121 protein-coding genes, 1 tRNA gene and 1 pseudogene (2 of these 123 cut by a window edge) are annotated in these 107,790 nt (G+C 62.5%); 64 read left to right on the forward strand and 59 right to left on the reverse strand.

Translation table 11 applies throughout. From position 1 onward, the window contains the following. Both D3242_RS23365 and D3242_RS23370 read right to left on the reverse strand, forming a co-directional pair. Positions 1-402: the 5' portion of a hypothetical protein gene (locus D3242_RS23365; protein WP_038646439.1), read on the reverse strand. The gene continues 111 nt to the left of window position 1, outside the view; 402 of the gene's 513 nt are visible here — the first part of the coding sequence; its start codon is at positions 400-402; its stop codon lies beyond the left edge, outside the window. Further along, a complete protein-coding gene (locus D3242_RS23370) occupies positions 399-1,124 on the reverse strand; it encodes a DUF2259 domain-containing protein (protein WP_038646442.1) in 726 nt (241 codons plus the stop codon). The genes D3242_RS23365 and D3242_RS23370 overlap by 4 nt, the downstream gene beginning before the upstream one ends. 132 nt (positions 1,125-1,256) lie before the next feature. Between D3242_RS23370 and D3242_RS23375 the strand changes: the two genes are divergently transcribed. Beyond that, positions 1,257-1,511 carry a DUF2171 domain-containing protein gene (locus D3242_RS23375; protein WP_010909112.1) on the forward strand — a complete coding sequence of 85 codons (255 nt, stop codon included), beginning with the start codon at positions 1,257-1,259 and terminating at the stop codon, positions 1,509-1,511. A gap of 9 nt (positions 1,512-1,520) precedes the next feature. On the opposite strand, the gene D3242_RS23380 is transcribed toward D3242_RS23375, so the two are convergent. Both D3242_RS23380 and D3242_RS23385 read right to left on the reverse strand, forming a co-directional pair. Beyond that, on the reverse strand, positions 1,521-2,546 hold the full coding sequence (locus tag D3242_RS23380) for a P1 family peptidase (protein ID WP_064982762.1): 1,026 nt from the start codon (positions 2,544-2,546) through the stop codon (positions 1,521-1,523). Further along, positions 2,546-3,613 (reverse strand): branched-chain amino acid ABC transporter substrate-binding protein, encoded by a 1,068-nt coding sequence (locus D3242_RS23385; RefSeq protein WP_064982763.1) that lies wholly within the window; start codon positions 3,611-3,613, stop codon positions 2,546-2,548. The genes D3242_RS23380 and D3242_RS23385 overlap by 1 nt, the downstream gene beginning before the upstream one ends. A gap of 180 nt (positions 3,614-3,793) precedes the next feature. Here D3242_RS23385 and D3242_RS23390 point away from each other — a divergent pair, with 180 nt between their 5' ends. From D3242_RS23390 to D3242_RS23420, 7 genes are read left to right on the forward strand one after another with little or no spacing between them, the layout of a single operon-like run. Beyond that, the gene (locus D3242_RS23390) at positions 3,794-4,321 is read left to right on the forward strand and encodes a flavin reductase (protein ID WP_064982765.1); all 528 of its coding nucleotides are present in this window, start codon (positions 3,794-3,796) and stop codon (positions 4,319-4,321) included. After that, positions 4,318-5,247 carry an AAA family ATPase gene (locus D3242_RS23395; RefSeq protein WP_019857801.1) on the forward strand — a complete coding sequence of 310 codons (930 nt, stop codon included), beginning with the start codon at positions 4,318-4,320 and terminating at the stop codon, positions 5,245-5,247. The genes D3242_RS23390 and D3242_RS23395 overlap by 4 nt, the downstream gene beginning before the upstream one ends. Before the next feature lie 4 nt (positions 5,248-5,251). After that, positions 5,252-6,502, forward strand: a complete 1,251-nt coding sequence (locus D3242_RS23400) for a vWA domain-containing protein (RefSeq protein ID WP_064982767.1) — start codon at positions 5,252-5,254, stop codon at positions 6,500-6,502. A gap of 50 nt (positions 6,503-6,552) precedes the next feature. Continuing rightward, a complete protein-coding gene (locus tag D3242_RS23405) occupies positions 6,553-6,891 on the forward strand; it encodes an XdhC family protein (RefSeq protein ID WP_027046774.1) in 339 nt (112 codons plus the stop codon). A gap of 6 nt (positions 6,892-6,897) precedes the next feature. After that, positions 6,898-7,602: an XdhC family protein gene (locus D3242_RS23410; protein ID WP_064982768.1), complete on the forward strand. Its 705-nt coding sequence runs from the start codon at positions 6,898-6,900 to the stop codon at positions 7,600-7,602. Continuing rightward, positions 7,599-9,209, forward strand: coding sequence for an NTP transferase domain-containing protein (locus D3242_RS23415; RefSeq protein ID WP_064982770.1), 1,611 nt, complete (start codon positions 7,599-7,601; stop codon positions 9,207-9,209). The genes D3242_RS23410 and D3242_RS23415 overlap by 4 nt, the downstream gene beginning before the upstream one ends. 32 nt (positions 9,210-9,241) lie before the next feature. Then, the gene (locus D3242_RS23420) at positions 9,242-10,141 is read left to right on the forward strand and encodes an alpha/beta hydrolase family protein (RefSeq protein ID WP_064982772.1); all 900 of its coding nucleotides are present in this window, start codon (positions 9,242-9,244) and stop codon (positions 10,139-10,141) included. A gap of 26 nt (positions 10,142-10,167) precedes the next feature. On the opposite strand, the gene D3242_RS23425 is transcribed toward D3242_RS23420, so the two are convergent. Beyond that, complete coding sequence (locus D3242_RS23425; protein WP_019857807.1) at positions 10,168-11,220, reverse strand: DUF1176 domain-containing protein; 1,053 nt, start codon at positions 11,218-11,220, stop codon at positions 10,168-10,170. A gap of 140 nt (positions 11,221-11,360) precedes the next feature. Between D3242_RS23425 and D3242_RS23430 the strand changes: the two genes are divergently transcribed. Further along, positions 11,361-11,867, forward strand: a complete 507-nt coding sequence (locus D3242_RS23430; RefSeq protein WP_027046775.1) for a DUF1993 domain-containing protein — start codon at positions 11,361-11,363, stop codon at positions 11,865-11,867. Positions 11,868-11,922: 55 nt separating this feature from the next. On the opposite strand, the gene D3242_RS23435 is transcribed toward D3242_RS23430, so the two are convergent. Then, complete coding sequence (locus D3242_RS23435) at positions 11,923-12,087, reverse strand: hypothetical protein (RefSeq protein WP_019857809.1); 165 nt, start codon at positions 12,085-12,087, stop codon at positions 11,923-11,925. A 385-nt stretch (positions 12,088-12,472) separates the two neighbouring features. Here D3242_RS23435 and D3242_RS23440 point away from each other — a divergent pair, with 385 nt between their 5' ends. The 3 genes from D3242_RS23440 to D3242_RS23450 all read left to right on the forward strand — a co-directional run bounded on the left by D3242_RS23440 (position 12,473) and on the right by D3242_RS23450 (position 15,429). Further along, complete coding sequence (locus D3242_RS23440) at positions 12,473-12,934, forward strand: hypothetical protein (protein WP_081296003.1); 462 nt, start codon at positions 12,473-12,475, stop codon at positions 12,932-12,934. A gap of 114 nt (positions 12,935-13,048) precedes the next feature. Continuing rightward, the gene (locus D3242_RS23445; RefSeq protein ID WP_064982774.1) at positions 13,049-14,116 is read left to right on the forward strand and encodes an aldo/keto reductase; all 1,068 of its coding nucleotides are present in this window, start codon (positions 13,049-13,051) and stop codon (positions 14,114-14,116) included. A gap of 44 nt (positions 14,117-14,160) precedes the next feature. Next, positions 14,161-15,429, forward strand: coding sequence for a cysteine desulfurase-like protein (locus tag D3242_RS23450; RefSeq protein WP_064982775.1), 1,269 nt, complete (start codon positions 14,161-14,163; stop codon positions 15,427-15,429). A 15-nt stretch (positions 15,430-15,444) separates the two neighbouring features. On the opposite strand, the gene D3242_RS23455 is transcribed toward D3242_RS23450, so the two are convergent. The 5 genes from D3242_RS23455 to D3242_RS23480 all read right to left on the reverse strand — a co-directional run bounded on the left by D3242_RS23455 (position 15,445) and on the right by D3242_RS23480 (position 21,146). Next, positions 15,445-16,473: a histone deacetylase family protein gene (locus D3242_RS23455; RefSeq protein WP_064982777.1), complete on the reverse strand. Its 1,029-nt coding sequence runs from the start codon at positions 16,471-16,473 to the stop codon at positions 15,445-15,447. Continuing rightward, entirely contained in the window at positions 16,470-16,973 is a 504-nt protein-coding gene (locus tag D3242_RS23460; protein ID WP_019857815.1) for a GNAT family N-acetyltransferase, read from the reverse strand. The genes D3242_RS23455 and D3242_RS23460 overlap by 4 nt, the downstream gene beginning before the upstream one ends. Before the next feature lie 211 nt (positions 16,974-17,184). Further along, a complete protein-coding gene (gene kce, locus D3242_RS23470) occupies positions 17,185-18,114 on the reverse strand; it encodes a 3,5-dioxohexanoate:acetyl-CoA acetone transferase (protein WP_064982779.1) in 930 nt (309 codons plus the stop codon). A 4-nt stretch (positions 18,115-18,118) separates the two neighbouring features. Beyond that, a complete protein-coding gene (locus D3242_RS23475; protein ID WP_019857817.1) occupies positions 18,119-19,504 on the reverse strand; it encodes an aminotransferase family protein in 1,386 nt (461 codons plus the stop codon). A gap of 1 nt (position 19,505) precedes the next feature. Next, complete coding sequence (locus D3242_RS23480) at positions 19,506-21,146, reverse strand: N,N-dimethylformamidase beta subunit family domain-containing protein (protein WP_064982781.1); 1,641 nt, start codon at positions 21,144-21,146, stop codon at positions 19,506-19,508. Positions 21,147-21,301: 155 nt separating this feature from the next. Here D3242_RS23480 and D3242_RS23485 point away from each other — a divergent pair, with 155 nt between their 5' ends. The 3 genes from D3242_RS23485 to D3242_RS23495 all read left to right on the forward strand — a co-directional run bounded on the left by D3242_RS23485 (position 21,302) and on the right by D3242_RS23495 (position 23,132). Beyond that, positions 21,302-21,550: a ParB N-terminal domain-containing protein gene (locus D3242_RS23485; protein ID WP_008875526.1), complete on the forward strand. Its 249-nt coding sequence runs from the start codon at positions 21,302-21,304 to the stop codon at positions 21,548-21,550. 118 nt (positions 21,551-21,668) lie between these two features. After that, positions 21,669-22,154 (forward strand): SRPBCC family protein, encoded by a 486-nt coding sequence (locus D3242_RS23490; protein ID WP_064982782.1) that lies wholly within the window; start codon positions 21,669-21,671, stop codon positions 22,152-22,154. A gap of 24 nt (positions 22,155-22,178) precedes the next feature. Next, entirely contained in the window at positions 22,179-23,132 is a 954-nt protein-coding gene (locus D3242_RS23495) for an alpha/beta fold hydrolase (RefSeq protein WP_038646477.1), read from the forward strand. Positions 23,133-23,182: 50 nt separating this feature from the next. On the opposite strand, the gene D3242_RS23500 is transcribed toward D3242_RS23495, so the two are convergent. Beyond that, positions 23,183-24,211 carry an isopenicillin N synthase family dioxygenase gene (locus D3242_RS23500; protein WP_064982784.1) on the reverse strand — a complete coding sequence of 343 codons (1,029 nt, stop codon included), beginning with the start codon at positions 24,209-24,211 and terminating at the stop codon, positions 23,183-23,185. 109 nt (positions 24,212-24,320) lie between these two features. Here D3242_RS23500 and D3242_RS23505 point away from each other — a divergent pair, with 109 nt between their 5' ends. Further along, positions 24,321-24,719: a GFA family protein gene (locus D3242_RS23505; protein ID WP_019857821.1), complete on the forward strand. Its 399-nt coding sequence runs from the start codon at positions 24,321-24,323 to the stop codon at positions 24,717-24,719. 149 nt (positions 24,720-24,868) lie between these two features. Further along, positions 24,869-25,081 carry a hypothetical protein gene (locus D3242_RS23510; RefSeq protein ID WP_027046779.1) on the forward strand — a complete coding sequence of 71 codons (213 nt, stop codon included), beginning with the start codon at positions 24,869-24,871 and terminating at the stop codon, positions 25,079-25,081. 6 nt (positions 25,082-25,087) lie between these two features. Here D3242_RS23510 and D3242_RS23515 read toward each other — a convergent pair whose 3' ends face one another. Continuing rightward, positions 25,088-25,993, reverse strand: a complete 906-nt coding sequence (locus D3242_RS23515) for a hypothetical protein (protein ID WP_019857823.1) — start codon at positions 25,991-25,993, stop codon at positions 25,088-25,090. A gap of 165 nt (positions 25,994-26,158) precedes the next feature. On the opposite strand from D3242_RS23515, the gene D3242_RS23520 reads away from it, so the two are divergent. The 3 genes from D3242_RS23520 to D3242_RS23530 all read left to right on the forward strand — a co-directional run bounded on the left by D3242_RS23520 (position 26,159) and on the right by D3242_RS23530 (position 28,700). Beyond that, a complete protein-coding gene (locus D3242_RS23520; protein ID WP_064982785.1) occupies positions 26,159-27,031 on the forward strand; it encodes an undecaprenyl-diphosphate phosphatase in 873 nt (290 codons plus the stop codon). Positions 27,032-27,166: 135 nt separating this feature from the next. Continuing rightward, on the forward strand, positions 27,167-27,787 hold the full coding sequence (locus D3242_RS23525) for a transglutaminase-like cysteine peptidase (RefSeq protein ID WP_064982787.1): 621 nt from the start codon (positions 27,167-27,169) through the stop codon (positions 27,785-27,787). Positions 27,788-27,908: 121 nt separating this feature from the next. Further along, positions 27,909-28,700, forward strand: a complete 792-nt coding sequence (locus D3242_RS23530) for a phosphodiester glycosidase family protein (RefSeq protein WP_019857827.1) — start codon at positions 27,909-27,911, stop codon at positions 28,698-28,700. On the opposite strand, the gene D3242_RS23535 is transcribed toward D3242_RS23530, so the two are convergent. Both D3242_RS23535 and D3242_RS23540 read right to left on the reverse strand, forming a co-directional pair. Continuing rightward, the gene (locus D3242_RS23535; protein ID WP_019857828.1) at positions 28,697-29,326 is read right to left on the reverse strand and encodes a DedA family protein; all 630 of its coding nucleotides are present in this window, start codon (positions 29,324-29,326) and stop codon (positions 28,697-28,699) included. The genes D3242_RS23530 and D3242_RS23535 overlap by 4 nt on opposite strands. Before the next feature lie 25 nt (positions 29,327-29,351). After that, complete coding sequence (locus tag D3242_RS23540) at positions 29,352-30,335, reverse strand: DUF1402 family protein (protein ID WP_223217739.1); 984 nt, start codon at positions 30,333-30,335, stop codon at positions 29,352-29,354. Between the two features lie 241 nt (positions 30,336-30,576). Here D3242_RS23540 and D3242_RS23545 point away from each other — a divergent pair, with 241 nt between their 5' ends. After that, entirely contained in the window at positions 30,577-31,650 is a 1,074-nt protein-coding gene (locus D3242_RS23545) for a glycoside hydrolase family 25 protein (protein ID WP_064982790.1), read from the forward strand. A 33-nt stretch (positions 31,651-31,683) separates the two neighbouring features. Here the strand turns inward: D3242_RS23545 and D3242_RS23550 are convergent, their stop codons facing one another. The 3 genes from D3242_RS23550 to D3242_RS23565 all read right to left on the reverse strand — a co-directional run bounded on the left by D3242_RS23550 (position 31,684) and on the right by D3242_RS23565 (position 33,632). Next, entirely contained in the window at positions 31,684-31,872 is a 189-nt protein-coding gene (locus D3242_RS23550; protein ID WP_019857832.1) for a hypothetical protein, read from the reverse strand. Between the two features lie 432 nt (positions 31,873-32,304). Continuing rightward, positions 32,305-32,688: a VOC family protein gene (locus D3242_RS23560; protein ID WP_064982794.1), complete on the reverse strand. Its 384-nt coding sequence runs from the start codon at positions 32,686-32,688 to the stop codon at positions 32,305-32,307. 32 nt (positions 32,689-32,720) lie between these two features. Further along, positions 32,721-33,632, reverse strand: coding sequence for a LysR family transcriptional regulator (locus D3242_RS23565; RefSeq protein ID WP_064982795.1), 912 nt, complete (start codon positions 33,630-33,632; stop codon positions 32,721-32,723). Positions 33,633-33,737: 105 nt separating this feature from the next. Between D3242_RS23565 and D3242_RS33630 the strand changes: the two genes are divergently transcribed. The 4 genes from D3242_RS33630 (at position 33,738) to D3242_RS23580 (ending at position 36,232) form a co-directional block, all read left to right on the forward strand. Further along, positions 33,738-33,905 carry a hypothetical protein gene (locus D3242_RS33630; protein WP_167470452.1) on the forward strand — a complete coding sequence of 56 codons (168 nt, stop codon included), beginning with the start codon at positions 33,738-33,740 and terminating at the stop codon, positions 33,903-33,905. A gap of 40 nt (positions 33,906-33,945) precedes the next feature. After that, entirely contained in the window at positions 33,946-34,554 is a 609-nt protein-coding gene (locus tag D3242_RS23570) for a class I SAM-dependent DNA methyltransferase (protein WP_081296051.1), read from the forward strand. A gap of 141 nt (positions 34,555-34,695) precedes the next feature. Continuing rightward, positions 34,696-35,667, forward strand: coding sequence for a DUF3592 domain-containing protein (locus tag D3242_RS23575; RefSeq protein ID WP_064982799.1), 972 nt, complete (start codon positions 34,696-34,698; stop codon positions 35,665-35,667). Between the two features lie 43 nt (positions 35,668-35,710). Further along, positions 35,711-36,232 carry a hypothetical protein gene (locus D3242_RS23580; RefSeq protein WP_064982800.1) on the forward strand — a complete coding sequence of 174 codons (522 nt, stop codon included), beginning with the start codon at positions 35,711-35,713 and terminating at the stop codon, positions 36,230-36,232. A gap of 96 nt (positions 36,233-36,328) precedes the next feature. Here D3242_RS23580 and D3242_RS23585 read toward each other — a convergent pair whose 3' ends face one another. The 8 genes from D3242_RS23585 to D3242_RS23620 all read right to left on the reverse strand — a co-directional run bounded on the left by D3242_RS23585 (position 36,329) and on the right by D3242_RS23620 (position 46,149). Continuing rightward, positions 36,329-37,435 carry an acyltransferase family protein gene (locus tag D3242_RS23585; protein WP_223217738.1) on the reverse strand — a complete coding sequence of 369 codons (1,107 nt, stop codon included), beginning with the start codon at positions 37,433-37,435 and terminating at the stop codon, positions 36,329-36,331. Then, complete coding sequence (locus tag D3242_RS23590) at positions 37,381-37,953, reverse strand: hypothetical protein (protein ID WP_244839559.1); 573 nt, start codon at positions 37,951-37,953, stop codon at positions 37,381-37,383. Before D3242_RS23590 ends, D3242_RS23585 begins: the two co-directional genes overlap by 55 nt. Before the next feature lie 352 nt (positions 37,954-38,305). After that, positions 38,306-42,082 (reverse strand): vitamin B12-dependent ribonucleotide reductase, encoded by a 3,777-nt coding sequence (locus tag D3242_RS23595; protein ID WP_064982805.1) that lies wholly within the window; start codon positions 42,080-42,082, stop codon positions 38,306-38,308. Between the two features lie 673 nt (positions 42,083-42,755). Continuing rightward, positions 42,756-43,067 carry a PilZ domain-containing protein gene (locus tag D3242_RS23600; protein ID WP_019857842.1) on the reverse strand — a complete coding sequence of 104 codons (312 nt, stop codon included), beginning with the start codon at positions 43,065-43,067 and terminating at the stop codon, positions 42,756-42,758. Positions 43,068-43,173: 106 nt separating this feature from the next. Next, complete coding sequence (locus D3242_RS23605) at positions 43,174-43,662, reverse strand: NUDIX hydrolase (protein WP_019857844.1); 489 nt, start codon at positions 43,660-43,662, stop codon at positions 43,174-43,176. A gap of 210 nt (positions 43,663-43,872) precedes the next feature. Then, a complete protein-coding gene (gene gpt / locus D3242_RS23610) occupies positions 43,873-44,373 on the reverse strand; it encodes a xanthine phosphoribosyltransferase (protein WP_010909158.1) in 501 nt (166 codons plus the stop codon). A gap of 116 nt (positions 44,374-44,489) precedes the next feature. After that, positions 44,490-45,323 (reverse strand): universal stress protein, encoded by an 834-nt coding sequence (locus D3242_RS23615; protein ID WP_019857845.1) that lies wholly within the window; start codon positions 45,321-45,323, stop codon positions 44,490-44,492. An 82-nt stretch (positions 45,324-45,405) separates the two neighbouring features. Further along, positions 45,406-46,149 (reverse strand): competence/damage-inducible protein A, encoded by a 744-nt coding sequence (locus D3242_RS23620; protein WP_038646522.1) that lies wholly within the window; start codon positions 46,147-46,149, stop codon positions 45,406-45,408. Between the two features lie 152 nt (positions 46,150-46,301). Between D3242_RS23620 and D3242_RS23625 the strand changes: the two genes are divergently transcribed. After that, positions 46,302-47,306 carry an alpha/beta fold hydrolase gene (locus tag D3242_RS23625; RefSeq protein WP_064982806.1) on the forward strand — a complete coding sequence of 335 codons (1,005 nt, stop codon included), beginning with the start codon at positions 46,302-46,304 and terminating at the stop codon, positions 47,304-47,306. Positions 47,307-47,360: 54 nt separating this feature from the next. Further along, positions 47,361-47,639: a hypothetical protein gene (locus tag D3242_RS23630; protein WP_038646526.1), complete on the forward strand. Its 279-nt coding sequence runs from the start codon at positions 47,361-47,363 to the stop codon at positions 47,637-47,639. A gap of 102 nt (positions 47,640-47,741) precedes the next feature. Here D3242_RS23630 and D3242_RS23635 read toward each other — a convergent pair whose 3' ends face one another. From D3242_RS23635 to D3242_RS23650, 4 genes are all read right to left on the reverse strand, one after another. Then, a complete protein-coding gene (locus D3242_RS23635) occupies positions 47,742-47,981 on the reverse strand; it encodes a DUF2188 domain-containing protein (protein WP_019857848.1) in 240 nt (79 codons plus the stop codon). A gap of 29 nt (positions 47,982-48,010) precedes the next feature. Then, positions 48,011-48,289 (reverse strand): DUF982 domain-containing protein, encoded by a 279-nt coding sequence (locus tag D3242_RS23640; protein WP_019857850.1) that lies wholly within the window; start codon positions 48,287-48,289, stop codon positions 48,011-48,013. Positions 48,290-48,398: 109 nt separating this feature from the next. Next, positions 48,399-48,716, reverse strand: coding sequence for an SH3 domain-containing protein (locus D3242_RS23645; RefSeq protein WP_064982808.1), 318 nt, complete (start codon positions 48,714-48,716; stop codon positions 48,399-48,401). A 129-nt stretch (positions 48,717-48,845) separates the two neighbouring features. Next, entirely contained in the window at positions 48,846-49,949 is a 1,104-nt protein-coding gene (locus D3242_RS23650; protein ID WP_064982810.1) for an NADH:flavin oxidoreductase/NADH oxidase, read from the reverse strand. A gap of 157 nt (positions 49,950-50,106) precedes the next feature. Between D3242_RS23650 and D3242_RS23655 the strand changes: the two genes are divergently transcribed. From D3242_RS23655 to D3242_RS33335, 4 genes are all read left to right on the forward strand, one after another. Further along, complete coding sequence (locus D3242_RS23655) at positions 50,107-50,685, forward strand: NUDIX domain-containing protein (protein ID WP_064982811.1); 579 nt, start codon at positions 50,107-50,109, stop codon at positions 50,683-50,685. Between the two features lie 99 nt (positions 50,686-50,784). Further along, complete coding sequence (locus tag D3242_RS23660) at positions 50,785-51,006, forward strand: hypothetical protein (protein ID WP_019857854.1); 222 nt, start codon at positions 50,785-50,787, stop codon at positions 51,004-51,006. Next, on the forward strand, positions 51,003-51,218 hold the full coding sequence (locus D3242_RS23665) for a hypothetical protein (protein ID WP_064982813.1): 216 nt from the start codon (positions 51,003-51,005) through the stop codon (positions 51,216-51,218). The genes D3242_RS23660 and D3242_RS23665 overlap by 4 nt, the downstream gene beginning before the upstream one ends. A gap of 201 nt (positions 51,219-51,419) precedes the next feature. Beyond that, positions 51,420-51,731: a hypothetical protein gene (locus D3242_RS33335; RefSeq protein WP_147377476.1), complete on the forward strand. Its 312-nt coding sequence runs from the start codon at positions 51,420-51,422 to the stop codon at positions 51,729-51,731. Positions 51,732-51,775: 44 nt separating this feature from the next. Here D3242_RS33335 and D3242_RS23670 read toward each other — a convergent pair whose 3' ends face one another. The 5 genes from D3242_RS23670 to D3242_RS23685 all read right to left on the reverse strand — a co-directional run bounded on the left by D3242_RS23670 (position 51,776) and on the right by D3242_RS23685 (position 55,203). Beyond that, positions 51,776-52,069 carry a hypothetical protein gene (locus D3242_RS23670; RefSeq protein WP_032920551.1) on the reverse strand — a complete coding sequence of 98 codons (294 nt, stop codon included), beginning with the start codon at positions 52,067-52,069 and terminating at the stop codon, positions 51,776-51,778. Between the two features lie 30 nt (positions 52,070-52,099). Further along, positions 52,100-52,270, reverse strand: coding sequence for a hypothetical protein (locus tag D3242_RS33635; protein WP_155772693.1), 171 nt, complete (start codon positions 52,268-52,270; stop codon positions 52,100-52,102). Positions 52,271-52,324: 54 nt separating this feature from the next. Next, positions 52,325-53,830 (reverse strand): HAL/PAL/TAL family ammonia-lyase, encoded by a 1,506-nt coding sequence (locus tag D3242_RS23675; protein ID WP_064982814.1) that lies wholly within the window; start codon positions 53,828-53,830, stop codon positions 52,325-52,327. Between the two features lie 341 nt (positions 53,831-54,171). Continuing rightward, positions 54,172-54,257, reverse strand: a tRNA-Leu gene (locus D3242_RS23680). A gap of 280 nt (positions 54,258-54,537) precedes the next feature. After that, entirely contained in the window at positions 54,538-55,203 is a 666-nt protein-coding gene (locus D3242_RS23685) for an outer membrane protein (RefSeq protein ID WP_064982816.1), read from the reverse strand. A gap of 193 nt (positions 55,204-55,396) precedes the next feature. On the opposite strand from D3242_RS23685, the gene D3242_RS23690 reads away from it, so the two are divergent. Together D3242_RS23690 and ade are read left to right on the forward strand one after the other, a co-directional pair. Continuing rightward, positions 55,397-55,783 (forward strand): SecDF P1 head subdomain-containing protein, encoded by a 387-nt coding sequence (locus D3242_RS23690; RefSeq protein ID WP_064982818.1) that lies wholly within the window; start codon positions 55,397-55,399, stop codon positions 55,781-55,783. A gap of 81 nt (positions 55,784-55,864) precedes the next feature. Continuing rightward, the gene (ade, locus tag D3242_RS23695) at positions 55,865-57,682 is read left to right on the forward strand and encodes an adenine deaminase (RefSeq protein ID WP_064982820.1); all 1,818 of its coding nucleotides are present in this window, start codon (positions 55,865-55,867) and stop codon (positions 57,680-57,682) included. A 25-nt stretch (positions 57,683-57,707) separates the two neighbouring features. Here the strand turns inward: ade and D3242_RS23700 are convergent, their stop codons facing one another. From D3242_RS23700 to D3242_RS23710, 3 genes are all read right to left on the reverse strand, one after another. Further along, positions 57,708-58,871, reverse strand: coding sequence for an alpha/beta hydrolase (locus D3242_RS23700; protein WP_064982822.1), 1,164 nt, complete (start codon positions 58,869-58,871; stop codon positions 57,708-57,710). Between the two features lie 142 nt (positions 58,872-59,013). Beyond that, positions 59,014-60,120 (reverse strand): alpha/beta hydrolase, encoded by a 1,107-nt coding sequence (locus D3242_RS23705; protein WP_019857868.1) that lies wholly within the window; start codon positions 60,118-60,120, stop codon positions 59,014-59,016. Between the two features lie 68 nt (positions 60,121-60,188). Continuing rightward, positions 60,189-61,592 (reverse strand): M24 family metallopeptidase, encoded by a 1,404-nt coding sequence (locus D3242_RS23710; protein ID WP_064983526.1) that lies wholly within the window; start codon positions 61,590-61,592, stop codon positions 60,189-60,191. Positions 61,593-61,777: 185 nt separating this feature from the next. Between D3242_RS23710 and ilvA the strand changes: the two genes are divergently transcribed. Together ilvA and D3242_RS23720 are read left to right on the forward strand one after the other, a co-directional pair. Further along, positions 61,778-63,034 (forward strand): threonine ammonia-lyase IlvA, encoded by a 1,257-nt coding sequence (gene ilvA / locus D3242_RS23715; RefSeq protein WP_064982823.1) that lies wholly within the window; start codon positions 61,778-61,780, stop codon positions 63,032-63,034. Beyond that, complete coding sequence (locus tag D3242_RS23720; protein WP_064982825.1) at positions 63,031-63,588, forward strand: DUF1697 domain-containing protein; 558 nt, start codon at positions 63,031-63,033, stop codon at positions 63,586-63,588. The genes ilvA and D3242_RS23720 overlap by 4 nt, the downstream gene beginning before the upstream one ends. Positions 63,589-63,637: 49 nt before the next feature. Here the strand turns inward: D3242_RS23720 and D3242_RS23725 are convergent, their stop codons facing one another. Together D3242_RS23725 and gloA are read right to left on the reverse strand one after the other, a co-directional pair. Beyond that, the gene (locus tag D3242_RS23725) at positions 63,638-63,934 is read right to left on the reverse strand and encodes a DUF2218 domain-containing protein (protein WP_064982826.1); all 297 of its coding nucleotides are present in this window, start codon (positions 63,932-63,934) and stop codon (positions 63,638-63,640) included. Positions 63,935-64,066: 132 nt separating this feature from the next. Next, a complete protein-coding gene (gloA, locus tag D3242_RS23730; protein ID WP_010909179.1) occupies positions 64,067-64,507 on the reverse strand; it encodes a lactoylglutathione lyase in 441 nt (146 codons plus the stop codon). 216 nt (positions 64,508-64,723) lie between these two features. Here gloA and D3242_RS23735 point away from each other — a divergent pair, with 216 nt between their 5' ends. The 3 genes from D3242_RS23735 to D3242_RS23745 are packed head-to-tail and all read left to right on the forward strand — an operon-like array spanning position 64,724 to position 66,692. Further along, entirely contained in the window at positions 64,724-65,320 is a 597-nt protein-coding gene (locus D3242_RS23735; RefSeq protein WP_032920553.1) for a cold-shock protein, read from the forward strand. 24 nt (positions 65,321-65,344) lie between these two features. Continuing rightward, positions 65,345-65,905: a DUF192 domain-containing protein gene (locus D3242_RS23740; protein WP_038646547.1), complete on the forward strand. Its 561-nt coding sequence runs from the start codon at positions 65,345-65,347 to the stop codon at positions 65,903-65,905. Positions 65,906-65,924: 19 nt separating this feature from the next. Then, positions 65,925-66,692 (forward strand): alpha/beta fold hydrolase, encoded by a 768-nt coding sequence (locus D3242_RS23745; protein WP_038652582.1) that lies wholly within the window; start codon positions 65,925-65,927, stop codon positions 66,690-66,692. 185 nt (positions 66,693-66,877) lie between these two features. On the opposite strand, the gene D3242_RS23750 is transcribed toward D3242_RS23745, so the two are convergent. Next, entirely contained in the window at positions 66,878-67,480 is a 603-nt protein-coding gene (locus tag D3242_RS23750; RefSeq protein ID WP_081296053.1) for an HD domain-containing protein, read from the reverse strand. A 120-nt stretch (positions 67,481-67,600) separates the two neighbouring features. On the opposite strand from D3242_RS23750, the gene D3242_RS23755 reads away from it, so the two are divergent. The 3 genes from D3242_RS23755 to D3242_RS23765 all read left to right on the forward strand — a co-directional run bounded on the left by D3242_RS23755 (position 67,601) and on the right by D3242_RS23765 (position 69,710). Beyond that, positions 67,601-68,245 (forward strand): VOC family protein, encoded by a 645-nt coding sequence (locus D3242_RS23755; RefSeq protein ID WP_064983528.1) that lies wholly within the window; start codon positions 67,601-67,603, stop codon positions 68,243-68,245. Positions 68,246-68,504: 259 nt separating this feature from the next. Continuing rightward, positions 68,505-69,353, forward strand: coding sequence for a serine O-acetyltransferase (gene cysE / locus D3242_RS23760; protein WP_038652588.1), 849 nt, complete (start codon positions 68,505-68,507; stop codon positions 69,351-69,353). A gap of 153 nt (positions 69,354-69,506) precedes the next feature. Beyond that, on the forward strand, positions 69,507-69,710 hold the full coding sequence (locus D3242_RS23765) for a DUF3126 family protein (protein WP_019857879.1): 204 nt from the start codon (positions 69,507-69,509) through the stop codon (positions 69,708-69,710). A 48-nt stretch (positions 69,711-69,758) separates the two neighbouring features. On the opposite strand, the gene D3242_RS23770 is transcribed toward D3242_RS23765, so the two are convergent. Beyond that, on the reverse strand, positions 69,759-70,490 hold the full coding sequence (locus tag D3242_RS23770) for a hypothetical protein (protein ID WP_064983530.1): 732 nt from the start codon (positions 70,488-70,490) through the stop codon (positions 69,759-69,761). 117 nt (positions 70,491-70,607) lie between these two features. On the opposite strand from D3242_RS23770, the gene D3242_RS23775 reads away from it, so the two are divergent. After that, a complete protein-coding gene (locus D3242_RS23775) occupies positions 70,608-70,943 on the forward strand; it encodes a DUF6949 family protein (protein ID WP_064982830.1) in 336 nt (111 codons plus the stop codon). Positions 70,944-70,962: 19 nt separating this feature from the next. Continuing rightward, positions 70,963-71,490, forward strand: coding sequence for a gamma carbonic anhydrase family protein (locus tag D3242_RS23780; protein ID WP_019857884.1), 528 nt, complete (start codon positions 70,963-70,965; stop codon positions 71,488-71,490). Positions 71,491-71,542: 52 nt separating this feature from the next. On the opposite strand, the gene D3242_RS23785 is transcribed toward D3242_RS23780, so the two are convergent. The 4 genes from D3242_RS23785 to D3242_RS23800 all read right to left on the reverse strand — a co-directional run bounded on the left by D3242_RS23785 (position 71,543) and on the right by D3242_RS23800 (position 74,589). Then, positions 71,543-72,100 (reverse strand): ankyrin repeat domain-containing protein, encoded by a 558-nt coding sequence (locus D3242_RS23785; RefSeq protein ID WP_064982831.1) that lies wholly within the window; start codon positions 72,098-72,100, stop codon positions 71,543-71,545. A 216-nt stretch (positions 72,101-72,316) separates the two neighbouring features. Further along, positions 72,317-72,925, reverse strand: a complete 609-nt coding sequence (locus tag D3242_RS23790) for a transglutaminase-like cysteine peptidase (protein WP_019857886.1) — start codon at positions 72,923-72,925, stop codon at positions 72,317-72,319. A 294-nt stretch (positions 72,926-73,219) separates the two neighbouring features. Then, entirely contained in the window at positions 73,220-73,837 is a 618-nt protein-coding gene (locus D3242_RS23795) for a PilZ domain-containing protein (RefSeq protein WP_010909193.1), read from the reverse strand. Positions 73,838-73,956: 119 nt separating this feature from the next. After that, positions 73,957-74,589 (reverse strand): PAS domain-containing protein, encoded by a 633-nt coding sequence (locus D3242_RS23800; RefSeq protein ID WP_064982833.1) that lies wholly within the window; start codon positions 74,587-74,589, stop codon positions 73,957-73,959. Between the two features lie 389 nt (positions 74,590-74,978). Between D3242_RS23800 and D3242_RS23805 the strand changes: the two genes are divergently transcribed. Together D3242_RS23805 and D3242_RS23810 are read left to right on the forward strand one after the other, a co-directional pair. Next, positions 74,979-75,737, forward strand: coding sequence for a rhomboid family intramembrane serine protease (locus D3242_RS23805; RefSeq protein WP_064982834.1), 759 nt, complete (start codon positions 74,979-74,981; stop codon positions 75,735-75,737). 88 nt (positions 75,738-75,825) lie between these two features. Continuing rightward, the gene (locus D3242_RS23810) at positions 75,826-76,257 is read left to right on the forward strand and encodes a CBS domain-containing protein (RefSeq protein WP_010909196.1); all 432 of its coding nucleotides are present in this window, start codon (positions 75,826-75,828) and stop codon (positions 76,255-76,257) included. A gap of 48 nt (positions 76,258-76,305) precedes the next feature. Here the strand turns inward: D3242_RS23810 and D3242_RS23815 are convergent, their stop codons facing one another. Beyond that, on the reverse strand, positions 76,306-76,563 hold the full coding sequence (locus tag D3242_RS23815) for a YjhX family toxin (RefSeq protein ID WP_013895772.1): 258 nt from the start codon (positions 76,561-76,563) through the stop codon (positions 76,306-76,308). Between the two features lie 283 nt (positions 76,564-76,846). Between D3242_RS23815 and gatB the strand changes: the two genes are divergently transcribed. The 4 genes from gatB (at position 76,847) to D3242_RS23835 (ending at position 80,207) form a co-directional block, all read left to right on the forward strand. Continuing rightward, on the forward strand, positions 76,847-78,346 hold the full coding sequence (gatB, locus tag D3242_RS23820) for an Asp-tRNA(Asn)/Glu-tRNA(Gln) amidotransferase subunit GatB (protein ID WP_064982836.1): 1,500 nt from the start codon (positions 76,847-76,849) through the stop codon (positions 78,344-78,346). A 4-nt stretch (positions 78,347-78,350) separates the two neighbouring features. Next, the gene (locus D3242_RS23825) at positions 78,351-78,842 is read left to right on the forward strand and encodes a GNAT family N-acetyltransferase (protein WP_064982838.1); all 492 of its coding nucleotides are present in this window, start codon (positions 78,351-78,353) and stop codon (positions 78,840-78,842) included. A 157-nt stretch (positions 78,843-78,999) separates the two neighbouring features. Further along, the gene (locus D3242_RS23830) at positions 79,000-79,698 is read left to right on the forward strand and encodes an AIM24 family protein (protein ID WP_019857892.1); all 699 of its coding nucleotides are present in this window, start codon (positions 79,000-79,002) and stop codon (positions 79,696-79,698) included. A 164-nt stretch (positions 79,699-79,862) separates the two neighbouring features. After that, positions 79,863-80,207, forward strand: coding sequence for a hypothetical protein (locus tag D3242_RS23835; protein ID WP_019857893.1), 345 nt, complete (start codon positions 79,863-79,865; stop codon positions 80,205-80,207). A gap of 89 nt (positions 80,208-80,296) precedes the next feature. Here D3242_RS23835 and panC read toward each other — a convergent pair whose 3' ends face one another. Then, a complete protein-coding gene (gene panC / locus D3242_RS23840; protein WP_064982839.1) occupies positions 80,297-81,148 on the reverse strand; it encodes a pantoate--beta-alanine ligase in 852 nt (283 codons plus the stop codon). Then, positions 81,145-82,005: a 3-methyl-2-oxobutanoate hydroxymethyltransferase gene (gene panB / locus D3242_RS23845; protein WP_019857895.1), complete on the reverse strand. Its 861-nt coding sequence runs from the start codon at positions 82,003-82,005 to the stop codon at positions 81,145-81,147. The genes panC and panB overlap by 4 nt, the downstream gene beginning before the upstream one ends. Positions 82,006-82,235: 230 nt before the next feature. Here panB and D3242_RS23850 point away from each other — a divergent pair, with 230 nt between their 5' ends. The 3 genes from D3242_RS23850 to D3242_RS23860 all read left to right on the forward strand — a co-directional run bounded on the left by D3242_RS23850 (position 82,236) and on the right by D3242_RS23860 (position 83,852). Next, a complete protein-coding gene (locus tag D3242_RS23850; RefSeq protein WP_010909204.1) occupies positions 82,236-82,634 on the forward strand; it encodes an NADH:ubiquinone oxidoreductase subunit NDUFA12 in 399 nt (132 codons plus the stop codon). 159 nt (positions 82,635-82,793) lie between these two features. Next, positions 82,794-83,390, forward strand: coding sequence for a DUF2155 domain-containing protein (locus D3242_RS23855; protein ID WP_019857896.1), 597 nt, complete (start codon positions 82,794-82,796; stop codon positions 83,388-83,390). A gap of 75 nt (positions 83,391-83,465) precedes the next feature. Next, the gene (locus tag D3242_RS23860) at positions 83,466-83,852 is read left to right on the forward strand and encodes a hypothetical protein (protein ID WP_027046792.1); all 387 of its coding nucleotides are present in this window, start codon (positions 83,466-83,468) and stop codon (positions 83,850-83,852) included. Positions 83,853-83,876: 24 nt separating this feature from the next. On the opposite strand, the gene D3242_RS23865 is transcribed toward D3242_RS23860, so the two are convergent. From D3242_RS23865 to D3242_RS23895, 7 genes are all read right to left on the reverse strand, one after another. Next, positions 83,877-84,059, reverse strand: a complete 183-nt coding sequence (locus D3242_RS23865) for an RNA polymerase sigma factor region1.1 domain-containing protein (protein WP_019857899.1) — start codon at positions 84,057-84,059, stop codon at positions 83,877-83,879. 13 nt (positions 84,060-84,072) lie between these two features. Continuing rightward, positions 84,073-84,690, reverse strand: coding sequence for a leucyl/phenylalanyl-tRNA--protein transferase (aat, locus tag D3242_RS23870; RefSeq protein ID WP_019857900.1), 618 nt, complete (start codon positions 84,688-84,690; stop codon positions 84,073-84,075). Between the two features lie 12 nt (positions 84,691-84,702). Further along, positions 84,703-86,046, reverse strand: a complete 1,344-nt coding sequence (accC, locus tag D3242_RS23875; protein WP_019857901.1) for an acetyl-CoA carboxylase biotin carboxylase subunit — start codon at positions 86,044-86,046, stop codon at positions 84,703-84,705. A gap of 10 nt (positions 86,047-86,056) precedes the next feature. Further along, positions 86,057-86,515 carry an acetyl-CoA carboxylase biotin carboxyl carrier protein gene (gene accB / locus D3242_RS23880; protein WP_038646562.1) on the reverse strand — a complete coding sequence of 153 codons (459 nt, stop codon included), beginning with the start codon at positions 86,513-86,515 and terminating at the stop codon, positions 86,057-86,059. Between the two features lie 26 nt (positions 86,516-86,541). Further along, positions 86,542-86,976 carry a type II 3-dehydroquinate dehydratase gene (aroQ, locus tag D3242_RS23885; RefSeq protein WP_019857903.1) on the reverse strand — a complete coding sequence of 145 codons (435 nt, stop codon included), beginning with the start codon at positions 86,974-86,976 and terminating at the stop codon, positions 86,542-86,544. 145 nt (positions 86,977-87,121) lie between these two features. Beyond that, positions 87,122-87,922, reverse strand: coding sequence for a DsbA family protein (locus tag D3242_RS23890; RefSeq protein WP_019857905.1), 801 nt, complete (start codon positions 87,920-87,922; stop codon positions 87,122-87,124). A 64-nt stretch (positions 87,923-87,986) separates the two neighbouring features. Continuing rightward, positions 87,987-89,378 (reverse strand): tetratricopeptide repeat protein, encoded by a 1,392-nt coding sequence (locus tag D3242_RS23895; RefSeq protein ID WP_027046793.1) that lies wholly within the window; start codon positions 89,376-89,378, stop codon positions 87,987-87,989. A gap of 147 nt (positions 89,379-89,525) precedes the next feature. Between D3242_RS23895 and D3242_RS23900 the strand changes: the two genes are divergently transcribed. Then, on the forward strand, positions 89,526-90,674 hold the full coding sequence (locus D3242_RS23900; protein WP_038646566.1) for a pyridoxal phosphate-dependent aminotransferase: 1,149 nt from the start codon (positions 89,526-89,528) through the stop codon (positions 90,672-90,674). A gap of 5 nt (positions 90,675-90,679) precedes the next feature. After that, positions 90,680-91,627, forward strand: coding sequence for a glutaminase (locus tag D3242_RS23905; RefSeq protein ID WP_064982841.1), 948 nt, complete (start codon positions 90,680-90,682; stop codon positions 91,625-91,627). A 107-nt stretch (positions 91,628-91,734) separates the two neighbouring features. On the opposite strand, the gene D3242_RS23910 is transcribed toward D3242_RS23905, so the two are convergent. After that, complete coding sequence (locus tag D3242_RS23910) at positions 91,735-94,689, reverse strand: Rne/Rng family ribonuclease (RefSeq protein WP_064982843.1); 2,955 nt, start codon at positions 94,687-94,689, stop codon at positions 91,735-91,737. A 651-nt stretch (positions 94,690-95,340) separates the two neighbouring features. On the opposite strand from D3242_RS23910, the gene D3242_RS23915 reads away from it, so the two are divergent. The 8 genes and pseudogenes from D3242_RS23915 to D3242_RS23950 form a co-directional block, all read left to right on the forward strand. Next, positions 95,341-96,603, forward strand: coding sequence for an N-acetylmuramoyl-L-alanine amidase (locus D3242_RS23915; protein WP_019857911.1), 1,263 nt, complete (start codon positions 95,341-95,343; stop codon positions 96,601-96,603). A gap of 213 nt (positions 96,604-96,816) precedes the next feature. Further along, positions 96,817-99,273 (forward strand): penicillin-binding protein 1A, encoded by a 2,457-nt coding sequence (locus tag D3242_RS23920; protein ID WP_064982845.1) that lies wholly within the window; start codon positions 96,817-96,819, stop codon positions 99,271-99,273. Positions 99,274-99,400: 127 nt separating this feature from the next. Next, positions 99,401-100,532 (forward strand): peptide chain release factor 2 gene (gene prfB, locus D3242_RS23925; RefSeq protein ID WP_120145525.1). Its coding sequence is split into 2 segments (ribosomal slippage): positions 99,401-99,466 and positions 99,468-100,532, totalling 1,131 coding nucleotides; the frame shifts between segments, so codons are not numbered across the junction. A 306-nt stretch (positions 100,533-100,838) separates the two neighbouring features. Further along, positions 100,839-101,216 (forward strand): hypothetical protein, encoded by a 378-nt coding sequence (locus tag D3242_RS23930; protein ID WP_032921071.1) that lies wholly within the window; start codon positions 100,839-100,841, stop codon positions 101,214-101,216. A gap of 108 nt (positions 101,217-101,324) precedes the next feature. Then, positions 101,325-101,693 (forward strand): GFA family protein, encoded by a 369-nt coding sequence (locus D3242_RS23935; RefSeq protein WP_032933394.1) that lies wholly within the window; start codon positions 101,325-101,327, stop codon positions 101,691-101,693. Between the two features lie 127 nt (positions 101,694-101,820). Next, complete coding sequence (locus D3242_RS23940) at positions 101,821-102,471, forward strand: YiaD family glycine zipper/OmpA-like lipoprotein (RefSeq protein WP_010909222.1); 651 nt, start codon at positions 101,821-101,823, stop codon at positions 102,469-102,471. Positions 102,472-102,716: 245 nt separating this feature from the next. Continuing rightward, positions 102,717-103,325, forward strand: a complete 609-nt coding sequence (locus D3242_RS23945) for a hypothetical protein (protein WP_027046797.1) — start codon at positions 102,717-102,719, stop codon at positions 103,323-103,325. Positions 103,326-103,341: 16 nt separating this feature from the next. After that, positions 103,342-103,497, forward strand: a pseudogene (locus D3242_RS23950) (OmpA family protein); the annotation flags it as partial. Positions 103,498-103,557: 60 nt separating this feature from the next. Here the strand turns inward: D3242_RS23950 and D3242_RS23955 are convergent. Both D3242_RS23955 and D3242_RS23960 read right to left on the reverse strand, forming a co-directional pair. Continuing rightward, entirely contained in the window at positions 103,558-104,685 is a 1,128-nt protein-coding gene (locus D3242_RS23955) for a DegT/DnrJ/EryC1/StrS family aminotransferase (RefSeq protein WP_019857920.1), read from the reverse strand. Then, positions 104,682-106,352, reverse strand: coding sequence for a B12-binding domain-containing radical SAM protein (locus tag D3242_RS23960; protein ID WP_081296005.1), 1,671 nt, complete (start codon positions 106,350-106,352; stop codon positions 104,682-104,684). Before D3242_RS23960 ends, D3242_RS23955 begins: the two co-directional genes overlap by 4 nt. Before the next feature lie 111 nt (positions 106,353-106,463). Between D3242_RS23960 and D3242_RS23965 the strand changes: the two genes are divergently transcribed. Then, a complete protein-coding gene (locus tag D3242_RS23965; RefSeq protein WP_196774183.1) occupies positions 106,464-107,096 on the forward strand; it encodes a class I SAM-dependent methyltransferase in 633 nt (210 codons plus the stop codon). A gap of 63 nt (positions 107,097-107,159) precedes the next feature. Then, positions 107,160-107,790, forward strand: the 5' portion of a protein-coding gene (locus tag D3242_RS23970; RefSeq protein WP_064982849.1) for an acetyltransferase. Its footprint extends 38 nt past the window's final position; only the first 631 of its 669 coding nucleotides appear in the window; it begins with the start codon at positions 107,160-107,162; its stop codon lies off the right edge, out of view.

Below are 107,790 nucleotides of genomic sequence, written 5' to 3' on the forward strand. Positions count from 1 at the left end.
CGTGAAGGCGAGCTGAAACCCCCAGGTGAGGGTGAAGACCGGTGCATGCCATTCGGCATAGTAGGACCGGTATTGCAAGGCATAGAACCCGGCGGTCAGCCCGATCGTCGCGGCGACAAGGCACACCATTGCCGCCGCGAAGGCGACCTCCCGGCCCCTTCCGAGCGAGACCAGCCGTGCCGCGAACAGGCCGACCGGAAAGGCCAGCGCGCCGCCGCCCGCAAACAGCAGCGACACGGTGCGGATTTTCTCCGGAGTCACCCAATTATCCAGCAACAGGTTGATGAGCGCGCTCGTGCCCATGGTTGCGGCCCACAAGAACGAGCCGAAAAGCGTCGCGCGCCACCCTGGCAAGGCGCGGCGGACGTAGTTCACGTTGAGTGTGGCGGCGTAGGGTGTCACAGGCGGCCGGTCACGGCGATCCAGCGGAAGTCCGGACCCTCGAAGCCATATTGGCGCACCGCGATCAGCACCGCATAGGCGCTGAGGCTATCCATGGAGAATGTCTGGACCGCACCGATGCGGTAGCCGTTCGGGCAGCCGCGGCTTTTGGGGATAGACTTATCCTCATGCAGCAATTTGGTGGTGCCGCCATCCTGCGCTTCGATGCGCAGCAGCCGGAAGCCATTGATCTCGCCCTGACTGTCGCAGCCTTCGGTGTTGTTCATGCCGATCTCGTCCAGCCGAAACTCGAGCGGTTGGTCGACCGGAGAGAAGATAGGGCGCGGATTGACCGCCATGCGGTGCGGATCGGCCGAAAGCTCGGTCACCGGGTTGAAGCCGGCGGTGATGCCGCGGTTGGCGCTCAACTCGGCCTGGCTGACAATGGCCTCGCCCTTTTGCCGGGCCTGGAGGCGCGCCGCGTCGAGCTTGGCGTTCTCGTCGTCGAGCCGGACCCTGATCGGCGTGCCCTTGAGAAAGCTGTCGGTGCTCGTGTCGATGTAATAGCGGTTGGCATAGGGGAAGCCCGACCCGTCCTGGACGCCGTATTCCTCGAAGGCGAACACGCCGCCATCCTTGCTGAAGCCAAGGATTTCAAGCTCGGCGACATCGCCGGCCTGGACGGCGATCGACGCTGAAAGCTGTACTGCCAGGGAGATGGCAAACAGGAAAAGCATTCGCATCTTTTTCACTCCCGCAGCCGTGATCGTTGCAATCCCTAGCACGACGAAATCAAAACGTCGTGCAGGACGAAGCCGATGCATCCAATCGGCTTGTCATTTGTTATTGTCGGCAGTCCCAATGGAGAACCAACCATGACCGACACCAGCAAAATTCGTGAGCATATGGAAGTCGTGGGCGCCGATGGCGTGCATCTCGGCACTGTCGACAAGGTCGACGGCCAGCGCATCAAGCTGACCAAGGCCGACAGCGGCGAGGGCGCTCACAAAGGTCATCACCACTACATTCCTCTGGCCCTGGTTGCAGAAGTCGATGGCAAGAAGGTGTGGCTGTCAGCGAATTCCGACGTGGCGGTAACGTTCGAGGAAGAAAAATCCGATCCGGTCTGATCGATCGATTCAGCCCAAACGCGACGACCAGACGGGAAACAGGTCGTTGTCCGCCGGCGTCGCGGCAAACACGCCGCGGCTGATGGCGCGCGCCATGGTGGCGCCGGCTGCGGCATAAAGGTCGATTGCCGCATCGGCCTCGAGCCGGATGCCGCTTGTTCCCGTCGCCAGTGCGAACACAAGATCGCCGTCGGCCGGCGTGTGCGTCGGCCAGATGGCGCGCACGAAGCCGTCATGCGCCGACATTGCCAGGCGTTTCGCAGCGGCCTTGGTGAGAACCGCATCCGTCGCGATGACGGCGATCGTGGTGTTGCCGCCGGATTCCATCTGCCTGTCTGCCTGCCTGTCGCGGTATTTCAGCAAGATCGCCTTCGCATCGTCCGGCATGGGCGCGGGATAGCCGAGCCCGCCGTATTCGTCGCTGATTTCGAAGGGCGCCGCCCAGAAATGACGGGTGCGCCCGACGGTCACCGATCCGGTCGGATTGACGGCGGCCAGCGCACCGATGGTGACGCCAGTGTCCAGCAGCGTCGAAGCGGAGCCCAGGCCGCCCTTCAGCCCGGCGGTCAGCGCACCGGTGCCGGCGCCGACCGTGCCCAACTGGAAATCGGTGGCGGCAGATTGCGCTGCCTCATAACCGAGGTCGCGATATGGGGGATAACGACCCCACTCCTTGTTCCCACCGTTGCGCAGGTCGAACAGGATCGCCGCCGGCACGATCGGCACGCGAAATCCGCCCACCTCGAAGCCGATGCCGCGCTTGCGCAGTGCCGCCTGCACGCCAGACGCGGCATCAAGGCCGAAAGCCGAACCGCCGGACAGCACCACGGCGTGGATCGCCTCGATCGAATTGTGCGGTTCGAGCAGGTCCGTCTCGCGCGTGCCTGGCGCGCCGCCCAGGATCTGGACACCGGCCACCGCTGGTTCGTCGCAAAGGATAGTCGTCACGCCGGATTTCAGCCGGGCGTCGGAAGAATTGCCGACGCGCAGGCCAGCAACGTCGGTGATCAGATTGCGCGGACCGGTGCGGAACATCAATTGCTTTCCAAAGGCACGAAGCGCGTGCCGTCGAAGCGGAAGACGCGGTAGGGGCTCTGGCTGAGGTCGCCCTTGGCATCGAAGCGGACCGGCCCGATCGCCGTGGTGAAATCATGCCCGCTCAGCGCCTCGGTCAGCGGCTTGCCTGGGGACAAGGCCGATGCCGCCTTGGCTATCTCCACCGCCGCATAGGCCGGCAGCGTGTAGCCGTCCGGCACGATCTTTCGCGCGGAGAAACTTTCCAGCACCTTTGCGTCGGCGACATCGGCCCATTCGGGCGGCGCGATCATCAGCGTACCCGTCGCATAGGGCACGTCTCCGGGCGGCGTGCGCAGATTTTCGCCGCCGGCAAAGACGATGCCGGCCTGCAGCTGCGCGGCGTCGCGGCCCATAATGGCGATGTCGTCACCGTCGCCGCCGGCAAAGACGTGCGTGGCGCCGGCCTTCTTCAGCCGCCCGATCATCCCTATCTGGTTGTCGAGCTGCGGCCGGAACGTGTCGACGAACACCGGCTTCAGCGCCGCTTGCTCGGCCGCCGCGCGAAATGTTTCCGCCATCTCGCGCCCATAGATGGTGCCGTCATCGATGATGGCGAACAGCTCCTTCTGCCACAGGCGGGTGAGGGTGGAGGCGACGGCGTTGCGCTCATCGTCGCCGCGCGGCCCCAGGCGATAGACCGGCCAGCCGGTCTTGGCGCGGCGGTCGGTGAGGCTTTCGGTGCGCACGCCGACGGTGATGACCGGGATATTGGCGTCCTTGAGGATCGGCATCGCCGCCTCGATGGCTTCGGTGCAAAGGAAGCCGACCGCGACACTGACCTTGGCCGCGGCAAAAGCCCTGGCCGCGGCAGCGCCGCCATCGGCGGTGCAGGCATCATCCTCGGTCTTGAGTTCGACGCCGTTTGCTTGCGCCGCGAGCCCGGCACCGGCCTCGATCTGCTTGCCGAGGATGGCCGACGGTCCCGACAACGGAGCAGCAACGCCGATCGTCAGCCTCTGAGCGCTGGCGGCGCCGGCCAGGAATAGCCAGGCCAGCGCGGCCGATATCGTTGCCCCGGGTCGCATTCTGAGAAGAGTTCCTCCCAAGCCCGCGATAACAGCGCGAGCGCCAATTCCGCCAAGACCTAAAGGCTGCCCGGCCTTGGTGCAACACGCGAATTCGGGGATATGGGCCAAGCACTTCGCTTGTGGCATGTCATGTCTGGCCATATATAGCGGTAGGGTTCTGGCTATGGACAATTTCCGGTGCTGAAGAAGAATGACATTGGGCCACAGGCCTATCGCGACGCGATGAGCCATTTTGCCGGCCACGTCCATGTGGTCACGACCGACGGGCCGGCCGGCAAGCGCGGCACGACGGTGATCGCTGCCTGCTCGGTGTCGGACACGCCGCCGACCATCTTGGTGTGTCTCAACCGCGAAAATGCCAAGAATGAGCTGTTCGTGAAAAACGGCCGGTTTGCCCTGAACACGCTGGCCTCGCACCAGGAGCCGCTGTCGGTCGGCTTTTCCGGCATGACCGGCCTGCCGGTCGAGGAGCGTTTCGCGCTCGGCGAATGGGACGTGATCTCCACTGGCGCGCCAACGCTGAAGGGAGCACTGGCCGTGTTCGACTGCGAACTGATCGACACCAAGGACCTGGCCACGCATCGTGTGCTTTTTGGCAAGGTGACAGGCCTTCGCATGGGCGATAATTTGCGGCCGTTGATCTATCACGCCCGCGGCTACCATGTCCTGGACAGCGGAGCGGCGGCGTTCACGGAGAAAGAATGACCGAACTGAAACCGCGCCCCGTACCGCGGACGATCGACGAGACGCTCGATCTCCTGACCGGCGCGGATTATGTGGCGGACCGATCGCTGGCGACCGTGCTTTTCCTGTCGCTGCGTATGAACCGGCCATTGTTCCTCGAGGGCGAGGCCGGTGTCGGCAAGACCGAGATCGCCAAGGTGTTGGCGCAGGCGCTTGGCCGCCGGCTGATCCGCCTGCAGTGCTATGAAGGGCTCGACGTTTCGTCTGCTGTCTACGAGTGGAATTATGCCGCGCAGATGATCGAGATCCGCATGGAGGAGGCGGCCGGCAAGGTCGACCGCACCGCGATGGAGCGCAACGTCTTCTCGGAAAAATACCTGATCCGCCGCCCGGTGCTCGATGCGCTGACCGGCAAGACAGGGGCGGCTCCGGTCTTCCTGATCGACGAACTCGACCGCACCGACGAAGCCTTCGAAGCCTTCCTGCTCGAAATCCTCTCCGACTACCAGGTGACGGTGCCCGAACTCGGCACCATCAAGGCGGAAGAGCCGCCGATCGTCATCATCACCACCAACCGCACCCGCGAGATCCATGACGCGTTGAAGCGGCGCTGCCTGTATCACTGGGTCGACTATCCCAATGCCGAGCGCGAATTGGAGATCGTGCGTCGCAAGGTGCCGCGAGCCAATCAGCGGCTTTCGGCGGAGGTAGTCTCCTTCATCCAGAAACTGCGCCAGATCGAATTGTTCAAGGTGCCGGGCGTTGCCGAGACCATAGATTGGGCCGGCGCGCTGACCGAACTCGACAAGGTGGCGCTCGATCCGGAGACCGTTTCCGACACGATCGGCGTGCTGTTGAAATACCAGGACGACATTGCCCGCATCGGCACGGGCGAGGGCCGGCGCATCCTCGACGAGGTCAAGGCCGAGCTCGCGGCGGCGGAGTAACGCGATGAAGGCGCCGGGTGCTTACCCCAAAGAGGCGACGGCGGACGGGCGCATCGCCGACAACATTGTCTATTTCGCCCGCACCTTGCGCAAGGCAGGCATGCGGGTCGGGCCGGCCTCGGTCAAGGATGCCATCGAGGCGGTGCTGGCCGCAGGCATCGGCTCGCGTGACGATTTCTACTGGACGCTGCATGCGGTGCTGGTGTCCAGGCACGAGGATCACCCGGTCTTCGACGAGGCTTTCCGGCTGTTCTGGAAATCGCGCGAACTGATCGAGAAACTGCTGGCGATGTTTTCGCCGGTGGCGCCCGACATCAAAGAGAAGCAGAAGCCACGCGCGGCCGAAAACCGCGTCAGCCAAGCCATGTTCGAAGGCCATCAGAAAAACCAGCCACCTCAGGAAGTCCCTGAGATCGAGGTTGATGCCCGCTTCACCTTTTCCGGCAACGAGGTGTTGCGCGGCAAGGATTTTGCCCAGATGAATGCAGCCGAAATGGCGGACGCGAAGAAGGCGATCGCCGAGCTGCGGCTGCCTTTCGACATGGTGCGGACCAGGCGCTTCAAAGCCGATGCGCATGGCCGCCGCATCGATCCGCGTGCCATGATGCGCTCGGCCGCGCGCACCGGCGGTGAATTGATCCTGCCGAAATTCCGCTCGGCCCGCGAAGTCCACCCGCCGCTGGTGGTGCTGGCCGACATTTCCGGTTCGATGAGCCAGTACACGCGCATCTTCCTGCATTTCCTGCACGCGCTGACGGAAAAACGCCGCCGCGTCCACACCTTCGTCTTCGGCACGCGGCTGACCAATCTGACCCGGCAGATGCGCCACCGCGACCCCGATGCCGCCCTTGCCGATTGTTCGGTGGCGGTGAAGGACTGGTCCGGCGGCACGCGTATCGGCGACACACTGGCCGAGTTCAACCTGATATGGTCGCGGCGCGTGCTGGGACAGGGCGCGGTCGTGCTTCTGATCACCGACGGGCTGGAGCGCGACGATGTCGCCGGCCTTTCCGAAGAGATGGAGCGGCTGCACAAATCCTGCCGACGGCTGATCTGGTTGAACCCGTTGCTGCGCTTCGACGGTTTTCAGGCACGCGCCCGCGGCGTCAAGGCGATGCTGCCGCATGTCGATGAATTCCGCTCGGTACACAATCTCGAGGCGCTCACCGACCTCTGCGCGTCGCTGGACAAGAAGTCGGCACAGTCCGTTGATCCGCGACGATGGATGGAAGCTGGCGCGAGGCACGCCGCATAGCCATATGTTTTCCCGGCTCCCTGGAAAAACAGACCCTGAGAGAAGCAACCATGAACGACAGTCTTTATCTCGATGAGGCCCGCGATCCGCTGATCATCGCGGAAGGTTGGATGAAGGATGGCAAGGATGTCGCCATTGCCACTGTGGTCGAGACCTGGGGTTCGGCGCCGAGGCCTGTCGGCAGCCATCTGGTCATTGACGCCGAAGGCAATTTCCACGGCTCGGTCTCGGGCGGTTGCGTCGAGGGCGCCGTGGTGAGCGAGGCGATTGACGTCATCGACTCCGGCAAAGCCAAGATGCTGGAATTCGGCGTCGCCGATGAAACCGCCTGGCAGGTCGGCCTGTCCTGCGGCGGCCGCATCAAGGTGTATGTCGAGCGGTTGGGCTGATCTCAGATGGATCCATACGCCCTGAAGACTTTGAATGCCGAGCGCCGCGCCCGGCGCGCGGCGATCCTCGTCACCGATCTCGGTGATGGCCGCGACCGCATCGTGCGTGAGGGCGACCAGGTCGCCGGCGATCTTGGAGCCGCGATCGCCAGAGCTTTTCGGTCGGGCAATTCCGGTTCGGTCGAGGCCGAAGGGCGGACCTTCTTTCTCAACGCGCATCTGCCGCAGCCCCGCCTCGTGGTGATCGGCGCCGTCCATATCAGCCAGGCGCTGGCGCCGATGGCGAAGATCGCCGGCTATCCCGTCGAGATCATCGATCCGCGCACGGCTTTTGCCACGCCGGACCGGTTTCCCGATGTCGCTCTGCATGCCGAGTGGCCGGAAGATGTGTTGAAGCGCCATCCGCTCGACAGCTACACCGCACTTGCCGCCGTGACCCATGACCCGAAGATCGACGATTTCGCGTTGAAGGCGGCACTCGACGCCAATTGCTTCTACGTCGGCGCGCTTGGCAGCCGCAAGACGCACGCCAAGCGGGTCGAGCGCCTGCTGGCGCTGGGCGCAACTGCCGACCAGATCGCCCGTATCCATGCGCCGATCGGGCTCGATATCGGTGCCGCCAGCCCCGCCGAGATCGCCGTCGCCGTTCTCGCGCAGACCATCCACGCCTTCCGCTCGCGCGGCCTCGATGCCAAAGGCGCAGTGGCGTGAAATTCGGTCCGATTGCGATTGAAGAGGCCGAAGGCGCGGTGCTGGCGCATGCCACTACCGCTGGTGAAAAGCGCTTTCGCAAGGCGCACAGGCTGAGCGCCGAAGATGTTTCCATACTCAAGCGGGCTGGCGTCTCGCAGGTCGTTGCGGCGGTGCTGGGCTCGGATGATCTCGGCGAGGACGCCGCGGCGCAGAGAATTGCCGAGAGCATGAGGTTCAGCGGCATCGAGGTGAGGCCGGCGGCCACCGGCCGGGTCAATCTCCACGCCAAGGCATCAGGCATCTTCACGGTCGATGCTGGGATGATCGACGCCATCAACGCGGTCGATCCCGCCATCACCATTGCCACGCTCGCGCAGCATGCTCCGGTCGAAAAAGGTCAGATGGTGGCGACGGTGAAGATCATCCCCTTTGCGGTCGCCTCCGCCTTGGTCGACACCGTGATGAAGATCTGCGCCGGCGGCGCGATATTTGCCGTCAACGCCTATCAGCCGGTGCGCGTCGGCGTCATCCAGACGGTTCTGCCGGGCATCAAGCCCAGTGTGCTCGACAAGACGCTACGCGTCACCGAAGCGCGGCTGGCGCGTTCGGGCGGCAGGTTGACGGCGGAGCGCCGCACGCCGCACGAGATCGCGCCCGTGGCGGAGGCTGCTGCCTCGCTGGCGCGCGACAATGACCTGGTGGTGATCTTCGGCGCCTCGGCGATGAGCGACTTCGCCGATGTGGTGCCGGCAGCGATCGAGAGGGCGGGCGGAACAGTTGTCCGCGCGGGCATGCCGGTCGATCCCGGCAATCTGCTGGTGCTCGGTACACTCGGCGGCAAGCGCGTCATCGGCGCGCCCGGTTGCGCCCGCAGTCCCAAGGAAAACGGCTTCGACTGGGTGCTCGACCGGCTGGTTGCCGGCCTCGACGTCACCGCGAAGGATATTGCCGGCATGGGGGTCGGCGGGCTGCTGATGGAGATCCCGACGCGGCCGCAGCCGCGCGAACCGCTGCCGGCCAAGAGCCGGCTCAAGGTCGCCATCGTGCTTCTGGCGGCTGGCCGGTCGAGCCGCATGGGCGGCCCGAACAAGCTCATGGCGCTGTTCGACGGCAAGCCGCTGGTGCGTCGCACCGTAGAGCGCGCGCTCGCCTCGAAGGCGTCGGGCACGATCGTCGTCACCGGCCATCAGCGCGAGCGCGTACGCGCGGCTTTGCCTGGCCTCGACGTCACTTTCGCCGACAATCCCGACTTCGCCGATGGCCTGTCGACGTCACTGAAGGCTGGCATTGCCTATCTCCCCGAAGACACCGCCGGCGCGATGATCGTCCTCGGAGACATGCCTGGCATCGAATCTGACGATCTTGACCGGCTGATCGATGCCTTCCGCGAGGCCGGAGGGAATTCCGTGGTCCGCGCCTCGCATCAGGGCAAGCGCGGCAACCCCGTGCTCCTGCCGCGCGCGCTGTTCCCGGCCATCGCTCATCTCGAAGGTGATACCGGCGCACGCCATCTGGTTGAGGCCGAGGGGCTCGATGTCGTCGATGTCGAGATTGGCGAGGGCGCCTCTGTCGATGTCGACACCCGCGAGGCGCTCGAAGGCGCCGGCGGCGTGCTGCAGGATTGACAAACCCAGGCTGAATTACGCAAGCCTGCGGTATGGCTTTTCGTTTTCTTTCTCCCCTCCACGGGTTTCTGGCTGCGGTTTTTGTTCTTTGCCTTGCCGGCCAGGCCGATGCGCTCGAACTAAAACCCTTCAAGGACGATCTCTTCGCCTATCCGGCGACATTGTCGACCGGCGACGGCGGCGCTTACACCGTCATCGACTACCGCGAGATGCGCGATATCAACCAGCGCGACGAAGTGCCGGAAAAGCGCGTGCATCCGCAGTACACCGACACCGGCGTGCGCAAGGTGCAGCAGGATTTGATGCTGAAGACGGACGCCGGCGATGTCAGGCACGTCGCCGTCGGCAAGACGCAAGACGCCGGCCTCATCGTGCTCTATCTGCACGGCCAGGGCGGCAGCCGCAAGCAGGGCGTCGACGACTTCACGTTCGGCGGCAATTTCAACCGACTGAAGAACCTGATGGCCGGCAATGGCGGGCTTTATCTCTCGCCGGATTTCCCTGATTTCGGCGACAAGGGGGCCGCACAGGTCGCGGCCTTGATCGATCATTATGCCGAACAGTCGCCGGGCGCGAAAATCTTCGTCGCCTGCGGCTCGATGGGTGGCGCGCTGTGCTGGAAGCTTGCCGCGCGCAACGATACCGGCCGGCGCATCAACGGGCTGCTGCTGCTCGGGTCGCTATGGGACGAGAGTTTTCTCGCAAGTCCCGCCTTCAGGCGCCATGTCCCGGTCTTCTTCGGCCAGGGCAGCCATGACGTGGTGTTTCCCGTGGCGAACCAGGAAGCCTTCTTCCGCTCCATCATCGCCAGGTCGAAGGCCTATCCCTATCCGACCCGTTTCGTGCGCTTCGAGACCGGCACGCACGGCACGCCGATCCGCATGGTCGACTGGCGCGGCACGCTGAACTGGATGCTGTCGAAGGCGCCTTGACCGGCGCTGTCTGGCAGCCCCGGCGCTCAGGGCGCGGTGTTGTAGTCGACGACCGTCTGTGGGTTCTCCTCGCCGTCATAGGATGCATCGACGTCATACTGGACCAGCGAGAAATCGCCGTTGCGGAACAGATAGGTTCCCGAATCGGAGGCATCGCCGACGCCACGCCACTTGTCGAAGGTGGTGATTGTGTGGGTGTCCGCGTCATAGTTGGAATTGACAGCCCAACCGGTCGTCTCGAAGCCGACGATGCTCATGCCCAGCAATTTGCCGTCGCTGTTATTGTTCTCGTAGCGGATGTCCATCTTGGGTTCGGCGAACTGCAATTGCCGCACTTCAGACAATTCGTCGGTCATGTAGTAGACCGAACTTTCATTGTAGGCCGCCGCCGAACAGGAGAAATGGAACAGCCGCGTTTCCTTGTCGGGATCGCCGGGCTGCGCATCCTTGTCCTTGTACTTGATCGAAAATACCTCCGGCTCATTGCCCAGGAACTGCTTGTCGCACTGGTCGCTATAGGTCGCCAGGAAGGCTTTCTTGGCCTTCTCGAGTGCCGTATCCTTCTTCGGCGGCGGCGGGCCGTCGCCGCAGCTTGGCGGCAGCGCCGCCTCGAAATCCGCCGTTGAGGGTTTCAGCGCGCCTTTTTCGATGTGGATCGGATCGAAGGGCGGCGCGGCCTGGATCTGCGCATTGACCTGGCGCAGTGTGTAGCAGCCGGCAAAGACCTTTTCGCCGCCGCTCTTGTCGGTGGCACGGATGGCGACCGGGACGTTGTAGAAGATGCTGCCGGCGGCCCCGTCGTCGGAAATAGCTCCGGTCGTGACTTCCACCTTGTCGGTCCCGTCATAACCCTTGACGAAACTGTCAAAATCCTTAGCCGGCTTTGCGTCTCCGTAGTAACCCCAGGCGCGGGCGAATTCGTGCCGGTTGATTGCGCTGTAGAGCGAGCGAATGACCGCCTCGGCGCTCGATCGGTCGTCGACATAGGGTGCTTCGGGCGCGTCGTCGGCGGCCAGCGACGCTTGGCCTGATATGGCAAGGGAGAGAAAGGCAGCCGCTGCAAGAAGGACGCGTCTCATCGGGAATCTCCGGTCGATAACGGAAATTCTACCATGGCGATTGCGGCGGCGTGGTGACGCGGAGCCCACGGCGCTTGAAGAATCGCGCGCGCAGGCGCTACGTCGCTGCGCCGGCGTTCCGACCGGACAGGAGATCTGACGTGACGATATCGATGTATGAGGCATCCGTGCCCGTGTTTTCAGCCAGGCTGAAAGCACTTTCCAATGTGCTGGCGGCTGCCGAACAGAATGCGCTTGACCGCAAGATCGACCCGCAGGTGTTTTTGACGGCGCGGCTCGCACCCGACATGTTCGCCTTGACCCGGCAGGTGCAGATCGCCACCGACCACGCCAAGGGCGCGCCGTCGCGGCTGGCTGGCCGCGAGGTACCAAAATACGAGGACAATGAAGCAAGCTTTGCCGATCTCGAGGCGCGGATCGCCAAGACGCTCGCGCTTCTGGCGACGTTCTCCGCCGCCGATATCGACGGCTCCGACGACAAGGTGATCGAACTGAAACTCGGCGGACGCGAAACGACGTTGGGTGGCATGCAGTATCTGCTGCACGTGGCCATGCCCAATTTCTACTTCCACCTCACCACCGCTTACGACATCCTTCGCCACAATGGCGTGCCGCTGGGCAAGGCGACATTCCTGGGATCGCGTTAAGGGGCAGGCATTCCGAGATGTCCCGGATCCGTCCGGGACATCTCGCGAGACGCATCTAGCGAATGGACATTTCGCGGGCGACGCGCGGAAAATCGGCGGGCTTGATGCCGATATCGGCGCGATCGGCATTGCTCATCGCATGAAGCAGCGCGAGCGCCGCGCGGTATCGCAGATGTTCCTGCGGGCGCGGCCGGGCGAACATTTCCGTGAAGAAACCCATGAATCAGGCTCCTGGTTGGTCCTCCACGCCAGCCAATATAGGTGAATCGTGACAATTGTGCAGTGCAGCATTTGCATGCCTGCTATGTCCGGATAAGTTTCCTAATTTTCTTGCGGCCACTGAAACTTCCGCGTCGCACCAACCGTAGGCTTCGACGCTGGCTCATGGCCAGTTTTTCCTCGCCACTCCTGGCGAATTTCCGGACTGCATGAAAATGCAGTCCGGCTTTTTGTTTTGAGGGACCGGTCGCGATCCTCGAATGGCTAAATTCATTAAGATCGGTGGTATGTATTTTTAACGAGCCGGTTCTATGGTCTGGAAACTTTGACAGTCAGGCAAGGGGGAGGCTGACATCGCTACCAGCGCCAAGCGTGATTTCGCTTCGCTGCTCGACGACCTCTTCGTTGCCTCCGACAAGGGCGACGGTATCGAGGGCGACGAGGCTGGCGCGCGTCCGTCAATTCCGTTCGATTATCTGTCGGTCGCCGATGAACTCCATTCCGGCCGTATCAAGGTATCCGCCGCCGAGTATCGCGAGGCCGGTGCCGACCTGGCGAGCGAATTCGCCGCCTTGCTCGAACACGCTAAGCTGGCGCTGGCTGCCGAGGACCCGAAGCCCGAGGAAAAACTCCCGCCGATCGATCCGGAGTCGATCGCGGCCGAACTGGGCCTGAACCAGCCCAAGAGCGCCGTCGATTTCGGCCGCATGCGCCGCAGCTTTGCTTTCACCAACCATCCCGATCGCGTCGCCCCGCATCTGCGCCAGCGCGCCATGATCCGCATGCAGGTGGCCAACATGCTGATCGACGAGGCCAAGCGCCGCGCCGTTGCTGGTGTCCGCCGCTAGCCAGGCCCGCTGGCTCACGCAAAAGTCGGCTTGGTGAGGCTTGGAGAGCGGCATGGCTTTCCCTATACATGCAGCCTCCTTCCCGCGCAGACTTTCCCTCCGGAGCAAAATTCCATGCACAAACGCCGTCTCGGTCGGACCGATCTCCTTGTTACCCAGATCTGCCTTGGTTCGATGACCTGGGGCCAGCAGAACACCGAGGCCGACGGCCACGCGCAGATGGATCTGGCTTTTTCGCGCGGCGTCAATTTCATCGACACCGCCGAGCTCTACCCGATCCCGCCCAAAGCGGAGACGCAGGGGCGGACGGAGAAGATCATCGGCAGCTGGATGAAGGCCAAGGGCAACCGCGACAAGGTTATCCTTGCCTCCAAGGTCGTCGGCCGCACCGCCAACAGCTGGTTTCGCGGCGATAGGCCGTCGCAACTGGTACGCGCCGATATTTTTGACGCCGTCGACAAATCCCTGACCAAGCTCGGCACGGACTATCTCGACCTCTATCAGATCCACTGGCCAGAGCGGGATATCCCCTGGGGTGCCAATCCGACGCGCGTCGGGGCGGTGGCGCCCCGTGCTGATGCAGTCGGCGCACCGGCCGACGAAACGCCGATCGCCGAGACGCTTGCCGTCTTCGACGAGCTGGTGAAGGCGGGAAAGATCCGCCATTTCGGCCTGTCGAACGAAAGTTCCTGGGGCGTCATGCGGTTTCTTGCCGAGGCCGACAAAGGCGTTGGTCCGCGCGTTGCGTCGATCCAGAACGCCTACAATCTCGTCAACCGCACCTTCGAGGTGAATCTTGCCGAGGTCTGCGAGCGCGAACAGGTGTCGTTGCTGCCTTATTCGCCGTTGGCGCAGGGTTACCTCTCAGGCAAGTACGACCATGGCGCCCGACCGCAGGGCTCGCGCTCGCAATTGTTCAATCGCGGCCAGCGCTACGAGACGCCGAATGCCGCTGAAGCACTGCTCGAATACAATGAACTGGCGCGCACCTTTGGCCTAGAACCGGCGCTGTTCGCCAACGCCTATGTCTCGAGCCGGCCCTTCGTTACCTCCAACATTATCGGCGCGACGACCATTCCGCAGCTCGAAATGGCGTTGTCTTCGGTGGATGTCGTCTGGACCGAAGAGATGCAGAAGGCGGTGGACGCGATCCATCAGCGGGTCGGCAATCCCTGTCCCTGACCGGCGGGGATAGATTATCATGGAATAACAAAGGGGTGGAGAGAATGGTGGGTTTTTCGATCGAGGCCGTGCGGGGACAATTTCCAGCGCTTTCCCTGACCGACAAGGGCCGCCGTCGCATCTATCTCGACAATCCCGCCGGCACACAGGTGCCGCAGGCCGTCGCCGATGCGGTGTCGCGCTGCCTGCTCACCACCAACGCCAATCTAGGCGGCTATTTCGAAACGACGATCGCGGCTCAATCCGTCGTCGACGAGGCGCATCAGGCGATGGCCGATTTCCTCGGTGCGGCGAGCCTCGAGGAAATCATCATCGGCGCCAATATGACGACGCTGACCTATCACATGTCGCGCACGCTCGGCCGCGCGCTGAAGCCCGGTGACGAGATCATCCTCACTCGCATGGACCATGAGGGCAATGTCTCGCCCTGGCTGCAACTGGCCGAGGATTTGGGCCTCGTCGTGCGCTGGCTGCCATTCGATGAAAAGAGCTGGCAGGTCGAGGAGGCGACGCTGACCGGGCTGTTGTCCGACAAGACACGGCTGGTCGCGTTGAATTATGCCTCGAACCTGACCGGCTCGATCAACCGGGTTAAGTCGCTGACTGCCATCGCAAAACGGGCTGGCGCCCTGGTCTATGTCGACGCCGTCCAGTTCGCGCCGCATGGCCTGATCGACGTGCAAGAGCTCGGCTGCGATTTCCTGATCTGTTCGGCCTACAAATTCTTCGGTCCGCATATGGGCATTTTGTGGGGGCGGCGCGAAATCATCGATGGCCTGAAACCCTACAAATGCCGTTGTTCGTCCAATGGCCTGCCGGAGCGGTTCGAACTTGGCACGCCGCAGATCGAGCTGATGGCCGGTCTTGCGGCGGCCGTCGACTATTTTGCCGGGCTGGGTGCGGCAGCGGGCGAGGGCGGCTCGCGCAGGCAGAAGATCGCCAGGGCGTTCGAGGTTTCCATCGCCTACGAGAATCCGCTGGCGCAAAGGCTGATCGACGGCCTGTCCGACATTCCGGGCCTGACTATCCATGGCATCACCGATCGCAAGCGGCTCGCCGAGCGCGTGCCAACGGTGTCCTTCACCGTCGACGGCATCGTACCGGAGACGATCGTGCGGCAGATGAACGCCGAAAACATCTTCCTTTGGTCCGGCCACAACTACGCCTGGGAGATCGTCCACCAGCTCGGCATTCCAGCCGAGCAGGGCGTCGTGCGCATCGGCATCGCCCACTACAACACGGCGGCTGAGATTGATGAGACGCTGGAGAGCGTGCACCGGGTCGTCGCCATGCTCAGGCAGCAGCGCTCCTGACGCCAGGAGAAACCGTCACCGCATCCTGCCACCGAAGCCGGTGAGGAAGGCGGTGAGATTGTCGCCGAGTTCGTCGCAGAGATAGCCGCCTTCCTGGACGATGACGCTCGGCAGGCCGAGTTTGCCAATCGCCTCGCCAATGCGGGAGAAGCCGGGCGTCGTCACCGAGAGCCCGCCGAACGGATCGCCCTGGAAGGCGTCGAGGCCGAGCGCGACCACCAGCGCGTCCGGCGAAAAGGCGCGAATGCGCTGGAACGCAACGCCAAGCGCCTCCAGAAACGCCGCGTCGGCGGATTTGCGCGGCAAGGGCAGGTTGAAATTATAGCCGAGGCCGGGTCCTTCGCCGCGCTCGTCGGCATGACCCCAGAAGAACGGATAGAAGCGCACCGGATCGGCATGCAGCGAAACGGTAAGCACGTCAGGGCGCGCATAGAAGATGCCTTGCGTGCCGTTGCCGTGGTGCAGATCGACATCGAGGATCGCCACGCGTGCCGCCTGCTTGCGCAGCACCTGCGCCGCAACGGCCGAATTGTTGATGAAGCAGAAGCCGCCGGCGACATCGGCAAAGGCATGGTGGCCGGGCGGACGACACAGCGCATAGGCGGCCGGCGCGCCAGCCATCACCGTTTCCGCTGCCTCGACCGCACTCCAGGCGCTCCACAGCGCGCTTTGCCAGGTTTCGCCTGAGATCGGGCAAGCGGTGTCGGCCATATGGTAGCCGGCCTGGCTGACCGCCGAGGCAGGGTAGGAACCATTGCGCGCGATCGGATGGATGTTGGGGATCACTTCCGCCGAGGCGCCTTCGATGCGCTGCCAGCGCTCGAAAATATGTTCGAGGAAGTCGAGATATTCGGGCGTATGCACCGCCGAGACCGGGCCGAGACCGTGATCGCGGGGCCGCTCGATCGTGCAGCCGGCGGATTTTGCGCCGGCTAACAATCTCTCGACGCGCTCCGGTTTTTCCGGGTTGGGCTGCGCCGCACCACTGGAAAGAAACGCCTTCGGGTCGTGGCGCTTCTGCTCTTCGGCGTAAAAGGCCTTCATTCCTGCTCCCCATTGACCGGCGCGTCGGCGAAGGCAAAAAAGGCCTCGCCGATGATTTTCTGCGTCTGTTCGTAACTCGACCAGGCGATGCCCAGCCTTTCATAGAAGGCCTTGGCGCCTTCATTGTCGGTGTCGACCGACAGCCTGAGATAGACGCCGCCGTCCTTCCGGCATTCCGCGGCCACGCACCGCAAAAGCCGCTCGCCGATCTTGCGGCCACGGAACCTGTCCTCGACATAGAGGTCCTGCACATAGACGCCGGGCCGCCCCATCCAGGTCGAAAAGATCGGGAAATACAGGCAAAGACCGGCGAATTCGCCGCTCACCTCGGCGATCAGGGTGAAGAAGGCCGGCTTTTCGCCGAAGCCGTAGCGGCGGAGATCATCTGAAGTGGACGTGATCTCCTGATGCGCGCCGATATGGGTGCCGAGTTTAAGAAGCGCGGCGTGGATGGTGTCGACGTCATCGATGGTGCCGGGACGGAGCGTAATCGCACTCACGACAGGTACGGCGCCAAGGCACCCCCCTCTGTCCTGCCGGACATCTCCCCCGCAAGGGGGGAGATTGGACGGCCGCCAGGCTTTCGCCAATCACAAACGTTCGAGCAGGAGCGGCGAGACTGAAGCTGCCGATCTCCCCCCTTGCGGGGGAGATGGCCGACAGGCCAGAGGGGGGTGTGACGAAACGCAATCATTTCAGATTGTCATCATCTCAAAACGCCACCCGGTCGCCGCCCTTCAGCGCCAGCATCTCACGCGCCTCGGTCGGCGTGGCGACCTCCAGCGACAGGCCGTCGAGGATGCCCCGGATGCGGCGCACCTGGTCGGCGTTGGATTTCGCCAACTGGCGGCCATCGTAGAGACTGTCTTCAAGCCCGACACGGACATTGCCGCCCATCGCAGCCGCGATCGAGATCAGCGGGATCTGCTGGCGGCCGGCAGCCAGCACCGAGAATTGGTAGCTATCGCCGAACAATTTGTCGGCGATGCGCTTCATGTGGATGAGATTGTCCGGATCGGCGCCGATGCCGCCAAGAATGCCTAGCACGAACTGGATGAACAGCGGTCCCGACACCAGCCCTCGGTCCCGGAAATGCGCCAGCGAATAGAGATGGCCGACATCGTAGCATTCGAATTCGAAGCGCGTGCCGCAACCCTTGCCGAGCCGCTCAAGCACGCCTTCCATGTCGGCGAAGGTGTTCTTGAAAATGGTGTCGCGCGTCGCCTCCAGCAGCTTCGGCTCCCAGTCGTGCTGCCATTCCCGTGGCTTGTCGAGCATCGGGAACAGCGCGAAATTCATCGATCCCATATTGAGCGAGCACATTTCGGGCTCCGCTCGCAATGGGGCCGCCAATCGCTGGTCCAGGGTCATCAGGGAAGAGCCGCCGGTGGTGATGTTGATCACCGCATCGGTCGCCTGCTTGATGCGCGGCAGGAACTGCATGAAGACATCAGGATCGGCGGTCGGCCGGCCATCCCTGGGGTCGCGGGCGTGCAGATGCAGGATCGACGCGCCGGCTTCCGCTGCAGCAATGGCATCCGCCGCGATCTGGTCCGGCGTCACCGGCAGATAGGGCGACATGGACGGCGTGTGGACCGAGCCGGTGACGGCGCAGGTGATGATGACCTTTCGCGGCGCCATTCCTTTACCCCCGGCCTTCGACCGGCAGGTCGAGCTCTGATGCCAGAACCTCCAGCGAGTCGCCGATGATGGAGATGATCTCGCCGACCTGCTCGCTGGTGACGATCATCGGTGGCGCGACCATGAAATTGTCGCCGTCGACGCCGCCCTTGACCCGGCGGCCATAGATGATCAGCCCGCGCTCATAGGCGAGGTCGAGCAGACGCTGCGTGGCTTTCCTGCTCTGGTCGATCGGCCGCAGCGTTTCTGGATCGGCAACCATCTCGGCGCCGGTCAGTAGGCCCTTGCCGCGCACGTCGGCGATGAAGGGAAAGCGCTTCGCCAGTCCCTTCAGACCGTCCATCAGCACGCCTCCCATGGCGGCGGCATTGGCGATCAGGTCAAGCCGATCCATCTCGCCCAACACGGCAAGGCCGGCGGCGCAGGCCAGCGGATTGCCGGCATAGGTGTGGCCATGCTGGAAGCCGCCGGAAGCCAGCAGCGGCTGCACCAGCCGCATCGGTGCCGCCAGTGCGCCGAGCGGCGCATAGCCCGAGCCCAGCCCCTTCGACAGCGCGACGATGTCGGGCTTGCAGTTCCAGTGGTCGCCGCCGAGGAATTTCCCGGTGCGGCCGGCGCCGCACATCACTTCGTCATGGATGAGCAGAATGCCGTAGCGGTCGCAGATTTCGCGAATGCGCGCATAGTAGCTGTCCGGCGCTACCAGCGCCGCGGTCGCCGCACCGCCGATAGGTTCCATGATGAAGGCGACGACGCTCTCCGGGCCTTCGGCGAGGATCTTCTCTTCCAGCATGTCGGCATAGCGGATGCCGCGCTGCTCCATCGAAAGGTTGTCGCGGTCGCGCCAGGCGGTAGGCGCCGGCACGGTCGGCATCACCCGCATCATCGGCGTAAAGGTCTCAGCCAGGGCGTCGTCGCCGGTGATCGAGAGCGAACCCAGCGTGCCGCCATGATAGGAGGGGAAGCGCGTGATCACCTTCCATCGGCTGGCCTGGCCGGTGGCAACGGCCCATTGCCGCGCCAATTTGATGCAGGATTCCGTCGCCTCCGAGCCGCCCGAGACGAAGAAGATGCGGTCCATGCCCTCCGGCAGCTTGGCCGCAAGCTCACGCGCAAGCTCTTCCGCCGGCTCGTTCTCGAAATGCAGCCGGTAGGCGAAGGTGGCGCGGTCCATCTGCCGCTTCATGGCGTCCAGCACATTGCGGTTGGAATGGCCGATATTGGCGACCATCGGCCCGCTCGATCCGTCGATGAAGCGGCGGCCGTCCTGCGTCCACATATAGATGCCCTCGGCGCGATCGATCAGCGGCCGGCGCAGGCTGGACAGATAGAACAGATGCGATTGGCGCCGGGCCTCGGTATCTCGAGCAGCGGTCTGGGTCTTCGACATGTCAGGACTTTCCAAGGTAGCGATCAAGGACATTTTGGGTGACGCGTTTGACCATCGGGTCTTGTCTTAGCAGGCCGGCGACCCATTCGCAGCTTCCGGCGTGGAACACCTCGCCCTTGCCGCGCGGAAAATTGACGATCATGCCGTTGCCGCGTTTGACTTTTTCGAGATTGGCGTCGCTCGCCTCGCCGAACAAAGTCTCGGCGGTGAAGCGGCCATCCTCGTCGGTGAGGAACTGATCCTCGATCGGAATGTCGGCGCTTTCCTCGACCTGGCTGGCCATGCCGACGGCAAGAACCTGCAAGCCGTCAGGCGCGCCGCTGTCTGATGTGGGGTAGGGCAGGCCGCCGCGGATTTCGAAGTCGAGCCCGTCGACCTCATAGCCATAGACATGGCTGTCGGCGCCGAGCAGGTCGCCATAGTAGATGCCGGTGCCGGCGAACGCCCAGTGTTCCGGCCGGTAGACCGGAAAACCACGCACGCCACGCGGCGCGCAGCCGCCCCAGCCGGCATAGACGCCGCGCGTCGCGTTGAGCCCGAAGGTCGCCGAACCCGGCCGGCCGATTTCCGGCGCTTCCCAGGAATTGGTGGCGCGGGTGACGTCGCCGCCGCGGTAGGCCGGGTCCTCGGTCCGGGCACGATATTTGTAGCAGACCTGCCGCCCGCCTTCGTCCTCGAGCCGCGTCTGCCACATGAAATTGCCGGCGAAACGAGCCGCATGCCCGCCGCGCTCAACATAATTGTCGACCGCATCGCGCATTTCCCATGTCCAGTACTCGTCATGGCCGACGAAGACGGCGCAGTCGTAGCCGTCGAGAATGTCGGGCGAAAAATGCAGATCGTGCTGGCTGGCGAGATCGACATGATAGCCGGCCCGCTCGGCGAAGCGGAAGAAGTGGCTGTCGTAGCTCGCCCAGCCTGACGAGGCGTATTTCTTCGAATGGCCGGTGGCCAGCGCCCATTCCATATGCGGATACCGCGGCACGGTCTTCGGCGGCACGGCGACCTCCAGCGGCACGCGCGGCGCATCTTTGGGCAGCGCGACGAAGCCGCGGCACCAGGGGCGCTGCGTCGACACGATGGGCGAATACTGGTTGCGGTCCGGCCCGGTGATGCCCTGATAATGGTTGGAGCCGCCCCAGGTGTTGTAGGCAAGCCAGGTGCCCGTCGCCGCCACCTGCAGCACACGGCCTGGCTTCCTGCCGGGTTGGGGAGAGACGATGAAGAGATGGTGGCTGTGAATTGGCTTGCCGTCCCGACCATCGGCAATCAGCGTTATCCGATAGGCACCGGACGGCCAGTCGCTCCCGACACGGAATTCGAAGGACGCTTCCCAGCCGCAGCCCTCGGCCGAGCACTGGTCCGGGCTTTCCTGCCAGCGCGATGCAATGCCCGATTTCTCGAACAGTTTTGTCTCGCTGCCGCCGTCGCGGGTAATCGTCACGCTGAACGACGGCGCCGTCGAACTGACATGCAGCGCCACCGTCTCGCCGGCGCGATAGGAAAAGCGGTCCGAGTAGCACCAGATTTCGCCGCGCGCGCCATCCATGCCGGGCCATTCATAGTAATGACCGCGCACCGCGTGGCGACGCTGCTCGGGCGTCAGCCCGAAATCGGGGAATTCGGTCGGCAGATGGGTCATGAACACCGGAAAGGATCGAAGGTCGCCATTTCGGCCATCTGCCGGCCAAGCGTCAAATGGAAACGATCGGGCCAGCAATTGCTTAGCCGCTCTTGGCCGCACAAGGCAAAGCGACTATTTCAGGCGAGGCGGTATGTTCCGCCCGGGGAGCCAGCATGCTCAGAGTGCAAAAGGTCAAGGTCGACGACATCTACGTGCCGACCGCGCGCAAGAAGACATTGCACCCCGAGACCGTCCGCCATCTGGCCGAGGACATATTGGAGAACGGCATGAAGACGCCGATCCAGGTCCGCCACGATGGCAAGCGCCATATCCTTGTCGAAGGCCTGCACCGGCTGGAAGCGGCCAAGTGGCTCGGCGAGACCGAGATCGACGCCTACCTGGTGCAAGCCAAGCGCCATTGACTCCTCCTTCGTCCTCTCAGCATTGAAAGCCTGCCGGTAGTTTTCACTGGTCTTTGTCGGGTTGCGTTCTGTCGGCTCGTCCTTGGGACGGAAGCCAGATCAAACGCAGGAGACCGCCTTGACCACCAAGCTCGACATCGCCCCCGCCAATGACCGCGAACTGGTTCTCGCCCGCATCATCGATGCGCCGCGCGAGAACGTCTATCGCTGCTGGACCGACACCAGGCTTTTGACGCAATGGTTCGCCCCGAAGCCTTGGACGACGCCGCGCGCCGAAATGGATGTGCGCACGGGCGGTTCGAGCCTTGTCATCATGGCCGGCCCCGACGGCAATGAATTTCCGAACCCCGGGGTGTTCCTGGAAGTCATTCCGGGCAAGAAGATCATCTTCACCGATGCCTACACTCAGGCATGGGAGCCTTCGGAAAAGCCGTTCATGACCGTCGTGCTGACCTTTGAGGACGAAGGCGAGGGCCGGACCCGCTACATCGCGCGCGTCCGCCACTGGAGTGTCGCCGGCCGCGAACAGCACGAGCAGATGGGTTTTCACGCGGGCTGGGGCCAGTGCACCGACCAGCTCGAAGAGCTCGCCAAGACGCTTTGACGCCAACGCACGGAGGAGATCGATATGCCCAAGACCTTGCTTTTCGCTATTCTCGCTTCGGTCGCAGCGCTTCTCAGCTGTCCGAGCACCACAAATGCCGAGGAGGCAAAACCTGCCATGACCACCGAAACGAAATTGGCGAAACCCGAAAAATCCGGCCTGCTGCCGGTCAACGGCCTGAATTACTACTACGCCGTTTACGGCAAGGGCGAACCGCTGCTTCTCCTGCATGGCGGTCTCGGCTCCATCGACATGTTCGCCCCGATCCTGCCCAAGCTCGCCGAAAACCGCACCGTGATCGGCATCGACCTGCAGGGACATGGCCGCACCGCGCTCGGCGACCGGCCGTTCAGCCTGGAGGCGATCGGCGACGACATGGCCGATATCGTCAAGGCGCTCGGTTATCGCCAGGTGGACGTGATGGGCTATTCGCTGGGCGGCGGTGTCGCCTTCCGCATGGCGGTCCAGCATCCCGAGACCGTGCGCCGGCTTGTGTTGGTTTCGACCGGGTATGCCGCCGACGGCTTCTATGACGAGATGCGCCCGCAACAGGCGCAGGTGAGCGCGGCGGCGGCCGAATTCATGAAGGACACGCCGATGTATAAATCCTACGTCGCGGAGGCGCCGCACCCGGAGGATTTTCCGAAACTGCTCGATGCGCTCGGCAATTTCATGCGCCAGGACTACGATTTCTCGGCCGATGTTCCCAAGCTGAAGATGCCGGTCATGCTGGCCTATGGCGACAGCGACATGTACAAGCCCGAGCACGAGATCAAGTTCTACCAGATGCTCGGCGGCGGGCTGAAGGACGCCGGCTGGATGCGCGAGAACCTGTCGCAGAATCGCCTGGCAATCCTGCCCAACCGCACGCACTACGACGTCTTCTTTGCTCCCGAACTGACAGCCGCCGCTTTGCCGTTCCTCAACGGCGAGACCAAGGTGAAGAGCTGGGACGAGGTGGTTAGCGAAACGGAATGACAGCATGCCATTCCCGCCGGCTGTCTCGAGAGGGATGGCCGGCGGATTGTCTAAGAAGCTTTTGCCCGACGCGGCTGCCTGAGATGCTTGATGCCGCTCATCTCGACGAAATTCGTGGCCGCCTCCCAGAGATAGTCGCCGTAGAGAAACGGCTCGAAGGGCGCGGCGCCGCTCAGCGGCAGCGGCGCGATCTCGGCGTCGACACGCGGTTCATAGAAAAACGGGATCGAGAACCGCGCCGTCTTCGGTGCGATCACCCGGTGCCGCGTCGCCCGCACACGCCCGCCGGTCCAGCACTCCAGCAACTGGCCGAAATTGACCGCCAGCGTGCCGTTGGCGGGCGGCACGTCGATCCATTCGCCGGCGAGGTTTTTGGCCTGCAAGCCCTCGACGCCGTCCTGCGCCAGCAAGGTGACGAAACCGGAATCGGCATGCTCGCGGCCGATGATGGTGCGGGTCTCCCCTTTGTGGATCACCGAGAAGTCAGGCCCGCTGATATCGATGCCGGCATTGCCATCACGCAGCGGGTAGCGGATCAGGCGCAGCGTCGAGATGCCATGCTCGAAATACGGATCGAAGATCGTTTCCGGCAGGCCAAGCCCGCGCGCGATCGACCGCATCAGCGCGTTGCCGACCGTCTCCATCGCGCGGTAATAGTCCGCCGCTGCCGCGCGCCAACCAGGCAAGATATCTTCAGCTGGCACCGGCGTCGGCTCGCACAGCGGATCGTCGGAGGCCGAAAAGCCGGCTGCATCGGCGATATCCGGCCCCATGTCGATGCCTTCCTTGTATGAGACGGCTGTCGGCTGCAGCGGAAACCAGCCGCGATAGACATTCTTGCTGGTGCGGTCGAAATTCCAGCGCAGCAATTTCTGCTTCTCGGTGTCGGGAAGAGCGAAGATGCGCAGCAATTGCGCCCGGCGTTCCGGCATCAGCCAGGCGTCTCCGGGAAAATCCCGAACCGCCATGAAGCCTATTCCGGACGCGGCGGCCATGATGCTGATGTCGACGCGGTCGCGGCCGGGCGAGGGCGGCCCGAACAGATCCGCAATGCCGATGGTTTCGATGTCTTGCGTCACGGCTCCACCCGCATCACGGTAATCGATGAAATTGTATCAAAGCTTTTCAATTGACCCAATCCGTCCCGCCATTTACCTCGGCCGTACACTCTCGTCATGGATCACGGTGATGGCTAAACATCAGGGCGGGTGCCTGTGCGGAGCGGTGCGCTACAGCACCGACGCGGCGCCTATCAACGAACGCATCTGCCATTGCCGGCTTTGCCAGAAGGCGATCGGCGCCGCCTTCAACGCCCGCGTTCTGTTTCGCATCGATGATGTGACCATCGAGGGGCCGCTGGCGACAGTGAACACCTCGCCCGATCTCAAGCGCGGTTTTTGCCCGAGCTGCGGCACGACGATGTTTTCGCGCCGCGATTCCGCCGGCATCATCGGCATCACCACCGGCTCGCTCGACGACCCCACTTTCTTCAGGCCGCAGATGCATATTTTCACCGCCTCGAAACAGCCCTGGGTGGTGCTCGACGACGGCCTGCCGCAATATGAAGGCGCTCCGCCGCCAGGCTAGGTCTTCCTTCTCCCGCAAGGTGAAAGGGAAGGTGAGACCATGACCAAAAATTGATCCAAATCATCACGCGATAGCCGGCAAAACGTCATTGGCGGGCCATCATTGTCTTCTTATCTATGCTGCGCGGGCCGGCATCGAGGAGACGACGGATGAACGACAGCATCAGCACCCTGGACGAGCTTTTGAGCGATCCGATGGTCCTGCTTGTCATGGAGCGCGACCGTGTGCGCCCGGAACAGGTGCGCATGCTGCTCGAACGGGTGCGCAGCCGGGCGCCCGATGACGCACGCTCCGATCAGCCGGTCGTTCCGCCAGCCCATATAGTGGCCAGAAGTTGCTTCCAGCAATGGCTGCGCAGTTAGGCGCGGTCAGTTGGAGCTAGGCGGCAAATAGCTGTAATGGCTGCGGAAATAGGCAATCCTGAAGCCCAGGCGTGCGTAGTTGCGATAGGCCGGACCGTCGCGTTCCTCGTGCGGTGCCTCGATGTCGGCGACGAACAGTTTCGCGCCGGCCGCAATGCCGTCGCGCACCAGCGCTTCTCCAAGCACCGCGTCGAGATCGAAGCTCGGCGCCATGATGCCCGGCACCGGCGCTTCGATGCCGCTCCAGGCCGCGCCGTCGGCGCCGATGAACAGCGAGCGCACCGCCGCCACTGCGCTATCCCTTTTGGCCATGTAGTGATGCCAGCCCTGTCGGCCGACCAGAGCCAGCAGCCAGGGTGAGGTGGGCAGCCGGTAGCTTTTGTCGATGAAGCCGGCCCATTCGCTTGCCGATGCCTTCGTCACGCGTTCGACCGAAACCCCATCAACCGTGAAGAGCGGCTCGGACGACAGCGGTTCGGCCTCGCGGTAGATCCGCTCCCAGCCGCCCTGGCGCTGCAGGCCGCGTGCCTCGAGCCAGCATCTGAGGCGTGAGGGTTCGCTGTGTGGATTGACATAGAACCAGGGCCGCGAAATGCCGGCGGCGCGGTAGTGCGCCAGCAGCGCGTCGAGCTGGCTTTCGGAGGCCGGGCTGTCGACGCCGAAATTCTTCACGCAGTTGAAATGGACGAACGGGATCGTGGTGCAGGTGGTCCAGGCGAGGTCGCCTTCTCCCGCTATCGAAAGGCTCTGCCTTGCGGCGAAATCGGCCGGCGCGGCGGCATAGAGGTCGAGCCAGGCGTTCACCTCGGCGCGCTCGATAATACGGCTGAGGTCGCGCGAGACATCCTCGATCGCGATGGCTGGCGAGTGCGGTTCGGGCAAGGGCTGTAATTCTGACAGGGCGGTCAGCATGGCTCTCCTCCGTCATTTAACTTACAGTGTAAGATTAGCGGAGAATAATATGAACGGGCGGCTTGTCAAGCGGCGCCTTACAAATCCGTAAATAGGATTCCGCGCATCGCGAGTCTATTGCTCGCGCGGATCGCTCTTCAAGATTCTCCGACGGAAAGGCTCGACATGGCTGACATCTGCACCCAGGGCGTGGATACGGGCTTTGTCGGCCTGGGATATGCCAAGGTCGCCTTTCTCGGCCTGGTGCAAGGCATCACCGAATTGCTGCCGATTTCCTCGACCGCCCATATGCGCATAGTGCCGGCGGTACTCGGCTGGCAGGACCCGGGCTCCGCCTTCTCCGCCGCCATGCAGCTTGCCGCCCTTGCCGCCGTGATCAGTTATTTCTGGGGCGATGTCAGGGATCTCCTGTTCGGCTCGCTCGACGCGCTCACGCGGCGCGATTTTTCCGACCGGCATTTCCGGCTGGCGTCCTGGATCGTGCTGGCGACGATCCCCATCGTCATTGCCGGCGTCGCGCTATCGGGTGTTCTCAATGCTTGCAATTCGCCGCTGCGCAGCCTGAGCGTGATCGGCTGGTCGTGCATCGCCATGGCGATCCTGCTGGCGCTGGCCGAGATTTTCGCCCGCCACAAGCGCACCATCGCAGAAGCGTCGCTCGCCGATGCGCTGCTTGTCGGCGTCGCCCAGATCGGCGCGCTGATCCCCGGCGTCTCGCGCTCGGGCTCGACCCTGACGGCGGCGCTGGGGCTCGGCTTCAAGCGGGCCGAGGCGGCGCGCTTCTCGTTCCTGCTCGGGCTGCCGGCGATCGCGCTTGCGGGTCTCAAGGAACTGTGGGAACTGCACAAGGTTCATCTCGACGCCCATGGCTGGTCGGTTCTTGCCACCGGGTTGGTCGTCGCCTCGATCTCCGCCTTCTTTGCCATCTGGGGCCTGATGCGGGTGCTGGAACGCTTCTCCGCCTGGCCTTTCGTCATCTATCGCGGCCTGCTCGGCGTCGTCCTGTTGCTCGGCCTTGCGATGGGATGGCTGGCTTAGCGGGCCTAGTGTTGCGTGCCGGCAACCACTTTAGCGCATGAGTCGATCCCTCTCAGATGTGATCGCTAGGGTTGATTGACTTCGGAATGTAACCGCCCTTAACATTCTGTTAACAAAACAGATGGGTGGGGCCGGATGGCATCCTCGAAGGGTTGGCGCCGCAAGGCGAAGGGGCTGGCGGTTGCCGCGGCCGTTTTTTGTTCGGTGGCGGGTTCGGCCTATGCCGCGCCTGCCTCCATGGTTGTCGGCGGCTCGACCTCCCAGCCGATCGGCCACTATGATTTTTGCAAGATCCATGTCACCGAATGCTCGATCCGCTCGCCAGACAGCGTGCCGGAACGCCTGACCAGCAAGCTGCTGCACGATATCTCGGCGGTGAACCTCTCGGTCAACACGCGCGTCAAGCCGATGAGCGACATGGACAATTACGGCAAGGACGAGTGGTGGGCCTATCCGGACAACGGTTTTGGCGACTGCGAGGATTACGCGCTGGAAAAGCGGCGTGAGCTCAACAGCCTGGGCATTGCCATAGCCAATCTTTTGATGACGGTGGTTCGCAAGCCTGATGGCGAGGGTCACGCCGTGCTGACGGTGCGTACCGACAAGGGCGACTTCATCCTCGACAATCTGACCGACAAGGTCCGCCTTTGGAACCAGACGAGCTATCGCTACCTGAAGCGTCAGGCGAGCGACAACACCGGGCACTGGGTCTCCATTCTGGGTGGCGACGAACAACTGGTCAGCGCCGTCAAATAGTCTCGCCGGCTCCGCCGCGTCCGAGCTTGAACCTCGATCCGATCCTTTGGTGCCGGTCTTCCATCGTGCCGGCAAGTGGTGATAACCACGACAGCTGATTGAGGCTGGCATCCGCGGGCGCATGGATTTTCTGACACTTCTGAACTCGGCGCCCCTGCTTGCGGGCCTGGTCAAAGCCGCGCTGCCGCAGGCCGTCGCCGGCACGATGGCATTCAGCCAATGGTTCGTGTCGCTGCCGCCGTGCCGCGACTTCGCCTTCGAGGCGACCAGCTATCTCGTCTGCGAGGTCGATCCGAAGCTGTATTCGATCGAGCTGTTCTGGAAGGATCCGGCCGGCAAGCCATTTCAGTCGCTGCACAATCTCGACGCTGCCCAGCGCGCGGCCGGCCGCATCATGCTTTTCGCCGTCAACGCCGGCATGTATCATCCGGACCTCAGGCCGGTTGGCCTCTATGTCGAGCGTGGCCAGGAAATGGCCGGCGTGAAGACGGGATCGGGAAGCGGCAATTTTTCGCTGCAGCCGAATGGCATCTTCTACGTCAGCGGCGGCAAGGCAGCGGTCCGGGCGACCAGGGACTTCGTCAGGAACCGGCCGTCCACCGACTATGCCACGCAATCGGGACCGATGCTGGTGGTCGACGGCCAACTCCATCCGAAATTCCAGTCCGACGGCACCTCGCGCAAGACCCGCGACGGCGTCGGGGTGCGCAAGGACGGCGTCGCGGTCTTTGCCATTTCGAACGGCAGTGTGAATTTCCATGCATTCGCCCGGCTGTTCCGCGATGCGCTCGACTGCGACAATGCGCTGTTTCTCGACGGCACGATATCGAGCCTGTTCGCGCCTGCCATCGGCCGCAACGACGACTACTGGAATCTGGGGCCGATGATTGGTGTGTTCAGGAAGCGCGGCTAGGCGCGGGCGGTTCGTCTGCTCCGGAGCTTGAGCGCGATCACTGCTATGATGATCAGGGCGACCACGCCGATCGCCGCCAGCCCGAACAGGCTCGTCACGTCGAGTTCGGGGATGCTGCCGGCGCCCTTGGCAACGAGCCAACCCGGCGACAGCACGATCGGCGCCCAGATGATCGCCGACAGGATGTTGGCGATCTGGAAGCGACGCCGGTGCATGCCCATCATGCCGGCGACCAGCGGTACGGTGGCGCGGACCGGGCCGAAGAAACGGCCGACGAAAACCGCTGCAAAGCCATAACGATGGAAGAACAGCCGCGCCCTGGCGACCTCGCGGCGGTAACGGTTGAGCGGCCATTTGTGGACGACGCCGCGCCCCAGCCATCTGCCGAGAAAGTAGGAAATGGTATCGCCCAGCGCCGCCCCGATCATCGCGGCAAGAAGGACCGGCAAAGGCTGGACGATGCCGGCCCCGACCAGGCCGCCGACGATGATGAGCACCGTAGTGCCGGGCAGGAGGATGCCGACCAGCACGAGCGACTCGCCGAAGGCCAGCAGCCCGACCACGAGGCCGGCCCATGCCTGATGGTTCTCGATGAAACAAACGCTCTGGTCGATGAACGCCTGCACGCAAGCTCCTGTTTAAAAGCGTTTCTCAGCTGCCACTGTCGAGCAGGCTTCTGAGTTCGTCGAGCTTGTCATTGACGAGCCAGCCGTAATAGTTCTCGACCGGCAATTTGCGGCCCTTGACGCCGGCAAGCGCCGCGTGCAGGTCGGCCGCCCGCTGCCGGGGCTGGCCGACATTGTAGAGCGTGGCGGTGATGCCTGGATTGCCCGAGATGTCGAAGCCCTGTTCCTTGTAGGCGTCGATGGCGTCGCGCACGATCGCGGCGATGTAGACGATGCTGCGATCGGGATCCATGACATCGCGATAGATCGCCTGCGGATGATCCGGCGTCAGCCTGTCATAGCCGCTCACCTTATTGACCAGATCGGTCACCTCGAGCGCGGTCAGCGGGCTGATCTGGCCGAGGCCGAATGTCTGGCCGGCGAAGAAGGGCTGGAAGAAGGCCTGCTGGAAGGTCATCGCGTCATAAGTGACGCCGTCGACCGTCTTGCCGCGGAAATGGTCGACCCACACTTTGTCGCGGCAGCTCCACAGGGAGGCACTGTCTTTCGCCTCGGCGCAGGCCGCGAATTCCGGCCGCTGGACAAAGGTCTGCACCGGCACGCCCTTGTAGCGGAACGCAAAGTCGAGGCCGGAATAGGACAGCGCCTTCACATAGTAGGTCTGGACCGAGCCGACGGCCGTCACATTGTAGGTGTGTTCGCCGACCAGCGCGCCGACGATATGGATAGGGTCGATATCGTAGCCCGCCGCGACCTGCTTGATATGCGCCACCAGCTTCTTCTCGCGCTTCAGCAGCGCGACGATCTTCTCGTATTTTTCCGCATAGGTGGTCTTGAAGGCGCGGGTTCGCGTCGCCGATGCATCCGGGATCGGCGGCTGCGTCTCGGAGCGATTGCCAGGGGGAACGACGATCAGCGGGCTGGCATGCGCGGCCTCGGCCAGCAGGGCGCCGCCGCAGGAGAGGGCCGCGAGCAGGGGGACCAGGAGAAGCCCCTGCAACGCAATCATTGGGCGCCTTTTGTAAAAATCGTGTGGAAAATGCCTGCGGCAAACACCGCCTTCCGTCTCAACAGCCACATCATGGCACTGTCAAGGCTGGGCCGGCGGCGTCGACGGCGAATGTCTGAAACGGGTCACAGTCATGGTAAAAAACTTGATTCAAACTTTATTGGTAATTTCTCGTTCATAACTGGCCCGGTTGTCCGTCGGCCGTTGCCTTCGGTCTGTTGTGTTTTGAGTACAGGTCCAGATGCGGTTATCAGGCGCCATCAGTTTCGTGATCGCATCGCTGTGCCTCGCCGGCTGCTCTTCGACATCGGGCAAGGACGCGCTCGACGTGCAGAAGCCCTCGAATGAGACCACCAGTTCGGTGGTGCGGCCAAGCGCACCGATCGGATCCGTTCCGGTGAGTAAAGCCGGCAATGCGCGCAAGCTGGCCGAGACCGCGCCCGAGGACGGTCCTGATCGGCCCTTTGGACTGGCGGAGGAAGAAACCGTGGCGCTTTCGGCGCCCGAACTGCCGGACAATGTCGATCCGCCCATTGAACCCGCGGCCTTGGTGTCGCCGCCGAAACTCTTGTCGCGCGCTGCACCGGCGATGCTTGCCGGGCCGGTCACGCGCTACGGTTTTCGCGATGCCAAGCCGATCAATTTCGGCCGGGCCTCGCCCCGGCACCTTGCCGTGCACGGGGTCGACGTGTCGCGCTGGCAAGGCGACGTGAACTGGGAGAAGCTGCGCACCCAGGGCGCCAACTTCGCCTACATCAAGGCGACCGACGGCGGCGACCATCTCGATCCGATGTTCATGAGGAACTGGCGCAATGCCGATGCCGCCGGGCTGAAGCGCGGCGCCTATCATTTCTTCTACTGGTGCCGCACCGCCGGCGAGCAGGCCGACTGGTTCATCCGCAACGTGCCGAAGGTCGATGGCGCGCTCCCGCCGGTGATCGACGTCGAATGGAATGGCGATTCCAGCTGCAAGCGGCGCCCATCACGGGAAAAGGTGCTGGAGAAGATGCAGGTGTTCATGGACAAGCTTGAACGCCACTACGGTCAGCGCCCGATCATCTATACCTCCCCCGATTTCTATCGCGACAACCTCCAGGGCGCTTTCCTCGACTACCCGTTCTGGCTGCGCGCGGTGGCGCGGCACCCGTCAAAAGTCTATCCCGGCCGCAAATGGCTCTTCTGGCAGTATTCCGGATCCGGCCTGTCGCACGGTGTGACCGGCCGCATCGACCTCAACGTCTTCCATGGCGACGAGCGGCAATGGCGCGCCTGGGCCGGCGGCGGCGGCCGTCAGATGATGGCCGACGCGGATTAGGGTTCGCGTCGCCATTCGTTCCGGTCCTGCCGTCTATTGGAGCTGATTGCTCCCGTCATTCCTTTCCTCGCTCAGCCGCAGCTTTCTCCGCAGCGCCATGATCTCGGCAATCGCAGCATCGATCATGGTGAGAAGCGTAATCGTATCGTGCTGGGTGGGATCGGCTCTGACGTAGGCGAGCTGGTTGACGATGTCGGTGTCGTCCTCGTTTTCGTCGCTCATGACCGCTTTCCGGTTGTTATCTTCCAGACGTTCTCATTCGATCCGATCCGCCGTCAAATTGCACCTATATCACTTCGTCGTGTGAATGGTCGCCCGACCGCCCATCCAACCGGTCCGACTGCCTTATTTTGGACGACGGCGACGCGATTCGTCGAAGGTGGCAAAAGCCAGAACCGCGGAAAATGATGCGAAGCTGAACAGGACTGCGGCGATAACCATGAGGTCGTAAGTCGACACGTTCGTTCTCCCTGGGATGATAGCCAAGGAGCAAGGAGACAGCACGGGCGATGCGTCCGCGTTGATCTGGATCAACCGATGGGCCGATGCCGGCGCCGTGCGCAACAGGGGGCGACTGTGGCCGAGGCGGCGGCTGGCGGGGCGAGATGTATGTCGTCCCTTCGTCATCCTCGGCTCTATCGGGGCTGCCGCGTCCTAGGATGAAGCCGGGGGCTCGTTGATCATTGCCTCGATATTGTAGCCATCGGGGTCGAGCACGAAGCAGGCGTAGTAATTCTCCGCATAGTCGGGACGCGGGCCGGGTGCGCCATTGTCCTTGGCGCCGGCTGCCAGCGCCGACTGGTGGAACGCGTCGACTTCTGCCTTGCTGCCGACGCGGAAGGCAACATGCAGATGGGTGTGCGGCGGCGCCTCGCCGGTTCGCTGGATCTCGAACAGGCAGCCATTGCCAACATCGAAGGCCCAGAACACGCCCTCCTTGCCGAAGGACAGGCGATAGCCCAGGGGCACGAAAGCGCGTTCGTAGAAGAGCTTGCTCTTCTCCAGGTCAGCCACTTCGATGGTTATGTGATCGATCATCTGGTCCTCTGTTGCGAGTGAACCCCGTAGGCCTATGTCTGGCGCGCTTCCTGTTCTCGAATGTCCGCGGTCTGGGCCAGCACCCAATCCCTGAACACCTTGATCTTCGGGACGTTGCGGCGGCTTTCCAGGTGAACCAGCCAATAGCCGTCGCCGTCGGACCCGACGATGTCAAAAGGCTTCATCAACTGCCCCTTGGCCAACAGCGCGCTGTAGAGGTTTTGCGTGAGGATTGCAGCGCCCTTATCGGTCAGTGCAGCCATGGCGTCATAGGCCTGCCCGCCAAGCGCCGGACCAGGGATGACCCGAGCGGGATCGAAGGGCACGCCGGCTGCTTCGAACCAGATTTTCCACCAGGGATCGTTGGGGCCGCACAGCGCCACCTTGTAGAGATCCTCGGGGTGGCGGATGCCGCCGATGCTCTCGGCCAGTTTTGGACTGAGCATGGGCGTGTAGTCCGCCTTGAACAGATAGTGGGCGGTCAGGCCGGGCCATTTGCCGGTGCCGGTCCGGATCCCGATATCCATGGCCTCGCGCCCGAAATCGACCAGCCGGGACGATGTATCAACCTTCACGGCGAGGTCCGGATGCATCAGTTGGAATGTTCCGAGCCAGACGGCCAGCCAGTTCGATGCAAATGTCCCCATGGTCGTCACCGACAGCACGCCGGTCGCTCCGCCCTTTGTGGCGACCCACGCATCGGCGAGGGCCGAGAACGCGCCCGATGCATGCGGCGCCAGCTGCTGTCCGGCCTCGGTCAAGGCGATCTGCCTTGTTTTTCTTATGAAAAGCGGCGTTCCGGCGCGCTCCTCCAGAACCTTGATCTGATAGCTGGCCGCCGACTGGGTCATGCCGAGCTCTTCGGCCGCCTTGGTGAAACTGCCCAGCCGCGCGGCGGCTTCAAACACCCTGATAGCCCCTAATGGCGGTAGCTCCCAACTCATGATGCATCAATTCTCCTGATGCATGGTACGCGACGTTCGATTGGAATCCAAGGCCGCGACCAGGCATGATCTGGTCATCAACCCGAACCCGAAAGGACCACGTCAATGACCACCACCCTCTACAGCACGCTTCGTCGTCCGATGCTTGAGCTCTTCACCGTGCCGTTCAGGTCCCGCAGGCGCGGCCTGCTTGACCAGCGTTCGCTGTCGGATCATTTCCTGCGCGACATCGGCGTCCTCGACGGACACGTGCCTCCCGGCACCCTTCGCTGAAGAAGCTGTTTTGACTCACATGGATGCAAGGGAGGGCAAGATGGATGTGTTGTCGCAGGCTCTGGCGAAGAGCCGTCAAACGATCAGCGCCTATGAGGATTATGCGGATCGCTACGATGCCATCGTGCGGCATGTTCCCAACGAGAGAGAGCAGGCATCGCTGAAGCGCCTTGTGGCGATCGCCGGCACGTCAGGCCGGGTTCTGGAAGTCGGGTCCGGAGCGGGCTACGATGCGGACTTTCTGGAGGGCCTGGGCGTCAAGGTTCGCCGCACCGACGCGACAAAGCGGTTTCTGGAGCTGCAGGCCGCGCGCGGCAAGCATGGTGAGCTTCTCGATCTCCTCACCGACGATCTCGGCGGCCCCTATGATGCCGTCCTGGCGCTCGCCGTCCTGATCCATGTGCCGCGCGACCAGACCGACCAGGTGCTTGCCAAGATAGCTGGGTCACTGCGGCCAGGCGGCGCCTTGCTCGTATCGATGCGCAATGGCGACGGCGAGACATCAGGCAACTACCATACGGTCTTGTGGCGCAGGGACGACTTCGCCGCCCGTCTCGAAGCCGCCGGGCTGATCCTTCTCAGGGACGATTTCAACATTGGCCGCAACACCGAGGAATGGAACACCTTCCTGGCTGTGAAGCCGGCATGAAGGGATCTTGTCCTTCTCCCGCAAGGAGAATGAGAGGGCGCGCGTTACGCCCGGTCGCTCATCTCTCGACTTTGCGAATAAGCGAGACATTGCCGCCGTGGTGCTGTCTAGTGCCTGTTCCTGCACTCCGGGGGGATCAGGGTGGAGCTGGAACTCAAATTTCTGCTTGTCGACTTTGCCTGCGCGGTCTCCGGCATGCTGTCGCTCATCACCTTCGTGAAATGGCGAGAGGTGCAAGCGCTCAGCCGCTGGTTGCCGACGCCGGGAAAGATCATCTCGTCGCGCGTCGAGGCGCGTGAGGTCAGAAGCTCGGGCTCTGGTTCGGACAGCACCGATACCACGGAGATGCGGAATTTTCCGGCCATCACCTTCGAATACAAGGTCGGCGGCAAGAAATTTCAAAGCTCGCGCTACAGCGTGAAGGAGAATTTGGGGAACTTCGAGGTCCGCGAAACCCTTGCGCAGTTTCCCCGCGGCGCGGAGGTGACCGTCTTTTACAATCCGGCCGATCCGAGCAAGGCCGTGATCGAGCGCACCATGCCGGACGGCGCCTTCAAGTTCATGTTCCAGCTTTCGGCCGGGTTGGTGATCGGCACGGCGGTTCTGGTGTTTTCCATCGGCGGCGTGCTCGAGGCGATCCGGCCACATCTAGCCAAGCCGCAGAATCTCGGTGCCGCGGCATTGTTGCTGTTCATGGGCCTGTTCGCGCTACGCATGGGCTTCGCCCAGAAATCGCTTGCCGAGCAGGCGGCAAAATGGCCGGTCGCCCCCGGCCGCATTGAGTCCTCAGGTCTGCAGGCGCTGCGAAACTATAGCAGCTATCGACGCTGGCGCACCGTCTTCAAATCCCGCATCGTCTACAGCTATGGCGTCGCCGGCCAGCGCTACAGCGCCGACCGCGTCACCTTCGGCGCCACGGTCACGGCTTCGCTGCCCGGCCTCGTCGGCGGTCAGGCGCGAAACTATGTCGAGGGCAGCAAGGTCGACGTGCATTATGACCCCGTCAATCCTGGCTCGGCGGTGCTCGAATGCCGGGTGCGCGGGCTCTGGCTGCTGTGGGTCTGTGCGGCAGGATTTCTCGGCGGCGCTGCCTTTCTGGTCGGGCTGGTGTGAGGACAGGCTTTTGGCTTCCACAACGCTTTCCCGGAGATATCCTGTGATCCTTCGCAAACTGGCTTTCGTTTTCCTGGGCCTGCTCGGCCCGATCCAGATGGCGAATGCCAAGGAATGCCTGCTGAGCCACGCCACCTACCGCGAGCCGCGCTCGGGCGCTGTCCTGCAATTCCGGCCACTGGACAATGAGCCGGCGGCGCTGACGGCGCAGGTGTTCTCGCTGAGCGTACCCAACACCGACAAAAACCTGCCGGCCGACATCACCTGGACCAACGGCAAGAATTCCTTTCCGCTCGGCACCATCCGCCACGCCTGCACCGACGACGATCGCGAAGCGGGCCTGCAGGATGGCAGCGGACTGTGCAGGATATGGGAAGGTCAGGTCTATGCCTTGACCGGCGGCGGGGCCGAACAGTTGAATTCGCGCGAAGCGACACCGGCGCCGAAAGGGCTGCTGTTGCCCGATTTCGGTGTGGCTTTCACCGAATGGGCCGATTTCGCCAACGCCAATCCGGACGGCTCGGCCTGGGATGCCTTCACTCTGACAGGATGCGGCGATGGCTAGCGCCGTGAGATCGATCAGTTCGCGTTGCGTGCAGGCGCCTAGAACAGTGCTCCTGCCGCTGCCGACCCACCTCCTGGCCCGCCCCCGGAGGTTACGCTAAGTCCGCGCCACTGGGCGGTTCCTTCTGGCGTACGCCGATCCAGCTGATGCGATGTGATCGATGGCAGACGTCAAACCGCGGATAAGCGGCTTGCGTAGCGGCGTTTCGACAAAACGCCAGATCAAGAACGAGGCAAGGAGCACCGCGAGCAAAACGACAAAGAACGCAGCGTTCTTGCCGATTAATGGGGCCAGTGCGTTGAGAGAGAGATAACCTATGTACTGGTGCAAAAGATAAAGTGGGTAAGTCAATCCGCCGAGCATCAGAACGGTTTTCGAAGGGGCCACGAGGGAGCGGATCAGGAGTGCACCTGCGAAAATCCCAAAGACAAATCCATTGGCGACCAAGAGAGCGGGATAGGGAATGGCCATTCCGTAATGTTCCTGCATCCAGCCCTGATTGAATGTGATTGTCTGGCACGACAACAGGAATGCTGCGACGAGAAGGATGAGCGCCGCCGGCGAACGACCTTTTGCGACGACCTGTTGAGCCAAAATACCGACGGCAAAAAAAGGCGCGTAGCTCGTGATAAGCAAAATTCGTATCGCCGTGTTCCCGAAGAAGAGCTCATTTCCTGCCGAAATCACGAGCCAGATGGCAACGATCGGTAACTTCCAACGCTGGAAGGCACCCGCAAAAATAAGCGCCGCAACCCAGCCATAGAATACGATCTCGAGCATGATCGACCAATAGACACCATCCATGGACGGCCTGCCGAATGCGCGGGCGAACATGGAAAGATTGGCGACATAGGTCGAAAAATTCGTCGGAAATCTAGGGTTGTTGGCGATTGAGAGAGCGACAAACGTCAATGTCATGCAGAGCAGAAATCCAGGATAGAGCCGCACGAAGCGCGCGACGGCGAAATCCTGCCACTTTCGCCCCTCAGCCGACCACGTGATGACAAAACCGCTGATCAGGAAAAACAGGCTGACACCGAGATAGCCATAGATGGCAAACGGGGCAGCCGCAGGATATCCAGCGTCGATATCTCCGGTAATCGGCCCCCGATAAAGGTAGTGAAAGCACACAACCGCCAAGGCTGCGATCAATCGCAGAAGGTCGAGTGATGCCAGGCGCGATGAGTTGGTGTTGCCAACCATTTCCATTGCCCCTCTTCGCCGTACAGGACCCTTTGACCCTGACCAAAAGCCTGGTCCCAAGGCTTCAGCGTCACAGAGAGAGGTCTATCGAGCGCGTATCGATAGTGCTTGTCGCTTCGGGCTAAATCATCGTGCGTTTGCATGAGTTCGGCCCCGCCAGAACGGGACTGAAGGTTCACAACGCTCTCAGAATAAAATGCGCGTGACGATATCACCGTGACCGCTTGAAGCCGATCAGGGTCAGGGTAAGAACCAATTCCGTGCCGGCTCTTGACCGCGCGCATGTTCAACAATGTCAACAACGCATAGACCAGCCCAGGCAAGGTCTTCAGCCGCTTTCGGATGTAGACCGCCATTGCAACGTTCCATACAACCGGAGCAAGCGCGAGCCCTATCGCGGCACCCAATGGGCCGTAGATCTGTATCCCGATAACGCAGCCGATGACGCCAATAGCCGCGCCCACCATCATCGTCCCAGCGGCCGCCCTCTTGTTCCCAGTCATGGTCAAGAGATTCAATTGCGGTCCGCATAAGGCCACGAATACGTACCCAGGCATGAACACCCGGGCGATGGGCGCCCCTGTACCGAAGTCGTCACGCACCAGCTCTAGAGCGGTCGAACAATCACTGGCAAAGGATTGCCCATTGCCAGTGCGACCCCTCCGGCTGGTTCCGAGCGCTCACCCCCGGCTTCAGCCTAGACGTGAACCAGGAGGCCCCGACATTGATCCAGGCCTCCTGCCTTTTTCCGTTTGCTCACCTCTCAAAAACGAGGGTGAGCAAACTTCGTGTGTCGAATGAGCAGTTTACCTTTACGTCGAGCGAGATACAGTGACGCGTCGTCAGTCAGTCAGGGCGCGCTTCAAATTCTCAGCTGCACCCGCTTGTGGCGCCGCACGTGTCGCACTTCTCGCAAGTCCCGTTCCGCACCATCGTGAAATTCTGGCACTCGGAGCAGGAATTGCCGGTGTAGCCTTGCAGCAGCGACTTGGCGCGGCGGTCGGCGGCGAGTTTCTTCGCCTCGGCGGCTTCGTTCGCTGCCGCGTCGGTGAACAGCGCCGCCGTGGTGTCCGAAGTCTCCGAAACCGTTTCCTCGAAGGCGATGTCCTCGGCCAGTTCCTTGGCCCGCTCCTCATAGTCGCGCTTGTAGGCGACCGCCTCGTCGCTGGCCGGCTTCAGCGCCAGAACGTTGGAGCCGGAGAAGGCGGTGGGTGCGGAGCGGGCAGGGGTGCCGGCGGCGCCGGCAAAGCCTTTCGGCTCGTTGCCGATGGCCCTCGACACCAGCTTCACCGGCGAACCACGGGTCAGGCCCTTGGAGACGGCGTCGGTCTTGCCTTCGCTGATGCCGCGACCAAGCGCGGTGTTGGAGAAGTCCGACTGGTCGACATGGGCGAGGTCGTTGCGGCCGAGATAGGAGATGGCCAGTTCGCGGAACACGTAGTCGAGGATCGACGTCGCGCTCTTGATGGCATCGTTGCCGATGACCACGCCGGCCGGCTCGAACTTGGTGAAGGTGAAGGCGTGCACATATTCGTCGAGCGGCACGCCGTATTGCAGGCCGAGCGAAATGGCGATGGCGAAGTTGTTGAGCAGGCCGCGCAGCGTGGCGCCTTCCTTGTTCATGTCGATGAAGATCTCGCCGAGGCGGCCATCATCATATTCGCCGGTGCGCAGGAAGATGGTGTTGCCACCGATCTTGGCCTTCTGCGTGTAACCCTTGCGGCGGCCAGGCAGCTTTTCCTGCTCGCGCGACACGCGTTCGATGATGCGCTCGACGATGCGTTCAGTGATCTGCGCAGCACGCGCCGCCTGCGGCGCCGCGATCAGCTGTTCGACGGCCTCGTCCTCATCCTCCTCGCCATCGGCGAGCAGCGAGGCGTTGAGCGGCTGCGACAGCTTCGAGCCGTCGCGGTAGAGGGCGTTGGCCTTCAGCGCCAGCTTCCACGACAGCATGTAGGCGCCCTTGGCGTCTTCCACCGTCGCATCGTTGGGCATGTTGATGGTCTTGGAGATGGCGCCCGAGATGAAGGGCTGTGCCGCCGCCATCATCTGGATGTGGCTGTTGATCGACAGCGAGCGCTTGCCGATCTTGCCGCAGGGGCTGGCGCAGTCGAACACGGCGAGATGTTCGGCCTTGAGGAAGGGTGCGCCTTCCAGCGTCATGGCACCGCAGACATGGATGTTGGCAGCCTCGATGTCCTTCCTGGAGAAGCCCATCGCTGGCAGCATCTCGAACGAGAAGTCGTTGAGCTGCTCGTCGGTGAACCCAAAAGTCTCCTTCACCCAGTCGGCGCCGAGCGTCCACTGGTTGAAGACGAACTTGATGTCGAAGGCCGACTTCAGCGCCGCATTGAGCGCGGCGATCTTGTCGTCGCTGAAACCCTTGGCCTTGAGCGAGCCGGGGTTGATGCCGGGCGCCTGGTTGAGATTGCCGTGGCCGACCGCATAGGCCTCGATCTCGGCGATCTGGCTCTCGGAATAGCCGAGCGTGCGCAGCGCTTCCGGCACGGCACGGTTGATGATCTTGAAGTAGCCACCGCCGGCGAGCTTCTTGAACTTCACCAGCGCGAAATCGGGCTCGATGCCGGTGGTGTCGCAATCCATGACTAGGCCGATCGTGCCGGTCGGCGCGATCACGGTCGCTTGCGCATTGCGGTAGCCATGCTCCTCGCCGAGCTCGATGGCGCGGTCCCAGGCGGCTTTCGCATGCTCGGCAAGCGCCTGCTGCTTGAGGTCGGAAGCGACCAGCGGCACCGGGTTGACGGCGAGCTTCTCATAGCCGTCCTTGTCGCCATAGGCGGCGCGGCGATGGTTGCGCATGACGCGCAGCATGTTCTGGGCGTTGCGGTCATAGTCGGGGAAGGCGCCGAGTTCGGAGGCCATTTCCGCCGAGGTGGAGTAGGCAACACCGGTCATGATCGCGGTGAGCGCTGCGCAGATGGCGCGGCCCTCGTCGGAATCATAGGGAATGCCCGAGGTCATCAGCAGGCCGCCAATATTGGCGTAGCCGAGGCCGAGCGTGCGGTATTCGTAGGAGAGCTTGGCGATCTCCTTCGACGGGAACTGCGCCATCATCACCGAGATTTCGAGGACGATGGTCCACAGCCGCACGGTATGCTCGTAGGCGGCGATGTCGATCGTGCCGTCGGCATTGCGGTAGGGCAAAAGGTTGATCGAGGCGAGGTTGCAGGCCGTGTCGTCGAGGAACATGTATTCCGAGCACGGGTTGGAGGCCCGGATCGCGCCGGCCGAAGCGCAGGTGTGCCAGTCGTTCATTGTCGTGTTGAAATGCAGGCCCGGATCCGCCGACGCCCAGGCGGCGTAGCCGATCTTTTCCCAGAGGTCCCTGGCCTTCAGCGTCTTCAGCACCTTGCCATCCTTGCGGGCGGTCAGGTGCCAGTCGGCATCGTCCTCGACGGCGCGCAGGAAATTGTCCTTCAGCGACACCGAATTGTTGGAGTTCTGGCCCGAAACGGTCAGGTAGGCATCCGAATCCCAGTCGGTGTCGTAGGTCTTGAACGACATCGACTTGTAGCCCTGCTTGGCGAACTGGATGACGCGGTAGATGTAGTTCTCTGGCACGGCCGACTTCTTGGCTGCCTTGATCTCGCGCTTCAGCGCCGTGTTGATGGCCGGATCGAAGCAGTCCTCGCCATTGCCTTCGCAATTGATGCAGGCCTTCATGATGGCTTCGAGATGTTTCTTGACGATCTTCGAGCCGGTCACCAGCGAGGCGACCTTCTGCTCTTCATTGACCTTCCAGTCGATGAATTCCTCGATATCGGGGTGATCGGCGTCGACGATGACCATTTTGGCGGCGCGGCGCGTCGTGCCGCCCGACTTGATGGCGCCGGCGGCGCGGTCACCGATCTTGAGGAAGCTCATCAGGCCGGACGAGCGGCCGCCGCCCGACAGCTTTTCGCCTTCGCCGCGCAGCAGCGAGAAGTTCGAGCCGGTGCCGGAGCCATATTTGAACAGGCGCGCCTCACGCACCCACAGATCCATGATGCCGCCCTCGTTGACGAGGTCGTCCTGCACGCCCTGGATGAAGCAGGCATGCGGCTGCGGGTGTTCGTAGGAGGACTTCGACTTGGTCAGCTTGCCGGTGAAGGGGTCGACATAGAAGTGGCCCTGGCTCGGACCGTCAATGCCGTATGCCCAGTGCAACCCAGTGTTGAACCATTGCGGCGAATTCGGCGCGACACGCTGAGTGGCCAGCATATAGGCGAGCTCGTCGCGGAAAGCCCGCGCGTCTTCCTCCGACTTGAAGTAGCCGCCCTTCCAGCCCCAATAGGTCCAGGTGCCGGCCAGACGGTCGAAGACCTGGCGGGCGTCGATCTCGGAACCGTAGCGCTCGGCTTCCGGCAGCTTGGCCAGTTCAGCTTCGTCGGCGACGGAGCGCCACAGGAAGGAGGGGACGTCGTTCTCCTCGACCTTCTTCAGCCGCGCGGGCACGCCGGCCTTGCGGAAATATTTCTGCGCCAGGATATCGGCGGCGACCTGGGAGAACTGCGCCGGCACATCGATGTTGTCGAGGCGGAACACCACCGAGCCATCCGGATTCTTGATCTCGGAAAGCGCCTTGCGGAATTCGATCTCCGCATAAGCCGATTGCCCTTGCTTGGTGAAGCGACGCTCGATGCGCATTGGTCCGGTCCTTTTGTCTATATATAGCGCTTTTCCCCAGGGATTTCTCCCCCTGATGCGAAACGCGCATGTCCGCCGTCTGCCGGCGTTCGAAAACGGCCGGCTCTCCATTCCGCGATCTCCCCCAGCATTTGCAGCCTGGGCTTCTCGTGAAGCCCCTGTCACAACGCGCCGGCGAACCCCGCGGGTCCCTCAAATCTGATTTTTTCGATTCCCTCACTCGAGGGAAATTCACACTATCTAGCGTCGAACCTACCTGCAAACACTAAATATAGTATTAACAGACAATTTATTCCAGTCCGACAATTCTCCCTTTCGTCGCCCCACCACCCCACAACCCCAACGCTTCCGCCGGCCTCGTAAACGGGCGGAAATGCGGGCAAAAACGCACATAATCCGGGAAAAAGACCGGGCTCAGAACTTTCCGGTCGCGCTCTCAACAGGAGCACATGGCCTATAAAAGGCGACTCGTTTTGCGCCGTCAAGGATTCGTTTGCGTAGCTTTTGTGACCCCAACATCTTGTGTGTCACACATGTGGATAACGGGGATAGAACTGCGCCGCCGCGATTGCCGTTTCGACCGGCGGATCTGCGGCCTTTGACCGCCGGGAGGCGTCCGTCGTGAGCAAATCTGGTCGGCCTCGAAAGCCCTGTCGGGCCGATATGCCAGATATCAGCCGTAATGCAGCTTCGGCTTCGGCTCGGTGCCAGTGAATTGTACGCCGACCCGGTCGTTGCGGCGCCAGCGGACCTCGCAGCGATAGGCGACGCCGTCGAGCGGCACATAAAGCAGGAAACGATCGGGCACTCGCGCCTCGAGCGGTATTTTCAATTCGGCGCCGCCCGCATGCTGGTTGCGCAGCATCACGGCGATTTCCGAGTTTTGAATCCCGGTGATGACGGTTCCACCCTTGAGCACGCGTGGACGGTGCTCGCGCTCGGGCTCGCCGGTATGTTGCTGAAGTGGGTCTACAGGATTCGCCATAATCAAACGCCAGAAAGGCCGATTCTTAGCGAATAAGGATTAGCAAACCTTTCATGCTCGACACATCACAGGGTTGTGAATCTGCCCTGGAGAATGCCGAGGTCACCTAGGAGAATCTGTGCGGGTCGGCGCAGAAATAGGCGATGATCTGGCAAAGGTCCGGCTCATTGATCATACGCACAGCTTCGCTGGAATTGACCCATTTACGGGTGCGGGAGTGCTTTTCCTTCCAGCGGTCGGCGATCTTGTCGACGTGCAGCGGAAACACCAGCACTTCGCAGGGCACTTCTTCACCCGAAGCCAGAACCTTGGCATAGAAGTAGCGGCCGGCTTCGAGATGCGAGACGGTTCCGCGCAATCCGGCTTCCTCGCCGGCCTCTCGCGCCGCCGCCTCGCAGAGCGGCTCCTTGGCTTCCGGCCAGCCCTTCGGCAACACCCAGCGGCCCGTGTCGCGGCTGGTGATCAGCATGATCTCGACGCCATTCCCGGTATCGCGCCAGGGCAGCGCGGCAACCTGCAGACGGCACGGCGCGGTGCCGAAGAGTCGCCGGACCCTTTCGGCCAGATGGTTGTGCGTCGTTGGCCTTGTCAACATCGGAGAAGCTAGCCCCAGCCTCCAGAATCGTTTGCCGCCTTACGAATCTTACGGCTAATTCTGACCAATAAAAGTAAAAACTTTGATCAGCCTAGCCGATTCCCGCCAATAGAGGTCGATTTCACAGGATATCCTGTCCCGGGGAGGCCGCCCACGGAAGCAAATATTGTCGTCGGTGGCGGCTTAGTTGGAAAAAGCGCGTGTCGCGAATCAGCCGGCGTGGTCGTCGGCGATCGGCTTCTGGTAGGTGAAGCCCATGTCCCAGGGGAAATAGATCCAGGTATCCTGGCTGACCTCGGTGACGAAAGTATCGACCAGCGGCCGGCCCTTCGGCTTGGCGTAGACGGTGGCGAAATGCGCCTTGGGCATCATTGCGCGCACGATGCCGGCGGTCTTGCCGGTGTCGGTCAGGTCGTCGATGATCAGTACGCCGGCGCCGTCGTCGGCGAGCAGTGCCGGCGTAATCTCCTTCAGCACCTGCAACTGCCCTTGGCTGGTGTAGTCGTGGTAGGAGGCGACGCAGACTGTCTCGATGACGCGGATGCCGAGTTCGCGTGCGATGATCGCCGCCGGAACCAGCCCGCCGCGCGTGATGCAGACGATCGCCTTCCATTGCCCCTTGTTGGCGCCGGAAAGCCGCCAGGAAAGCGCGCGGGCGTCACGATGGAACTGGTCCCAGGAGACCGGGAAGGCTTTTTCGGGAAGGGACATTTTTCGCGCACTCCACAGCACGCGAAGACCGCGTGCACAAAAACAGGGGAATGCGCGCGGAATTAACTGGAAAGCCTCGGCCTTGGCAAGGGCGGCTGGCAGCGATGGCTGTGGACTTATCGCGACAGGAAGGCCGCTACCTGTCCCGTGCGCAGCACCGTGCGCGTCACTCCGCCGAACAGCAGCTGGCGCAGCCAGGAGTGGCTGTAGGCGCCAAGCACCAGCAGATCGGCGCCGGTCTCGGCGACCCTGTTCTGGATCATGTCGTCGACCGAGGTGCCGCCCGATTTCTGCACCGAGACGCTGACATTGGCGCCGTGGCGTGACAGCGCCGACGCGATTTCGGCGCCGGCGGCCTCTGGGCTTTCGTCGAACGTATCGGGCGGATCGATGACCAATATGTCGGTCTTCTCGGCCTCGATGATGAAGGGCAGGGCGTCGAAGGCGGCGCGGGCGGCCTCCTTGCTGCCGTTCCAGGCGAGCAGGACACGTTTGAACGTGGTGACCAGCGGACCGGCACTCGGCACCACCAGCACCGGCCGGCCGGCGTCATAGACCAGCGTGTCGACATCGGCGCTCGGATCGCCGCCGGTTTCGCGCTGGGCGGCAATGATAAGATCGGCGGCGCGCACGCTTGAAATGCCGGTCAACGCGCTGTCGCCGGAGAAGCTCTCCAGGCTGCGCCACTCGAAGGAGAGGCCGGAATCCTCGATGCGCCTGAGGAAGACGGCCTGCAGCTTGTCGGCCCGCTCCCGGCTCATGTCGGCCGAGACCTGCAGGAACTCGGTATCGGGAAAGCCGGTCGCCGACGTGTAGGGCACCGGAAGCGCCTCGGCGTGGATGCCGATCAGATGGCTCTCGTAGCGGTTGGCGAGCGGAATGGCGCAGTCGAGCACGCGCTCGGCGTCCTGCTCGTTCTGCAGAATGGCAACGATGGTCTTGAAGCGCATGGTGATCCCTCAATCTGGCGAGTGTTTGAACTCGCGTGAAAGCAACGCCGGCGCGCCACGCTTTGTTCCGGCCAGAACCGGTTCAACTCGCCTTGGCGGCGAAACCCGCCACCATTGCCTCGACATCGGCACGCGCGGCGTCGAGGACCTCCTGGCTGCGGGCGCGAACGACCAGTTCGGTCCAGAACTTGCCGTCGCCATACTTTGGATAGGAGCCGATGATCGTATCCGGGTGCGCTTTCTGGATCTCACCCAACGGCCCGCCGACAAGGCCTTCGCCGAACGGACAGTGCACCGTCGCCGACAGCATCTTCGTGCCGGTCTTCAGCGTCGGCACGACGTTGTCGAGCATGGCCTGGAAGATCGAGGGCACGCCGGCCATGACGTGGACGTTGCCGATGCGAAAGCCGGGCGCTACCGACACCGGGTTATCGATATGGTCGGCGCCGCGCGGCATCCGCGCCATGCGCTTGCGTGCCTCGGTGTATTCGATACCGCGCGCCGCATAGCTTGCCTCCAGCAGCGCATAGGCCTTGGCATCGTATTCGCAGGGCACGCCGAACGCCTTGGCAATCGAATCGGCGGTGATGTCGTCATGCGTCGGGCCGATGCCGCCGGTGGTGAACACATAGGTGTAGCGCGCACGCACGGCATTCACCGCCGCGACGATCTCGTCTTCCTCGTCGGGAACGATGCGCACTTCCTTGAGGTCGATGCCGACGGCCGTCATGATGTCGGCGAGGTGGCCGATGTTCTTGTCCTTGGTGCGGCCGGAGAGAATCTCATCGCCGATGACGAGCATGGCGGCGGTAACGATTTCGGTCATGGAGGGCTCCGGCAGGACGGGTCGCTTGAAATAGCGCGGCGCGTGGCTATCGGCAATGCCACCTCGGCGGTGAACATCCGTGCCTGGACGATGCGAGGTTACAGCATGACCGGATGCAGGTAAGCTCAAACGGGTTCTGGTCCGGGTGAACAATGCCGATATCGATCCTGTCGTGGCTGCTGGCCCTGCTGTTCCTGCTGGCGGTCCTGGGGATCGCCTGCCTGGTGCTGGCGACGCTATGGATCGCGGCGAAGGCGCAAAGGCTGGTACCGCCGGTCGGAAAATTCATCGAGATCGACGGCAACCGCATCCACTATGTCGATGTGGGCGAGGGGCGGCCGATCGTCTTCCTGCATGGGCTTGGCGCGCAACTCCACCACTTCCGGCACACGCTGTTCGGACATTTCGGCCCAGGCTATCGGCTGATCGCGCTCGATCGTCCGGGATCAGGCTATTCGACGCGCGCGAACGGTGCCACCGGCCGCTTGCCTGAACAGGCAGCCCTGGTGCGCCGCTTCATCGAAAAATTGGAGCTGGAAAGGCCGTTGGTGGTGGGCCACTCGCTGGGTGGCGCCGTCACATTGACCCTGGCCGTGGAACATCCCGAGGCAATTTCGGGCATCGCCTTGCTGGCGCCGCTGACGCATCTGGAAACCAGGGGGCGGCAAGGATTTGACCTGCTCTATATCCCCTCTCGCCTGCGGCGCTGGATCATGGCCTATACCGTGGCGATACCGCTGAGCCTGCGCTATGCGCGGCCGACAATGGAATTCATCTTCGCGCCGCAGGTCTTTCCCGCGGACTACATGGTCGACGGCGGCGGCTGGCTCGGGCTGCGGCCAGTCCATTTCCAGGCAACATCAGCCGATGTCGTGGCCGTCGAACAGGATCTCGGCCGCATCGAACAGCGCTATGGCGAGCTTGTCATGCCTGCCGGCATCCTCTTCGGAACCGCCGACCGCGTCATCGACATCCGTATCCATGGCGAGCCGATGCAAGGCAAGATCGCAGGGCTTGACTTCGAACCCGTCGACGGCGTCGGCCATATGCCGCAATTCGTCGAGCCCAAGCGTGTGATTGGCTTCATCGAGCGGATTGCCGCCCGCGCGTTTCCATCACCACAGCCTCACGACAATTTCAATGAACCATTCGGCTGACTGCCGGGTTTACCCCGTGTCGCACCCAAGGCGACCAAGACACGGAGTAATGCAATGTACAGGAAATTTATCGCAGCATCGGTTCTGACGATCGGTCTCGCCACATCGGCGATGGCCCAGCCATCGGAAGGCACATATTCCAACCATCACAACTGGTTCGGCAACGAACAGTCTTCCGGTGTCGACCAGAACACGACCGGGAGCATCAATGGCGACCGCTCAGGGCTGGACAGCCTTGGCAATTCGGGGCCTGCCGGACCTTGTGCCTCCAATACAGCTGGTCCTGATGCCAATGCTGGATTGAACGTCAACGATCACTATTGCGGCAAATAATTCAGCCGCTGGGCAGCCGCTGACCGTGGGACGTCGTCTCTCCAGACGTCCGCGGTCGGCGCCCTGCCTGTTCCTGCCGGAAAATTGTCTTCTGAGGAGAGACTAGTCGGAAACCTCGGTCTGCGGCCGATCCCGACCGTCGGCCAGTTCCTCGTGCCATTTGCCGTCGGCATCCTCATACTGGATGCCGTCCGTCGCGCCCGCCACCTGCTGCTCGGCCGAGGCGATCTCGGCGGCGCGCAAAGCATCCTGATGGGTCGGAAATGTCTCCGAGAAGGTCGAACCGACCTTGTAGGCCCAGCCGCCGTCATGCTCGACGATCTTGTAAGTCAGCTTCGCCATAAAAACCTCCGGTTGAAAGGTCCGCCTGCTCAATGCAGCCGGTCGTCGGATAGCCGGTCGTCGGGCACCAGCACTTCCGATTCCCTGGCGGCCTCGATCAGTGCCCGTCGCGCTTCCGCTGTCGAACGATAACCTTCCAGCACTTTGAGGCAAGTGTCGAGGGCATCACGATGACGCGGGCCGCGATTGAGTGGCCAGACCGTCATGAGGCACTCCGCCGCTTCCTGGGTGCTGCGGATATGGCGATATTTGCCGACATGGCCGAGTTCGACCACGACCGGCGTTTCAAAAGGTTTGTTGTCCATCATGGCCGCAACGCAAAGCAGCCAATTTGGTTGCAAAAGTGGCCCGGAACCTGCGCCCAAAAGTCGCGTCTCGTTTCGCGGCGCGCTTTTTGGGTGACATGTTTCGGCGTACTCAGTAGCCGCAGTCGTTGCGCAGCCAGCGTGCGTTCGCCCAGCCGGTGGTCCCGCCGATTTCGACCTTGTACCAGTTGCCGCGCCGGTCGAAAATCTCGACGTGGTCTCCATTGAACAGCTGGCCGATCATCCGCGATGACGAGTTGGGCCGTGTCCGCACGGCGAGAAAGCCGCTGCCGGTCGCCAGATTGTAGCGGCCAGACAGGCCGTGCACCGTCCCCTCGCAATATTGCGCCACGCTCGGCGTCGATGCGCCGAGCCAAAGGCCGGCGACAGTCACAAGCATCGCAGCCGGCAAGAATGCCCTGAACGACATGATCTCCTCCCAAGCCCGGCCGCGCCCGCCGCAGCCTCGCCCAGCGTAACAGTTTGCCGCCAGAATTGAAGCGGGCTGTGGCAAAACGGGCTGGGCGGGATCGCGCCTGTGTCAGGAGGGCGGGCCGGTTCAGCCCGCAGCCTTCATCCAGTGCTCCATCGTCGTTACCGAGCGGGCGAGCTGCGGCGCCGGATGGATCTTTTCCTTGAATGTGGCGGCCGCGCGCCAGCCCCAGCGCGGATCGGCGAGGAAGGCGCGCGCCAGCGCCACCATGTCGGCACGGCCTTCGGCGATAACAGCCTCGGCCTGCTGGGGATCGTCGATCAGGCCGACCGCGCGGGTCGGAATGCCGGCGCCCTTGCGCACGGCTTCCGCCAGATGCACCTGATAGCCGGGACCGGTGGGCAATTTCTGCGACGGCGAATTGCCGCCGCTGGAGCAGCAGAGATAGGCGATACCCTCGGCCTTCAGGGCCTTCGCCACCTCGATCGCATCCTCGACGTCGAAGCCGCCGTCCACCCAGTCCTTCACCGACAGCCGCGCGCCGAGCATCAGCTTCGGCACCGCCTTCTTCACCGCCCTGGCGATTTCGACGACAAGACGCATCCGGTTTTCCCGCGAGCCGCCCCAGCGGTCGGTGCGCTGGTTGGACAGCGGCGACAGGAACTGGAAGATCAGGTAGCCATGCGCTGCGTGCAGTTCGATGAAGTCGAAGCCGGCGCGTTCGGCCCGCCTGGCGGCTTGGGCGAACCGCTCGATGAGCTGCAGGATCTCTTCCTCATCGAGCGCGCGTGGCACATTCCAGCCGGTGTCGTAGGCTATGGCCGAGGCCGAGACGGTCTGCCAGGCGTCTTCGTTCGGCTGCAGTGGCCCGCCGCCCTCCCAGGGCTTGCGGTTCGAGGCCTTGCGGCCGGCATGCGCAAGCTGCGTGCCGAATTTCGTGCCCGGCGCGGCGACGCGTCGTGCCGCATCCAGAGTGCGGCGCGCGGCGGCCTCGTTGTCGTCGGAGTAAAGCCCGAGGCAACCATGGGTGATGCGCCCGCGGCGCTCGACATCGGTCATCTCCACCGTGACCATGCCGGCGCCGGACATGGCCAGGTTCATCCAGTGGTAAAGATGCCAGTCGCTGGCTGACCCATCCGCGGCGGAATACTGGCACATCGGCGCCACGGCGATGCGGTTGGGGAAGGTGACGCCGTCGAGGGTAATCGGCTGGAAAAGCGATGCGGTCATGAAGAGGGCTCCGGGGAGAGGGAAGGCGTTATTTAGGCGACGGATATCTTGCATACCACACACGAGAGAGTGAAACGCTGGACCAATCGCTTCCCCAATTGCGCAGGCGTCGGTTCGCGGCTACGCCTGCGCCCGGCGCCAAATACCGAGGTATCCAATGGAAGATCGTATTCGTATCCGTTCGGAAGAGGTTCTTTCCGACGACTGGGCGGTGCTGAAAAAGACCGTGCTCGACTATCGCCGGCGCGACGGGCAGTGGGAGACGCAGGTTCGCCAGACCTATGATCGCGGCGACGGCGCGGTGATCCTGCCCTGCGACCCACAGCGTTCGACGGTGCTTCTGGTGCGCCAGTTCCGCTATCCCGCCTATGTCACCGGCCACCGCGAACCGCTGATCGAGGCCTGTGCCGGGCTGCTCGACGAAAACGACCCCGAGACCGCCATCCGCAAGGAGGCGGAGGAAGAACTCGGCTACCGGCTGAAGGACGTAGAGCGGTTGTTTTCGCCTTATATGAGCCCGGGCAGCGTGACCGAGCGGCTGTGGTTCTTCGTTGCACGCTATTCGCCCGCCGACCGCATCTCCGCTGGCGGCGGCGCGCCGGAGGAGGGCGAGGACATCGAGGTCCTGGAAATGCCGCTCGACGAAGCGCTCGCCGGCATCGCCGACGGCCGCATCGTCGATGCCAAGACGATTATCCTGATCCAGCATCTGAAGCTGAACCCGATGAAGGCTTGACCGACATTCCGGCATGAGTTGGCTCCATCCCTCGCATCACGGAACCAAAGGGGTCAGCGGCGGTTTAACTCTCGAAGGGACCGCAACGGAAGCGGAACAATGGTTGAGCTTTTCAATATGGAACTGGCCAAGGCCAGACAGCGCATCAATCGAGCGGAACTCGCTCTGGAACGCGCGGAAGAAATGCTGGACGAGGACTGCGGCGTCGGGATCAATATCGCGCTTTGCAGCCGGATCAGGACCGCGCAGCGGCAACTGGTCGAGGCCAGGGAGCGCCTAACAAAGATTGATCCGCCAATTATTTTTGGTGGCTCCCAATGATGATCGCGGCATTTCACCACGAAACCGCGAGAGGCGGTGAGGTGTATCGCGCCGCCAGGTTCGCGCTTCTGACACTGCGAATTATCCAGGGTATCAAGCGCACCGATGCCGCGGCCGAGAAAGTCGAGCGAATGCTGACCAAGTTGGCTAAAGCAAGCGCTCTCGATGAACCAGCCGGTATAGGGTCACTCGATCCGCGCCGTCCTGGCTAGGCTTCGCCTCACGCCGTCGGCGTAAGGCTGGGTCGTTACGACATCGTCGATACCAAAAACGCTTCGGGCATCGTATATTAGCAATATACGATATATTAATGGCTATAATGCAGCCTTTGGCACGGGACGGAAATACCGCCCATCGACGTTCCGACATGCGCCCTGAGCGCCGGAACGCTAGACCAATGCGGAGTAAAACGCATGAGTGTCGGAGCCGCTCTCGAACAGTTGCTGCGGCTGATTTATCGCCGGGCCATGAAACTGGCGATGTTGCCGGAGGATGAAAGGGATTCCCACTACGATCACATCCGCCTAGCATGTTGCGCGGCCGCCGAGCACATTGGGCAAGATCCCGACAGGGCAGCCATCACGGCGAACGATATGGTTGAGTTTGTTCGCGCGCTGGTCGGAATCATCGAGGTAGGTTCTGGGCCAGACCATGAGCGAAGCGCCGATCAGCCACCACCGGTGCCACATTCTGGCGGCCGAGAGAGTGGCGCTACGCGCATCTAGCAAACAGGGGAGAACGCCACCGTGGGGCAGCGGGAACGAGGCGGCTAACGCTGGCGCTGTACGACGTAGCTGCTGGTGATGGCGTCGTCGCCCCGCCCACGAGTCACAAAAACCCTTGTATAGCCGACCGGCAAGCCATCTGTGACGGTCGCATCGACGAGGCGACACCGGCCGACGGTCTCGCCGTTCGGAGCGCTTGCCAGCCTGTCCTTCAGCGAAGCCATGCATAAGTCGAGCGACGCATACATGGTCGGCGCCATATCGACGGGTTTGCAGACAGAACCCTCAACCGGGCTGCACTGGAGCAAAACCATCACTGCCGCAGTTGCCGGATCCATTTTCAAAGATCTCCCGCGTTTTGACGACCCTCAACGCGGAAATGCATCCTTTGTTTCGCCTTTGCTAAAAAACGAATGCGGATGGCCGTTCTCGATACGGTTGCCCCGGAAGAGGGCGAGGACATCGAGGTCCTGGACAATGCCGCTCGACGAGCCGGCCGGCATAGCCGACGACTGCATCGTCGATGCCAAATCCAGCATCTGAAGCTGAACCCGATGAAGGCCTAGCCTCTCGAAGCTGGCCGAGCATTTGCCTTACGAACTGTGCCGCGGACAGGCCGGCACGTCCATTTCGCGGATGAAGTTGCGCAAGGCTTCCATGTCCCGGGACAGAGGCCGATCGTCGGAATAGTGCGCGATATTGTCCCGGACCATTCGATAGATGGTGTCGGTACCAGGCGCACGCGCACCGCGCACGGCCAGAAAATCATGGGCCTGCGCGGCCGCCATGAGCTCGATCGCCAGAATGTATTCGGCGTTGTCGATAACCGCCAGCAGCTTGTTGGCTGCGACGGTTGGATGAGCCAGAAAATCCTCTTGCAGGCCGGATGTGACGCCGCCGTCGGTCGCCGCCGGGGCGGCCAGACGCCGGTTGACGTTGCTGAGCGATGTGGCCGTGTATTGCGCGATCATGAAGCCGGAATTGGCTCCGTCCTCATCGGCAAGGAAGGCCGGCAAATTGTTGACAAGCGGATTGACGAGACGATCGATGCGACGCTCGCTCATTCCAGCCACCTGAGCCAAGGCGATGGTCAGGCCGTCAGCTGCCTGCCCGAGAGCGGGCGCTACCGCATGCGCCTCTGAAACGACCTGAGGATCGTTCGGAGACCCGAATACCGCGGGATTGTCGGTGACGGCTGCCAGTTCGCGGTCGACAAGCTCGGCGGACCGGTCCAGCACCTCCCGGGCGGCGCCATGAACATGCGGCACGGCGCGAAGACTGAGTGCGTCCTGCGTGCGACTGCCATGAGCCAGCGCGATAAGTTCGCTGCCATGAAGCCAGCCACGCAGCGATTTGCCCACGTCCTGAATGCCGGGTGAGGGCCTCATCGCCAGGATTGCCTCGCCAAAAGCCGGCATTTGCGCGCCTGCGGCTTCAAGAGTTAAAGCAGCCGCCGCGTCAGCCCATCCCAACAAACGCTCCGCGCGCAGCACGGCGATGCTTGTCAGGCCGGTTGCGCATGCGGTTCCGTTGACGAGGCTCAAGCCCTCCTTGGCGCCAAGCTCCAATGGTTCCAGACCCATTTCAGCCAGGGCCGCGAGCCCGCTCATAGAGCGGCCTGCCACGGTTGCACTGCCTTCGCCGATCAGGACCAGTGCTACATGCGCGTTGTGCGTCAAATACCCGGCCGATCCCCGGGACGGCACGTCGGGAACGCAGTCGCGCTCGATAAAGGTGAGCAGATTGCGAACGATCGTAGGGCCAACGCCCGAATGGCCATGCGCGAAATTTGCCACTTGAGCAGCAATGATGGCGCGCACGCCGCGTCTCGGCACGAGGTCGCCGACGCCGCAGGCGTGACTGCGAATGATATTGCGCGACAACTTCTTTTGCAGGGCAGGCGCCACGATCTTGCTTGCCAAGGCGCCGACCCCGGTATTGACGCCATACGCGCGGATACCTTTTTCGACGATGGCCGCTACGATCTGGTTCGCAAAAGCGATCCTCTCCCACGCTGCCTGGCTAAGCGCCAGGGATTCGCCTTCGCTCACGCGTGCGATGTCGCGCCAGCTGGCGTTTCTATCTATGGTTATTGTCATTGCTCGTTCCGAATAGCTTTGCGAATGCGCAGGCGGCTGCTGGCCCGCTCGAAAGGCGGCGTGAGAACCGCTGCTTCGGCACCGTACCGCCCAACCGCGGGCATAATGGCGATGGAATTGCCGGCTGATGCGACTGTAGCGACGTCGTTGGCCATAAAAGACATGCCGCCTGCGATCCGGCGCTGAAAATCCGGCGCCCCTTTTGAAATCACTTCGAGGATGACGTCGAAGACTTATCGGATCAGCAGCTCACGCGGCATATGCGGCGGCCAGCCCGTGCGTGCGTTTTTGACGGAGCCGAGCTTTGGGTGGCCTGCCACCGAAGCTCGAAGAGCGAAGGCTGGTGCGGACGACGGGAATCGAACCCGTACGATCAGAGATCGAGGGATTTTAAGTCCCTTGCGTCTACCAATTCCGCCACGTCCGCAGATCAGCCCTTTTCAGATGCCAGGCACAGGCCGTCAAGTCGTGTTCTTGGCCATCCTGAACGCACACCCCAGAGGAGTGGGCGCAGTGATACTGGTGTGATCGCGGAATTTAGCGCGGCGCTCGCAATGCTTAGGGTGTTTGCAAGGCGGACTTGATCCGCCGAGGCCGGCGTCTACCAGGCCCAACCCATTCCCCCGCCCACTGGGGGCGCCGGCCGCCCCTCATCGACTTTGCTGATCACGTCACAGCTGTCGCTCGCCGATCGATGCCGGCGAGGCTCAGAACTTGTAGCTGAGATTGATGCCCACGGTGTTCAGCTTCGTATCCTGGTCGCGGCCGACGAAGTCGCTGGACCCGTCATAGTGCTCGGAACCGAAATCGTAGTAGCGATACTGGGCGCCGACGACGAACTTGTCGGTCAGCGCGTAGTCGACGCCGGCGCCTAGGGTCCAGCCGACATTCGGGCGTGTCTCGGAGAAGGCGGAGCCTGCCGATTGCGAGGTTTCGATCCCGGCGAAGGCAATGCCGCCTATGCCGTAGACCAGCACACGATCCATCGCATATCCGGCCTTGGCGTTGACCGATCCGAACCATTTGATGTCGGTGCCGAAATTGTTTCCGGGTTCCGCTTCCGCCGTGCCGTTGACCGAGGAATAGTTGAGGTCGGCCTCGGCGCCGATCACCGCCTGGTCGAACTGCCATAGCCCGGCGACGTGCCCGCCGACAAAACCGCCATTTATGTCGGGCGAGACGGAAAATGGGTCTCCTTCCGTTCCTGAGATGTCCGACCGGCCCCAGCCGTAGCCCGCCTGCAGGCCGGCATAATATCCGGTCCAGTCGAAGCCGGGCGCGGTCATCGGCACATCGACCGTCGGGTCGGCCGCGAAAGCCGGCATCGACAGGACGGCAAGAAGACCGGCACTTGCGACGACAAGGCGATACATTCGAACTCCCCGGATGAAGAGTCGGAAGAAATCTTGGCGGCCAGGCTAGACCGATTTACGACAAAACGGAATCCTGTTTCTGGATGCGGCCGTGTGTCGCTTGCAGAAGCACGGCCTGCCAGCCGAGAACAGCTAGGCATTGCCCGAGGGATGTTCGAGTGCAAAATGGCCGTCTTGCGGGGAAAAAATCCTGATGAACAGCCTGGTTCGTCTCATCGCTGGAACAGCCATGGTGCTGCTAGCCTGCGGCCTCGCTGTGGCCGAGCCATTGGCGCTCGCCATCGCCACGGCAGCGGTCGTATCCGATCAAGCGTCGGGACAGAGGGCGCTCAACCTGAAGATGACACCGGACAGCGCGAAGGCGTTCGCCGACTTCACCAAGGCGAATGTCGGGAAGGTGGTCGACCTCAGCGTCGACGGTGTCGTGGTGGCGTCGCCGCGCCTGGTCGAACCCATCCTCGGCGGCGAGGTGATGCTCAGCGGCAGCTTCGCCCCGGGCGAACTCCAGCGCCTGGCGGAACGGATTTCGGCGGGCGGTGCGAAAGTCACGGTCGAGGTAAAGGCTGAACAGCCATTGTGAAGGCTGGACGGGTCTGTCCGCTGTTTGGCGCTGGTCAAAACCAGGCAGGCTTGGCACAGTCGCGCAAACAGGAGTCCCTTCATGGCAAAGAAGCCGGCGGCGCATGCGACGAAACCCAAGCCCTGGACCGAGATGGCGACGCATCTGGTTGACGTCGCCATGGGCCGCAAGCCCGCCGATCTCGTCATCCGCAACGGCCGCTGGGTAAACGTTCACTCCGGCGAGATCATTGCCGGCACCGACATCGCCATTGCCGGCGGCCGCTTCGCCTATTGCGGGCCGAATGCCAGCCACGCTATCGGCCAGGGCACCAAGGTGGTCGATGCCGGCGGGCGCTATCTGGTGCCTGGCCTCTGCGACGCGCACATGCATGTCGAGAGCGGCATGGTGACGGTGACCGAGTTCTGCCGTGCCGTCATCCCGCACGGCACCACCTCGATGTTCATCGATCCGCACGAGATCGCCAATGTGCTGGGCTTGCCGGGCGTGCGGCTGATGCATGACGAGGCGGTGGCGATGCCCATCAACGTGCATGTGCAGATGCCGTCCTGCGTGCCGTCGGCACCGGGGCTGGAACATGCCGGCGCCGAGCTGACGGTCGCCGATGTTGCCGAGGCCATGACCTGGGAAAACATCATCGGGCTCGGCGAAGTGATGAATTTTCCAGGCGTCGCCGCCAATGATCCTGTCATGTCCGGCGAGATCGCCGCGACGGTTCGTGCGGGTAAGACGGTTGGCGGCCACTATGCCTCGCGCGACCTTGGCTTGCCGTTCCACGGCTATGTCGCCGGCGGACCCGAGGATGATCACGAAGGCACGCGCGCCGAGGATGCCATCGCCCGCGTCCGCCAGGGCATGAAGGCGATGCTGCGGCTGGGTTCGGCCTGGTACGACGTCGCCTCGCAGATCAAGGCGGTGACCGAAAGCGGCATCGATCCGCGCAACTTCATCCTGTGCACCGACGACAGCCATTCCGGCACGCTGGTGCATGAAGGCCATATGGACCGGGTGGTGCGCCACGCCATCCAACAGGGGCTGAAGCCGGTGACGGCGATCCAGATGGCGACGATCAACACTGCCCAGCATTTCAGGCTGGAACGCGAAATCGGTTCGATCGCGCCGGGACGGTTGGCCGACCTGCTGATTGTTTCCGACCTCGCCGCAATGACCATCGATGAGGTTTATGCGCGCGGCGCCAGGCTGGCCAAGGGCGGCAAGCTCGACATCGACATTCCGGCCTATGATTACCCGAAGACGGCGAAGAACACCGTCAAGTTGGGCAAGAAGTTCAGGGCTGGCGATTTCGACATCACAGCTCCCAAGGGCGCCAACGAGGTGCGGGTGCGCGTCATCGGCGTCATCGAGAACCAGGCACCGACGCGGGCGCTGGAGGCCGATCTGCCGGTCGAGGACGGTCTGGTCGCCATGGACCGCCGCAACGACGTCTGCCAGATCGCGCTGGTCGAGCGGCACCGGGGCACGGGCGGTGTCACCAACGCTTTCGTCTCCGGCTTCGGTTATATGGGCGATTGCGCCATGGCCTCGAGCGTTGCCCATGACGCCCACCACATCATCTGCGTCGGCACCAACAAGCAGGACATGGCGCTGGCTGTCAATCGACTGGGCCAAGTCGGCGGCGGCGTCGTGCTGTTCTCCAAGGGCAAGGAATTGGCGCTGGTCGAAATGCCGATCGCGGGCCTGATGTCGGACGAGCGCGCCGAGATCGTCGCCGCCAAGGCCGAGAAACTGACCGAGGCGATGCGCAAGATGGGTTGTTCCCTGAACAACGCCTACATGCAGCACTCGCTGCTGGCCCTGGTGGTCATTCCGGAGCTGAGGATTTCAGACGTCGGGCTGATCGACGTGACGACTTTCCAGAAGGTCGACCTGTTCGTCTAGGCGAATTCCGGCGCGGGTGACTCGCTCACCCGCCGGTGACGATGGTCAGCACCTTGAACGGCGTGGTGATGACGACCTCGGCGACCGAACCAACGGCCTTGCCGAGGCCCTGGCCGAGATTGTTGAGCTGCGCCGGATCGGGTTCGTCCGAGGCCAGACCGGCGGGGGTGCGCAGGCGGTCGCCGAGCAACTGCACCAGGATCGGATTGTCGGCGAATTTCGCATGGTTGAGGCCACCGTCGCCGCCCTTGATCTTGGTCAGGTCGACCACGGACACGCCGTAGCTGGCGAGATCGGCGGCATTGCCATAGTCACCGACACGCGGCTTGTCGCCGGAGATAAGTGAAGACAATTTGAGCGCCCGGTCATCGCTTGAAAGCAGCACGGCAAACGGCTTGTCCGGCTTGCCGTATCGCATCATCTGCTTTTTGAATACGTCGACATCGATGTCGGGCGAAGCCAGGACGACATAGCCGAGCTTGCCGCCGAGATCGCGGTCGCCGGTGATGGCGAGCTGGCGCAGCGCCTCCATCGTCAACCAGGTTCCCATTGAATGGGCGATGATGTCGATGCTCTTGACCCGCGTCTTGGCGAGCATTCTGAGCGTCGCCTCGAGATCGTCACGCGCGGCGTTGGCGCTGTCCTTGTCGTAGATATAGCCCGTCGTCTTGGCGCTCGAAGCCCAGGAGAACAGCACCGGCGTGCCGGGATATTTCGTGTCGTGAGCGATCTGCGTCAGCCGGTAGATGCCGTCGTCGAAGCCATTGTTGAAGCCGTGCACGAACACCAGTGCCCGATCGCCGCGCATGGCAATGTCGGCGCCGACCGCCTTGGCAAATTGCGGAGCATCGCCGTAGTGGACGACATTGGTGGCGGTGAATTGCTTTGCCGGGTTCGAGTTGGCCGAGCCCTTGGCCCGCTCGATGGCACCGACCTGGTGGACCTTCGGCACGGTGACGTCGACACGGGCGTAGCTGGTGGTCAATGAGCGATCGCCGTCAAACACCTGCCGCGGATCCTTGGTCGCCTGCTGGCGGGTGGTGGCGACGAAAATCTCGTGCGTGGCCGCGATGTCGGAGGCTGGCGCCGAGACGCTCGTCTTGTTGAGCAGATCATGCGTGTTCTGGCCAGCACAGCCGGCAAGGGCGAGCGCCAACGCCACGACGAAACTGTTCAAGCGCAAGCTCAAGCGCCGGCTCCCGTAGAGGGGGACGTCAAAAGCATGACGTCACCGCTATTCCGATAGAGCCAGAGACCGGCGCGGTCCAGTTCAAAGTGGCCTGACACCTCGTGAATGGTGAACAGGCACCGCGAAATTCGCGGCGCTGCATTTACTGCCCGAGCAGGCTGATGCGGTCGGTCACGTCCCTGTCGCTGGCAAAGCCGTCATCTTCGCGCAGTCGCTGGCCGATCATCTTCACCAAGGCCGGATTGTCGGCGAATTTCGTATGATTGAAGCTGTCGCTGCCCTTGACCTTGGAGAGATCGACCACCGTCACGCCGTAGGAGGCAAGATCGGCGGCATCCTTGTAATCGCCAACGCGTGGCCGTGAACCGGCGATCAGGCCGGAAAGCCTCAGCGCGCGGTCGTCGTCGGACAACAACAGGATGAACGGCTTGTCGGGCTTGCCATAGCGGCGCATCTGGCTCTTGAACACGTCGACATCGATGTCCGGCGACGCGAGCACCACGTCGCCGAGCTTGCCGCCAAGGTCACGGTCGCCGCTGATGGCCATCTGGCGCAGGGTTTCCATGGTCACCCAGGTTCCCATCGAATGTGCGACAATGTCGATCCGACGCGCGCCGGACTGCTCCAGCATGCGCAAAGTCACTTCGAGCTGGTCGCGGGCGGCGCTGGCACTTTCCTTGTCATAGACATAGTCGGTGGTCTTGGCGCCCGATGCCCAGGAAAACAGCACCGGCGTGCCGGGATAGCCGGAATCGTGGACGATCTGGGTGAGACGGTAGACCGCATCGTCGAAGCCGGTGTTGTAGCCGTGCACGAAGACCATGACGCGGCCGCCGCGCGCCGCGATATCGGCGTTGAGCGCGCTGGAGAATTTCGGCTGCGTGTCGTAGCCGACAACCTCGGAAGCCATGAAATATTTGGCCGGATCATCCGACTTGCCGCGGGAGCGCCGTTCGATCTGACCGGTCGTGTGGATGCCCGGAACGGTGACGTTGACGCGCGCATAATTCAGCGTCGCCGAGCGCTCGCCGTCGAAAACCTTGTTGGGATCGTCAGACTTCTTGCGTGTCGTGGCGATGAAGATCGAGTGGTTGCCGGCGATTTCCGTCACCGGCGCGGCGACGATGGCGCTGCCAAGCAATTCCTGCGTTTGCGGGCCGGCGCAGCCGGCGACGAGCAAGGCGAGACAAACAGTAACTATCTTCTTCAAAGGCACGTCTGAAATTTCCACTCCGGCCAAAAGGCCCATCTACCCCCGCTGCACCTCCCGGACAGGGAGAGTGCGGCAGAACTAAGTCGTGTCCAGTCGAAATGTGGTCAGCGGCTGGTTACAGCCATCGCACTGTTGCGCGAAAGCCAAAATGGCGGAAGGAATGCCGGAATGTTTGAGAAGGGCAGCACCTCCGGCCTGAGGCGGACGCCAAGCACATCCGCCATGAAGGCGCGGCGCGCTTCAATACGGCTCCAGGTTTCGGGATAGCGCGCTGCGATCTCCTCGCGCAGTGCCTCGTCGGCGAGTGCGATGCCATCCTCGATATTGGTGGTGAAATAGTCGCTGCCGGTTGCCGGGATGATGTCGACCTGCAACGCCATGCCGGATCGCAACTTGATGTCTGAGCCGGAAAACACTGGCGAATGCATCCACTCGTCGATATGGACGAGATGGCCGGGATTGAGGGATACGCCAAAGAACGGGTCGCCGATGCGATCATGCACCGCTTTCCACAGAGCGCCACCGGTCGTGCCGATACCGATCGCCTCGTACCAGTCGACAACCGCGGCGAAATAGGGCGCGACGAGCTTTTCGACGTAGTCGCGGATGGCGGGTGGCAACTCTGACGCATCCTCGGCCAAAAAACCGGCGCGGGCGTTGAGCGCGCCCTGGATGCCATAGGCCATGGTGATCGGATCACCACGCCGGATGATGTCGAGGCGGGGGCTGGGCAAGCCATAGGCGGCGCGCTTTCCCGCCGACAACATGGGATGGCAACCATGCGGCAGGCCGTTCATGCCCATCAGCCGCGCCGCCTGCAGTTCGGTCATGCCAGGCTCGATGGCTTGCAGGACATTGCGCAGCCCTTGCGAGGTGAAGGTCGCGGCAAATTCAAAGCTGGCCAACTGATCGGCCTCGTTGAGGGCGCGCAGACCGTCGGTCGGGTTCATCAGCAGATTGGCGGCATTCACAACTGCGCCCTTGTTGCCGACAAGCGTGCGCAGCGTATCGGCAACGAAGGACGGCAGGTCGAGCGTCGTCTCATCGAAACCGGCATCGCCGGCACCAAAAGGCTTCCAGCCGATGGCGCCGATCCTGTGGCCGGGCTTCAGGCCGCAGCCGGCAAGGATGTCAGGCAGCGCATCCGAGCGGTCGCGCGGCTGCGCCGGCAGCGAGAAGGTCTGGTAGAGCACGCGCTCGTAGGGCCCATCGCAGATTTCGGCATAGCCCCAGCCCTCATTGCCAACGAGAAGCCTTGGCTGGCTGCCGGGAACGATGACCAGCAATGTTTCCTCGAAACGCGGATCGTAGCCTGAGAGATAGGCAACATTGGCTGCGTGTTCGCGGTCGCCATAGATCGCGAAGGCATCGAAACCGGACTTGGCGCCGCGCGCAATCAGCGCTTCGACGCGCGCTCCATAGGTGTTTCGTGCAACCAACGGCATCACCGTCGGTTCGCCGAATTCGGGCAGCGACATGGATTTCAGACCAACCGATGCGACAGGCATGAACAAACGCCCCCAAGTGCTTGCAAGGATTCTGCGAATGCCCTTTGCGCATTGGCATGAAGGGCCGGACAATGGCGTTGCGGGGCCGAATATGCAATAGGCAGGATCGGCCGCGACAGACAGAAGCTGTGCGGCCGGATCGATGGCAGGTCTGTACGAAACATGCGGCACAAGGTGGCTTTCCAATGAGCAGTTTTTCCTCCCGCGTCGCCGTCGCGGCCGCCGCGATCCGCCAGATCTTTCCGGAAACGCCGCTGCAGGAAAACGACTACCTGTCGAAGAAGACCGGCGCGCGGGTGCTGCTGAAGCGCGAGGATCTGAGCCCGGTGCGCTCCTACAAGATCCGTGGCGCCTTCAACTTCTTCCGCAAGGCGCTTGCCGCCGGTAACCAGGCCGAACTGTTCGTCTGCGCGTCGGCCGGCAACCATGCCCAGGGGTTTGCCTTCGTCTGCCGCCATTTCGGCAAAAAGGGCGTGGTGTTCATGCCGGTGACGACGCCGCAGCAAAAGATCGACAAAACCAGGCTGTTTGGCGGCGATTTCGTCGAGATCAGGCTGGTCGGCGACTTTTTCGACGACTGCTATCGCGCCGCCTTCGAATTCACCGAAAGCTCAGGCGCCCACATGGTGCCGCCTTTCGACCACAAGGACATTATCGAGGGCCAGGCAACGGTCGCCTATGAGATCGCGGACCAGATGCCTGGCGCGCGCATGCCCGACATCATCATGCTGCCGGTCGGCGGTGGCGGGCTCGCCGCCGGCGTGACGCATTATTTCGCCGACCAGGGCCGGGAGGCCCGTTTCGTCTTTTGCGAGCCGGCCGGCGCACCGAGCCTGCATGACAGCCTCGAGGCGGGAAAACGGCTGAAGCTCGCCAAGGTCGACAACTTCGTCGACGGCGCGGCGGTGGCCGAGATCGGCCGTGAACCCTTGCGGTATCTCAAGGAATTCGCGGCCGACACGGTGCGGCTGGTCCCGGAAAACCGGCTCTGCGCGACCATGATCGAGATGCTCAATGTCGAAGGCGTCGTGCTTGAGCCCGCCGGCGCATTGGCCATCGACGCGTTGAAGGATTTTTCCAGGAAGGAGATCCGCGGCAAGACCATTGTCGCCGTGGTTTCGGGCGGCAATTTCGATTTCGAGCGGCTGCCGGATGTCAAGGAACGGGCCCTGCGCTTCGAAGGCCTGAAGAAATACTTCATCATCCGCTTCCCGCAGCGGCCGGGCGCGCTGCGCGACTTCCTCGAAATGCTGGGACCGGACGACGACATCGCCCGCTTCGAGTATCTGAAGAAGTCGGCGCGCAATTTCGGCTCGGTGCTGATCGGCATCGAAACCAAGGACCGCCGCAATTTCGACCTGCTGAAGGCAAATTTCGAGGCGGAGGGCGTCCAGTATCAGGACATCACCGACAACGAGACATTGGCAGGCTTCATCATATGAGCGCGAAGGTCTTCATCGCCCTGTTTTCCGGCATCAATGTCGGCGGCAACCGCATCGTCAAGATGGCGGAGCTGCGCTCGTTCTTCGAGGATCTCGGCTTTTCCGGCGTCGCCACCTATGTGCAGAGCGGCAACGTCGTGTTCCGAGCCGGCAAAGGCGACGCCGCCGCGCTGACCAGACAGATTGAAGCGGCCTTCGAGAAGAAATGGGGTTTTCATTCCCGCATCATGGTGCGCGATGTCTCCTGGTTGGAACGGCTGGTGAGCGAAAATCCCTATCCGGAAGCGGCCGCCGACCACACCAAGCTCCACGCTTATGCGCTGGAGCGTGAGCCGACCGCCGAAGAGGTGGCGCGGCTGGCTGAAAAATGCACGGGCCCCGAGCGCTTCGAAGTCAAGGGAGACGTACTTTACCTCAGCGCGCCGGACGGGCTCGGCAAGTCAGTCTTCGCCAACCTCATTCCGCGCGCTCTGAAGGTGCCGGGCACCGCGCGCAACTGGCGCTCGGTGCTGGCGCTGCAGGAGATGGCAGGGCAGACCGGCGGGAAAGCATGACCCCGAAAAGTGCGTGCCGGTTTTCGGAAACGGTCATGCTCGAACAAACCTACGCTGCCGTCGCCGGCTTCCAGTCGAAGTTCAGTTCTTCGCGGAAGGCAAAGCGCTTGATGTGGTCGGCCACGACACTCTCCAGGCGCTCGAGCGATCCCGCTTCGTTGGTTGATACCACAATGTGCAGCGCTGCCGCGTCCGCATCCATGACGGTGCGGCCGAGCGACGTCAGGTCGATGGTGCCGTGGGTCGGGTTGAACTCAACGGGGAATTTGTGTGCCCAGTGCTTGCACAACTGCTGCAGGTAGCGGCTGGCGTGCTCAGTGGCGACGTCGGCATGGCTGGATGGCATGAATGACTTCTCCTGGTCTGGGCGCTGGCCTGCCGGCCAGGCGTGATGACCGGTCAGATAGGTGGCGTGGTGCGAAACGGCAAAGGCGGCCGGCTTTTACCCCGGCCGCCTCGCTGAAAGATGGCGTGATTGCTACCAGCTTCCGGTGTTGGCCATCGAAGCCCAAGGTTCAGCCTTGGCTTTCGCGGGGCCCTTCTGCAGAAGCTCGATGGAGATGCCGTCCGGCGACCTGATGAAGGCCATGTTGCCATCGCGCGGCGGCCGGTTGATGGTGACGCCGTTGTCCATCAGATGCTGGCAGGTGGCGTAGATGTCATCGACCTCGTAGGCGAGGTGGCCGAAATTGCGCCCGCCCTTGTAGTCTTCCGGATCCCAGTTGTAGGTGAGTTCGATCAGCGGCGCCTTGTCGTTGATGCCGCTCTGCTCGTCTTCGGAGGCGGCGAGGAAGATCAGCGTGAAGCGGCCCTGCTCGTTTTCGTAGCGGCGGACCTCCTTCAGCCCGAGCTTGTTGCAGTAGAAATCGAGCGAGGCATCGACATCGGCGACGCGGACCATGGTGTGCAGATAGCGCATGAGTTTTCCTCGATCTGTTGGGGTGCGGCGCAACATAGGGTCGCCCCGGTGAAAGGGCAATCTCCTGCGCTTGGCGATGCCGGCAAAGAACAAATCCGGTATTCCCGCAATGAACCGTGAAAAAAGGCAGGGAAGGTCTTGCACACACCGGAAGCCGCGGTGTTAATCTGGTGTCAAGAATCAGTTGCGGTGTTCTTGAAAAAAGGGGGCATTCTTATGGGGGAAAAGGCCTCTTTGACGGGGCGGGCCGGAACCCTTGGCGACGCCTTGAAGCGCGACGAAGGCGGCGACGCCGCCGACCTGACCGAAATTGCCGGCGCCATCAAGTGGTTCGATGTGGCCAAGGGTTACGGGTTCATCCTACCCGATGACGGTGTCTCGGGCGATATCCTCCTCCATGTGACATGTCTTCGGCGGGACGGTTTCCAGACTGCCTTGGAAGGCGCGCGCGTGGTTTGCCTTGTCAAGCAGGGCGATCGCGGTCTGCAGGCCTTTCGTGTGCTTTCCATGGATGTCACCACCGCCGTCCATCCCGCGGAAATGCAGGAACAGCGCACCCATGTGGCGGTGACGCCGGAGAGCGGGCTCGAACGCGCTTTGGTCAAATGGTTCAACCGCACCAAGGGCTTTGGCTTCCTGACGCGCGGCGAAGGCACCGAGGACATTTTCGTCCACATGGAGACCTTGCGCCGCTATGGCATCACCGAGCTTCGGCCGGGCCAGGTCGTGCTCGTCCGTTTCGGCCGCGGTGACAAAGGCCTTATGGCCGCCGAAATTCACCCCGATATGGGCACCTTGCCGGTTTCGCACTAGGACGATTTCGGCCGAGGATCTTGGATGACTCGCAGGAACTGGCTGACGGCGGGCGTGTTTTGCGCCATTGCGGCCGTGATCGTGGCCGCAGGTGCTTTCTTCTATTCGGAACGGCCGACCTCGGCAGACGGCCGGGCGATGATCCTTCCGGTCGACCCGACGCCGCTGGTCGTGGTGACGAAAGATGGGAATCGCTCTTTTTCCATCGAGATCGCCGACACCGATTTGGAGCGCGAGGCCGGCCTGATGTTTCGCCAGGACATGGCGGACGATCACGGCATGCTGTTCGTCTTCGAAATACAGCAGCAGGTCAGTTTCTGGATGCAAAACACGCCAATGCCGCTTGACCTGATCTTTGTCGGCCAGGATGGCAAGATCCGCGCCGTCAAGCATGGCGAACCGCAATCCCAGGCCATCATTTCACCTGGCGTGCCTGTGCGCTTCGTGCTCGAGCTCAAGGCCGGCACCGCCGCCAAATACGGCATCGGGTATGGCGACCTGTTGCGCCACCCGGCAGTCGGCACCGTATCCGGACCCGGCATGCCACCGCCGGACAATGGCGATGCACCCAACGGCGGCGGCTGAACGCGAGGTGGGGCAGCCGATGCAGTTCTTCTCTCATGACGGGTTCGATCTTGCCTTCCTCGACCGCCAGCCGGCATCGGGGCAGGGCGATCCCGTGCTCATGATCCACGGCTTCGCCTCGAGCCACTACGTCAACTGGGTGTCGCCCGGCTGGTTCAAGACGCTCAACGATGCCGGGTATCGCGCCATCGCCTTCGACAATCGCGGCCATGGCTCGTCATCGAAGAGCTATGACGAGGCCGACTATACGCCAGCGAAAATGGCCTCGGATGCCGCCGCCTTGCTCGACCATCTCGGCATCGAACGGGCCCATGTCATGGGCTATTCGATGGGTGCTCGCATCGCGGCGTTTCTGGCTCTGTCCGATCCGCACAAGGTGGCGACGCTGGTCTTTGGCGGCCTCGGCATCGGCATGATCGACGGCGTCGGCGATTGGGATCCGATTGCCGCGGCCCTGCTTGCCGACGATCCGGCGGCGACCAGCCATCCGCGCGGCCGCTCTTTCCGCGCCTTCGCCGACCAGACCCGCAGCGATCGCCGGGCGCTTGCCGCCTGCATCGCCACATCGCGGGAGCTGCTGAGCGAGGATGATATTGCCCGCATCGCCCAGCCGACGCTGGTCGCGGTCGGCACCACGGACGACATTGGCGGCTCGCCGGACGAACTCGCCGCCCTGATGCCGAACGCCAGAGCTTTCCACATCGGGGGCAGGGATCATATGCTGGCGGTCGGGGACAAGACCTTCAAGCAACGCGTTCTGGAGTTTTATGCCGAATATCCGCTTTGAGCGGTCCGCCGGGGAGCAACAGCGGTACAATGGGGAAGAAGCACGGCCGCCATGCCCGGCGCGTCGCTCGAGCGACAATCGCGTCCTTGGAGTGCTGGGGATCGTTCTCAACGGGCCGTCGGTGGCGGCGGCTGGCCATCCTCGCGGCAATGGCGTCGACCATAGGCGCCTTTACCTGATCCCCGCTAGCCTGTAGCGAGGGCCGCCAGCGACCGCGCCATGTTCAGCCTGGCCTGCGGCTCGAAGCGCCGGCGAAATTCCTCGGTGAGGAAAATGCGCGGGCGGGCAAGGAAATCCTTCAGCACGGCACCCCGCCCGGCACGCCACATCGGCTCTTCCACCCAGTCATATTCGCGGCGCACCGCGCGTTCATAGGCGTCGAATGCATCCGGCGCGGCGCCCAGGATCGACAGGTCCATGTCGAGGAAGAGGCTGGTGTCGCGCGTGGCCTTCGCATCGTCGAACTGGGGCAATTGGTGCGCAGCCGTGGCCAGGATCATCGCGCCGATGCGGTCCAGGCGCTCCGCGTCGGTGCGGCCCGCGAGCTTTTGCGCGGCAAGCGCGGCACTTCTGGCCTCATTGTCCTTGGCCTTGCTGTCATAGATGGCGTCGTGGAACCAGATCGCCGCTTCGACGGCCTGGGGATCACCGAGCAGCGCTCGATAATCGCCGGCCAGCGCCAGCATCGCCTCGATATGGGCAAGGTTGTGATAGTGACGGCTTTCGGCGCGGTAGAGCGCCGCGAGTTCCTGTTTCAGCGGTTTGTCGACCAGGGGCTGGTCTTCCATGTTCGTCATCCGTCCAGTTAATCGATCTCAGCCTCTTCGAGCCAGTCACTCCGAACCTTGCATAGGCCGGAGCTCTGGGGAATGCTGCCATTCCCGGAATACTCGACCCAGGAGGCCGACATGACCAATACGCCAGGCAGCGAGAACCCCAGACCGGGGACGATCGACATGAAGCTGGAGGCCGTCATCATCGCCGTTGCGGATGCCGATCGGTCCAAGCGCTTCTACAGCGGCCTGGGTTGGCGGCTCGATGCGGACTTCGTCGTCGGCGATGCGTTTCGCGTCGTGCAGTTTACGCCTCCCGGGTCGCCGTGCTCGATCCATTTCGGCAAAGGGCTGACATCGGCCGCGCCGGGCTCGGCGAAGGGACTTTATCTCGTGGTGTCCGATATCGAGGCGGCGCATGCCGAACTCGTGGCACGCGGCATCGAGGCGAGCGAGGTGTTCCACCGCACGGGGCCTGGGCAGCCGGCGATCAGTGGCCGGCATCCGGAGGGGCGCAGCTATTCATCCTATGTCACGTTTGCCGATCCGGACGGCAACAGCTTCATACTGCAGGAAATCACCCAGCGACTGCCTGGACGCGTGGATGCCAGCGACACGATATTCACGTCGTCGGGCGAGCTTGCCGCGGCGCTGCGCCGTGCGGCGGCGGCACATGGCGAACACGAGAAACGGACCGGCGGACAGTATGATGTGAACTGGCCCGACTGGTATGCCGAATACATGGTGGCCGAACAGGCTGGCACCTCGCTGCCGACTTGAAATGAGATCCATCGCAGCGCGGCGTCATTGGCGCCGCGCCGGCCTTGAGCCCGCCATCAGATCGTTCCGGCAGTGGGCGCGGCAGGCCGCCTCCAGCAGCACGGCGATCAAGGGTTCGTTTTCCATGGCCGCTTGAATTCCTGCGAACCAAATCCATTTGACACAGCACTAAGGAAAATTGAGTTCAATCGTGCTATGATCTGGCCTATATGTGCGGCCGGACAACAGGCAAGCCAGCAGGACGCAGGACGAGACGTCGATGAACAGCATCAGCATTTCCCGCCATAGCGCGTTACAGCCGGTCGATCCGATCTGGCGTTCGATCCGCGACGAAGCGATGGACGCCGTCAATCGCGACCCCCTGCTCGCTGCCTTCCTCTATTCGACGATCCTCAACCAGGAGAGCCTGGAAGAGGCCGTCATCCACCGCATCGCCGAGCGGCTTGCCCATCAGGATATCGGCTCCGATCTCATCCGCCAGACCTTCAAGACCATGCTGGCTGACGACAAGGAATGGCCGACCACCGTGCGTGTCGACATCCAGGCCTATTACGACCGCGACCCCGCTTGCGACCGTTTCATCATGCCTGTGCTCTATTTCAAGGGCTTCCACGCCATTCAGACCCATAGGCTGGCGCATTGGCTGTGGAGCCAGGGTCGCAAGGATTTCGCGCTCTATCTGCAGAGCCGCTCGTCCTCGGTCTTCCAGACCGACATCAACCCGGCCGCGCGCATCGGCAAGGGTATCTTCATCGATCACGCCACCGGCCTCGTCGTCGGCGAAACCGCGGTCATCGAGGACGATGTGTCGATCCTGCACGGCGTGACGCTGGGCGGCACCGGCAAGGCCGGCGGCGACCGCCATCCCAAGATCCGCCGTGGCGTGCTGATCGGTGCCGGCGCCAAGATTCTCGGCAATATCGAGATCGGCCATTGCTCCAAGGTCGCCGCCGGATCGGTGGTGCTGTCGCCCGTTCCGCACAACAAGACGGTTGCCGGCGTGCCGGCCCGCGTGGTCGGCGAGACCGGCTGCGACCAGCCTTCGCGCCAGATGGACCAGCTCCTGCCGTCGCAATCGATGGACCAGGTGATCAGCTTCGACATCTGATTTCCGCGCCGGCGCGCCGTCCGGCGCGATTGCGATTTTGTCCGGCGGCGCTGCCGCTTCCGGTGCAATACGGCCGGCTTGCCTTTACATCGCCATTGTCGACGTGCCAGAAGCGCCCTTCAAACCAGCAAGCCCGATGATCGGAGAAGACTGTTGAAGCCGGACGAAATCAGAAAGCTGGACGCCTATTTCAAGCGCGTCTTCCAGAACCCCAAGCTTGAGGTCAAGGCACGGCCGCGCAAGGAAGATTCCGCCGAAGTCTATGTCGGTGACGAGTTCCTCGGCATCGTCTTCAAGGACGAGGACGACGGCGACTACAATTTCTCGATGGCGATCCTCGACATCGATCTGGGTTGAGCCCGCATCAAATGGCAGGCCGCGTCTGGCGCGGCCTGCCATTGTCCCTCAATGTCCGCTCTTCAGCATTTGCCCGGCCTCAGCCGTCATCGCCGCGTCGAGTGCCTGCCAGTCGCCAAGGAATTCCTTGGGAAAGCGGTAGGTAAGGCTGAGATCGTCGCCGACATGCACGTCCCGTTCGCACGGCGCCAGTGATTGACCGGCACTCGGCCCGCTCAGGCAGCGGGCCACGAAAGGGTCCTTTCCCCCGCGCTTGCCGACCACCAGCACCTCATTCAGATAGCCTGATTTCTCGTTGAAACCGTAGACCGTCGTGCCGCCCGGTCCTGGAACGCCGGGCTGGACGATCAGCGCGCTGTAGATCGGCGCGAACCGGCCGCTCATGTCGCGCGACATCATCTGCTGTTCGAAGGACAGGAAGATGATCTTCCCATTGGCTTCCGAGTGGTTGAAATCGTCGCGGGCCGCCTCGCTGTAACCGTCCATCTGGGGATAGCGCAGATAAAGGTCGAGACGCGAAGCGATGCCGTCGCGCCGGGCCTGGTCGAAACGGATGAAATTGGCCGGCACGGAAATCACATTGTTGCCGATCACCACCCGGCGCACCGTCGGGTCGTCGGTATATCCGGCCATGGCGATGCTATGGCCGAACCATTTGCCGCCAAGGCTTATCGCGACCGACAGCAAGGCAAGTGCGGCGAAGGCATAGAACACCCGCTTCATCAGCATGGAATCGACCACGGTGAGTTCAGGGCCGTCGGCGGTCGCTGCCTGCTTCATCTCCATCCTCATCCCAGCCGCCATTCCCAGTGTCCCTCGGCGGCACACATCGCGCGGCACGGCTCTTGCAGCCTTCCTGAAACGACTGTGCGATTTCATGGTAAATGGAAGGTTAAGATGGTTCAGATGGAACTCTTCCTGTTTGCTTTTGTCGTCGGGCTGACGGTGTGCGGGCTGACGGGCACGACGATGGAGCTGGTGTCGGGCCGAAAGGTCGCCTTCACTGAGCCCTATGTGTCGCCCGCCCATGTGCTGCGCTCGCTGGCGGCCACCGCTGGCGCCGGGCCGTTCATGCTGGTCAACGACGCCCTCGATGCCCGCCGCGAGAAGCGCATTTCGACGATGGCGCTCCTGTCATGCGGCTGCACGGCGATTGCCTGGTCCCTGGCGCTGGGCATCTTCGTGCTTGCCATTGCCTCATGGACGATCGGTCTCTTAGGGTCCGGCGTCTGAGACGATTCGGAGGCCGACAATGCCGCTTTATGCGATCGACGGAACGCAGCCCAGCTTCGCGGATGCTGACACAAACTGGATCGCGCCCGATGCGACGCTGATTGGCGACGTGCGCGTCGGCCGCAATGCCGGTTTCTGGTTCGGCGTCGTCATTCGCGGAGACAATGAGCCGATCACTATCGGCGCCGACACCAATGTGCAGGAACACACGGTCATGCACACCGATCCCAGCTTTCCGCTGACCATCGGCGAGGGCTGCACGATTGGCCACCGGGCCATGCTGCATGGCTGCACGATCGGCGACAACAGCCTGATCGGCATGGGCGCCATCGTGCTGAACGGCGCCAGGATCGGCAAGAATTCGCTCGTCGGCGCCGGCGCGCTGGTCACCGAAGGCAAGGAATTTCCGGACAATTCGTTGATCGTCGGCTCGCCGGCCAAGGCGATCAGGGTGCTGGACGACGCAGCCGTCGCCAGGCTGCGCGGCTCGGCCGCACACTACGTCGCCAATGGCAAGCGCTTCAAGGCAGGGCTGAAGAAGGTTTGAGGCCAGTTTCGGCCGATCCCGGTCGCCGACGGTTCTATCGTGGGCCGAGCCATTATCTATTAGAGCCGCGCCTTGCCATGGCATCACGCAGCAATGAAGCGCCGGCTTCAAAGCCGGCATTGTCGGCTTCCTCGATGGCTGTCGTATAGTCATCGATGCGGGTTGCGAGAGTAGGGTCGGCGCCAGCAGCCAAAAGCAGACGGATCGCTTCGGCGCTGCGGATAGCCACCGAATAGTGAAGAGGCGTCCAGTCGTTCACGCCCCGCATATTGGGATCGGCGCCGGCCTCGATCAACATCTGGATGATTTCCAGTCGGTCGGCCCGGTCGGTGGACAGCGCGGCAATGATTGCCGGAAACCCACCGTGATCCCCGTAATTCGGATCCGAGCCTGCATCCAGCAACGTCGAGATGAAGCCGACCGGGCTCCAATAGATCGCGTATTCCAAAGGATGTCCGAGGCCGAATTCGAACGGCATACGTTCGTCAAACCAGCGGGGCGAACCGCCCAGCGCTTTGCCAAGGCCATCGAAGTCACCGGCCTTGAAGGCATCGTCGATCGCCTTGAACAGACGATGACGCTCGCATCGATCTTCCGGGATTTCCAGCATCGCCGTGATCCAGAGGACGAAACCAACAGCCTATGATGCCTCGATCCGCTGTCCGTGCAAAGGAGGCGGTGGATAGTCGGATGCGCCTGCCCAACCCTGATTGGGTTTCGAGCATCGCCAGAAATGGCGGAGCCGGCCCGGGGACGGGGCCGGCTCCTTAGACCCGGTCGTTGGGGACGGGGAGGGTGGGGACTCGACCGGGTTTCTCGTCACGTCCTAGCGGACGCTGGCGACCGCGTCGGAGCGGCCGTCATTGATCGTCACCCAAACGCCGGAATTCTCCGTCGATTGACGCTTGAGATAGGTGTAGTCGGTGTCCGTCCAGGACAGCACCTTGGTTTCCAGATTGTCGAGGATGAACTCGCCGAGGCTGGTGCGCACGGTCAGCACGGCGTGGCCGTCGCCATTCGGCTGGCGCGCAACCGTCATCAAGAGATCGCCCGCCGGCACGCCCGCGTCCATCAGTTCGCGGCGCTTCTCCAGCGCATAATCCTCGCAATCGCCATAGCCATTGTCGGGATACGCCCAGTACTCCTCGACACCGTAGTTTTCCATGTCGGTGCGCGGCTTGATGCGGGTGTTGACCGTATTGTTGATGTTGACGATCGTCGCCCAGAGCTTGCGGGTCAGGTCGACAGGCGCGCCCTTGGGCGTCTTCTCGTTGCATTCGCCAGGGATGCGCTGGCAGAATTCATAGTGGCCGACAGGCTGTGTGGTACGGCCGCCAGTGTGCATATAGGCCGGTCCCGCGGCATATGCTGATCCCCAAGCGGAAAGCTGCATCGCCATTGCCATAAGCAACAGCTTGCCCCTCGTTTTTTTCATTTTCTAGTCTCCCCGTTCGAAGGAGACATTGCCACGACTGGATTTATTTGACGCAAAAGCGCGAAGCAGACTTTAAGTAAAACGCCAATAGAATAAACATAAAATTTGAATCATTTGAGTATTGAATTGTTTGGATTGCCCGGGCTGGCATCGGAGCGCATGCCCGGCGCCTCGAATGGCAGCCTGCCTGTTGGAAGACAATCCGGCCACTTGCAAAGGGACAAATCGCTGTCGCCCGGAAACAAAAAACCGGCCACGCAGGGCCGGTTTGCTTGCAGCGTCCGTTGGACCCGGTCAGGCGCGTGGCGTGTTGAATTCAGAATCGAGCGTCTCAGGGCGCTGGATGACGGCGAATTCGATGGCGACGCCATCCTCGAAATGACGAACGATCTGGCCGCGCATGGTGCCGAGCATGACTTGGACGCCTATCGCCGGCTTCACGTCGATCTCGATCGCGGCGCCCGACAGCGACAGGTCGATGATCCGGCACTGGTATTGGCGGCCATCGGTGAGCTGCAGCACGCTGGTCGGGTTGCGCGGCGCGACGCGCTCGTGGCGGCGGTCTTCCGGCAGGTCGAGTTCGTGTTTGTTGGCAAGCCAGGTCAGTTGCGCCGCCAGCTTGTCTTTCTTGCGGTCGGACGCGATCACCGTCATGGCGAAGCCGTCCTGCAGCGTGCGCGTAACGACGCCTTCGATGCGGCCGATATGGTCGATATAGGCGATCACCTTTTCACCGGGCATGCCGATGCGATCGGTGCGGAACGCGACATTACCGGGCGACATGTCGACAACCTGGCAAGGATGCTCGGTGCGGTCTTCCAGCATGAATCGCCCGTATATCTTGACCCGGACGCGCTGAAAGTTACGCCTTTCAGCTTGGGACGGCGCGTAGTCGACCGCCGCTGACCTCATGACTGCCTACACCCCGTTTGGCATTCCCGCGCGTCAATGCGAGGGACTTCATCACAGAAGTACAACAAAGCGGGTTAACAAAGGGGAAAAACGAGCCTGCGAGACCGTGCGATCATCAACTATTCCTCGCGCCCGCCGTCGAAGACGACGAGATGGCGGATGCGGCGCGCCCGGCCAAGCGCCGAGATCGTATCGGGCGCCTCGAGTTCGGCTGGAACAAGCGAGGGAACGTCGATCGCCGGCCGGTTGTTGAGCATCTCTTTCTCCGGATCGATGACACGAATCGAATCGATCATTGCGTCCGTGATTGGGTCGGCGCCCAGCCAGAACGGCTTCTCCGCGGCACTGATCACGCCAAGGCAGCGCGGGTTCTCGATGCCGCCGTCGAGCGGCAAGGCAAGCAATTCGAACTTGTTGGAGCGGCCATTGCGACTGAAGCCCTCGAAATTGATCAGCACCACCGATTTCTGGTCGAAAACCCCGTGAATCAGCCGTGAGACCAGACGCTGATCCTTCTCGCGCCACAGCGACGGGAAGGAGAACCCCTTGAGTTCGCGGCCATAACAGGCGCAGAGCCTGGTGCCGGCTAGGCGGAAGATGGGTTGGCCGCGCGTGTCTCTTTCCAGGATGAACGTGTCGGCCAAAAGCGACTTGATATCGGCCGGCTCGACTTCCGAACGCTTCGGAGCGGGGCGTCCGTCACGCAGGCGGTTCCAATAATGGAACAGCGTGATCGATCCGTTTTGGTTCATGGTATGCTGCTCCGCGCATTCTGTCGTCTGATGTCCCATCGGTGAACAGAAGGGCGCCCTCCGATGACCTACATGCGTTGCGGAGCAGGAAGCGTGCCAGCGTCGTTAACACTTGTTCACGGGTCGGGGGCGTTAAGGTTAACAACTGGTTTACGTTGCTCCCAAGCAGGCCCTGTGGCACATCAAAACCACTCCAGAAGCGGTCGTTTCGCGACGATCGGCAGCACTTCAGTCAAGAGTTTTAGGGGAGCAGGGGGCTCGACCGGCCGTTCAGGGGAAACCTTGGACGGCTTCTTTTTTGATTCGCACTGGGGCGATTCGCCGTTTGCGGTTCCAATGGCCGTGATCTAGATGCTCGCCAGATCGAACAGCACCGAGTGCGATTGCAGATGAGCGAACAGCAAAATCCAACCGAGGCCGAGCCGGCCGAAAGCCTGCCGCCGCCTGCGCGCGAACCGGTGTTCAACCTGCCGCCGATCGTGCTGGCGGTGATCGGCATTTGCGCGGCCGTCTTCCTGCTGCAGCAATATGTGCTGAACGACACGCAGCAGATGACGCTGCTCTACGATGGAGCCTTCATTCCCGTCCTCTATACCGGGCAATACGGCTTCGACTGGTTCCTGTTCACGCGTCCCTTCACCTATGCCTTCATGCATGGGGGCTTTGCCCATATCGCCATCAACATGGTCTGGCTCGCCGCGTTTGGTTCGCCGTTGGCCAATCGCCTCGGCGGGCTCCGGTTCGCTCTGTTCTTCGCCGTCACCGGGCTGGCTTCCGTCGCGCTGTTCTGGGCCATGCACCCCTATGGCGAGGCACCGCTGGTCGGCGCCTCCGGCGCCATATCGGGCATGATGGGTGCTGCGGCGCGTTTCGGTTTCCGCACCGACCGCTCTGCCGGCACGGCGGCCTTCGCCGGCCCTGTGCTGCCGATCGCGACTGTCTTGCGTTCGCGCGGTGTCGTGATTTTCCTTGCCGTGTGGATGATCATCAACCTCGCCACCGGCCTGCTCGGCTTTGCGCCTGGAGCAGATGGGCAGATCGCCTGGGAGGCGCATATTGGCGGCTTCGTCGCCGGCTTCTTCGGCTTGCGCTGGTTCGATCGGCGATGGCAGCCGCCGGAATGGGAGAGCACCGACCACCGCACTTGAAATGCAACCGATCACGGCGCACGATGTTCACTCTTACGTGAAAGCCGGTCTGGGCAGGGAACCGGCAGGCGAAGCAGAGGAGGACGCCATGACGGTTAAGGCAATTCTGGAAAAGAAGGGCCACGACGTGTTGACGCTCGGGCCGAACGAAAAGCTCAGCGAAGCCATCCGCATCCTGGCCGAACACAAGATCGGCGCGCTGGTCATCACCAATGGCGATCACAAGATTGTCGGCATCCTGTCGGAGCGCGACATCGTGCGGGTTGTCGCCAAGGAAGGTGCCGCCGCGCTCGATATCGCCGTGCGTTCGGCAATGACGCCGAAGGTGAAGATCTGCAACGAGAACCACACCGTCAACGAGGTGATGGAGATCATGACCAGGGGCCGTTTCCGCCATCTGCCGGTGGAAAAGGACGGCCTGCTCGATGGCATCGTCTCCATCGGCGACGTGGTCAAGCGCCGCATCGAGGATGTCGAGCGCGAGGCGGACGAGATCAGGGCCTACATCGCCACGGCCTGAGCGGTGAAAGGAACCGCCGGCCGGAAACCCGGCCGGCGGAACCGTAGCCTATCGATTGTCGAGTTCGGAGCGGACGAGTTCGAGGCCGCGCCTGGTGATGCGGTAAGGGCCACCACCCGACGACGAAACCGCCTTCTTGCGTTTCAGCTTTCGAAACAGGTCGAGATCGACGCCCGGATAGTGCCAGCCATCGCGGGTCAGGCATTTGACGGAGGCGATCCGTTTCTTCTGGTTCTTTTCGATTTCAATGCGTCCGCCCTGCGCAAGCAGGTGCAGGATGCGCTGTTCAGTGCGCGAAATATCCATGAGGAGAAATTCCCGGGAAAACGAAAAAAGCCGCCGCCGCAAAGCTTCGCGGCACGGGGTTTCAGGTCTTCTTGCCCTGCCTCGCTACGAGGTCAGGGCCTTACCGGGACTGAGCGTAAGTGGACATCCACTCTCCATTGGGATGGGCGTCCTATAGGCGAAAGCGGCTGAAAAGGCCAGCCTGCGGCTTTGCGCTTGTCTCTTTTGGCGGTTTGCACTAGCGAGAATGCACATCAAAATATGCATTTTTGCATATTCCGCAGTTTCCAATTTGCAGGCCCCCATGTCTCTGATCGATACCCGCACGCCCGACGCAAAACGCCTGATCCCCGGCGCCACCGGTGACTGGGAAATCATCATCGGTCTCGAAGTGCACGCGCAGGTCATCTCGGAAGCAAAATTGTTTTCCGGCGCTTCGACCGCTTTCGGTGCGGCCCCCAACGCCAATGTCAGCCTGGTCGATGCGGCAATGCCCGGCATGCTGCCTGTCATCAACGAGGAGTGCGTCAAACAGGCGATCCGTACCGGTCTCGGGCTGAAGGCGCAGATCAACCACAAGTCGGTTTTCGACCGGAAGAACTACTTTTATCCCGACCTGCCGCAGGGCTACCAGATCTCGCAGTTCAAGCAGCCGATCGTCGGCGAGGGCACGGTGATCGTGTCAGTCGGCCCCGACCGCCAGGGCGAATTCGAGGACATCGAGGTCGGCATCGAGCGGCTGCATCTGGAACAGGATGCCGGCAAGTCGATGCACGATCAGCATCCGACCATGTCCTATGTCGACCTCAACCGCTCCGGCGTGGCTCTGATGGAGATCGTCTCCAAGCCTGACCTGCGTTCGGGCGATGAGGCCAAGGCCTATGTCACCAAGCTGCGCACCATCATGCGCTATCTCGGCACCTGCGACGGCAATATGGATGAAGGCTCGCTGCGCGCCGACGTCAACGTCTCGGTACGCCGGCCCGGTGGCGAGTTCGGCACCCGCTGCGAGATCAAGAACATGAACTCGATCCGCTTCATCGGCCAGGCCATCGACTTCGAGGCGCGCCGCCAGATCGCCATTCTCGAGGACGGCGGCAAGATCGATCAGGAAACGCGCCTGTACGATGCCGTCAAGGGCGAGACGCGCTCGATGCGCTCGAAGGAAGAAGCGCACGATTACCGCTATTTCCCCGATCCCGATCTGCTGCCGCTGGAATTCGATCAGGCCTATGTCGATGCTTTGGCCAAAGGGCTGCCGGAACTGCCCGACGACAAGAAGGCGCGGCTCATCTCCGCGCTTGGCCTCTCGACCTACGACGCTTCGATCCTGGTGTCGGAAAAGTCGGTCGCCGATTATTTCGAGAAGGTGGCCGCCGGCCGTGACGGCAAGCTCGCCGCAAACTGGGTCATCAACGATCTCCTCGGCCAGTTGAACAAGGTGGGCAAGGACATTGAAAATGCGCCGGTTTCGCCCGATCAGCTCGGCGCGATCATCGACCTGATCAAGGACGGCACCATTTCGGGCAAGATCGCCAAGGACCTGTTCGAGATCGTCTGGAATGAAGGCGGCGACCCGCGCCAGCTGGTCGAAAGCCGTGGTATGAAACAGGTCACGGACACCGGCGCCATCGAGAAGGCGGTCGACGAGGTGATCGCGGCCAATCCCGACAAGGTGGAACAGGCGCGCGCCAAGCCGACCATGGCCGGCTGGTTCGTCGGCCAGGTGATGAAGGCGACGGGCGGCAAGGCCAACCCGCAGGCGGTCAACGACCTCGTCAAGGCCAAGCTCGGCATCGAGTAAGGCCATGTTCGTCCGCACCGCAGGCGAACGCGATCTCGCTGCCATCCGCGCACTGTTGGTTGAAACCTGGCACGCGACCTATGACGCGCTCTATGGCGCTGCCAGGGTCACCGAAATCACCGATGCGTGGCACTCGATCGCCTCGTTGAAGGCGCGGCTGACCAAGCCGAACAGCGAGTTCCTCGTCGCCGATGACGGCAAGCGTATTGGCGGCGTTGCCTTTGCCGAGGGCATTGGTGGCGGAGAAGAAGTTGTCCTGAAACAGCTCTACGTGCTTCCAGCCCTGCAGGGCAGGGGCATCGGCGGCATGTTGCTGGACGAGATCATCGAGAGTTTTCCGGAAGCCCGCGCCATCCGCCTGGAAGTGGAGGCGCAAAACGCCCGCGCCATCGCCTTCTACGAAGCCAATGGCTTCGTGCGATCCGGCGATGCCGGCGAGCACGCGGGTGCCTCCGGCGAGCCGACACTGGTCTACATCAGGCCTCTTGCCGGCTGATTCCTTCGAAGTCGACCTCTCTTGATCACCTTCGCGCGAGCGGCGCCGCATGCGCCCGTTTTCGTTTGACGGCCTGAGGGCTCCTCACCAAAGCTGTCGGTGCTGAACGCGCGGAAGCCGGAATGGACCGGCACGCCGGGTAGCGCTGGGGGAAACCATGCCAAGCTTGCCGGAACTGATGCCGACGCAGGTGTCGGACGAAACTTTTGGTGGCGTCACCTACCACATAGCGGGCGAACTGGTGCCCGTGCTTTCGGTCGATGTGACGCAAATGCCGGTCTATTTCGAGCATCACATCCTGTTGTGGAAGAACTCGACCATCACCATCGGCCTGAAATCGCTGAAAGGCGCCCTGAAGCGCATGATGGCCGGCATGCAGATCTTCGTCACCGAGGCGTCGGGAGCGGGCATCATCGCCTTCAGCCGTGATGGACCCGGCCACATCGTGCCAATCCATCTCAGGCGTGGCGAGGAGATCCAGGTGCGCGAACACCAGTTTCTCGCCGCCACCGGCAATGTCGACTACACATTCGAGCGTGTGCGCGGCCTGGCGACGATGCTGTTCGGCCAGAGCGGCTTCTTCATCGACCGCTTTCGCGGCGATGGCGGCGATGGCATCGTCTGGCTGCATGGCTACGGCAATGTCTTCGAAAAGACGCTTGCCGCCGGCGAGACCATCGACATCGAGCCGGGCGGCTGGCTGTTCAAGGATGCCTCCGTCAGGATGGAAACCAAGATCGACCGCCTTTCGAGCGGCTTCTTCGGCGCCAATATGAATTTCATCGTCAACCGCTTCACCGGTCCGGGTCGGGTCGGCATTCAGTCGATGTATCTGCATATGCCGACGGAGGAATAGGCTCGAGGAGGATATGGATCAGCGCTGGCGAACCGCCGCAGTCGTACCAGCCGGCGCGGCATAACCGACGGGACTCCGCATCGGCGGCGAAGTCCCTATCGGTCCATTCGGGCATGCGTCATTGTCGCATTTGCTGCGCCGGCTCACGACGGATATTCAGGGACATGACCAAACTGTCGCGCATTGTAGCCCTGGCGCTGCTCGCCATCATCGTTTTTGCAACCTTGTCGCCGATCCAGGTGCGACCGCACATAGCCGATGCGAATGTTGAGCGCGCCTTGGCTTATGTGTTGCTTGGCCTCGCCGTGGCACTCGGCTTCCCCAATCGCCTGTATCAAGCCGTGATCTTCGTGGTTGCGACCGCAGGCATACTGGAATTGCTTCAGATCATCGATCCCAGCCGTCACGCACGTCTCATCGATGCCCTTGTGAAGGCCTTTGCCGGAGTGGCTGGCATCGTGGCGGGACAACTGCTCGTCAGGACCGGCGGACGAAAGAGCGAGAGCTAGCGCAATTCCAGGAAAAGTGTGAGCGGTTTTCCGTCCGGAATTGCGTCAAAACAAAGAGTTAGCGCGGCGGCAAACCGCCGCATTGTCACCTAGACGGTGGGAACTTCCACATTGTCGATGAGCCGCGTCTTGCCAAGCCAGGCCGCGGCAAGCACACGCCCGGCGTGGTCGCGGCGCCAGGGCGCAAGCGTCAGGCTTTCGCGGGCCTCGACATAGTCGATCTTCTGGAAGCCGGCAGCGATAAGGGCTCGGCCGGCTTCTCCAGTTGCGTCGTCCTGGTGCGTGCCGGCCGCCAGTGCGGCTGCCGCCCTGCGCAGGATCGCGTTGAGCTGGCGAGCGACAGCGAGTTCAGCCTCGTCGAGATAGGCGTTGCGTGATGACATGGCCAGGCCATGCGCGTCGCGTATGGTCGGGGCGCCGATGATCTCGACGGGAAGGTCGAGGTCGCGGCAGAGCTGTCTGACGACGCAAAGCTGCTGGTAATCCTTCTCGCCAAAGACCGCACAGTCAGGCGTCGCCTGCAGAAAAAGCTTGGCCACCACGGTGGCGACGCCCTCGAAGAAGGTGGGGCGGAAGTCCGATTCGAGCCCGGCGGACGGGCCGCCGACCGAGATCCTGGTGGCGAAGCCGGCGGGATACATCGCGCCGACCGTCGGCGTGAAAGCGAGATCGGCCTTGACCGTCGCCAGCAGGTCGAGGTCGCGGGCGAGCTGGCGCGGGTACTTGTCGAGATCTTCGCTCGGCGCGAACTGCGCCGGGTTGACGAAGATCGACACCACGCAGCGCTCGGCTTTTTCCCTGGCGATCCTGATCAGGGAGAGATGACCCTCATGCAGCGCGCCCATGGTTGGCACCATGGCGACGCGCAGGCCGTCGCGCCGCCAGTCACTGACCTGCGCGCGAAGTGCAGCGACGCTGTCGACGACCTCGGGACGGCTCATGATTCGTCCCCGCCGTTTAAGCCCGAAGAGGCTTTTGAACCCGAAAAGACATGGCCAGGGCCGGGGAAAGTCCGGTCTCGCACCTCCGCTGCGTAGCGCTCGGCGGCGTTCGCGATCACGCCGCGCAGGTCGGCATATTCCTTGACGAATTTCGGCACGCGATCGACGGTCAGCCCGACCATGTCGTCGATGACCAGGATCTGGCCATCGCAGTCGCCGCTGGCGCCGATGCCGATGGTTGGAATGGCGATGCGGCGTGTGATGTCGGCGGCGACCGCCTCGATGGTGCCTTCGATGACCACGGAGAACGCGCCGGCCTTTTCGACGGCACGCGCGTCCGCCATAAGCGCCACGACAGTCTCGTCCGTGCGGCCCTTGATCTTGTAGCCGCCATCCTTCTCCACCGATTGCGGCAGCAGGCCGATATGACCCATGACCGGAATGCCGGCGGCGACGATTGCCGCAATCTGCCCGGCCATGTCGACGCCACCTTCAAGCTTCACCGCTTGGCAGCCGGTCTCGTCAACGATGCGCTGCGCGCAGGCCACGGCCTGTGCCGCCGAATCCTCGTAGCTGCCGGCCGGCATGTCGACGACCACGCAGGCCCTGGCCGAGCCGCGCATCACCGCTTGCCCATGCGCGACCATCATCTCCAGCGAGGCGCCGAGCGTCGTCTCGTGACCATGCAGGACCATGGCGACGCTGTCGCCGACCAGAAGCAGGTCGACATGCGGGTCGAGCAGGCGGGCGACTGGATAGGTGTAGGCGGTCAGGCAGACCAACGGGATGCCGCCCTTGCGGCGGCGAATCAGCTCGGTGCCGATGCGAATGTCGGTGGTCGGCAGTTTCGTGGCCAATCGTCACCTCCCTCGGCCCATGGCTGGATTGGATATCCGCATGGGCGCGCTGAGCTTTAGAAAGAGCCGAAAGGCTTGGCAAGCGCACATCCTGTCGCCTCTCGGGATCAAAGGCCTGTGTCGGTACCCCGGCGCGCCATTTGCGCGCTCCCCGTGGCAAAACCCTTGCCTTCCCGAAGGCCTGACGCCATAAGCAGGAAACAGGCGCCGCCAGCGCAAAGGGCTCTGAGATGAAGACTTTCCTGACGCAGTTTTTCACCTGGTGGAACAGCCAGACGCTGGGAACACGTCTGCACACCTGGCGGTACGGCAAGAGGGTCGGCCAGGACGAGGTCGGCAATGTCTATTACGAAGGTGGCATCGATTCGGAAGGTCGCACGCGCCGCTGGGTCATCTACCGGAACTATTCGGAAGCTTCGGCCATACCGCCCGGCTGGCATGGCTGGATCCACCACCGCGTCGATCTCGCTCCGGCCAGCGAGGACTACAAGCCGCGCGACTGGCAGAAGCCGCATCAGCCCAATCTGACCGGCACGCCGGCGGCCTACCGCCCGAAGGGCTCGGTGCTGACCAATCAGCATCGCCCGCAGGTTACCGGTGACTACGACGCTTGGACGCCCGGGTCGTAACGCCCCCGGCTTGTACGACGCCCCGACTTTGTCTCAGCACGAAGTGCAGGCCGGTCCTTTATCGCCACAATTGGTGTTTAGCTGCTTGCTGATCAGAAAACGGCGACTAGCCTTGGCGATCGACGGAATCACCCGGGCGCGAACCACCGGTACCCCTATATGAGCTTTTTCAATCGGATATCGACGGGCGGTCTGACGCTAGCCGCCGGCCTCGTCGTCAGCACCGCGGCCTTTGCGGCTTCGCCCGCACCGGCGACACCCGCCGCTCCCGCACCGGCCGCGCCCGCGGGATCGGATCGCATCACCAATCCGGTCGCCGAGTTCGCCGGCATCGACAAGATCACCGGCCGCATCATCACCTTCGACGTCTACATCGATGAGACCGTGCAGTTCGGCGCTTTGCAGGTGACGCCGCGCGTCTGCTATTCCCGGCCGCAGAACGAGGAGCCGAAGACCGATTCCTTCGTCGAGGTCGACGAGATCACGCTCGACCGCAAGATCCGCCGCATCTTCACCGGCTGGATGTTCGCCGAAAGCCCGGGCCTCAACGCTGTCGAGCATGCCGTCTATGACGTCTGGCTGAAGGAATGCAAACAGAAGTCCGATGTGCCGGCGCCAGATGCCACCAAGGCCGATACCACCAAGGCTGACGCTTCGAAGCCGGCCGCGACCGAACCAGCCGCCGCCAAGCCTGCGGCCAGCCCGGATGCGGAACAGTCCGATCCCGCCGAACCGGATACGTCAGGCACCAACTAATCCCTGGGAACCGTCGTGGCCACCATGCGTTGGACCACAGACGACCGCGCATCGATGCGCCCGGAGGATATTTCGATGTCGGACAGCAAGCGAATCACGGCCAGCAAACAAGAACTGCTGGAGCTTGAAAAAGGGTTCTGGACCGGCGATGCGGCCTATTACGCCGCCAATGCCGATACGGAATGCCTGGTGGCCTTTCCGCGAATGGCGAAGGCCATGGACAATGCCGACTTGGCCAAGACCGCGACCAAACCCAACCGCTGGCGCGATCTCGATATCGAGCTCAAGGGAATAATCGAGCCTGGCAGCGACATCGTCATGCTGACCTACGAGGCGCATGCGACACGCGAGAACGGCGAACCCTACGCCGCGCTGGTCAGCACCGGCTATGTCCATCGCGTCAACGGCTGGAAGATGATGTTCCATTCGCAGACGCCGCTGGAGACTGCAGCGAAGAGCTGATCCTCTGGTGGTCCGATGGATAGTTCACTCGGTGATGTGTATTCCATGCTCGGAGAGAGCAGCCATTATGTCTTCGATCTCGGCTGAACTGAATTCGCGCTTGGGAAGCAGTTGGTTGAGCTGACCCATTGTGACGTCTCTGCCATTTTCGATCAGCGCTTGAACAATTGGCCGCATATCCGCTCGAAGGTGGTTTTCGCTCGACATCGAAGCTCCCCAGTCACGGAAAGAAGATCGCCTCGCCCTTCAACGCATCGGCGAGCATTCTCTCATACTTGCCGCGTGGCACGTCGACAGCCCCGAAGCGCTTGAGGTGCTCGGTGGTGAATTGCGTATCAAGTAGAGCGAAGCCGCGTGCCTTCAAGCGCTCGACGAGATGCACGAGGCAGATTTTCGACGCATCCGTCTCCTTGGAAAACATGCTTTCGCCGAAGAACACCCGTCCGAGCGACACGCCATAGAGGCCGCCGACCAACTTGTCTTCATGCCAGGCCTCGACCGAATGGCAGTGGCCCATGCGATGCAACTGCACATAGGCCTCGCGGATCGGCGCGTTGATCCAGGTCGAGCGCCTTTCCTCCCGCTTTTCCGCGCAGCCGTCGATCGTCGCCTCGAAATCGAAGTCGAAGCGGATGTCGAACGGGTTTTTGCGGACCGTCTTCCTCAGGCTTTTGGGCGTGTGGAACCCGTCGAGCGGGATGATGCCGCGCGTCTCCGGCCGTACCCAGAACACTTCTGGGTCGCTGGCGCTTTCCGCCATCGGGAAGACGCCCGAAGCGTAGGCCTTGAGCAGAAGGTCGGTGGGGATGCGATAGCCGGGCGCGTAGGGACGGGTCATCGCGTCCCCGGACTACTCTTCCTTGGCCAGGTATTTTTCCAGCCAGTGGATGTCATAGTCGCCATTGGCGATGTCGGCATTGCCGACCAGATCGCGAAACAGCGGCAACGTCGTCTTGATACCGTCGACGACGAATTCATCCAGCGCCCGGCGCAGCCGCATCATGCATTCGACGCGGTTGCGCCCATGCACGATCAGCTTGCCGATCAGGCTGTCGTAATAGGGCGGGATCTTGTAGCCGGAATAGACGCCGGAATCTACTCGGATGCCGAGACCGCCTGGCGTGTGGAAATGCGTGATGGTGCCGGGCGAGGGGGTGAAGGTGCGCGGATCCTCGGCATTGATGCGGCATTCGATGGCGTGGCCATTGAACTTGATGTCTTCCTGCCTGACGGAAAGGCCGCCGCCGGAAGCGACGCGGATCTGCTCATGCACGAGATCGATGCCGGTGATTGCTTCCGTCACCGGATGCTCGACCTGCAGGCGTGTGTTCATCTCGATGAAATAGAACTCGCCATTCTCGTAGAGGAACTCGATCGTGCCGGCGCCGGAATAGCCGAGATCGGCAATGGCCTTGGCGCAGATGCCGCCGATGCGGGACCGTTCCTCGGCGTTGAGCGCCGGCGAATTGGCCTCTTCCCAGACTTTCTGGTGGCGCCGTTGCAGCGAACAGTCGCGCTCGCCGAAATGCACGCCGCGGCCAAAGCCGTCGCCGAACACCTGCACTTCGATATGGCGCGGCTTCTGCAGATACTTCTCGATGTAGACGGCGTCGTCGCCGAAAGCGGCGCCTGCTTCCGAGCGCGCCGTCTGCAGGGCGACCTCGAGGTCGGCCTCGGAGTGCGCGACCTTCATGCCGCGCCCGCCACCGCCGGCCGAGGCCTTGATGATCACGGGATAGCCGATTTCGGCGGCAATTCGCTTGGCTTCCTTCTCCTCGGTCACCGCGCCGTCGGACCCGGGCACGACCGGGATGCCGAGGCGCTTGGCGGTGCGCTTGGCCTCGATCTTGTCGCCCATGACGCGGATATGGTCGCCGGTCGGGCCGATAAAGGTGATGTTGTGCGCGGCCAGTATGTCGGCGAACTTGGCGTTCTCCGACAGGAAGCCGTAACCCGGGTGCACTGCGTCGGCGCCGGTGATCTCGCAGGCGGCGACGATCTGATGGATGTTGAGATAGCTGTCGCGCGATGGCGGAGGGCCAATGCAGACGCTCTCGTCGGCAAGCCGCACATGCATGGCGTCGGCGTCGGCGGTCGAATGCACCACCACCGTCTGGATGCCGAGTTCCTTGCAGGCGCGCAGCACCCGAAGCGCGATTTCGCCGCGATTGGCGATGAGGATCTTCTGGAACATCCGGCCCGCTCTACTCGATCACGACGAGCGGCATGCCGTATTCGACCGGCGTCGCATCCTCGAACAGGATCGCCGTTACCGTGCCGGCGCGCGGCGAGGGGATCTGGTTCATCGTCTTCATCGCCTCGATGATCAGCAGCGTCTGGCCTTCCTTGACCGTCTGGCCGACCTCGATGAACGGCTTGGCGTCGGGCGACGGCGCCAGATAGGCGGTGCCGACCATTGGCGAGGCCACCGCGTTCTTCGACACGTCGACCGTGGCCGGGCCGGCCGCGACCGCGGGCTGGGCTGCTGCCGGCGCATAGCTGGGCTGGGGCGCCGCGATCGCATGGACGGCAGGGGCCTGCCGCGACACGCGCACCTTCAGGTCGCCCAGTTCAACCTCGATCTCGGTCAGGTTGGTGTCGTTCAGTATGCCCGCCAGATCGCGGATCAGTTGCTGGTCAACACCGGTCTTCTTTATCGACATTTTCGAGCCTTCTGTTTGTTGGCCGGTCATAGGCGTGCGGCCAGCGCCTGTAGCGCCAGCGTGTAGCCGAGCGGCCCAAAGCCACAGATCATGCCGACGGCGACCGGCGCGACCATGGAGACGTGGCGGAATGATTCCCGCGCATGGATGTTGGAAAGGTGAACTTCGGCGACCGGCAGCGGTGCGACGGAACGGATGGCGTCATGGATGGCGATCGAGGTGTGGCTGTAGGCGCCTGGATTGATGACGATGCCGGCAGCCTTGTCGCCGGCTTCCTGGATCCAGTCGACAAGGTCACCCTCATGGTTCGACTGGCGGAAATCGATCTCGAGCCCGAGCGACGCGCCGGCCTGCTTGCAGTCGTCGGCGATCGCGGCAAGCGTCTTGCCGCCATAGATGCCCGGCTCGCGCTTGCCGAGCGCGTTGAGATTGGGACCGTTCAGCACGAAAACCGTTTTCAAAAAAACCGACCTTTTCCCGCGCCGGTATCAAACCGGCGCGCTGGGCCTCTATACCGGGCATAGTCGTCCGCGAAAAGAGCGCAAGTGCGTTCTTTCACTGTCCACAACAGGCAGAAATGCGCCCGTGAAGAAAACCGCGGGCCGATCAAAGCGCGGCTTTCGCCGCCTTTATCTTTTCCGCCAACACGTCCTGCCCGAGAGCCCCGAACACGACCTCGTTGCCGACGACGTAGGACGGCGTTCCGGTGATCGCCAGCTTGTTGGCAAGATCGTAGGTCTTGGAGAACGCCTCGGGGATCGAAGCATCCTTCATCTTCTCGCGCAGCGTCGCCTCGTCGGCGCCCAGCGAAAGCGCGACCTTGATCGCGGCCGCCTCGGTGGCGCGTCCCTGGCCGCCGAGCAGCGCATTGTGGAACTCGCCGTACTTCTCCGGCATCATCAGGTGGAACGCCATCGAAACGACGCTCGCTTTCTGCGAATCCGGGCCGAGGATCGGGAATTCCTTGAGCACGAAGCGCAGATCCGGATCGGATTTGGTCAGCGCCCGCATGTCCTCGATGGCGCGTTTGCAGAAGCCGCAATTGTAATCGTAGAACTCGACGATCGTCACCTTTCCGTTCGGATTGCCGACGACGCCGTCGAAGGCGGAGTTGAAGATCTGGTCCTTGGCGCCCTTGATGACGCCGAGCGAGGCGATGCGCTGCTCTTCCTTCTGCTTGGCCTCGAGCGCGTCCTGCACTTCGAGCAGCACCTCGGGGTTCTTCAGGAGATAGTCACGGATGATCCCCTCGACCTCGGCACGGTCGATCTTGGTATCGGCGATCGTCTGGACAGGCTGCGCCGTACCGGCCTTGGCCATCTGTGGGCTGCCGGCCACGAAACCGAAAGCCAGCATGGCAAGGACGACAGCGACCCCCGTGGTGCCCAGCAGCAGTGCCTTTTTCATCGTTCTCGTTCCTTTTGCCTGTTTCCTGGTCCGGCTGTGTCGCAGTGCGTGACCGGAAGGTTCACTAGATCTTGTTTGACGATTTGTAGTTTATGATGTCCTGGGCGCGTATCCAGCGCGGCTCGCCGCGCTTCATCTGCTGCTGCGCCCGCATGGCGAAGATCTTCGCATCCTTGTAGTTACCGGAATAGAAATGACCTTCCGCGGTGGCAAGCTCGGCGCCCGGTATGTCACCTAGCTCGCCATAAGCCTGCGCCAGGTAGCGATAGCCGGCGGAATTTTCCTTGTCGCGTCCCAGGCCATTGTTGATTTGCACGACGGCTTTTTTCAGCGAGTCAGGCGTGCCGACCGCCATCAGCGCCTGGCCGAGCGAGACAGGCAGCAAGCCGGACCGCGCCGGATCGAGGCTGACCGCCTTGGCGTAGGCTTCCGCCGCGTCCTTGGGCTTGTTGGCCTTCATCAGGATGTCGCCGCGCAACTCCTGGAAATAGGCATTCTTCGGCTGCGCCTTGATCAGGGCATTGGTCTTGGCGAGTGCGCCGGCGATGTCGCCGTAGAGGTAGGTCGATTGGGCGTCGCCATACTGCCCGGCGAGGCTGCCTCTCATCTTTTGCATGAGCCGCGCGGCGGTGGCCTGGCCTTCCATGTAGACGGCGATCTTCACCCGCATCATGTCATGGCGCTGCTGCAAGGCCGGCGGGTCGGGCTTGTCGACATTGGGGCTCTGCTTCACCAGCACTTCGAGATTGGCGATGCGCTCCTGCGGCATCGGATGGCTGATCCGATAGGGATCGACTTGCGCACCCGACAGCGACAGCGCGGTCTGGAAGCGCCGGAACGTCTTCAGCATGCCCATGCCGGACTGGCCGGTGGCGTTGAGATAGGTGATGGCGGAGCGGTCGGCCGTTATCTCCTCGGTGCGCTGGTAGGCGAGGATGCTGCGCTGTGCCATCTCGCCGCCGCCGGCGGCCACGCCCATGCCGGCGCCGGCAAGGCCGCGGCTGTTGGTGGTCGCGCCAGCGACCATCGCGCCCGCGCCGAGCAAGGTCGCAATGATGGCCATCGTCTTGGCGCGCTCGAGCTGGTCACGCAGTTTCTGCTGGTGGCCGCCGGCGATATGGCCGGCCTCGTGCGCGATGACACCGATGATCTCGTTGGGTGTTTCCGCCGTCATCAGCGCGCCGGTGTTGATGAACAGCCGTCGCCCGGTGACGAAAGCGTTGAAGCTGGAATCATTGACCAGGACGATGTCGATGCCGTCATTCGCCAGCCCTGCCGCCTTGAAGATCGGCCGCGCATAGTCGCGCACCAAAGCCTCGATCTCGGCATCTCGCACCACCGGAACGCTCTGGGCGAAGGCGGTGACCGAACTTGCCACGCCAACGGCAAGGCCAAGCGAAAGCGTCGTGAAAACACGCGCAATCCTGGCAATCGTCGATCTGGGTCGGCTCAACATGACGTGTCCACTGGTAGACGAGCGGGCGAAAGATGAAAAGTCGGCACCGGAAAACTTCCTCAACTTGTGATCCTCACATCAATCGGGCATTTGTGCGGCGCATGTATTTGGGGGCGTGGCGCGCCAAACCGTCGGGATAGGGATAAAATGGTCGTTTCACTCTCGCGTCGTGGCAATGTCGAACCATTCCACGCCATGGATGTGCTGGCCGAAGCCAACCGGCTGAAGGCGCAAGGCGTGCCGGTGATCTCCATGGCGGTCGGCCAGCCGTCCGACCCGGCGCCCGCGCGGGTTCGCGCCGCCGCGGCCGAAGTCTTGCAGGTCGGCCGCATCGGCTACACCGACACACTGGGGCTGGCCGGCCTGCGCAAGGCGATCGCCGCGCATTACGCGGATCACTATCAGCTCGAAGTCGAGCCCGCCCGGATCGCGGTGACCACGGGTTCGTCGGCGGCGTTCAATCTCGCCTTCCTGGCGATGTTCGATCCGGGCGATCGCGTTGCCATCGCGGCACCCGGCTACCCCGCTTATCGCAACATCATGGCGGCACTCGGCATCGATGTGGTCGAGATCGAACTTGGCGACGCAGCCTATCTGCATGCCGGTCATCTGGAGGCCGCGCATCGCGAGAAGCCGTTGAAGGGTGTGCTTTTCGCGAGTCCCGCCAACCCGACCGGTGCCGTCATACCGGCCGACGAACTGTCAGCGCTGGTCGATACGGCGGAGGCACTGGGCATCGCCGTCATTTCCGACGAGATCTACCACCGGTTGGCCTATGGCGCGCCGGACACCACCGCACTTGCCTTCGGCAACAGCGTCACGGTGATCAATTCCTTCTCGAAATACTATTGCATGACCGGCTGGCGCATCGGCTGGATGGTGTTGCCGGAAGCGCTGGTGCGGCCGGTCGAACGCATCGCCCAGAGCCTCTACATTTCGCCCCCCGAACTGTCGCAGATCGCCGCTATCGAAGCCTTTGCCGCGACCGAAGAGCTGGAAGCGATCAAGGGCCGCTATGCCTGGAACCGTGAACTGCTGATGAAACGCTTGCCGGAACTCGGCTTCCCGCTGGCCGCGCCCATGGACGGCGCCTTCTATGCGTTTTGCGATGTCACCCGCCACAGCAATGACAGCATGGCCTTCGCGCGCAAGATGCTGGCCGAGGCGCATGTCGCGGCGACGCCCGGCCGCGACTTCGACACCCAGGCCGGACATCGCACGATGCGGTTTTCCTATGCCGGCAGCCACGACGACATGGTCGAGGCGATGGCGCGCATCGAACGCTGGTTGAGGTAGCCCCGATGCCGGAACTCGAACAGGCTCCCAAACTTGAGCAGGCATTGGCCGAAGTCGCCGCCGAAATGGCCGAACGCACCGATCGCGGCGATGTCGCCACCTACATTCCCCAATTGGGCAAGGTCGACCCGAGGAAATTCGGCATTGCCGCCGTCACCAATGACGGCCGCGTGCTGATGGCGGGCGATGCCGACCAGGCTTTTTCGATACAGAGCATCTCCAAGGTGTTCACCTTGACGCTGGCGCTCGGCAATGTCGGCGACGCGCTGTGGAAAAGGGTCGGGCGCGAGCCTTCGGGCAACCCATTCAACTCGATCGTCCAACTCGAGCACGAGAACGGCATCCCGCGCAATCCGTTCATCAATGCAGGCGCCATCGTCATTTCCGATATCCTGCTTGCCGGCCATCAGCCGCGCGAGGCGATCGGCGAGATCCTGCGCTTCATCCAGTTTCTCGCCGACGACGAGACCATCATCATCGACCGTGAGGTCGCGGCGTCCGAACGTGCCACCGGCTATCGCAACTTCGCGCTCGCCAACTACATGAAATCCTTCGGCAATCTTCATCATGCTCCGGAACTGGCGCTGGGCGTCTATTTCCACCATTGCGCCATAGCCATGAGTTGCCGGCAATTGGCGATGGCCGGCCGCTTCCTCGCCAATGGCGGCAAGAACCCGGCGACCGGCCATTCCGTGGTGTCGGCGGAGCGGGCGCGGCGCATCGGCGCCATGATGCTGACTTGCGGCCACTATGACGGCTCCGGCGATTTCGCCTTCCGTGTCGGCATACCCGGCAAGAGTGGCGTCGGCGGCGGCATATTGGGCTGTGTGCCGGGTGTGGCGTCGCTTGCGGTGTGGTCGCCCGGCCTCAACGCCAACGGCAATTCCAAGCTGGGTTCGATCGCGCTGGAAAAGCTGGCCAGGATGATGAACTGGTCGATCTTCGCGCCTTAGCCAGCGCGTCGCCACCTGTTGGAACGCGCAATGTGAAAAATCCCGCGCCGTCTTTCGATCGGCGTGGGATTTTTTTATTAGAAAGTCACTTCAACCAGTTGAAATGCTTAGAAAAAGCCCTTCCGCTGCCACCAGCCGGCGCGCTTCGGCTTTTCTTCGGTCTTGGCTTCCGGCTCATCGGCGACGGTCGAGGACACCACCGGCACCACGGGCGCGTCGATGGCCGCCGGCTTGCGTCGTGACGGCCGGGCCTTCGAAGACTCTTGCGCAACGGGTGCAACCACCGCCTCTTCAGCAGCCGCCACCGGAGGCTCGACTGGCGCTTCTGCGGCCGCTTCGACAACAGCGGTGTCAGCGACCGCTTCGGCGGCTGCCTTCTTCGGCTTGGCTGCGCGACGCGGCTTCTTGGGCTTCTCGGTGCTTGGCACCTCTTCGCCCGCCGCGGCCACCGGTTCTTCCGTCACCGCGGCAACAGCCACCGGTTCGATCGAGGCAGGCTCGCTTTCGGAAGCATCGGCTTCCGAAGCCTCGGTCGCCTCGCCGGCGCTTGCCTCGCTCTCGCCTTCACCGTCTTCGCGACGGTTGCGCTTGCCGCCGCGCTTGCCGCGCCGGCGCTTCTTGCCCTGGCTGTCATCCGCGGCCTGCACCGCCTCGTCGGACGCGCTGGCAGCGATCGGGGCGGCATCGTCCTGTTCGCCATCGTCATCGCCTGCCGCGTCTGCCGCGCCGGCGAAATCGCCGGCCTGAGTGGAGATGGATGAGCCGTCCGCCGGAGCGCCATGCTCGCGGTCGCGATCCCTGCCGCCGCGACGTCTGCGGCGCTTGCGACGCTTGCGGTCGCGGCCTTCGCCATCTTCGCTGCCGGCAGGCCGCGGCTGCTGGTTCTGCTGCGGCTGCTGGCGTGGCTGCTCGGCCTGGACCACGACCTCATCGTCTTCCTCGACGACGGCAATCTCGTCCTCGGGCTCCTCAGGCTCGACATAGGCCGGCAGGCTGCGGACCTCGACGAAACCCTCGGGCTTCTCGGCCAGCGCGCCGCGGAAGATCGCGTAGTGCTGCGCGCCAACCGTATCGTCGGCCTCGATGGTGATGGTCAGGCCGAAGCGGCTTTCCAGTTCCACCAGCGTGCCGCGCTTGTGGTTGAGCACGTAGAGCGCGGTTGCCGCCGGCGTGCGCACGGTGATGTGGCTGCGCGAATCCTTGAGCAGGAATTCCTCGATCGCCCGCACCACCATCAGCGCCACCGACGAATCGGACCTGACATGGCCGGTGCCGCCGCAATGCGGGCAGGGCTTCATGGTCGATTCCAGCACGCTGGCGCGGATGCGCTGGCGTGACATCTCCATTAGGCCGAAATGCGAGATTCGGCCGACCTGGATGCGCGCACGGTCGTTCTTGAGGTGATCCTTCAGCCGCTTCTCGACGGAGCGGTTGTTGCGGTTCTCCTCCATGTCGATGAAGTCGATGACGATCAGGCCGGCGAGATCGCGCAGCCTGAGCTGACGGGCAACTTCTTCGGCCGCTTCCAGATTGGTGTGGAGCGCGGTGTCCTCGATCGAGTGCTCCTTGGTGGAGCGGCCCGAATTGACGTCGATAGCGACCAGCGCCTCGGTCTGGTTGATGATGATGTAGCCGCCGCTCTTCAGCGTCACCTGCGGCTGCAGCATGCGGTCGAGCTGCGCCTCGATGCCGTTGCGCACGAAGATCGGCGTCGTGTCGCGGAACGGCTGAACCACCTTGGCGTGGCTCGGCATCAGCATGCGCATGAAGTCCTTGGCTTCGCGGTAGCCTTCCTCGCCGGAGACAAGGATCTCGTCGATATCCTTGTTATAGAGGTCGCGCACCGAACGCTTGATCAGGCTGCCTTCTTCATAGACGAGGGCAGGGGCGGTGGACTGGAGCGTGAGATTGCGCACGTTTTCCCACAGCCGCATCAGATATTCATAATCGCGCTTGATCTCGGCCTTGGTACGGCTCTCGCCGGCCGTGCGCAGTATGACGCCCATGCCTTGCGGCACTTCGAGATCGGCAACGACCTCCTTCAGGCGCTTGCGATCGACCGCGCTGGTGATCTTGCGCGAAATGCCGCCGCCGCGCGCCGTGTTCGGCATCAGCACCGAATAGCGGCCGGCAAGCGACAGATAGGTGGTGAGTGCGGCACCCTTGTTGCCGCGCTCTTCTTTGACGACCTGAACCAGCAGGATCTGCCGGCGCTTGATCACTTCCTGGATCTTGTACTGGCGGCGCACCGGTTTGCGACGGTTGCGCACTTCTTCCAGAGCGTCCTCGGCGCCGACCGATTCGACCTCGTGATCATCGGGATGCGAGGACTGTACTTCCTCCAACATGCCACGATCATTGTCGCTGGATGTGGTTTCAGTGGCCTGTTCCGTCTGCGAGACAGGTTCGGAAATCACATCGCCTTCGACCGCGGCGGCGATCGATGTCGGACCACCCTCGCGGGTTTCGGTTTCGTCCTGATCGGCGGAACCTTCATCATGGCCTGATGTATCGGCATGCCCCGAGGGCTCGGAATGTTCCGATGTATCGGCTGCGTGTTCGATGATCTCGGAGGTGTGTGAAATCTCCTCGACAACGATGTCGCCGCTGTCGTCGCCTTCGCTTGGCTCGCCGGAGCCTTCGCCTGCCTCGCCGGTATCGCGCTTGTGCTCACCGCGCTCGCGGCTCTTGCCGCCGCGCCGGCGTCCGCGCCGACCGCGATCGCGGCTCTGGCGGTCATCGCCGTCACCATCCTCGTCCTCTTCGTCCTCGGCCTCCTGCGCTTCGGCGCGCAGCAGTGCCTGACGGTCGGCGACCGGGATCTGGTAGTAGTCGGGGTGTATTTCACTGAAGGCGAGAAAACCGTGACGGTTGCCGCCATATTCGACAAAGGCTGCCTGAAGGGAGGGTTCGACGCGCGTTACGCGGGCGAGGTAGATATTTCCTTTGAGCTGCTTCTTGTCCTGGGATTCAAAGTCGAATTCTTCGATACGGTTACCGCGTACGACGACAACGCGTGTTTCCTCCGGGTGGGAGGCGTCTATCAGCATTTTGTTGGGCATTATTTCGTTTCCCCCCGGCAGCCGTCAGCCGCAGCTGGCGGGGCAAAGCCCGCTGCTGTGTGTCTGGAGAGTGGGTGCCGGATAATTGAATGTCCGCCGGACGGTGCCTGCGTGTCATGGCGGTGCCGCCCGCTGCCATACTGGCGCGGTTTGATGCGGACCTTTCCATGATTGCGCTTGAAGCCATCGTCACCAGCGGAACCTTTTGAACCAAAGCCCGGAAACCGGACCAGCTTGTTTGCTCATACAGAGCCGGCACGGGGACAAACCCGGCCGTTTTCCTCACGCAGGTGATTCCCCAGCCACGGGAGCACACCTGCGAAATTCGTCGCAATCACCTGAAGCCTTTTCGCGTGAAGCGAAAGGAGCCGCCTTTCATCTGACCCTGTAGCAGGAAGCTGCGGAGGAGGGCGGTTCCAGGATTGCAGTGATCCACTATCGCTTTTATGATTTGGCGGGTTGGAAGGCAACCCCGATTTCCGATGCCGGCAAAAAGCAGTTCCGTAACGTAAGCCTGGGGTCCAATCCTTGCGTGAAAAGGCTTGGTTAACCTTCTCTGGATACCAATCGTTAATCGAGTTCGCGGCCTAACCGGCACTTCGACGAAACGAGCGGGCGCCTGGCGCCAAACCGGGAGCGACTGGAAGAGAGATGGGACTGGCGGACTTCACAGACAAGGGATGTCGTGTTGGCGGTCGGATTCTTGCCGCTCTATGTCTGTCGCTGCTGGTGGTGATTTCCCAGGCCTTTTTTTCCGTTGCCGACGCCGCCGATGCGCCGCTGGTGGCAAAGGGCTACAAGATGGCGGGCGATGCCACCAAGATGCGCATCGTCATGGATTTCGATCGCGAGCCTGATATCAAATGGTTCCTGCTGCGCGGACCCAATCGTCTGGTCATCGACCTGGCGAATACCAGGCTGGCCATCGACGCCAAGGATTTGAAGCCACGCGGCCTGGTCAAGGGCGTGCGCCTGGGCGCACTCGGCGACGGTGTCTCGCGGCTGATCCTTACCGGCAAGGGGCCGTTCGCCGTCGACAAGCTGGATGTGCTCAAGAATGAGGACGGAACCGGCTACCGCATTGCCGTCGACATGTCGGCGGCCTCCGAACGGGAGTTCGACGCCGCCCTTGCCAACCAGGCACTGACCACCGGCTCGACGGTTTCGACCGACAAGGGCGGGCGGGTTGGCACCGGGCCGGTCTCCAATCCCGGCCACCGCTTCACGGTCGTCATCGATCCCGGCCATGGCGGCGTCGACGGCGGCGCCGAGGGTCTGAACGGCACCATCGAGAAGAACGTCACGCTGGCCTTCGCCACGGAACTGCGCGACAAGCTCGCGGCCATCGGCAAATATGATGTCTTCATGACCCGTGACACCGATGAATATCTGCGTCTGGACGACCGCGTGCGCATTGCCCGCCAACATGAGGCCGATCTGCTGATTTCGATCCATGCCGACACGATCAGCGTCAAGGGCATCCGCGGCGCCACCGTCTATACCGTCTCCGACAAGGCGTCGGATCCCGAGGCGCAGGCGCTCGCCGACCGAGAAAATCTCTCCGATCAGTTCGCCGGTATGGTCATCAAGGACGATAACAAGGAAGTGACCGATATCCTGATCGACCTGATCCGCCGTGAGACACACACCTTCTCGATGAGTTTCGCACACACATTGGTCGGCCAGCTGTCGACCAGCGTCGGTCTCATCAACAATCCGCAGCGTTCCGCGGGCTTCAAGGTATTGAAAGCGCCGGACGTGCCATCCGTGCTGGTCGAACTCGGCTATCTCTCGAATGCCAAGGACGAGGCGCAACTGCTTAACGCGGAATGGCGCGGCAAGGCCGCACAAAGCATCACCAACGCCGTTGCGCTGTTCGCGTCCGCCAAGGCCGGGGCTGGAACCGGAGGTTGACATGCCTTGCGGCGCCTGCAACCAGAGGCGGCGTTGCTGGATGACAACACCCGGTGCCTTTATTTGCGGCGGGCGGTCACGAAATCAGGCCTTGCCGTATTTTGTCCACATGGTGGCGACATGGGTTTTCGAATACGGATTGGGACCGGCTCGAAAGCTTGCGTGGAAGGCGGCTTCGTTTAGGAAATTCCCGAACCAAGGACTGGAGCGGGTATGATTCGTCTCATTGGCTATTTCTTCGGCATCGGCACGACGCTGGCCCTTCTGGTCGCGGCGGGCGTTGCCATTTACATCAGCCATCTGTCGAAGGATCTGCCCGACTACGAGGTGCTGGCCAAATACGAGCCGCCGGTGACCACGCGCATCCACGCCTCGGATGGCTCGCTGATGGCCGAATACGCGCGCGAGCGGCGCTTGTATTTGCCGATCCAGGCTATCCCGGATCGCGTCAAGGCGGCCTTCCTGTCGGCGGAAGACAAGAACTTCTACAACCACCCCGGCATCGACGTGACCGGCCTTGGCCGCGCCATCATCGTCAACTTGCAGAATTTCGGGTCGGGCAGGCGCCAGGTCGGCGCCTCGACGATCACCCAGCAGGTGGCCAAGAACTTCCTGTTGACCGCGGACCAGACCTACGAGCGCAAGATCAAGGAAATGATCCTGGCCTTCCGCATCGAGCAGGCCTATCCCAAGGATCGTATCCTCGAGCTCTACCTCAACGAAATCTTCTTCGGTTTCGGCGCCTATGGTGTCGCCGGCGCAGCGCTTACCTATTTCGACAAGTCGGTGAACGAACTGACCGTGGCCGAGGCCGCCTACCTGGCGTCGCTGCCGAAAGGCCCCAACAACTACCATCCCTTCAAGCATGCCGATCGAGCGATCGAGCGCCGCAACTGGGTCATCGACCAGATGGTCGAAAATGGCTACGTCACGCGTGAGGAAGGCAACAAGGCCAAGGCCGAGCCGCTCGGCGTGACGCCGCGCCGTACCGGCACCTATCTGTTCGCCGGCGAATACTTCACCGAAGAGGTGCGCCGCCAGATCATCGCCCGTTACGGCGAGAACGCGCTCTACGAAGGCGGCCTGTCCGTCCGCACCACGCTTGATCCGAAAGTCCAGCTCATCGCCCGCAAGGCGATGCAGAACGGCTTGATCAAGTACGATACGCTGCGTGGCTATCGCGGGCCGGTGACGTCAATCGACGTGTCCGGCGACTGGGGCGTCCCGCTGGGCGCCGTCAAGGGATTGGAAGACGTCCCTGAATGGTCGCTGGCCGTCGTGCTCGACTCCTCCGCATCAGGCCTCTCGATTGGCCTGCAGCCCGCGCGCCAGGCGTCGGGCGACATCGTCAAGGAACGCGTCGAAGGCACCGTCAGCAAGGACGACATGGGCTTTGCCATGCGCCATATGGTCGACGGCAAGACGGTCAAGGCCAAGTCGCCGGCCGACGTGCTCAAGCCTGGCGACGTCATCTTCGTGCAGAAGAACGAAGGCTCCGACAATACCTACAGCCTGCGCCAGGTTCCCGAGGTGGAAGGCGGCCTGATCGCCATGGATCCGCACACCGGCCGTGTGCTGGCCATGGTCGGCGGTTTCTCCTATGCGCAGTCCGAATTCAACCGTGCCACCCAGGCGATGCGTCAGCCGGGCTCCTCGTTCAAGCCGATCGTCTATTCGGCGGCGCTCGACAATGGCTATACGCCGGCCTCGGTGATCATGGACGGACCGATCACCATACAGAGCGGCAACACGACCTGGACGCCCAAGAACTATGACGGCACCGTCGCCGGGCCGGCAACCCTGCGCTCCGGCATCGAGAAGTCGCGCAATTTGATGACAGTGCGGCTTGCCAACGACATGGGTATGAAGCTGGTCGTCGAATATGCCGAGCGCTTCGGCGTCTACGATCATCTGGCGCCGTATCTGCCGATGGCGCTGGGCTCCGGCGAGACCACCGTCATGCGCATGGTTTCGGCCTATTCGATCATGGCCAATGGCGGCAAGTCGATCAAACCCTCGCTCATTGACCGCATCCAGGACCGCTACGGCAAGACAGTATTCAAGCAGGATGAGCGTGGCTGCGAAGGCTGCAACGCGAGCGAATGGAAGAACCAGCCGGAGCCGGAACTGGTCGACAATTCCGAGCAGGTGCTCGATCCGATGACCGCCTACCAGATCACCTCGATGATGGAAGGCGTGGTCCAGCGCGGCACCGGCGCCACTATCGGGGAACTCGGCCGCCACATTGCCGGCAAGACCGGCACCACCAACGACGAAAAGGACGCCTGGTTCATCGGTTTCACGCCGAACCTCGTGGTCGGCCTCTACATGGGCTACGACACGCCGCGCGGCCTTGGCCACGGCGCCACCGGTGGTGGTCTCGCCGCTCCGATCTTCAAGGATTTCATGCGCGTGGCGCTGGACGGCACGCCCAATGTCGACTTCAAGGTTCCGGACGGCATGAATCTGATCGCCATCAATCGCAAGACCGGCATGCGTGCCGCGTCGGGCGATCCCGGCACCATCATCGAGGCCTTCAAGCCGGGCACCGGTCCCGCCGACAGCTATTGGGTGATCGGCATGGGCGCCGACGGCTCCAACGCGTCGGGCGGCGCACTGTCGCCGCAGGCCAACCAGGCCATCCAGGACGGCGGCGGCGGGCTCTACTGACGGGGCCGGATGCGGATCGCTGGGCTGGCCTTGGGGCCGGCCCATTTCGCTTTACACATGGCGGCGCCGTCCCTATGTATCGCGCCGACCGAAGTGTCACTTCAGCAACAGGACAAAATACCAGGCCATGCGCGCGGAAACGCAGAATATTGTCGACGAGATCAGGCAGGCGATCACCCTGCTGAGGAGGCATCTTTGACTGGGACCAGGCCATAAAGCGGCTTGAATACCTCAATGTGCGGGCCGAGGACGCCAGCCTCTGGAACGAACCGCTGGAAGCGCAGAAGCTGATGCGCGAGCGCCAGGGCCTCGAGGAAGGCATTGCGGCGGTCAAGGGCCTGACCCAGGCGCTGGAAGACAATATCGCCCTGATCGAGCTCGGTGAGGAAGAGGGTGACGAAGGCGTCATCGCCGAGGCCGAAGCGGCGATCCGTTCGATGCAGGGCGAGGCCAAGGCCCGCCAGGTCGAAACGCTGCTGTCGGGTGAAGCCGACGCCAACGACACCTATCTCGAAATCCATGCTGGCGCCGGCGGCACTGAAAGCCAGGACTGGGCCTCGATGCTCTTGCGCATGTACACGCGCTGGGCCGAACGCCGCCGCTTCAAGGTCGAGGTGCTGGAAGTGCATGACGGCGAAGAGGCCGGCATCAAGTCCGCCACATTGCTGATCAAGGGCCACAATGCCTATGGCTGGATGAAGACCGAATCCGGTGTCCATCGCCTGGTGCGCATTTCGCCCTATGACAGCAATGCGCGCCGGCATACCTCCTTCGCCAGCGTCTGGGTTTATCCCGTTATCGACGACACGATCGAGATCGATGTTTCCGAATCCGACGTACGCATCGACACCTATCGCTCGTCGGGTTCCGGCGGCCAGCACGTCAACACCACCGATTCGGCCGTGCGCATCACCCATATCGCCACCGGCATCGCGGTCGCCTGCCAAGCCGAGCGTTCGCAGCACAAGAACAAGGCGAAGGCCTGGGAGATGCTGCGCTCGCGCCTCTACGAGGAAGAGCTGAAGAAGCGTGAGGCCATCGCCAACGCCACCGAAGCCTCGAAGAGCGACATCGGCTGGGGCCACCAGATCCGTTCCTACGTGCTGCAGCCCTACCAGCTGGTCAAGGATCTGCGCACCGGCGTCGAAAGCACCAGCCCGTCGAGCGTGCTCGATGGCGACCTCGACGATTTCATGGAAGCCTCGCTGTCGCAACGCATCGAAGGCGGCGCAGGCGAGGCCGTGGCGGATCTGGACTAGCACGGTCCGCCACTAGACCATAGCACCCGCTCGCACTTTCTTGGGGACCAAGCGGTCCATTGCTCACGGCAACCTGCCGTGGTCATGGAGGGCACGTTTGCGGCCTTGGGCGGCCAGCAACGGGCGCAGCCTCCACGCAGCAATTTCTTGCACCGACTCACATTTCGGCTCACCATTTGCGGCAGGAGGAGACAAAAGCATTTATGGCCGGTCGCGGCATATCTGCTGACGATTGGCCGCTGGGAAGACACGTTCCGGGAACGGGCAAGCGAAACGCTTGAAACCTCGTTTGAAAGGAGCGTTGCCATGTTTGCTGCCAGTTCCAGATCGGCGATCGCCGTTCCGTCGGTTGGCCAGCTTGTCCTTCCCCTTTGCGCGGCGTGTGTGATCGCGCTCCTGTCGGCGTCGGCCATGGCGCACGACGCCAAGCCGACCGCGGCCAAGCCGCAAGGCTGGAGTTATCCGTTCGCTTGCTGCGCGAATTACGACTGCCACGAGGTGTCGCAGACCTCGATCAGCGAGCGTCCGGAAGGCTATGTAATCAAGGACACCGGGGAGGTGCTGGCCTACAGCGACAGGCGCATCAAGAATTCGCCGGACGGCGAATACCATTGGTGCGCGCATGAGGCCGGGCTTGATGCCGGCAAGACGATCTGCCTGTTCGTGCCGCCATCGTCCTACTGAGTTCGCGGCCTGCTGTTCAGGGGTAGAGCCTGCTGACAGACAGTTGTCAGGATCGCTTCTTTATGGTGCCCTGCCGCATGGGCGGCGGACAATGGAGAGGTGATGTTGATGACCATCAAGGGAAGCTGTCACTGCAAGGCGACGACATTCGAGGTTTCAGAGGCACCGGAAACGGTGACGCAATGCACCTGCTCGTTCTGCTCGAAACGTGGCTCGCTCTGGGCCTATTATACCCCCTCGCAGTTCAAGCTCATCACGCCTCTGAAAAACGTCTCCTTCTATGAGTGGGGCTCGAAAACCGTGAAACATGGTTTTTGCGCCAACTGCGGCTGCGGCACGTTCACCGAGACGCCGGATTGGTCGACCGGCGAGCCGGATTTCGACAATCCGAAGATCAGCGTCAACTCGCGGCTGTTCGACGACTTCAATCTCGACAAGGTGGAAGTGGTGGTCATTGACGGCAAGAATCTCTGGTAACTGATCCCCGGAAAAGCCGTCGCGGGTGCTTTTCCCGTTCCGCTTTTCGCCGCAATTCATGGTACAAGTCGCGCGAAGGGCTGATTTGGCGCCGTCGAAAAAGGCGCGACTTGGAGAGGGACCATCTATGAAGAAGACCGTGCTCGTCGCCGTGGCGACGGCCTTGCTCGTGAGCGCCTGCACCACCACGGATCCGTATACGGGCGACCAGAAGATTTCCAACACGGCCGCAGGTGCTGGTCTCGGTGCCCTGGCAGGTGCCAGCCTCGGTCTGCTTGCCGGCGGCAATGACCGCCGCAACGCGCTGATCGGCGCTGGCATCGGTGCGCTGGCCGGCGGCGCCATCGGCGCCACCATGGATCAGAACGAAGCTGAACTGCGCCGGCAGCTCGAGGGTACCGGTGTCAGCGTCACTCGCAGTGGTGACCAGATCATCCTCAATATGCCGTCGGACATCACCTTCAATGTCGATCAGGATGCGGTGAAGCCAGGCTTCTATCCGGTGCTGAACTCGGTTGCGCTGGTGCTGAAGAAATTCAAGCAGACCACGGTCGATGTTTTCGGTCATACCGATTCGACCGGCGGCGACCAGCACAATTTCGATCTGTCGCAGCGCCGCGCACTGGCGGTTGCCAACTATCTGTCCGGTCAGGGCGTCGATCAGCGCCGCTTCGCCGTCACCGGCTTCGGCAAGACGCGGCCGATCGCATCCAACGCGACGGCCGCCGGCCGCGAGCAGAACCGTCGCGTCGAGATCCAATTGTCGCCGCTCACCTGACGATCTGTACCGCAACGAATGTGAAAACGGCCCCAATGCGGGGCCGTTTTTGTTTGAGCGGCCATCGCACCCTGCAGCTGTCGCGCTTAAGAATTAGCAACAGCTAAATAACTGCTTTCCTACAGTCACGGAAAGGAATAGCATCATCGCTGTTCCAGAGGGGATGAGGCGGTACAACTGGCCGCGTAACAAGCATTTTCCCGCCTCGGTCTTGCACGGCCAGATGAAATGTCTGGGAGGAATGCATGACAAGAACAACCTGCCTCGGGCGCTGCGGCGTCCTCGCTTTGACCAGTATTGCGGGTCTGTGGTTGGGGCTCGCCACGGCTCAGGCCGAGGACGCCAACAAGGCCGACATCGAAGCCTTGAAGAAATCATTGGCCAAGTATGAAGACTATACCGCAGCTGTCCGCGACCTCTATCTGTCGACGGTCGGCTGCGTCTTCTACAGTGGGGAAAAGATACCGGGCTCGATGGATTACCCGAAAGGCGCCATGGGCGTCCATTTCGTCAACGTCCCAAGCGTCGGCCAGAAGCTCGACCCGATGAAGCCCAACGTGCTGATCTACGAGCCGACCAAGAAAGGCCTGAAGTTGGTCGGCGTGGAGTGGCTGGTGCCGTTGACACCGAACGTCAAGGAAGTCCCCACACTGTTTGGCCAGAAATTCATGGGTCCGATGGAAGGACACTATCCGCTCATCCCGAGGGAGTTCGTCCACTACGATCTTCACGCCTGGCTGTTCAGGGACAATCCGAACGGCATGTTCAGTCCGACGAACCCGAACGTGAAATGCAGCAAGGCCGATTTTCCGATGCTGGAGAAGCCGACCAAGATGATGCCTGGGCCGATGTAGCGGCCGGCCAAGCCAATACATGTCGGCGCTGAATTCCGTTGCGTCGGTCCTGAAGAAGTTCCGCCGGACGACCGTCGACGTGTTCGGCCATGCCGATTCGAACAACAGCGACCAGCACAATTTCGATCTGTCGCAGCGCCATGCGCTGGCGGTCGCCAACTATCTGTCCGGCCACAAAACGGCCCCTCGCGTGGGGCCGTTTTTGTGTTGTGAGCCCACTTAAGATATTGCGTCAGCCCGCTGTCATCGCGTCGGTGAGAATGGAGCAGATACGCGAGATTGCTTCATCCGAAAGATCTGTCCAGCAAGGCAGGCCCAGTTGAGTCGCAACAAGCGTCTCGGTGACCGGCAGCGGTACTTTGGGAAAATGTTCGAAGGCTGTGTGCCGATGCAGGCCGCCGCCCCACCATCGACGGACACCAATTCGGGCTTGCGTCAGCACATTGAGTGCCGTTTCCATCGAATCCGACGGCAGGCCAACGGTAACGGTGGAGGATATCCAGCGTTCGCCAAATCCATCCTGCACGTTCACCCCGGAAGTCGAAGCAAGCGAGCGGCAATAGCCTCTGGCAACACGCTGGTAGGCGGCACGTGTAAGTGTCCAACCGTCCAGTGCGGCGAGGCCGACGGCCGCGCCATACTCACTGAGCTTGCCATTCAACGCCGGCGATGCCGCCTCGCGCGAATTTGCAAAACCAAAATTGGCCTTCTTCACAATTTCGTCGATCAGAGCACCGTCGTCGGACGCAATGAAGCAGCCTTCGCCAACGCCGAGTGCCTTGGTGGCATGCAGGCTGACGACTGCCGGAACCCGCGATGGCGTCAGCGAGTCGAAGGCCGCGGCCGCGTCAATTGCCACGGCAAGACCGGTATCGCTCTTGAACCGGTCCCAGTTCGCGGCATCCATCGGGCCGCCGAACGGCATAACCGGCATGACGGCACCGACCTTGCCAGGAGCCTGCCTGAGGAGTTGTATCGCCGCCTCTGGCAACAATTGCTGGGTGTCGAGGTCGACGTCGACAAGCCAGGGAACGAGCCCTGCGAGGACCGCCGCGTGCGCGCTGGCGGCGAAGGTCCAGGACGGCATCATGCAGAGACTGCCCTTTGCCGGTTTCTGCGCCATCAGCGCCAGGGCCAACCCCAGCGTTGCGTTTGCCAGGCACACGACATGACCCACGGCGATGCGAGCCCTGAGACCTTCCTGGAAGCGCTGATTCAGCGGACCGTTGTTGCTGTACCAGCGGTTCGCGTCGATCTCGCGCAGATAGGGCAGAATGTCGTCCGCTGTTGGCAGGCGCGGGCGCGCGACCGGGACATCAGGCGTCGGATCGGGATCGGCATCCCATAATTTGCTTGTCATGAAGCTTTACGGCCGTCGGCAATCCTGAGGTATAAATCTTCATTGGCCGGCAATGGCCGCAAGGTTTCGGGCCGGCTGCTGCCGATCTGGAACCGGGTTGAGTTTTGCGAGACGGTATAGAAATGCCAATGATCGGCGCATAGAAATACGAAGCTGGCAAAGGATATAGCTTCCTGGCCACAGAGGCGACGGTTACGGCGCCAGTGCCTCACATACGCGCTGCCAAGCGACATCGCCTCTCGCTTGGCAATGATGGTTCGAGCAAGGCGTGCAGCCATCAGAGCCGCACCGGCCAACTCAGCGAGCCGGCTAAGGCTGGAATGTTTTCTTCCAGCCAGGGCCGCCTGGGACGCCCGGCTGCGGCGGAACCCTGGCGACCCCACGTAGCCATTCACCAGGCGATCGAAATAGGCATCCGGCTGGTACAGGCGCCGCACCAGCCTGTCGTAGCCGGCCTTGAGGACTTCGCGCGTCATGTTCTTGGGATGAAAGCTGACATGTGGGTCGCTGAGATCCAGCCGACCTTCGGTCTTCAGCCGATCGTAAAGTGGCGTCGTTGGAATTGGACACAGGACGGCCACCGACACCAGCGCGATGCCGCTTTGCTGAATGAATTCAAACTGCTCGTCGAAGATCGCTTCGTCGTCGGCGTCGAACCCGACGATGAAGCCGGCGTGGATCACCAGCCCCTTGTCGCGGATGCGCTGCAGCTTCTCAAGCATGGAGTCGCCGCGAACGTTTTGAACCTTCCTGGTTTCGGCCAATGACGAGGCGCGAGGCGATTCGATTCCGACAAAGACCTGGCGGAAATTGGCCATCCGCATCAGGTCGAGCATTTCCTCATCGTCGCCCAGATTGATGCTGGCCTCGGTGGAGAAGATCAATGGATAGTTGTTGGCCCGCTGCCAATCGATCAGCACGCGCAGCAACTCCTTGGCCTTGGCCTTGTTGCCGATAAAATTGTCGTCGACCAGGAAGCAGGTGCTGAATCCGGCTTTCACGATCGCCTCGAATTCGAGGACCATCTGCGCGGGTAACTTGAGACGCGGGCGGCGACCGAAAATGGTGATGATGTCGCAGAATTCGCACATGAATGGACATCCGCGCGAAAACTGCAGCGATGCTACCATATAGCGTCCGGGTTTCAGCAGGTCATATCGCGGCGTCGGCACGGTCTCCATGTTGGTTTTGGCGTCTTGCTCGTAACGCCGTTGCACCACCCCGTCTTGCGCGAAAGCCGTAAGGAATCGCGGCCATGTCTCCTCGGCTTCGCCGATGAAACGCACGTCGCAGCGATCGACGAACTCCGATTCAGCCACTGAAACGTAGGGGCCACCGACCACCGCGGTGACCGGAAGATCACGCAGCCTATCCAGGATCTCGAACATGCGGTCGCGCTGCACGATCATGCCGGTCACGCCAACGATGTCGAAGTCGCCAAGCTGCTCGAAATCGATGTCCTCGACGTTCTCGTCGACCAGCACGACATCGCAATGCTCCGGAGCAAGGGCCGCCAGCGCCGGCAACGAGCCCGTCACGATCCAACTGCGCTTGCTGCCTGGTAAAATGGAAAGGACTTCATCACGGGTCCAGATGGAAGGGTGGAAGCGCGGATTGATGAGACAAACGCGAAGCCGGCGCGGCGAAGGGATGTGCGAACTGTGCATCGTGTTGGGCCGATCTGACCAGAGGTACTGGGGCGCATCGTTTCATGTCGTTGATGGCGTGATATACAGGGCCATGTCGAACGTATAGGGCAATTCCATGAGATATTACAATTGACTGACATAGATCCGTACAGCGCGCTTGTTGCGCATTATGAGGCGTGTTTTGCGCGACACGGAGACACATTTAAAGGAGTCGACTGGCCCGATGCCGAAGGGGCAGCGACGCGTTATCGCGTGATGGCAGAGGTGATGCGTGAGCGCGGCTCAGTCGACCTGCTCGACTTCGGCTGCGGCGCTGGTCATTTCCTCGACTATCTGCGCCAGACTGATCGCAAGGTGCGCTACCGGGGGCTCGATCTGTCGGCGCGGTTTGTTGACCTGTGCCGGCGCAAGTATCCCGGCGTGGCGTTTGACTGCCTGGACGTGATGCAGGACGGGGCAGCTGTGCCCGAGGCCGACTACATCGTCATGAACGGTGTCTTCACCGAGCGCTGCGGCATCGCCTACGAGACGATGTTCGGTGCAATGACTGGATTGCTGGCAAAAATGTTCCCGTATGCACGCAAGGGAATGGCCTTCAACTTGATGTCCAAACACGTCGACTGGGAGCGAGAGGATCTCTTTCACGTGCCCTATGACCAGATCAGCCGCTTTGTCGTCGGTCAATTGTCGCGCCATCACGTCATTCGCGCCGACTACGGGCTCTACGAATACACTGTTTACGTCTACAAGGCTGCCGCATAGCCGGACAATCCACGGTGATGACGAGCAGACCAGGGATGCAAGGCAAGGGCGCACGGGGGCGGCATGGCGGATGTGGTCATTTTCGGGGCAGGGCAGCTCGCCGAAGTTGCCAAGGCCTATCTCGACAGATTCGGCGAGGATCGTGTCGTTGGGTTCACTGTCGACGAAGCCTTCCTCACGCAACCCGAGTTCAAGGGCCTTCCCGTGGTCGCCTGGGAAAGGCTTGAGGAGCGCTTCCCGCCTGATGCCGTCAAGCTGCTCGGTCCGCTCAGCTACCAGAATCTCAACGAGTTCCGCAGGAATAGGCACGCGGAGGGCAGGGAGCGTGGATACGGCTTTGCGCGCTTTATCCATCCCTCGACCCACAATATGGCGGAGACGGTTGGCGACAACTGCTTCATTCTGGAAAACTGCACGCTGCAGCCGTTTGTTCGCCTCGGCGAGGGCATCATCATGTGGAGCGGCAGCCATGTGGGTCATCACTCCATCCTCGAGGACTTCTGCTTCGTGTCGTCGCAGGTGGGCTTGGCGAGCGGCGTCCGTATCGGTACGTGCAGCCTGATCGGCGGCCAGGTCGGCGTCGACAACGGCATCACGATCGGCGCGGGAAGCTACATTGAGTCTCGTTGCATGATCCGGCGCGATGTGCCGCCCAACAGTGTGGTTCGTCATCCCTCGGATCTGCCGAAGCCCT

It is taken from the genome of Mesorhizobium jarvisii, from assembly GCF_003601985.1.
GTDB lineage: Bacteria > Pseudomonadota > Alphaproteobacteria > Rhizobiales > Rhizobiaceae > Mesorhizobium > Mesorhizobium jarvisii.

What these genes read in the sequence shown, in the direction of transcription:
- D3242_RS23570 (WP_081296051.1), top strand. Translation starts at nt 33,946, where the DNA reads ATGGATGTGTTGTCGCAGGCTCTGGCGAAGAGCCGTCAAACGATCAGC.
- D3242_RS23805 (WP_064982834.1), top strand. Translation starts at nt 74,979, where the DNA reads ATGAGCGAACAGCAAAATCCAACCGAGGCCGAGCCGGCCGAAAGCCTG.
- D3242_RS23710 (WP_064983526.1), bottom strand. Translation starts at nt 61,592, where the DNA reads ATGCCTGTCGCATCGGTTGGTCTGAAATCCATGTCGCTGCCCGAATTC.
- accC (WP_019857901.1), bottom strand. Translation starts at nt 86,046, where the DNA reads ATGTTCCAGAAGATCCTCATCGCCAATCGCGGCGAAATCGCGCTTCGG.
- D3242_RS23630 (WP_038646526.1), top strand. Translation starts at nt 47,361, where the DNA reads ATGTACAGGAAATTTATCGCAGCATCGGTTCTGACGATCGGTCTCGCC.
- D3242_RS23895 (WP_027046793.1), bottom strand. Translation starts at nt 89,378, where the DNA reads ATGTTGAGCCGACCCAGATCGACGATTGCCAGGATTGCGCGTGTTTTC.
- D3242_RS23550 (WP_019857832.1), bottom strand. Translation starts at nt 31,872, where the DNA reads ATGAGCGACGAAAACGAGGACGACACCGACATCGTCAACCAGCTCGCC.
- D3242_RS23420 (WP_064982772.1), top strand. Translation starts at nt 9,242, where the DNA reads ATGGCTTTTCGTTTTCTTTCTCCCCTCCACGGGTTTCTGGCTGCGGTT.
- D3242_RS23400 (WP_064982767.1), top strand. Translation starts at nt 5,252, where the DNA reads ATGAAGGCGCCGGGTGCTTACCCCAAAGAGGCGACGGCGGACGGGCGC.
- D3242_RS23850 (WP_010909204.1), top strand. Translation starts at nt 82,236, where the DNA reads ATGAAGACTTTCCTGACGCAGTTTTTCACCTGGTGGAACAGCCAGACG.
- D3242_RS23705 (WP_019857868.1), bottom strand. Translation starts at nt 60,120, where the DNA reads ATGGGCCTTTTGGCCGGAGTGGAAATTTCAGACGTGCCTTTGAAGAAG.
- D3242_RS23615 (WP_019857845.1), bottom strand. Translation starts at nt 45,323, where the DNA reads ATGCGCTTCAAGACCATCGTTGCCATTCTGCAGAACGAGCAGGACGCC.
- D3242_RS23810 (WP_010909196.1), top strand. Translation starts at nt 75,826, where the DNA reads ATGACGGTTAAGGCAATTCTGGAAAAGAAGGGCCACGACGTGTTGACG.
- D3242_RS23450 (WP_064982775.1), top strand. Translation starts at nt 14,161, where the DNA reads ATGGTGGGTTTTTCGATCGAGGCCGTGCGGGGACAATTTCCAGCGCTT.
- D3242_RS23640 (WP_019857850.1), bottom strand. Translation starts at nt 48,289, where the DNA reads ATGATGGACAACAAACCTTTTGAAACGCCGGTCGTGGTCGAACTCGGC.
- D3242_RS23800 (WP_064982833.1), bottom strand. Translation starts at nt 74,589, where the DNA reads ATGAACCAAAACGGATCGATCACGCTGTTCCATTATTGGAACCGCCTG.
- D3242_RS23720 (WP_064982825.1), top strand. Translation starts at nt 63,031, where the DNA reads ATGAGCGCGAAGGTCTTCATCGCCCTGTTTTCCGGCATCAATGTCGGC.
- D3242_RS23455 (WP_064982777.1), bottom strand. Translation starts at nt 16,473, where the DNA reads ATGAAGGCCTTTTACGCCGAAGAGCAGAAGCGCCACGACCCGAAGGCG.
- D3242_RS23930 (WP_032921071.1), top strand. Translation starts at nt 100,839, where the DNA reads ATGTTTGCTGCCAGTTCCAGATCGGCGATCGCCGTTCCGTCGGTTGGC.
- cysE (WP_038652588.1), top strand. Translation starts at nt 68,505, where the DNA reads ATGAACAGCATCAGCATTTCCCGCCATAGCGCGTTACAGCCGGTCGAT.
- D3242_RS23795 (WP_010909193.1), bottom strand. Translation starts at nt 73,837, where the DNA reads ATGAGGTCAGCGGCGGTCGACTACGCGCCGTCCCAAGCTGAAAGGCGT.
- D3242_RS23635 (WP_019857848.1), bottom strand. Translation starts at nt 47,981, where the DNA reads ATGGCGAAGCTGACTTACAAGATCGTCGAGCATGACGGCGGCTGGGCC.
- D3242_RS23685 (WP_064982816.1), bottom strand. Translation starts at nt 55,203, where the DNA reads ATGTATCGCCTTGTCGTCGCAAGTGCCGGTCTTCTTGCCGTCCTGTCG.
- D3242_RS23770 (WP_064983530.1), bottom strand. Translation starts at nt 70,490, where the DNA reads ATGAAGCAGGCAGCGACCGCCGACGGCCCTGAACTCACCGTGGTCGAT.
- D3242_RS23855 (WP_019857896.1), top strand. Translation starts at nt 82,794, where the DNA reads ATGAGCTTTTTCAATCGGATATCGACGGGCGGTCTGACGCTAGCCGCC.
- D3242_RS23445 (WP_064982774.1), top strand. Translation starts at nt 13,049, where the DNA reads ATGCACAAACGCCGTCTCGGTCGGACCGATCTCCTTGTTACCCAGATC.
- D3242_RS23530 (WP_019857827.1), top strand. Translation starts at nt 27,909, where the DNA reads ATGGATTTTCTGACACTTCTGAACTCGGCGCCCCTGCTTGCGGGCCTG.
- D3242_RS23960 (WP_081296005.1), bottom strand. Translation starts at nt 106,352, where the DNA reads ATGCACAGTTCGCACATCCCTTCGCCGCGCCGGCTTCGCGTTTGTCTC.
- D3242_RS23660 (WP_019857854.1), top strand. Translation starts at nt 50,785, where the DNA reads ATGGTTGAGCTTTTCAATATGGAACTGGCCAAGGCCAGACAGCGCATC.
- D3242_RS23655 (WP_064982811.1), top strand. Translation starts at nt 50,107, where the DNA reads ATGGAAGATCGTATTCGTATCCGTTCGGAAGAGGTTCTTTCCGACGAC.
- D3242_RS23755 (WP_064983528.1), top strand. Translation starts at nt 67,601, where the DNA reads ATGACCAATACGCCAGGCAGCGAGAACCCCAGACCGGGGACGATCGAC.
- D3242_RS33630 (WP_167470452.1), top strand. Translation starts at nt 33,738, where the DNA reads ATGACCACCACCCTCTACAGCACGCTTCGTCGTCCGATGCTTGAGCTC.
- gatB (WP_064982836.1), top strand. Translation starts at nt 76,847, where the DNA reads ATGTCTCTGATCGATACCCGCACGCCCGACGCAAAACGCCTGATCCCC.
- D3242_RS23540 (WP_223217739.1), bottom strand. Translation starts at nt 30,335, where the DNA reads ATGATTGCGTTGCAGGGGCTTCTCCTGGTCCCCCTGCTCGCGGCCCTC.
- D3242_RS23645 (WP_064982808.1), bottom strand. Translation starts at nt 48,716, where the DNA reads ATGTCGTTCAGGGCATTCTTGCCGGCTGCGATGCTTGTGACTGTCGCC.
- D3242_RS23790 (WP_019857886.1), bottom strand. Translation starts at nt 72,925, where the DNA reads ATGAAAAAAACGAGGGGCAAGCTGTTGCTTATGGCAATGGCGATGCAG.
- D3242_RS23380 (WP_064982762.1), bottom strand. Translation starts at nt 2,546, where the DNA reads ATGTTCCGCACCGGTCCGCGCAATCTGATCACCGACGTTGCTGGCCTG.
- D3242_RS23560 (WP_064982794.1), bottom strand. Translation starts at nt 32,688, where the DNA reads ATGATCGATCACATAACCATCGAAGTGGCTGACCTGGAGAAGAGCAAG.
- D3242_RS23675 (WP_064982814.1), bottom strand. Translation starts at nt 53,830, where the DNA reads ATGACAATAACCATAGATAGAAACGCCAGCTGGCGCGACATCGCACGC.
- D3242_RS23410 (WP_064982768.1), top strand. Translation starts at nt 6,898, where the DNA reads ATGGATCCATACGCCCTGAAGACTTTGAATGCCGAGCGCCGCGCCCGG.
- D3242_RS23425 (WP_019857807.1), bottom strand. Translation starts at nt 11,220, where the DNA reads ATGAGACGCGTCCTTCTTGCAGCGGCTGCCTTTCTCTCCCTTGCCATA.
- gpt (WP_010909158.1), bottom strand. Translation starts at nt 44,373, where the DNA reads ATGTCCCTTCCCGAAAAAGCCTTCCCGGTCTCCTGGGACCAGTTCCAT.
- D3242_RS23625 (WP_064982806.1), top strand. Translation starts at nt 46,302, where the DNA reads ATGCCGATATCGATCCTGTCGTGGCTGCTGGCCCTGCTGTTCCTGCTG.
- D3242_RS23495 (WP_038646477.1), top strand. Translation starts at nt 22,179, where the DNA reads ATGCCCAAGACCTTGCTTTTCGCTATTCTCGCTTCGGTCGCAGCGCTT.
- D3242_RS23395 (WP_019857801.1), top strand. Translation starts at nt 4,318, where the DNA reads ATGACCGAACTGAAACCGCGCCCCGTACCGCGGACGATCGACGAGACG.
- D3242_RS23565 (WP_064982795.1), bottom strand. Translation starts at nt 33,632, where the DNA reads ATGAGTTGGGAGCTACCGCCATTAGGGGCTATCAGGGTGTTTGAAGCC.
- D3242_RS23515 (WP_019857823.1), bottom strand. Translation starts at nt 25,993, where the DNA reads ATGCTGACCGCCCTGTCAGAATTACAGCCCTTGCCCGAACCGCACTCG.
- ilvA (WP_064982823.1), top strand. Translation starts at nt 61,778, where the DNA reads ATGAGCAGTTTTTCCTCCCGCGTCGCCGTCGCGGCCGCCGCGATCCGC.
- D3242_RS23940 (WP_010909222.1), top strand. Translation starts at nt 101,821, where the DNA reads ATGAAGAAGACCGTGCTCGTCGCCGTGGCGACGGCCTTGCTCGTGAGC.
- D3242_RS23750 (WP_081296053.1), bottom strand. Translation starts at nt 67,480, where the DNA reads ATGGAAGACCAGCCCCTGGTCGACAAACCGCTGAAACAGGAACTCGCG.
- D3242_RS23595 (WP_064982805.1), bottom strand. Translation starts at nt 42,082, where the DNA reads ATGCGCATCGAGCGTCGCTTCACCAAGCAAGGGCAATCGGCTTATGCG.
- D3242_RS23860 (WP_027046792.1), top strand. Translation starts at nt 83,466, where the DNA reads ATGTCGGACAGCAAGCGAATCACGGCCAGCAAACAAGAACTGCTGGAG.
- D3242_RS23920 (WP_064982845.1), top strand. Translation starts at nt 96,817, where the DNA reads ATGATTCGTCTCATTGGCTATTTCTTCGGCATCGGCACGACGCTGGCC.
- D3242_RS23475 (WP_019857817.1), bottom strand. Translation starts at nt 19,504, where the DNA reads ATGTCGAAGACCCAGACCGCTGCTCGAGATACCGAGGCCCGGCGCCAA.
- D3242_RS23945 (WP_027046797.1), top strand. Translation starts at nt 102,717, where the DNA reads ATGACAAGAACAACCTGCCTCGGGCGCTGCGGCGTCCTCGCTTTGACC.
- kce (WP_064982779.1), bottom strand. Translation starts at nt 18,114, where the DNA reads ATGGCGCCGCGAAAGGTCATCATCACCTGCGCCGTCACCGGCTCGGTC.
- D3242_RS23890 (WP_019857905.1), bottom strand. Translation starts at nt 87,922, where the DNA reads ATGAAAAAGGCACTGCTGCTGGGCACCACGGGGGTCGCTGTCGTCCTT.
- D3242_RS23665 (WP_064982813.1), top strand. Translation starts at nt 51,003, where the DNA reads ATGATGATCGCGGCATTTCACCACGAAACCGCGAGAGGCGGTGAGGTG.
- D3242_RS23485 (WP_008875526.1), top strand. Translation starts at nt 21,302, where the DNA reads ATGCTCAGAGTGCAAAAGGTCAAGGTCGACGACATCTACGTGCCGACC.
- D3242_RS23745 (WP_038652582.1), top strand. Translation starts at nt 65,925, where the DNA reads ATGCAGTTCTTCTCTCATGACGGGTTCGATCTTGCCTTCCTCGACCGC.
- D3242_RS23815 (WP_013895772.1), bottom strand. Translation starts at nt 76,563, where the DNA reads ATGGATATTTCGCGCACTGAACAGCGCATCCTGCACCTGCTTGCGCAG.
- D3242_RS23835 (WP_019857893.1), top strand. Translation starts at nt 79,863, where the DNA reads ATGACCAAACTGTCGCGCATTGTAGCCCTGGCGCTGCTCGCCATCATC.
- D3242_RS23830 (WP_019857892.1), top strand. Translation starts at nt 79,000, where the DNA reads ATGCCAAGCTTGCCGGAACTGATGCCGACGCAGGTGTCGGACGAAACT.
- gloA (WP_010909179.1), bottom strand. Translation starts at nt 64,507, where the DNA reads ATGCGCTATCTGCACACCATGGTCCGCGTCGCCGATGTCGATGCCTCG.
- D3242_RS23785 (WP_064982831.1), bottom strand. Translation starts at nt 72,100, where the DNA reads ATGCTGGAAATCCCGGAAGATCGATGCGAGCGTCATCGTCTGTTCAAG.
- D3242_RS23865 (WP_019857899.1), bottom strand. Translation starts at nt 84,059, where the DNA reads ATGTCGAGCGAAAACCACCTTCGAGCGGATATGCGGCCAATTGTTCAA.
- D3242_RS23825 (WP_064982838.1), top strand. Translation starts at nt 78,351, where the DNA reads ATGTTCGTCCGCACCGCAGGCGAACGCGATCTCGCTGCCATCCGCGCA.
- D3242_RS23725 (WP_064982826.1), bottom strand. Translation starts at nt 63,934, where the DNA reads ATGCCATCCAGCCATGCCGACGTCGCCACTGAGCACGCCAGCCGCTAC.
- D3242_RS23650 (WP_064982810.1), bottom strand. Translation starts at nt 49,949, where the DNA reads ATGACCGCATCGCTTTTCCAGCCGATTACCCTCGACGGCGTCACCTTC.
- D3242_RS23505 (WP_019857821.1), top strand. Translation starts at nt 24,321, where the DNA reads ATGGCTAAACATCAGGGCGGGTGCCTGTGCGGAGCGGTGCGCTACAGC.
- D3242_RS23585 (WP_223217738.1), bottom strand. Translation starts at nt 37,435, where the DNA reads ATGGTTGGCAACACCAACTCATCGCGCCTGGCATCACTCGACCTTCTG.
- D3242_RS23915 (WP_019857911.1), top strand. Translation starts at nt 95,341, where the DNA reads ATGGGACTGGCGGACTTCACAGACAAGGGATGTCGTGTTGGCGGTCGG.
- D3242_RS23435 (WP_019857809.1), bottom strand. Translation starts at nt 12,087, where the DNA reads ATGGGTTTCTTCACGGAAATGTTCGCCCGGCCGCGCCCGCAGGAACAT.
- D3242_RS23405 (WP_027046774.1), top strand. Translation starts at nt 6,553, where the DNA reads ATGAACGACAGTCTTTATCTCGATGAGGCCCGCGATCCGCTGATCATC.
- accB (WP_038646562.1), bottom strand. Translation starts at nt 86,515, where the DNA reads ATGTCGATAAAGAAGACCGGTGTTGACCAGCAACTGATCCGCGATCTG.
- D3242_RS23510 (WP_027046779.1), top strand. Translation starts at nt 24,869, where the DNA reads ATGAACGACAGCATCAGCACCCTGGACGAGCTTTTGAGCGATCCGATG.
- D3242_RS23385 (WP_064982763.1), bottom strand. Translation starts at nt 3,613, where the DNA reads ATGCGACCCGGGGCAACGATATCGGCCGCGCTGGCCTGGCTATTCCTG.
- D3242_RS23935 (WP_032933394.1), top strand. Translation starts at nt 101,325, where the DNA reads ATGACCATCAAGGGAAGCTGTCACTGCAAGGCGACGACATTCGAGGTT.
- panC (WP_064982839.1), bottom strand. Translation starts at nt 81,148, where the DNA reads ATGAGCCGTCCCGAGGTCGTCGACAGCGTCGCTGCACTTCGCGCGCAG.
- D3242_RS23900 (WP_038646566.1), top strand. Translation starts at nt 89,526, where the DNA reads ATGGTCGTTTCACTCTCGCGTCGTGGCAATGTCGAACCATTCCACGCC.
- D3242_RS33635 (WP_155772693.1), bottom strand. Translation starts at nt 52,270, where the DNA reads ATGCTGGATTTGGCATCGACGATGCAGTCGTCGGCTATGCCGGCCGGC.
- D3242_RS23780 (WP_019857884.1), top strand. Translation starts at nt 70,963, where the DNA reads ATGCCGCTTTATGCGATCGACGGAACGCAGCCCAGCTTCGCGGATGCT.
- D3242_RS23480 (WP_064982781.1), bottom strand. Translation starts at nt 21,146, where the DNA reads ATGACCCATCTGCCGACCGAATTCCCCGATTTCGGGCTGACGCCCGAG.
- D3242_RS23600 (WP_019857842.1), bottom strand. Translation starts at nt 43,067, where the DNA reads ATGGCGAATCCTGTAGACCCACTTCAGCAACATACCGGCGAGCCCGAG.
- D3242_RS23690 (WP_064982818.1), top strand. Translation starts at nt 55,397, where the DNA reads ATGAACAGCCTGGTTCGTCTCATCGCTGGAACAGCCATGGTGCTGCTA.
- D3242_RS33335 (WP_147377476.1), top strand. Translation starts at nt 51,420, where the DNA reads ATGAGTGTCGGAGCCGCTCTCGAACAGTTGCTGCGGCTGATTTATCGC.
- aat (WP_019857900.1), bottom strand. Translation starts at nt 84,690, where the DNA reads ATGACCCGTCCCTACGCGCCCGGCTATCGCATCCCCACCGACCTTCTG.
- D3242_RS23735 (WP_032920553.1), top strand. Translation starts at nt 64,724, where the DNA reads ATGGGGGAAAAGGCCTCTTTGACGGGGCGGGCCGGAACCCTTGGCGAC.
- D3242_RS23775 (WP_064982830.1), top strand. Translation starts at nt 70,608, where the DNA reads ATGGTTCAGATGGAACTCTTCCTGTTTGCTTTTGTCGTCGGGCTGACG.
- D3242_RS23370 (WP_038646442.1), bottom strand. Translation starts at nt 1,124, where the DNA reads ATGCGAATGCTTTTCCTGTTTGCCATCTCCCTGGCAGTACAGCTTTCA.
- D3242_RS23910 (WP_064982843.1), bottom strand. Translation starts at nt 94,689, where the DNA reads ATGCCCAACAAAATGCTGATAGACGCCTCCCACCCGGAGGAAACACGC.
- D3242_RS23670 (WP_032920551.1), bottom strand. Translation starts at nt 52,069, where the DNA reads ATGGATCCGGCAACTGCGGCAGTGATGGTTTTGCTCCAGTGCAGCCCG.
- D3242_RS23955 (WP_019857920.1), bottom strand. Translation starts at nt 104,685, where the DNA reads ATGACAAGCAAATTATGGGATGCCGATCCCGATCCGACGCCTGATGTC.
- ade (WP_064982820.1), top strand. Translation starts at nt 55,865, where the DNA reads ATGGCAAAGAAGCCGGCGGCGCATGCGACGAAACCCAAGCCCTGGACC.
- D3242_RS23520 (WP_064982785.1), top strand. Translation starts at nt 26,159, where the DNA reads ATGGCTGACATCTGCACCCAGGGCGTGGATACGGGCTTTGTCGGCCTG.
- D3242_RS23605 (WP_019857844.1), bottom strand. Translation starts at nt 43,662, where the DNA reads ATGTTGACAAGGCCAACGACGCACAACCATCTGGCCGAAAGGGTCCGG.
- D3242_RS23525 (WP_064982787.1), top strand. Translation starts at nt 27,167, where the DNA reads ATGGCATCCTCGAAGGGTTGGCGCCGCAAGGCGAAGGGGCTGGCGGTT.
- D3242_RS23740 (WP_038646547.1), top strand. Translation starts at nt 65,345, where the DNA reads ATGACTCGCAGGAACTGGCTGACGGCGGGCGTGTTTTGCGCCATTGCG.
- D3242_RS23620 (WP_038646522.1), bottom strand. Translation starts at nt 46,149, where the DNA reads ATGACCGAAATCGTTACCGCCGCCATGCTCGTCATCGGCGATGAGATT.
- D3242_RS23905 (WP_064982841.1), top strand. Translation starts at nt 90,680, where the DNA reads ATGCCGGAACTCGAACAGGCTCCCAAACTTGAGCAGGCATTGGCCGAA.
- D3242_RS23375 (WP_010909112.1), top strand. Translation starts at nt 1,257, where the DNA reads ATGACCGACACCAGCAAAATTCGTGAGCATATGGAAGTCGTGGGCGCC.
- D3242_RS23545 (WP_064982790.1), top strand. Translation starts at nt 30,577, where the DNA reads ATGCGGTTATCAGGCGCCATCAGTTTCGTGATCGCATCGCTGTGCCTC.